Annotated in this window: 99 protein-coding genes and 3 pseudogenes; 56 read left to right on the plus strand and 46 right to left on the minus strand. The window is 71.6% G+C overall.

What is annotated here, in order from left to right; all coding sequences use genetic code 11:
• Positions 1–184 (minus strand): annotated as a pseudogene (locus Q392_RS14490) (IS110 family transposase); the annotation flags it as partial.
• A gap of 210 nt (positions 185–394) precedes the next feature.
• Here Q392_RS14490 and msbA point away from each other — a divergent pair.
• Entirely contained in the window at positions 395–2,179 is a 1,785-nt protein-coding gene (gene msbA / locus Q392_RS14495) for a lipid A export permease/ATP-binding protein MsbA (RefSeq protein WP_038208912.1), read from the plus strand.
• 21 nt (positions 2,180–2,200) lie between these two features.
• Here the strand turns inward: msbA and Q392_RS14500 are convergent, their stop codons facing one another.
• The 3 genes from Q392_RS14500 to Q392_RS14510 are packed head-to-tail and all read right to left on the minus strand — an operon-like array spanning position 2,201 to position 4,009.
• The gene (locus tag Q392_RS14500) at positions 2,201–2,914 is read right to left on the minus strand and encodes an MOSC domain-containing protein (RefSeq protein ID WP_038208914.1); all 714 of its coding nucleotides are present in this window, start codon (positions 2,912–2,914) and stop codon (positions 2,201–2,203) included.
• Positions 2,911–3,456: a peroxiredoxin family protein gene (locus Q392_RS14505; protein ID WP_038208917.1), complete on the minus strand. Its 546-nt coding sequence runs from the start codon at positions 3,454–3,456 to the stop codon at positions 2,911–2,913. Before Q392_RS14505 ends, Q392_RS14500 begins: the two co-directional genes overlap by 4 nt.
• A 4-nt stretch (positions 3,457–3,460) precedes the next feature.
• The gene (locus tag Q392_RS14510) at positions 3,461–4,009 is read right to left on the minus strand and encodes a carboxymuconolactone decarboxylase family protein (protein WP_038208920.1); all 549 of its coding nucleotides are present in this window, start codon (positions 4,007–4,009) and stop codon (positions 3,461–3,463) included.
• An 87-nt stretch (positions 4,010–4,096) separates the two neighbouring features.
• Between Q392_RS14510 and Q392_RS14515 the strand changes: the two genes are divergently transcribed.
• The 6 genes from Q392_RS14515 (at position 4,097) to Q392_RS14540 (ending at position 10,211) form a co-directional block, all read left to right on the plus strand.
• Positions 4,097–4,975, plus strand: a complete 879-nt coding sequence (locus tag Q392_RS14515; protein WP_038208923.1) for an AraC family transcriptional regulator — start codon at positions 4,097–4,099, stop codon at positions 4,973–4,975.
• Between the two features lie 148 nt (positions 4,976–5,123).
• Positions 5,124–5,906 (plus strand): hydroxypyruvate isomerase family protein, encoded by a 783-nt coding sequence (locus tag Q392_RS14520; RefSeq protein ID WP_038208925.1) that lies wholly within the window; start codon positions 5,124–5,126, stop codon positions 5,904–5,906.
• Positions 5,903–6,760, plus strand: a complete 858-nt coding sequence (locus Q392_RS14525; RefSeq protein ID WP_038208927.1) for a fumarylacetoacetate hydrolase family protein — start codon at positions 5,903–5,905, stop codon at positions 6,758–6,760. Before Q392_RS14520 ends, Q392_RS14525 begins: the two co-directional genes overlap by 4 nt.
• A 49-nt stretch (positions 6,761–6,809) precedes the next feature.
• On the plus strand, positions 6,810–7,793 hold the full coding sequence (locus tag Q392_RS14530) for a Bug family tripartite tricarboxylate transporter substrate binding protein (protein ID WP_038208930.1): 984 nt from the start codon (positions 6,810–6,812) through the stop codon (positions 7,791–7,793).
• A gap of 35 nt (positions 7,794–7,828) precedes the next feature.
• A complete protein-coding gene (locus tag Q392_RS14535; protein WP_038208933.1) occupies positions 7,829–9,187 on the plus strand; it encodes a Rieske 2Fe-2S domain-containing protein in 1,359 nt (452 codons plus the stop codon).
• Between the two features lie 103 nt (positions 9,188–9,290).
• Entirely contained in the window at positions 9,291–10,211 is a 921-nt protein-coding gene (locus tag Q392_RS14540) for a LysR family transcriptional regulator (RefSeq protein ID WP_038208937.1), read from the plus strand.
• Between the two features lie 82 nt (positions 10,212–10,293).
• On the opposite strand, the gene rng is transcribed toward Q392_RS14540, so the two are convergent.
• The 8 genes from rng to Q392_RS14580 all read right to left on the minus strand — a co-directional run bounded on the left by rng (position 10,294) and on the right by Q392_RS14580 (position 17,139).
• A complete protein-coding gene (gene rng / locus Q392_RS14545) occupies positions 10,294–11,814 on the minus strand; it encodes a ribonuclease G (RefSeq protein ID WP_038208940.1) in 1,521 nt (506 codons plus the stop codon).
• A 5-nt stretch (positions 11,815–11,819) separates the two neighbouring features.
• The gene (locus Q392_RS14550; RefSeq protein WP_038208943.1) at positions 11,820–12,437 is read right to left on the minus strand and encodes a Maf family protein; all 618 of its coding nucleotides are present in this window, start codon (positions 12,435–12,437) and stop codon (positions 11,820–11,822) included.
• On the minus strand, positions 12,430–12,897 hold the full coding sequence (gene rlmH, locus Q392_RS14555; RefSeq protein ID WP_038208946.1) for a 23S rRNA (pseudouridine(1915)-N(3))-methyltransferase RlmH: 468 nt from the start codon (positions 12,895–12,897) through the stop codon (positions 12,430–12,432). Before rlmH ends, Q392_RS14550 begins: the two co-directional genes overlap by 8 nt.
• The gene (gene rsfS / locus Q392_RS14560) at positions 12,894–13,493 is read right to left on the minus strand and encodes a ribosome silencing factor (protein ID WP_038208949.1); all 600 of its coding nucleotides are present in this window, start codon (positions 13,491–13,493) and stop codon (positions 12,894–12,896) included. The genes rlmH and rsfS overlap by 4 nt, the downstream gene beginning before the upstream one ends.
• Positions 13,493–14,125, minus strand: a complete 633-nt coding sequence (gene nadD, locus Q392_RS14565) for a nicotinate (nicotinamide) nucleotide adenylyltransferase (RefSeq protein WP_038208952.1) — start codon at positions 14,123–14,125, stop codon at positions 13,493–13,495. Before nadD ends, rsfS begins: the two co-directional genes overlap by 1 nt.
• Positions 14,116–15,033: an oxygen-dependent coproporphyrinogen oxidase gene (gene hemF, locus Q392_RS14570; protein WP_038208955.1), complete on the minus strand. Its 918-nt coding sequence runs from the start codon at positions 15,031–15,033 to the stop codon at positions 14,116–14,118. Before hemF ends, nadD begins: the two co-directional genes overlap by 10 nt.
• Positions 15,033–16,331 (minus strand): phosphoribosylamine--glycine ligase, encoded by a 1,299-nt coding sequence (gene purD / locus Q392_RS14575; protein WP_038208959.1) that lies wholly within the window; start codon positions 16,329–16,331, stop codon positions 15,033–15,035. The genes hemF and purD overlap by 1 nt, the downstream gene beginning before the upstream one ends.
• An 82-nt stretch (positions 16,332–16,413) precedes the next feature.
• Positions 16,414–17,139 (minus strand): YebC/PmpR family DNA-binding transcriptional regulator, encoded by a 726-nt coding sequence (locus tag Q392_RS14580; RefSeq protein WP_038208961.1) that lies wholly within the window; start codon positions 17,137–17,139, stop codon positions 16,414–16,416.
• 166 nt (positions 17,140–17,305) lie between these two features.
• Here Q392_RS14580 and Q392_RS14585 point away from each other — a divergent pair, with 166 nt between their 5' ends.
• The 3 genes from Q392_RS14585 to Q392_RS14595 are packed head-to-tail and all read left to right on the plus strand — an operon-like array spanning position 17,306 to position 19,895.
• Entirely contained in the window at positions 17,306–18,352 is a 1,047-nt protein-coding gene (locus tag Q392_RS14585) for a chorismate transformation FkbO/Hyg5 family protein (RefSeq protein ID WP_051953494.1), read from the plus strand.
• A complete protein-coding gene (locus tag Q392_RS14590; RefSeq protein WP_038208964.1) occupies positions 18,349–19,152 on the plus strand; it encodes a lysophospholipid acyltransferase family protein in 804 nt (267 codons plus the stop codon). The genes Q392_RS14585 and Q392_RS14590 overlap by 4 nt, the downstream gene beginning before the upstream one ends.
• Positions 19,116–19,895, plus strand: coding sequence for a glycosyltransferase family 2 protein (locus Q392_RS14595; protein ID WP_038208967.1), 780 nt, complete (start codon positions 19,116–19,118; stop codon positions 19,893–19,895). The genes Q392_RS14590 and Q392_RS14595 overlap by 37 nt, the downstream gene beginning before the upstream one ends.
• A 9-nt stretch (positions 19,896–19,904) precedes the next feature.
• Here the strand turns inward: Q392_RS14595 and fabG are convergent, their stop codons facing one another.
• From fabG to Q392_RS14645, 10 genes are read right to left on the minus strand one after another with little or no spacing between them, the layout of a single operon-like run.
• Positions 19,905–20,639: a 3-oxoacyl-ACP reductase FabG gene (fabG, locus tag Q392_RS14600; RefSeq protein ID WP_038208970.1), complete on the minus strand. Its 735-nt coding sequence runs from the start codon at positions 20,637–20,639 to the stop codon at positions 19,905–19,907.
• Positions 20,636–21,112 carry a hotdog family protein gene (locus tag Q392_RS14605; protein WP_038208973.1) on the minus strand — a complete coding sequence of 159 codons (477 nt, stop codon included), beginning with the start codon at positions 21,110–21,112 and terminating at the stop codon, positions 20,636–20,638. Before Q392_RS14605 ends, fabG begins: the two co-directional genes overlap by 4 nt.
• A complete protein-coding gene (locus Q392_RS14610) occupies positions 21,109–21,975 on the minus strand; it encodes a class I SAM-dependent methyltransferase (RefSeq protein ID WP_038208975.1) in 867 nt (288 codons plus the stop codon). The genes Q392_RS14605 and Q392_RS14610 overlap by 4 nt, the downstream gene beginning before the upstream one ends.
• The gene (locus Q392_RS14615) at positions 21,972–22,811 is read right to left on the minus strand and encodes a polysaccharide deacetylase family protein (protein ID WP_038208978.1); all 840 of its coding nucleotides are present in this window, start codon (positions 22,809–22,811) and stop codon (positions 21,972–21,974) included. Before Q392_RS14615 ends, Q392_RS14610 begins: the two co-directional genes overlap by 4 nt.
• 18 nt (positions 22,812–22,829) lie before the next feature.
• Complete coding sequence (locus Q392_RS14620) at positions 22,830–25,292, minus strand: MMPL family transporter (protein WP_038208994.1); 2,463 nt, start codon at positions 25,290–25,292, stop codon at positions 22,830–22,832.
• A complete protein-coding gene (locus Q392_RS14625; RefSeq protein ID WP_245610719.1) occupies positions 25,289–25,879 on the minus strand; it encodes an outer membrane lipoprotein carrier protein LolA in 591 nt (196 codons plus the stop codon). The genes Q392_RS14620 and Q392_RS14625 overlap by 4 nt, the downstream gene beginning before the upstream one ends.
• On the minus strand, positions 25,857–26,834 hold the full coding sequence (locus Q392_RS14630; protein WP_038208999.1) for a lysophospholipid acyltransferase family protein: 978 nt from the start codon (positions 26,832–26,834) through the stop codon (positions 25,857–25,859). Before Q392_RS14630 ends, Q392_RS14625 begins: the two co-directional genes overlap by 23 nt.
• Positions 26,831–28,546 (minus strand): ApeI family dehydratase, encoded by a 1,716-nt coding sequence (locus tag Q392_RS14635; protein WP_245610720.1) that lies wholly within the window; start codon positions 28,544–28,546, stop codon positions 26,831–26,833. The genes Q392_RS14630 and Q392_RS14635 overlap by 4 nt, the downstream gene beginning before the upstream one ends.
• Positions 28,543–29,190 (minus strand): COG4648 family protein, encoded by a 648-nt coding sequence (locus tag Q392_RS14640; RefSeq protein ID WP_038209005.1) that lies wholly within the window; start codon positions 29,188–29,190, stop codon positions 28,543–28,545. The genes Q392_RS14635 and Q392_RS14640 overlap by 4 nt, the downstream gene beginning before the upstream one ends.
• 10 nt (positions 29,191–29,200) lie before the next feature.
• Positions 29,201–29,491 (minus strand): phosphopantetheine-binding protein, encoded by a 291-nt coding sequence (locus tag Q392_RS14645; RefSeq protein WP_038209010.1) that lies wholly within the window; start codon positions 29,489–29,491, stop codon positions 29,201–29,203.
• Between the two features lie 99 nt (positions 29,492–29,590).
• Between Q392_RS14645 and Q392_RS14650 the strand changes: the two genes are divergently transcribed.
• On the plus strand, positions 29,591–31,105 hold the full coding sequence (locus Q392_RS14650; RefSeq protein ID WP_038209013.1) for a helicase HerA-like domain-containing protein: 1,515 nt from the start codon (positions 29,591–29,593) through the stop codon (positions 31,103–31,105).
• 11 nt (positions 31,106–31,116) lie between these two features.
• Here Q392_RS14650 and Q392_RS14655 read toward each other — a convergent pair whose 3' ends face one another.
• Entirely contained in the window at positions 31,117–32,310 is a 1,194-nt protein-coding gene (locus Q392_RS14655) for an FAD-dependent monooxygenase (protein ID WP_038209026.1), read from the minus strand.
• 19 nt (positions 32,311–32,329) lie between these two features.
• Positions 32,330–33,298 (minus strand): Bug family tripartite tricarboxylate transporter substrate binding protein, encoded by a 969-nt coding sequence (locus Q392_RS14660; RefSeq protein WP_038209029.1) that lies wholly within the window; start codon positions 33,296–33,298, stop codon positions 32,330–32,332.
• 145 nt (positions 33,299–33,443) lie between these two features.
• Here Q392_RS14660 and Q392_RS14665 point away from each other — a divergent pair, with 145 nt between their 5' ends.
• Positions 33,444–34,223 (plus strand): IclR family transcriptional regulator domain-containing protein, encoded by a 780-nt coding sequence (locus Q392_RS14665; protein WP_038209032.1) that lies wholly within the window; start codon positions 33,444–33,446, stop codon positions 34,221–34,223.
• A 15-nt stretch (positions 34,224–34,238) separates the two neighbouring features.
• On the opposite strand, the gene Q392_RS14670 is transcribed toward Q392_RS14665, so the two are convergent.
• Both Q392_RS14670 and Q392_RS14675 read right to left on the minus strand, forming a co-directional pair.
• Positions 34,239–34,880, minus strand: coding sequence for an NrsF family protein (locus Q392_RS14670; protein WP_038209034.1), 642 nt, complete (start codon positions 34,878–34,880; stop codon positions 34,239–34,241).
• On the minus strand, positions 34,877–35,464 hold the full coding sequence (locus tag Q392_RS14675; protein ID WP_038209036.1) for a sigma-70 family RNA polymerase sigma factor: 588 nt from the start codon (positions 35,462–35,464) through the stop codon (positions 34,877–34,879). Before Q392_RS14675 ends, Q392_RS14670 begins: the two co-directional genes overlap by 4 nt.
• A 154-nt stretch (positions 35,465–35,618) precedes the next feature.
• Between Q392_RS14675 and Q392_RS14680 the strand changes: the two genes are divergently transcribed.
• From Q392_RS14680 to upp, 7 genes are all read left to right on the plus strand, one after another.
• Positions 35,619–35,912 (plus strand): BufA1 family periplasmic bufferin-type metallophore, encoded by a 294-nt coding sequence (locus tag Q392_RS14680; protein ID WP_038209050.1) that lies wholly within the window; start codon positions 35,619–35,621, stop codon positions 35,910–35,912.
• 177 nt (positions 35,913–36,089) lie between these two features.
• Positions 36,090–36,935, plus strand: coding sequence for an MNIO family bufferin maturase (gene bufB, locus Q392_RS14685; RefSeq protein WP_038209066.1), 846 nt, complete (start codon positions 36,090–36,092; stop codon positions 36,933–36,935).
• Complete coding sequence (locus Q392_RS14690; RefSeq protein WP_038209069.1) at positions 36,932–37,699, plus strand: HvfC/BufC N-terminal domain-containing protein; 768 nt, start codon at positions 36,932–36,934, stop codon at positions 37,697–37,699. The genes bufB and Q392_RS14690 overlap by 4 nt, the downstream gene beginning before the upstream one ends.
• Positions 37,696–38,151, plus strand: coding sequence for a DoxX family protein (locus Q392_RS14695; protein ID WP_038209071.1), 456 nt, complete (start codon positions 37,696–37,698; stop codon positions 38,149–38,151). Before Q392_RS14690 ends, Q392_RS14695 begins: the two co-directional genes overlap by 4 nt.
• Before the next feature lie 76 nt (positions 38,152–38,227).
• The gene (locus tag Q392_RS14700) at positions 38,228–39,544 is read left to right on the plus strand and encodes a GTP cyclohydrolase II (protein WP_038209079.1); all 1,317 of its coding nucleotides are present in this window, start codon (positions 38,228–38,230) and stop codon (positions 39,542–39,544) included.
• On the plus strand, positions 39,541–40,947 hold the full coding sequence (locus Q392_RS14705) for a URC4/urg3 family protein (protein WP_084217075.1): 1,407 nt from the start codon (positions 39,541–39,543) through the stop codon (positions 40,945–40,947). Before Q392_RS14700 ends, Q392_RS14705 begins: the two co-directional genes overlap by 4 nt.
• 154 nt (positions 40,948–41,101) lie before the next feature.
• On the plus strand, positions 41,102–41,731 hold the full coding sequence (gene upp / locus Q392_RS14710; protein ID WP_038209082.1) for a uracil phosphoribosyltransferase: 630 nt from the start codon (positions 41,102–41,104) through the stop codon (positions 41,729–41,731).
• Between the two features lie 100 nt (positions 41,732–41,831).
• Here the strand turns inward: upp and Q392_RS14715 are convergent, their stop codons facing one another.
• Complete coding sequence (locus tag Q392_RS14715) at positions 41,832–42,461, minus strand: hypothetical protein (RefSeq protein WP_038209085.1); 630 nt, start codon at positions 42,459–42,461, stop codon at positions 41,832–41,834.
• Positions 42,462–42,578: 117 nt separating this feature from the next.
• Between Q392_RS14715 and Q392_RS14720 the strand changes: the two genes are divergently transcribed.
• Together Q392_RS14720 and Q392_RS14725 are read left to right on the plus strand one after the other, a co-directional pair.
• Positions 42,579–43,019 carry an HIT family protein gene (locus tag Q392_RS14720; protein ID WP_038209088.1) on the plus strand — a complete coding sequence of 147 codons (441 nt, stop codon included), beginning with the start codon at positions 42,579–42,581 and terminating at the stop codon, positions 43,017–43,019.
• A 201-nt stretch (positions 43,020–43,220) separates the two neighbouring features.
• A pseudogene (locus tag Q392_RS14725) lies at positions 43,221–44,332 on the plus strand (amidohydrolase family protein).
• 13 nt (positions 44,333–44,345) lie between these two features.
• Here Q392_RS14725 and Q392_RS14730 read toward each other — a convergent pair.
• Positions 44,346–45,365, minus strand: coding sequence for a LysR family transcriptional regulator (locus Q392_RS14730; RefSeq protein ID WP_038209091.1), 1,020 nt, complete (start codon positions 45,363–45,365; stop codon positions 44,346–44,348).
• Between the two features lie 65 nt (positions 45,366–45,430).
• Here Q392_RS14730 and Q392_RS14735 point away from each other — a divergent pair, with 65 nt between their 5' ends.
• A complete protein-coding gene (locus Q392_RS14735; protein WP_051953496.1) occupies positions 45,431–46,420 on the plus strand; it encodes a Bug family tripartite tricarboxylate transporter substrate binding protein in 990 nt (329 codons plus the stop codon).
• A 4-nt stretch (positions 46,421–46,424) separates the two neighbouring features.
• Positions 46,425–48,203, plus strand: a complete 1,779-nt coding sequence (locus Q392_RS14740; protein ID WP_038209093.1) for an acyclic terpene utilization AtuA family protein — start codon at positions 46,425–46,427, stop codon at positions 48,201–48,203.
• Between the two features lie 175 nt (positions 48,204–48,378).
• Here Q392_RS14740 and Q392_RS14745 read toward each other — a convergent pair whose 3' ends face one another.
• Together Q392_RS14745 and Q392_RS14750 are read right to left on the minus strand one after the other, a co-directional pair.
• Positions 48,379–49,659 carry an FAD-dependent oxidoreductase gene (locus Q392_RS14745; RefSeq protein WP_038209096.1) on the minus strand — a complete coding sequence of 427 codons (1,281 nt, stop codon included), beginning with the start codon at positions 49,657–49,659 and terminating at the stop codon, positions 48,379–48,381.
• 3 nt (positions 49,660–49,662) lie between these two features.
• Positions 49,663–50,640 carry a Bug family tripartite tricarboxylate transporter substrate binding protein gene (locus Q392_RS14750; protein ID WP_038209099.1) on the minus strand — a complete coding sequence of 326 codons (978 nt, stop codon included), beginning with the start codon at positions 50,638–50,640 and terminating at the stop codon, positions 49,663–49,665.
• A 118-nt stretch (positions 50,641–50,758) separates the two neighbouring features.
• On the opposite strand from Q392_RS14750, the gene Q392_RS14755 reads away from it, so the two are divergent.
• Positions 50,759–51,661, plus strand: a complete 903-nt coding sequence (locus tag Q392_RS14755) for a LysR family transcriptional regulator (RefSeq protein WP_038209113.1) — start codon at positions 50,759–50,761, stop codon at positions 51,659–51,661.
• A 14-nt stretch (positions 51,662–51,675) separates the two neighbouring features.
• On the opposite strand, the gene Q392_RS14760 is transcribed toward Q392_RS14755, so the two are convergent.
• Complete coding sequence (locus Q392_RS14760; RefSeq protein WP_038209248.1) at positions 51,676–52,521, minus strand: NAD-dependent protein deacetylase; 846 nt, start codon at positions 52,519–52,521, stop codon at positions 51,676–51,678.
• Between the two features lie 103 nt (positions 52,522–52,624).
• On the opposite strand from Q392_RS14760, the gene ppk2 reads away from it, so the two are divergent.
• Positions 52,625–53,551 carry a polyphosphate kinase 2 gene (gene ppk2 / locus Q392_RS14765; RefSeq protein ID WP_038209116.1) on the plus strand — a complete coding sequence of 309 codons (927 nt, stop codon included), beginning with the start codon at positions 52,625–52,627 and terminating at the stop codon, positions 53,549–53,551.
• 116 nt (positions 53,552–53,667) lie between these two features.
• Positions 53,668–53,988 (plus strand): hypothetical protein, encoded by a 321-nt coding sequence (locus Q392_RS14770; protein ID WP_038209119.1) that lies wholly within the window; start codon positions 53,668–53,670, stop codon positions 53,986–53,988.
• A gap of 3 nt (positions 53,989–53,991) precedes the next feature.
• On the opposite strand, the gene Q392_RS14775 is transcribed toward Q392_RS14770, so the two are convergent.
• Entirely contained in the window at positions 53,992–54,879 is an 888-nt protein-coding gene (locus Q392_RS14775; protein WP_038209122.1) for an MBL fold metallo-hydrolase, read from the minus strand.
• A 60-nt stretch (positions 54,880–54,939) separates the two neighbouring features.
• Here Q392_RS14775 and Q392_RS14780 point away from each other — a divergent pair, with 60 nt between their 5' ends.
• The 3 genes from Q392_RS14780 to Q392_RS14790 are packed head-to-tail and all read left to right on the plus strand — an operon-like array spanning position 54,940 to position 56,130.
• Entirely contained in the window at positions 54,940–55,269 is a 330-nt protein-coding gene (locus Q392_RS14780; RefSeq protein WP_038209138.1) for an ArsR/SmtB family transcription factor, read from the plus strand.
• Entirely contained in the window at positions 55,266–55,697 is a 432-nt protein-coding gene (locus Q392_RS14785; protein ID WP_038209141.1) for a YeeE/YedE family protein, read from the plus strand. Before Q392_RS14780 ends, Q392_RS14785 begins: the two co-directional genes overlap by 4 nt.
• A gap of 16 nt (positions 55,698–55,713) precedes the next feature.
• A complete protein-coding gene (locus Q392_RS14790) occupies positions 55,714–56,130 on the plus strand; it encodes a YeeE/YedE family protein (protein WP_038209144.1) in 417 nt (138 codons plus the stop codon).
• Here Q392_RS14790 and Q392_RS14795 read toward each other — a convergent pair.
• On the minus strand, positions 56,127–56,912 hold the full coding sequence (locus tag Q392_RS14795) for a Crp/Fnr family transcriptional regulator (RefSeq protein WP_245610721.1): 786 nt from the start codon (positions 56,910–56,912) through the stop codon (positions 56,127–56,129). The two genes, Q392_RS14790 and Q392_RS14795, sit on opposite strands and share 4 nt — an antisense overlap.
• Positions 56,913–57,013: 101 nt before the next feature.
• Between Q392_RS14795 and Q392_RS14800 the strand changes: the two genes are divergently transcribed.
• The 7 genes from Q392_RS14800 (at position 57,014) to Q392_RS14830 (ending at position 66,324) form a co-directional block, all read left to right on the plus strand.
• Positions 57,014–58,069 carry a porin gene (locus Q392_RS14800; protein ID WP_038209147.1) on the plus strand — a complete coding sequence of 352 codons (1,056 nt, stop codon included), beginning with the start codon at positions 57,014–57,016 and terminating at the stop codon, positions 58,067–58,069.
• A 20-nt stretch (positions 58,070–58,089) separates the two neighbouring features.
• A complete protein-coding gene (locus tag Q392_RS14805) occupies positions 58,090–60,225 on the plus strand; it encodes an acetate--CoA ligase family protein (protein WP_038209150.1) in 2,136 nt (711 codons plus the stop codon).
• Between the two features lie 26 nt (positions 60,226–60,251).
• Positions 60,252–61,238 (plus strand): Bug family tripartite tricarboxylate transporter substrate binding protein, encoded by a 987-nt coding sequence (locus Q392_RS14810; RefSeq protein WP_038209153.1) that lies wholly within the window; start codon positions 60,252–60,254, stop codon positions 61,236–61,238.
• A gap of 26 nt (positions 61,239–61,264) precedes the next feature.
• A complete protein-coding gene (locus Q392_RS14815; RefSeq protein ID WP_038209157.1) occupies positions 61,265–62,647 on the plus strand; it encodes a DUF1254 domain-containing protein in 1,383 nt (460 codons plus the stop codon).
• A 71-nt stretch (positions 62,648–62,718) separates the two neighbouring features.
• Positions 62,719–64,050, plus strand: coding sequence for a DUF1254 domain-containing protein (locus tag Q392_RS14820; RefSeq protein WP_038209262.1), 1,332 nt, complete (start codon positions 62,719–62,721; stop codon positions 64,048–64,050).
• Entirely contained in the window at positions 64,047–65,300 is a 1,254-nt protein-coding gene (locus Q392_RS14825; protein ID WP_038209159.1) for an alkyl sulfatase dimerization domain-containing protein, read from the plus strand. Before Q392_RS14820 ends, Q392_RS14825 begins: the two co-directional genes overlap by 4 nt.
• A 40-nt stretch (positions 65,301–65,340) precedes the next feature.
• Positions 65,341–66,324, plus strand: coding sequence for a Bug family tripartite tricarboxylate transporter substrate binding protein (locus Q392_RS14830; protein ID WP_038209162.1), 984 nt, complete (start codon positions 65,341–65,343; stop codon positions 66,322–66,324).
• A gap of 21 nt (positions 66,325–66,345) precedes the next feature.
• On the opposite strand, the gene sbcB is transcribed toward Q392_RS14830, so the two are convergent.
• From sbcB to clpS, 4 genes are all read right to left on the minus strand, one after another.
• Positions 66,346–67,785: an exodeoxyribonuclease I gene (sbcB, locus tag Q392_RS14835; RefSeq protein ID WP_038209165.1), complete on the minus strand. Its 1,440-nt coding sequence runs from the start codon at positions 67,783–67,785 to the stop codon at positions 66,346–66,348.
• A gap of 60 nt (positions 67,786–67,845) precedes the next feature.
• Entirely contained in the window at positions 67,846–69,291 is a 1,446-nt protein-coding gene (cls, locus tag Q392_RS14840) for a cardiolipin synthase (protein WP_038209265.1), read from the minus strand.
• 106 nt (positions 69,292–69,397) lie between these two features.
• Positions 69,398–71,716, minus strand: a complete 2,319-nt coding sequence (gene clpA / locus Q392_RS14845; protein ID WP_038209168.1) for an ATP-dependent Clp protease ATP-binding subunit ClpA — start codon at positions 71,714–71,716, stop codon at positions 69,398–69,400.
• 60 nt (positions 71,717–71,776) lie between these two features.
• Entirely contained in the window at positions 71,777–72,133 is a 357-nt protein-coding gene (gene clpS, locus Q392_RS14850) for an ATP-dependent Clp protease adapter ClpS (RefSeq protein ID WP_038209171.1), read from the minus strand.
• Positions 72,134–72,424: 291 nt separating this feature from the next.
• Between clpS and Q392_RS14855 the strand changes: the two genes are divergently transcribed.
• Together Q392_RS14855 and Q392_RS14860 are read left to right on the plus strand one after the other, a co-directional pair.
• A complete protein-coding gene (locus tag Q392_RS14855) occupies positions 72,425–72,625 on the plus strand; it encodes a hypothetical protein (protein WP_038209174.1) in 201 nt (66 codons plus the stop codon).
• Positions 72,626–72,699: 74 nt separating this feature from the next.
• Positions 72,700–73,167 carry a DUF192 domain-containing protein gene (locus Q392_RS14860; protein ID WP_038209177.1) on the plus strand — a complete coding sequence of 156 codons (468 nt, stop codon included), beginning with the start codon at positions 72,700–72,702 and terminating at the stop codon, positions 73,165–73,167.
• Between the two features lie 72 nt (positions 73,168–73,239).
• Here the strand turns inward: Q392_RS14860 and Q392_RS14865 are convergent, their stop codons facing one another.
• The gene (locus tag Q392_RS14865) at positions 73,240–73,821 is read right to left on the minus strand and encodes a superoxide dismutase (RefSeq protein ID WP_038209180.1); all 582 of its coding nucleotides are present in this window, start codon (positions 73,819–73,821) and stop codon (positions 73,240–73,242) included.
• 47 nt (positions 73,822–73,868) lie between these two features.
• Entirely contained in the window at positions 73,869–75,203 is a 1,335-nt protein-coding gene (xseA, locus tag Q392_RS14870; RefSeq protein WP_084217079.1) for an exodeoxyribonuclease VII large subunit, read from the minus strand.
• A 315-nt stretch (positions 75,204–75,518) separates the two neighbouring features.
• Here xseA and Q392_RS14875 point away from each other — a divergent pair, with 315 nt between their 5' ends.
• From Q392_RS14875 to adk, 6 genes are all read left to right on the plus strand, one after another.
• Positions 75,519–76,157, plus strand: a complete 639-nt coding sequence (locus Q392_RS14875; protein ID WP_038209184.1) for a MotA/TolQ/ExbB proton channel family protein — start codon at positions 75,519–75,521, stop codon at positions 76,155–76,157.
• 40 nt (positions 76,158–76,197) lie between these two features.
• Complete coding sequence (locus tag Q392_RS14880) at positions 76,198–76,623, plus strand: ExbD/TolR family protein (protein WP_038209274.1); 426 nt, start codon at positions 76,198–76,200, stop codon at positions 76,621–76,623.
• Between the two features lie 22 nt (positions 76,624–76,645).
• A complete protein-coding gene (gene lpxK, locus Q392_RS14885; protein WP_038209187.1) occupies positions 76,646–77,623 on the plus strand; it encodes a tetraacyldisaccharide 4'-kinase in 978 nt (325 codons plus the stop codon).
• Positions 77,604–77,786, plus strand: coding sequence for a Trm112 family protein (locus Q392_RS14890; protein WP_038209189.1), 183 nt, complete (start codon positions 77,604–77,606; stop codon positions 77,784–77,786). Before lpxK ends, Q392_RS14890 begins: the two co-directional genes overlap by 20 nt.
• Positions 77,787–77,825: 39 nt before the next feature.
• Positions 77,826–78,587: a 3-deoxy-manno-octulosonate cytidylyltransferase gene (gene kdsB / locus Q392_RS14895; RefSeq protein ID WP_038209191.1), complete on the plus strand. Its 762-nt coding sequence runs from the start codon at positions 77,826–77,828 to the stop codon at positions 78,585–78,587.
• 133 nt (positions 78,588–78,720) lie between these two features.
• Positions 78,721–79,377: an adenylate kinase gene (adk, locus tag Q392_RS14900; RefSeq protein ID WP_038209192.1), complete on the plus strand. Its 657-nt coding sequence runs from the start codon at positions 78,721–78,723 to the stop codon at positions 79,375–79,377.
• Between the two features lie 95 nt (positions 79,378–79,472).
• Here the strand turns inward: adk and Q392_RS14905 are convergent, their stop codons facing one another.
• Entirely contained in the window at positions 79,473–80,456 is a 984-nt protein-coding gene (locus tag Q392_RS14905) for an asparaginase (protein WP_038209198.1), read from the minus strand.
• A gap of 87 nt (positions 80,457–80,543) precedes the next feature.
• On the opposite strand from Q392_RS14905, the gene lexA reads away from it, so the two are divergent.
• From lexA to Q392_RS14925, 4 genes are all read left to right on the plus strand, one after another.
• A complete protein-coding gene (gene lexA, locus Q392_RS14910) occupies positions 80,544–81,236 on the plus strand; it encodes a transcriptional repressor LexA (protein ID WP_038209200.1) in 693 nt (230 codons plus the stop codon).
• Positions 81,237–81,359: 123 nt separating this feature from the next.
• On the plus strand, positions 81,360–81,683 hold the full coding sequence (locus tag Q392_RS14915) for a hypothetical protein (protein WP_038209202.1): 324 nt from the start codon (positions 81,360–81,362) through the stop codon (positions 81,681–81,683).
• A gap of 117 nt (positions 81,684–81,800) precedes the next feature.
• Positions 81,801–82,808 carry a D-2-hydroxyacid dehydrogenase family protein gene (locus tag Q392_RS14920; protein WP_038209204.1) on the plus strand — a complete coding sequence of 336 codons (1,008 nt, stop codon included), beginning with the start codon at positions 81,801–81,803 and terminating at the stop codon, positions 82,806–82,808.
• Positions 82,805–83,989: an MFS transporter gene (locus Q392_RS14925; protein ID WP_038209207.1), complete on the plus strand. Its 1,185-nt coding sequence runs from the start codon at positions 82,805–82,807 to the stop codon at positions 83,987–83,989. The genes Q392_RS14920 and Q392_RS14925 overlap by 4 nt, the downstream gene beginning before the upstream one ends.
• 21 nt (positions 83,990–84,010) lie before the next feature.
• On the opposite strand, the gene Q392_RS31325 is transcribed toward Q392_RS14925, so the two are convergent.
• Positions 84,011–86,137 carry a hypothetical protein gene (locus Q392_RS31325; RefSeq protein ID WP_157008007.1) on the minus strand — a complete coding sequence of 709 codons (2,127 nt, stop codon included), beginning with the start codon at positions 86,135–86,137 and terminating at the stop codon, positions 84,011–84,013.
• Positions 86,138–86,270: 133 nt separating this feature from the next.
• On the opposite strand from Q392_RS31325, the gene Q392_RS14945 reads away from it, so the two are divergent.
• The 5 genes from Q392_RS14945 to Q392_RS14965 are packed head-to-tail and all read left to right on the plus strand — an operon-like array spanning position 86,271 to position 91,805.
• Entirely contained in the window at positions 86,271–87,791 is a 1,521-nt protein-coding gene (locus tag Q392_RS14945) for a 3-hydroxyacyl-CoA dehydrogenase (protein WP_038209217.1), read from the plus strand.
• A gap of 2 nt (positions 87,792–87,793) precedes the next feature.
• Positions 87,794–88,573 carry an oxepin-CoA hydrolase, alternative type gene (locus tag Q392_RS14950; RefSeq protein WP_038209277.1) on the plus strand — a complete coding sequence of 260 codons (780 nt, stop codon included), beginning with the start codon at positions 87,794–87,796 and terminating at the stop codon, positions 88,571–88,573.
• 54 nt (positions 88,574–88,627) lie between these two features.
• A complete protein-coding gene (locus Q392_RS14955; protein WP_038209224.1) occupies positions 88,628–89,347 on the plus strand; it encodes a Crp/Fnr family transcriptional regulator in 720 nt (239 codons plus the stop codon).
• Between the two features lie 15 nt (positions 89,348–89,362).
• A complete protein-coding gene (locus tag Q392_RS14960) occupies positions 89,363–90,478 on the plus strand; it encodes a phosphotransferase (RefSeq protein ID WP_038209227.1) in 1,116 nt (371 codons plus the stop codon).
• A 55-nt stretch (positions 90,479–90,533) separates the two neighbouring features.
• Positions 90,534–91,805 carry an acyl-CoA dehydrogenase family protein gene (locus Q392_RS14965; protein WP_038209231.1) on the plus strand — a complete coding sequence of 424 codons (1,272 nt, stop codon included), beginning with the start codon at positions 90,534–90,536 and terminating at the stop codon, positions 91,803–91,805.
• Between the two features lie 67 nt (positions 91,806–91,872).
• Here the strand turns inward: Q392_RS14965 and glmM are convergent, their stop codons facing one another.
• From glmM to Q392_RS14985, 4 genes are all read right to left on the minus strand, one after another.
• A complete protein-coding gene (glmM, locus tag Q392_RS14970) occupies positions 91,873–93,204 on the minus strand; it encodes a phosphoglucosamine mutase (protein WP_038209234.1) in 1,332 nt (443 codons plus the stop codon).
• Positions 93,205–93,235: 31 nt separating this feature from the next.
• Positions 93,236–94,024: a dihydropteroate synthase gene (gene folP, locus Q392_RS14975; protein ID WP_051953499.1), complete on the minus strand. Its 789-nt coding sequence runs from the start codon at positions 94,022–94,024 to the stop codon at positions 93,236–93,238.
• A 127-nt stretch (positions 94,025–94,151) separates the two neighbouring features.
• On the minus strand, positions 94,152–96,065 hold the full coding sequence (gene ftsH, locus Q392_RS14980; RefSeq protein ID WP_038209236.1) for an ATP-dependent zinc metalloprotease FtsH: 1,914 nt from the start codon (positions 96,063–96,065) through the stop codon (positions 94,152–94,154).
• A 161-nt stretch (positions 96,066–96,226) separates the two neighbouring features.
• A complete protein-coding gene (locus Q392_RS14985) occupies positions 96,227–96,886 on the minus strand; it encodes an RlmE family RNA methyltransferase (RefSeq protein WP_038209237.1) in 660 nt (219 codons plus the stop codon).
• Between the two features lie 21 nt (positions 96,887–96,907).
• Here Q392_RS14985 and Q392_RS14990 point away from each other — a divergent pair, with 21 nt between their 5' ends.
• Both Q392_RS14990 and Q392_RS14995 read left to right on the plus strand, forming a co-directional pair.
• Positions 96,908–97,378: a YhbY family RNA-binding protein gene (locus Q392_RS14990; RefSeq protein ID WP_038209238.1), complete on the plus strand. Its 471-nt coding sequence runs from the start codon at positions 96,908–96,910 to the stop codon at positions 97,376–97,378.
• A gap of 31 nt (positions 97,379–97,409) precedes the next feature.
• The gene (locus Q392_RS14995) at positions 97,410–98,132 is read left to right on the plus strand and encodes a hypothetical protein (protein WP_051953501.1); all 723 of its coding nucleotides are present in this window, start codon (positions 97,410–97,412) and stop codon (positions 98,130–98,132) included.
• 9 nt (positions 98,133–98,141) lie between these two features.
• On the opposite strand, the pseudogene Q392_RS15000 reads toward Q392_RS14995, so the two are convergent.
• Positions 98,142–98,594, minus strand: a pseudogene (locus tag Q392_RS15000) (Kdo hydroxylase family protein); the annotation flags it as partial.
• 79 nt (positions 98,595–98,673) lie between these two features.
• Here Q392_RS15000 and Q392_RS34205 point away from each other — a divergent pair.
• Positions 98,674–98,885, plus strand: a 212-nt coding sequence (locus tag Q392_RS34205; protein ID WP_038209279.1) for a transposase, incomplete at its 3' end; no start/stop codon positions are given.

A 98,885-nucleotide genomic window follows, 5' to 3' on the forward strand; every position in this document is an offset into this window, starting at 1 on the left:
CGAACTCGTAGCCGCCAGTGGCCTCCAACACCACCAGGGCCGGCGCCAGGGCCATGGCCTGGTGGACGAGTTGCTCGATGCCGCTGACGTCATTGGCGAGCTGCCAGGTCTTGGCCTGGTCGCTGCTGGCGACCTCCAGCGTCTGGCTGGAGACATCGATACCGATAAAAACACAGTCGGACACGTCCTCTCACTCCCATCCTTGTCTATGCGAACTTCAAGTTCCTACAACCGTTCGGGCTGCAAGAAAGGACGGTCCGGCTCAGGCGCCCAGTGCTCAGTCACGGGCTTCACGCATCCCAGAGGCCGCTCGGGCTACCCGAGCCGGTCCGAGGCTTAAAGATACAAGGCCGCCGGGCTGGCGCCCCGGGGCGGCTTCATAGAATCCCCGCCCATGCAGCCCACCCCCGCCGCCGCGAGCGAGCGCCCTCCCCTCACGCACCGGCTGCGCCGGCTGATGACCTGGTTCGGCGGTTCGCGCCGGTGGTGGACCATCGGCGTCGTCACCGCCATGATGGCCGCCCTCACCGAGCCCCTGATGCCCGCGCTGATGAAGCCGCTGCTGGACCGCGGCTTCACCCAGGGCCGGCTGGCGCTGTGGATGGTGCCGGCGGCGATCGTCCTGCTGTTCGCCGTGCGCGGCGTGGCGCAGTTCGTCTCGCAGTACGCGCTGGCGCGCATCGCCAACGAAGGCATGCAGCGCCTGCGCCGCGTGCTCTTCGAGCGCCTGCTGTCGGCCGAGATGGGGCTGTTCTCGCGCCAGTCCGCCAGCGCCCTGTCCAACACCGTGGTCTACGAGGTGCAGACCGGCGGCGTGCTGCTGGTGCAGGCGCTGCTGAGCCTCTCGCGCGACGGCTTCACCGTGATCGCGCTGCTGCTGTACCTGCTGTACCTGAACTGGAAGCTCACGCTGGTGGTGGCGGTGCTGGTGCCGGGCGTGTCGTGGATCATGAAGCTGCTCTCGCGGCGCCTGTACCGCCTGACGCGGCAGGGCCAGGCCGCCACCGACGAGCTGGCCTACGTGGTCGAGGAGAACGTGCTGGCGCACCGCATGGTCCGCCTGCACGGCGCGCAGGACGCGCAGGCGGCGCGCTTCGAGCGGCTGTCGCACCAGCTCAACCGGCTGGCGGTCAAGTCCACCATCGCCTCGGCGGCGATGACGCCGCTCACGCAGCTCTTCGCGGCCGTGGCGCTGTCGGTGGTGGTGATGATCGCGCTGTGGCAAAGCAGCAAGCAGGGCCTCTCGGTGGGCGGCTTCGTCGCCTACATCACCGCGATGCTGATGCTGATCGCGCCGATCCGCCGCCTGGCCGACATGGCCAACCCGATCACCCGCGGCCTGGCGGCGCTGGAGCGCGGGCTGGGCCTGATCGACGACACGCCCTCGGAGACCGGGGGCCGCTTCGCGCTGGCGCGCGCCAGCGGCGGCATCGAGCTGCGCAACGTGCGCGTGAACTACCGCGACGACGATGACGCGCGCGCGCTGGACGGCCTGAACCTCGTGATCCGGCCCGGCGAGGTGGTCGCGCTGGTCGGCCCTTCCGGCTCGGGCAAGACCACGCTGGTCAACCTGCTGCCGCGCTTCGTGCTGCCCTCGGCCGGCCAGGTGCTGCTGGACGGCACCGACGTCGCCGACTGGCAGCTCGCCAGCCTGCGCGCGCAGTTCGCGCTGGTGAGCCAGGACGTGGTGATGCTCAACGACACCCTGGCCGCCAACGTGGCGCTGGGCCAGGCCGTCGACCGCGAGCGCGTGCAGCGCTGCGTGGAGGCGGCCAACCTGGCGCCGCACGTGGCCGCCCTGCCGCAGGGCATCGACACCGTGCTGGGCCACAACGCGACGCAGCTCTCGGGCGGGCAGCGCCAGCGCCTGGCCATCGCGCGGGCGCTGTACCGCGACGCGCCGGTGCTGCTGCTGGACGAGGCGACCTCGGCGCTGGACACCGAGTCGGAGCGGCAGGTGCAGGAGGCGCTGCAGCGGCTGATGCAGGGCCGCACCACCGTCATCGTGGCGCACCGCCTGTCCACCATCCAGCATGCCGACCGCATCATCGTCATGGACCGCGGCCACATCGTCGAGCAGGGCAGCCATGCGCAACTGATGGCGGCCGACGGGCTCTACGCGCGGCTGCAGACGCATGCGGTGGGCACGGTGCAGGCGGGGGCCGACCCCATCCTGTGAGCCCGCGCGCGCTGCGGCGCGTCAGCGGCCGGCCGGGTCGCCCTGCAGCCGGGCGCGCCAGTCCTCGGCCCCGCCGTGGTCGCGCCGTCGGCCGAAGAGCCGCCGCCACGAAGGCGGCAGCGGCAGGGCGAGCACCTCGTCGAGCACGGCGGGGTCGCAGTTGCGCTCGGCGATCAGCGCCAGCAGGCGGGCCACGCTCCAGCCGGGGAACGGGCGGCGCAGCAGCCGCACCGCGTCGCCCGCGCGCACCTCGCCGGGCCGAACCACGCGCAGGTACCAGCCGGCACGGCCGCCTTCCTGCACACGCTGCGCCATGTCGGGCACGCCGAAGCGGTCGTTGAGCTTCCAGCAGGGCTGCCGCCCCTGGCTGACCTCGAACCGTGCGCTGCCCACCTGCCACTGGTCGCCCAGGCAGACCTGCGCCTCGGTCACGCCCTCCAGGCTGAAGTTTTCGCCGAAGGCGCCGGGATGCGCCAGCCGCTCCGCGGCGTGCGGCAGCGCCGCTCGCCAATCCGCGTAGTGCTCCCAGGCGTAGCAATGCACCGCCTTGTCGGGGCCGCCGTGCACGCGCAGGTCGCCCTGCTCGTCGCCGGCCAGGCCGAGCGGCCCGGCCGCCACCGCGCCCGTGCACGGCGTCTTGTCGATGGCGCTGCGCTGGCCGGGCCGCGCCGTGGGGCGTGCCGGGCCCGTCAGCACGGCACGCAGGCGGCCGATATCGTGCAGGTCGGAACTCATAGGGCGGGAGAAGCGGAAGGCGGCATGCAGCCTCCATCCTCGCATCCCTGCGACGGGCGTGCATCCTCTGGCACCGCGCCGGCAGGCTCGGCCACCAGCCCGCCCAGCAGCGCGCCCAGGTGCAGGTCGTCGATGGCGCCGAAGTGATGCAGCCGCACGCCGCCCTGCCGGTCCAGCACCACCAGGCTCGGCGTGCCGCGCAGCTGCAGGGCCTGCATGGTCAGCGGCACGCCCCGGGCGCCGTCGGGCTGCTGGTCGATGCCAATGGGGAAGTCCAGCCGGTACTCGTGGATGAAGGCCTGCAGCGCCTCGGCGCTGCCCATCACCGCGTGATGCTCGAACACCGTGTGCAGGCCCAGCACCACGAGCTGCTCCGCCGGGAAGCACCGGTGCACGCGCTGCGCCTGCGGCAGGCCGTGGGCCACGCAGCCCGGGCACAGCATCTGGAAGGCATGCAGCACGACCACGCGGCCGCGCAGCGCTGCCAGCGTGGGCGGCGCCGGCGTGTTGAACCAGTGCGAGACGCGCAGCTCGAGCGCCATGGCCTCAGCCCGCCTGCCGGTGCAGCGCGACGGCGGGGAAGTCCAGCGGCACGTCGAACGCCAGGTTCACGTAGTTGGTGAACAGGTTCAGCGCCACGTGCGCCACGATCTCGACGATCTCCTCGTCGTTGAAGCCCGCGTCGCGCAGCGCCTGGACCTCGGCCGCCTCCACTTGGCCGCGCGCCTCGACCAGGCGCAGCGCGAAGCGCAGCGCGGCGGCCGTGCGCGGATCCGCCGACTCGCCGCGCTGCGCGGCCGCCATCTCGTCGGCGCTGGCGCCCGCCTTGCGGCCCAGCACGGTGTGCGCCGCCAGGCAGTAGCGGCAGGCGTTGCGCTCGGCGACGGCCACCGCGATCTGCTCGCCCAGCCGGGGCGGGATGACCCCGGCACCCAGCGCGCCGAAGCTGCCCCACATGCTCTTGAGCGCCGCCGTGGAATGGGCGACGGCGCGGAACATGGCGGGCGTCGCGCCGAAGGCGTCGTGGATCTGGGCCAGCAGTTGCCGGCCTTCGCCGGTGCCGCCGTCGGCGGCCATCAGGGAGAGACGGGTCATGGTGCGTTTCCTTTGCGATAGAGGCGATGTGCCGACGCCAGTGTCGACCGTGGCTCCGTATCATTGGCCACGATTCATCCGGAATTCATGCCAGATCGTCCAATCCCTGCCGACCCCGCGCCGCTGGACCGCCTGTCCGGCCTGCTGGAGCACTGCCGCGTGCATGCGCGCCTGTTCCACCAGGGGCCGCTGTGCGGCGTGAGCGCCTTTCCCGCCGAGCCGGGCCGCGGCTTCCTGCACGTGATGCGCAGCGGCTCGCTGGAGCTGCGCCACGCGGCGCGCAGCGGCCTGCCGCGCCGCCTGCAGGTGAGCGAACCGAGCCTGCTGTTCTATCCGCGGCCGCTGGCGCACGTGTTCCACAACCCGCCGGCCGACGGCTCGGACTTCGTCTGCGCCGAGCTGGACTTCGGCGGCGGCGCCGCCAACCCGCTGGCGCGCGCCCTGCCGCCGCTGGTGCTGCTGCCCCTGGCGCGCGTGGAGGGCCTGGCGATGTCGCTGCAGCTGCTGTTCGCGGAAACCGAGCGCGTGCGCTGCGGGCAGCGCCTGCTGGCCGACCGGCTGTTCGAGGTGGTGCTGATCCAGTTGCTGCGCTGGCTGCTCGACCATCCCGCCGAGGCCGGTGTGCAGCCGGGCCTCATCGCCGGCCTGGCCGATCCGCGCCTCGCGCGGGCGCTGACGGCCCTGCACGAGGCGCCGGGCGAGGCCTGGAGCCTGGACGCGATGGCGCGCCACGCCGGCATGTCGCGCAGCAGCTTCGCCGCCCGCTTCAAGGCCGTGCTCGGCCAGACGCCGGCCGCCTACCTGGCCGACTGGCGGCTGACGCTGGCCCAGGCCGCGCTGCGCAGCGGGCGCCCGGTCAAGCAGATCGCGGACGAACTGGGCTATGCCGGCGCGTCGGCGCTGTCGCGGCGGTTCAGCCAGCGGCTGGGGCAGTCGCCGCGGCAGTGGCTGGCGCGCGAGTCGTGAATCGGCGCGTCGGCAGCGCTCGACGGCATTGATAAGGAACTCTCAAAAATACGCCAAGTATTTTTCGATTGTTCTTGCCAAACGGGCTCCTTAGAGTGCCCCTTGCGCCATGTGCCCCCGATGCATGCGCGCAAGGAGACACCAGAAGATGTTGAAGTTCGACCCCAACCTGCGTTGGCTCTTCACCGAGCTGCCGATGTGGGACCGGTACGCCGCGGCTGCACGCGCCGGCTTCAGCGGCGTGGAAGTGGCCTTCCCCTACGAATATCCCGCTGCAGAACTGAACGCCATGCTGCGCAACGAGGGGCTGACGCTCGTGCAGATCCTGGCCCCCGTGGACTGGGAGGCCGGCTCGCGGGGCATCGCGGCGCTGCCCGAAATGAAGCAGGCGTGTCGGCGCAGCGTGGAGACCGCGATCGAATACGCCGTCGGCGTGGGCAAGCCCATGGTCCACATACTCGCCGGCAACCTGGAACCGCACCACGTGCGCAGCGAATGCCTCGCGGTCTTCAAGGAAAACCTCGCCTACGCGGCCGACCTGGCCGCGCGCGAAGGCATCACCATCATCATCGAACCGGTATGCCATGCGCGCTTTCCTGCGTACCTGTACTCGCGCCTGGACGAAGGCATCTCCATCATCGACGAGCTGGGCAAGCCGAACATCAGGCTCTGCTTCGATACCTACCACGTGCAGATGGAGGAAGGCGCGCTCACCGAACGGCTGCGCAAGGTGTTTCCCTACCTCGGCCATGTCCAGATCGGCAACACGCCAGGACGCAACGAACCCGGTACCGGCGAACTGGACCTCGGCTACTTCTTCAGGACGCTGGAGCAGTTGGGCTGGGACCGATGGGTCGGATGCGAATACGCGCCATCCACGAACACGCTGGAGTCCATCGGCTGGCACGCCCCTTTCAGGAACCGCGCATGAGAATCCTGAGCTTCATCCATGACGGCCGCCCCTCCTGGGGTGCGCTGGAGAACGACGAACGCGTCATCGATCTGGGCTTCATCGCGCCCACGTTGCGAGAGGCGCTGGCGCTGGGCGGCATCGCCGGGATCCGCTCGCGCCTGGCAGAGGCCGACCGCAGCCGGGCGCTGCGCTTCGACCAGGTCCGCCTTCTGCCCGTGGTGCCCGATCCGCAGAAGATCGTGTGCATCGGCCTGAACTACGAGGCCCACCGGCTCGAGGCCAAGCGCGCCGAAACCCTGCACCCGACCCTGTTCCCGCGCTGGCCCACCTCGCAGACCGCGCACGGCGCGGACATTCCGCTGCCGCCCGAATCCACGCAGCTCGACTTCGAGGGCGAGATCGCGCTCGTGATCGGCCAGGGCGGCCGCCGCATCGCGAAGGAGGATGCCTGGTCGCACATCGCCGGCTATGCGCCCTACAACGACGCGTCCATCCGGGACTGGCAGTACCACACCACCCAGTGGGGCGCAGGCAAGAACTTCGACGGCACCGGCGCCTTCGGCCCCTGGATGGTGACGCGCGACGAAGTGGAGGACGGCCAGCGCCTCGAACTCGTCACCCGACTCAACGGCGAGGAGGTGCAGCGCGGCAACACCGACCAGCTGATCTTCTCCATCCCGGTGCTGATCCACTACATCTCGACCGTCATGACGCTCACGCCCGGCGACGTGATCGTGACCGGCACGCCGGCCGGCGTCGGCGTCAAGCGCGAACCACAGCTTTTCATGAAGCACGGCGACCGCATCGAGGTCGAAGTCATCGGGATCGGACGGCTCGAGAACCGCGTATGCCGCGAAGAGGGCCCGCGATGACGGGCTGAGACCCTGGAAGCGTTTGACCGAATACAAGGAGACAACCACGATGCACAGCCTGCTCCGCCGCCACCTGCTCGCCCTGCTGGGAGCCACCGCGCTCGGCCCGGCGCTGGCCCAGCCCGACGCGTCGTACCCCGATCGCCCCATCAAGCTGGTGGTGCCGCTCTCGCCGGGCGGCGTCACCGACGTCTTCGCACGCGTGGTCGGCCAGCAGCTCGGCAAGGAGCTGGGCGGCACCGTCGTGGTGGAGAACAGGCCCGGCGGCGATGGCGTGATCGGCAACACCTACGTCGCCCAGGCCAGGCCGGACGGCTACACCCTGCTCTTCGCGGTGCCCTCGCTCGCGATCGACCCGGCGCTGGGACGCAAGCTGCCCTACGACGCGCTCAAGGACTTCACGCTCATCGGCCTGGCAGCCGCGTCGCCCAACCTGCTGGTGGTCAGCGCCAAGATGCCGGTCGAGGATGTGAAGTCGCTCGTGGAGCTGGTGCATGCCAATCCCGGCAAGTTCAACTACGGCCACCCGGGAGTAGGCACCACAGCGCACCTGAGTTTCGAGCTCTTCAAGCTGGCCGCCAAGCTCGATGCCACCGCCATTCCGTACAAGGGATCGGCGCCGATGATCGTGGAACTCGCCAGTGGCCAGGTCTCGATGACCAGCATGGCCGCCATCCTGGCGATGGCCGAGTCCAAAGCCGGCCGCGTGCGCGTGCTGGCCACCACCGCGCCCAACCGCTCGCCGCAGTTTCCGAACGTGCCCACCATGGCCGAGGCGGGCTATCCCACCGCGATGGTCCAGCCCTGGTTCGGCATCGCCGGCCCGGCCGGCATGCCGCCTGCCGTCACCGGCAAACTCGTCGCCGCCTTGAACAGGGCGCTGACGGCGCCCGAGGTCAAGCAGCAGTTGGCGGCCGTGGGCGGCGACGTCGCCACCGCCACGCCGGACCAGTTCCGCGAACTGATCGAAAAGGACACCGCGCGCTGGTCCAGCCTGATCAAGCAGGTGGGCCTGACCGTGTCGGCCAACTGAATCGGCGAACCGAAATCGAGGCAGGAAAGTCACCCATGCTGACCCGTGAAGACAACGAGAAACTCACCCGGACGGGGCACGACTCGCCCATGGGTGCGCTGTTCCGCAGCTACTGGCTGCCGGTGCTGCTTTCGGAAGAGTTGCCCCAGTGCGACGGGCCGCAGGTGCGCGTGCGCATCCTCGGCGAGGATCTGCTGGCCTTTCGCGATACGCATGGCCAGGTCGGCCTGGTCGAGCCGCGTTGCCCGCATCGCGGGGCCGACCTCTACTTCGGCCGCAACGAAGGTGGCGGCCTGCGCTGCGCCTATCACGGCTGGAAGTTCGATGCCGCCGGACAGTGCGTGGACATGCCCATCCTGCCGGTCGAGTCGGCCGAGAAGACGTGCCCCAGAGTGGCCATCAAGGCCTACCCCACCCGCGAATGGGGCGGCATGGTGTGGGCCTACATGGGCCGTGTGGAAGAAGGCGGCGAGTTGCCCGCACTGCCGCGGATGGAATTCGCGCTCGTGCCCGAATCGCACCGCTACGTCTCCAAGAAGCTGCAGGAGTGCAACTGGGCGCAGGCGGCCGAAGGCGGCATCGACACCGCCCACTTCTCCTTCCTCCACATGCCGGTGGCCCGCAGTGAAGAGGAATTCGTCCAGCGCGCGCTGCGCGCCGTGCGCGGCTACAACGCCCAGACGATGAACCAGGACCACGTGCGCTGGATGCGCGAGGACCCGCGCCCGCGCTACCAGGTCAAGCGCCACGCCGCCGGCCTGGTGCTCGGGGCGTCGCGCCAGGCCAATCCAGGGGAGCAGTACTGGCGCATCGCCCAGTACCTGATGCCCTGCCACGGCTACACGCCCAGCGCAGCCCGAGGGCAGACCTACCATGGCCAGAGCTGGGTCCCCATCGACGACCAGAGCTGCTGGATCTTCTGCTACTCGTGGAATCCCGATCGCCCCCTCACGCCGGAGGAAATCGGCTCGTACGACAGCGGCGGTGCGGTGTATCCCGCGCGCGACGCGCACTACAGGCCGGCGCGCAACCGCGCCAACGAGTACCTGCTGGACCGCGCCGTGCAGAAGTCGGAAAACTTCACCGGCATCGAGGGCGTGTCGGAGCAGGACGCGGCCATCCAGGACAGCCAGGGCCGCATCGCCGACCGCACCCGCGAGATGCTGGGCCCCACCGACGTCGCCGTGGTGCAGTTCCGCCGCCTGATGCTGCAGTCGGCCGACGCCGTGGCGCGCGGCGAGGCGCCACCGGGTCGCGACGATCCGCAGGCCTACCTGGTGCGCGGCGGCGGCACGGTGGCGCCTGCGGGCGACGACTTCGACGCCGTGATGCTGCGCCGCTTCGGCGACGACATGGGCCGGGTCCGCGCGGAAGCCGACGCAACGGCATCCTGACGCCACAGCTTCCTCGCCGCCCCGCCCCGGGGATCGGCCGTCGCGCGGCATGCAGGGCCTGGAGACAATCGTGGATCTGTCACAGGACGTGGGACGATCCGCCATGAATCTCACCTTGAAGCAGCTGCGCGCCTTTGTCGCGGTGGCCGACGCCGGCACCTTCACCGCCGCAGCGCAGCAGTTGCACGTCACGGCCTCGGCGCTGAGCCTGATGATCAAGGAGCTCGAATCGGTCGTCGGCACGAAACTGTTCGAGCGGACAACCCGCCAGGTGCGCCTGTCGCCCGCAGGCCGCGACTTCCGGCCTTCGGCCCACCGCCTCGTCGAAGACCTGGCACGCACCGTCGAGGGCATCCGCGACTACCAGCGCAGCGCGCGCGGCACCCTGCGCATCGCCAGTTCGCCCATGTATTCCGGCACCCTCGTGCCCCGGCTTGTCGCGGAATACCGGCGGCGCTTTCCCGGCGTCAAGGTGTACGTCCTCGACGTCGTCACCGACCAGGTGGGCGTCATGGTCGCCAGCCGCGAGGCCGATGTCGGCATCGCGCCCGAGCGCTCGGTACCGCGCGAAGTCATCCAGAAGCAGCTTTTCCGAGACCCGCTGCAGCTCGTCTGCCGACCCGACCACCCGCTGGCTGCGATGAAGCAGGTGCCATGGTCCGAGGTGCTGCGCCACCCCTTCATCTCGCTGCCGATGGACTATGCGGCGAACATGCGTGCCGACCTCGCCTATCACTCCGAGACCCTCACCCTGGAGCCGGCGATGTACGTCAACTTCATCACGACCGCGCTGGCGCTCGTGCAGGCGGGCGAAGGCGTCACCGTGCAGCCCTCGGCGGCCGAGCCGCTGGCGGCCGCCTATGGCCTGGCTGTGAAAAAGCTCAAGGACCCCGTCATCCTGCGGCGCATCTGCCTGCTGCGGCCGCGCGAGCGCGAGAGTTCGCCGTCGGCGGAGGGCTTCTGCAGCTTCGTCGAAGCCCGGTTCTCGCGATCCGGCTCCAGCCGCAGCAAGGCCCCGCCCTAGAACGTCATATCAACCGCTGGAAACGGCCGCTGGCAAGCTGGATGGACCGGCCGCCGCCGAGACGCCGAGCCTCGCGAGCGGCTCACAGCAGCACGACGTCGTACTGCCCCTGTCCCATCGCCGGCTCGGCCTGCAGCGAGATCGGCTTGCCGATGAAGTCCGACAGGCCCGCCAGGTGCTGGCTCTCCTCGTCGAGGAAGAGCTCGATCACCTGCGGCGGCGCAACGATGCGGAACTCGCGCGGGGTGAACTGCCGCGCCTCGCGCAGGATCTCGCGCAGCGCGTCGTAGGCCACGGTGCGCGCGGTGCGCACGATGCCCTGGCCGCCGCAGGCCTCGCAGGGCTCGCACAGCATGTGGGCCAGCGACTCGCGGGTGCGCTTGCGCGTCATCTCGACCAGCCCGAGCTGCGAGAAGCCTCCCGCGGTGGTCTTGACCCGGTCGCGCGCGAGCTGCTTACGGAACTCGGCCAGCACCTGCTCGCGATGCTCGTCGCGCGCCATGTCGATGAAGTCCACGATGATGATGCCGCCCAGGTTGCGCAGCCGGAGCTGCCGCGCGATGGCCTGCGCCGCCTCCAGGTTGGTCTTGAAGACCGTCTCGTCGAAGTTGCGCGCGCCGACGAAGCCGCCGGTGTTCACGTCCACCGTGGTCAGCGCCTCGGTCTGGTCGATGACCAGGTAGCCGCCCGACTTGAGCTGCACGCGCCGGCCCAGCGCCTGCGTGATCTCGTCGTCGACGTTGTAGAGGTCGAAGATGGGCCGCTCGCCGGTGTAGTGCTGCAGCTTGCCCGCCGCCTGCGGCATGAATTCGCGGCCGAAGCGCAGCAGCAGCTCGTACTGCTCGCGCGAATCGATGCGGATGCTGGTGGTCTCCTCGGTCGTCAGGTCGCGCAGCACGCGCTGCAGCAGGCTCAGGTCCTGGTGCAGCAGCGACATGGGCGGCATGCGCAGCGCCTGCTCGCGGATGCGCGACCAGGCCTTGCGCAGGTAGGCGATGTCGTCGCCCAGCTCGGCGTCGCTGGCGTCCTCGCCGTTGGTGCGCAGGATGAAGCCGCCATGGCTCGACGCACCCTGCCCGCCGTCGCCCTGTGCCGCCGCCTCGGCCAGCGCCAGCAGCCGCTGGCGCAGCGCGTCGCGCTCGGCCAGCGGGATCTTCTGCGACACGCCGATGTGGTTGTCCTGCGGCAGGAAGACCAGCATGCGCCCGGCGATGCTGATCTGCGTGGACAGGCGCGCGCCCTTGGTGCCGATCGGGTCCTTGATCACCTGCACCAGCAGCGACTGGCCCTCGAAGACCTGCTTCTCGATGGGCACTTGCGCGGCGCGGCTGGGTTCACGGTCGACGGGCGCGGCGGCCCCGCGCGAGCCGGGCGTGAAGGGCGCGACGAGGTCGGCCACGTGCAGGAAGGCGGTGCGCTCCAGGCCGATGTCGATGAAGGCCGACTGCATGCCCGGCAGCACGCGCTGGACCTTGCCGAGGTAGACGTTGCCGACCAGGCCGCGCTCCAGCGTGCGCTCCACGTGCAGCTCCTGCACGGCGCCGTGCTCGACCACCGCCACGCGCGTTTCCTGCGGCGACCAGTTGATGAGGATGTCCTGCATGTCTCTCAGACGGAAAAGCCGGCGCGGCGCAGCAGTTGCGCCGTCTCGAAGGCGGGCAGGCCCATGATGCCCGAATAGCTGCCCGCCATGTGCTCGGCGAAGGCGCCGGCGCGGCCCTGGATGGCGTAGGCGCCGGCCTTGCCGAGCGGCTCGCCGCTGGCGACGTAGGCGGCGATCTGCGCGCGCGTCAGCGACGCGAAGCGCACCTGCGAGACGCTCAGCGCCTGCAGGCGCCGCCGGCCGGACTGCACGGCCACGGCCGTCAGCACGCGGTGCGCGCGGCCGGAGAGCGAGGCCAGCATGCGCGCGGCGTCCTGCGCGTCCGCCGGCTTGCCGAGGATGCCGCGGCCCAGCGCGACTGTGGTGTCGGCGCACAGCACCGGCGCGGCCGGCAGAGCGCGCGCCTTCATCCGGCGCACGGCGGCATCGAGCTTGAGCGCCGTCACGCGTTGCACGTAGGCGCTGGCGGACTCGCGCGGCAGCACCGCCTCCAGCGCCTCGGCGTCCTCGTCGGGCGCGGGCAGCAGCGGCCGGTGCGCGATGCCGAGCTGGTCGAGCAGCTGTGCCCGGCGCGGGCTCTGCGAGGCGAGGTAGACGAAGGCGGGCGCGTTCTTGTTATTCACGGTGGTACGGATGGCCGGCGTTGACGGACCAGGCGCGGTAGAGCTGCTCGGCCAGCAGCACGCGCACCATGGCGTGCGGCAGGGTCAGGTCCGACAGGCGGATGCGTTCGTGGGCGGCGGCCTTGAAGCCGGGGTCGAGGCCGTCGGGCCCGCCGATGACCAGCGCCACGTCGCCGCCCTCGCCCTGCCAGTGCGTCAGGCGCGCGGCCAGGGCCTTGGTGGTGAGCGCCGTGCCGCGCTCGTCCAGCGCGACGATGCGCGTGCCGCGCGGGATGGCCGCCTCGATGCGCTCGCGCTCGGCGGCCAGCAGCGTGTCCAGCGTCTTGCTGGCGCGCGGCTCGGTCTTGACGGCCTTGAGCTCGAGCCTCAGCTCGGGCGGAAAGCGCTTGGCGTAGTCGTCCCAGGCCGTCTGCGCCCAGTCGGGCACGCGCTGCCCGACGGCGACGACCCAGAGCTTCATGCCTTGCGGGCGGGCGCCTTCTTGGCGGCGGCCTTCTTCGCCGGCGCGGCCTTCTTCGCAGCCGGCTTCCCGGCAGCGGTCTTCCTGGCCGGTGCGGCCTTGGCGGCGGACGCCTTCTTCGCCGGGGCCTTCTTCACCGGGGCGGCCGGCATCTTGGCGGCCGCGGTCTTCTTCGCCGCGGGCGTCTTGGCCGGCGCGGCGGCTGCTGCCTTGGCGGCGCCCGGGCCCCTGAGCTTCAGCGGCTTCTCGCCCCAGATCTCCTCCAGCCGGTAGTACTGGCGGATGGCCGGCTGCATGATGTGGGCGACGGCCGGGCCGCAGTCCACGATGATCCATTCGCCGTTCTCCTCGCCCTCGATGCGGGGCTTGGAGAAACCGGCGTCCTTCACCGCCTCGCGCACGCTGGCGGCCAGGGCCTTGGTCTGGCGGTTGGAGGTGCCGGAGGCGACGATCACCCGCTCGAACAGCGGCGAGAGGTGTTCGGTGTTGAAGACCTGGATGTCCTGCGCCTTGACGTCCTCGAGGCCATCGACGATGGCCCGTTGCAGTTTCTGGATGTCTTTCTTGGCGGCGGCTTCGGTGGCGAAGGAACTCATCAGGTCGTGTGATAGAGGTGGTGCTGGTCAATATAGCGTGCAACGGCGGGGGGAACCAGTCGGGACAGGTCCTCGCCCCGCGCGGCGCGCGCGCGGATGTCGGTGGCGCTGGCGGCGGTGGGCGTGAGGCCCAGCCGCTCGAAGCGCGCGCCGGGCGGCAGGCCCGGCAGGGTGTGGGGGTCGAAGGGGTCGGCGGCGCCCCCGGGGCCGATGCGCTCGGCCACCAGGATCACGGCCATCGACAGGATCTCCTGCCAGCCGTGCCAGCTCGGCAGCGCGCGCACCTGGTCGGTGCCCAGCAGCAGCACGAGCTGCGCGTCGGGCCGCTCGGCCTGCAGCTCGCGCAGGGTGTCGATGGTGTAGGTGGGTCCGTCGCGCCGGGTTTCGCGCTCGTCCACCACCACGCCCGGCAGCTCGCCGAAGGCCAGCCGTGCCATCGCGATGCGGTGCACGGCCGGGCTGAGCGTGCGCGCCTTGTGCCAGGCGTGGCCGGTCGGGAAGACGCGCAGTTCCTGCAGCCGGCCCTGGGCCAGCGCCTCGCGCGCCAGCGCCACGTGCGTCAGGTGCGGCGGATCGAAGGCGCCGCCGAAGAAGCCGATGCGCGGCCGGCCGGCCTCGTTGCTCAGAGCCATTCGCGGCGCGGCAGGAAGTCGGTGTAGAGCCTCGCTTCGGGCGAGCCCGGCTCGGGCGCCCACTGGTAGGCCCAGCTCGCCTGCGGCGGCATCGACAGCAGGATCGACTCGGTGCGCCCGCCCGACTGCAGGCCGAAGTGCGTGCCGCGGTCCCACACCAGGTTGAACTCGACATAGCGGCCGCGCCGGTACAGCTGGAACGCCCGCTCGCGCTCGCCCCAGGGCATGCCGCGGCGGCGTTCGACGATGGGCAGGTAGGCCGGCAGGAAGGACTCGCCCACCGACTGCAGCATCTCGAAGCTGCGCGCCATGCCCAGCTCGGCGAAGTCGTCGAAGAAGATGCCGCCGATGCCGCGCTGCTCGCCCCGATGCTTGAGGAAGAAGTACTCGTCGCACCAGGTCTTGAAGCGCGGGTACAGGCCGTCGCCGAAGGGGGCCAGCGCATCGCGGCAGGTGCGGTGGAAGTGCACCGCGTCCTCCTCGAAGCCGTAGTACGGCGTCAGGTCCATGCCGCCGCCGAACCAGCACACGGGCTCGGCATCGGCCGGCAGCGCGGCCAGCATGCGCACGTTCATGTGCACCGTCGGCACGTAGGGGTTGCGCGGATGGAAGACCAGCGACACGCCCATCGCCTCGAAGGGCGCGCCGGCCAGTTCGGGCCGGTGCTGCGTGGCCGAGGGCGGCAGCTTCGGTCCGCGCACCTGCGAGAAGCCGCAGCCGGCGCGCTCGAACAGCTCGCCGCCTTCCAGGATGCAGGTCAGGCCCTCGCCCTGCAGCGGCTCGCCGGGCGCCTTCTTCCAGGCGTCGCGCACCGCCGTGCCGCCGTCGGCGGCCTCCACCGCATCCATGATGCGCTGCTGCAGGCCGCGCAACCAGGCGCCCACCAGGGCCGGCTGGGAAACGGACATCAGCCGCCCTGCCCGCCGCGCGGTGCCACGGCGCGGTGGCCGATGTCCTTGCGGTACTGCACGCCGTCGAAGCGCACCTGCGCCGCGACCTCGTAGGCACGCTGCTGCGCCAGGCGGATGTTGTCGGCCAGCACGGTGACGCACAGCACCCGGCCGCCGCTGGTGACGAGCTGCCCGTCCTGCAGCGCCGTGCCGGCGTGGAACACCACGGCATCGGGCGCCTCGGCCGGGATGCCGGCGATCGCGTCGCCCTTGCGCGGCGAAAGCGGGTAGCCGTGCGCCGCCAGCACCACGCCCAGCGCCACGCGGCGGTCCCACTGCAGCTCGACCTGGTCGAGCGTGCCGTCGGTGGCGTGCCACAGCACCTCGAACAGGTCCGACTTCAGCCGCATCATGATCGGCTGCGTCTCCGGGTCGCCCATGCGGCAGTTGAACTCCAGCGTCTTGGGGTGGCCGTCGCGGTCGATCATCAGGCCGGCGTAGAGGAAGCCGGTGTAGGGGATGCCGTCTTTTTCCATGCCCTTGATGGTGGGCAGGATGATCTCGCGCATGGCGCGGGCATGCACCTCGGCCGTGACCACCGGGGCCGGCGAGTAGGCACCCATGCCGCCGGTGTTGGGGCCCTGGTCGCCGTCGAGCAGGCGCTTGTGGTCCTGGCTGGTGGCCAGGGCCGTCACGTTCTTCCCGTCGCACAGCACGATGAAGCTGGCCTCCTCGCCGTCGAGGAACTCCTCGATGACGACGCGCGCCTGGCCCTCGTTGTGGCTGATGCCCAGCGTGTTGTCGACCAGCATGAAGTCGACGGCCTCGTGCGCTTCGGCCGGCGTCATCGCCACCACCACGCCCTTGCCCGCCGCCAGGCCGTCGGCCTTGACAACGATGGGCGCGCCCTTCGCATCCACGTAGGCGTGGGCGGCGACCGGGTCGTCGAAGGTCTCGTACTCGGCCGTGGGAATTTTGTGGCGCTTCATGAACGCCTTGGAGAAGGCCTTCGAGCTTTCGAGCTGCGCGGCCGCCTTGGTGGGGCCGAAGATGCGCAGGCCGTGGTCGCGGAACTCGTCCACCACGCCGGCGGCCAGCGGCGCCTCGGGGCCGACCACCGTGAGGGCGATCTTCTCGGCCTGGGCCCACTCGCGCAGCTTCACCGGGTCGATGATGTCCACCGGGATGAAGCGCTTGTCCAGCGCCGTGCCGCCGTTGCCGGGCGCGACGTACAGCTTCGAGACGCGCTCGGACTGCGACAGCCGCCAGGCCAGGGCATGCTCGCGGCCGCCGCCGCCGATGACGAGGACCTTCATAGCGCCCTCCGCCGAGCCGCCTCAAGGAGGGTGCGCGCCCCCTCGGGGGGCAGCGAGGACACGAAGTGCCGAGCGTGGGGGTTCATTCCGCGATTTCCGCGTTGTGATAGACCTCCTGGACGTCGTCCAGGTCTTCGAGCATGTCGATCAGCCGCTGCATCTTCGCGCCGTCCTCGCCGGCCAGTTCGATGCTGTTCTCGGGCCGCATGGTCACCTCGGCGAATTCGGGCGTCAGGCCCGCAGCCTCCAGGGCGTTCTTCACCGCCTCGAAGTCGCCCGGCGCCGTCAGCACCTCGATGGCGCCGTCGTCGCCGGTGATCACGTCCTCGGCGCCGGCCTCCAGGGCCACTTCCATCACCTTGTCCTCGCTGGTGCCGGGCGCCAGGATGATCTGGCCGACGTTCCTGAACTGGAAGGCCACCGAGCCCTCGGTGCCCATGTTGCCGCCGTACTTGCTGAACACGTGCCGCACCTCGGCCACCGTGCGCACCCGGTTGTCGGTCATGGTGTCCACGATGATGGCCGCGCCGCCGATGCCGTAGCCCTCGTAGCGGATCTCCTCATAGGTCACGCCCTCGAGGTTGCCGGTGGCCTTGTCGATGTTGCGCTTGATGGTGTCGGCCGGCATGTTGGCGGCCTTGGCCTTGTCCACCGCCAGGCGCAGGCGCGGGTTGGCGTTCAGGTCGCCGCCGCCCTGGCGCGCGGCGACCATGATCTCGCGGATCACGCGCGTCCAGATCTTGCCGCGCTTCTCGTCCTGCCGGCCCTTTCTGTGTTGGATGTTTGCCCACTTGCTGTGTCCGGCCATGGCGCTGTGCTCGTTTCTCTCGGCTGACTGAAAAGGGGCGCGATTTTACGTCCGCGCACCGCGCCGGCCGCCTACATGGGCCCGTCAAGCGTGCTGGTGATAATCGGCGCCCTCGCCGCGAAGCAGATCGGCCCCTGCGCCCGATGCTTCGGCATACTCGCCTGCCATGTCCGCACGCCCGACGCCCCAGGATCCGCCCGCCACCGCCCTGCGCGTCGAGCGCAGGCCACTCGCCCAGGTCCGGGCCGAGGCCGCGGCCGGCCATCCGCCCCCCTTCGCCGCCCTCGCCTACGGCGCCACCGGCCACGAACCCTGGATGACCGGCGTGGCCGCCCACGTGCTGCTGGCCGGCGAGACGCAGGCCGACGTGTGGCGTGCCGGCGCGGCCGTGCAGTCCGGCACCACGGGCGTGGTGCGCTGGCGCACCGACGGCCAGTGGCTGCTGGGTGTGGTCGACCTGAGCGCCGCCGACGAGGCAGGCGGCCTGGAGCCGCTGGCGCGCCGGGCCTATGCCAACGTGTTCCAGACCCTGGCGCAGGCCGGCTGCCCGCACCTGCTGCGCCTGTGGAACTACCTGCCGCGCATCAACGCCGAGGGTCACGGGCTGGAGCGCTACCGCGAGTTCAACGCCGGCCGCCAGCAGGCTTTCCTCGACGCCGGCTACGCCGCCTTCGACGGCGCGCCGGCCGCCTGCGCCCTGGGCATCCGCGATGGCGGCCTGTGCGTACGCTTCCTGGCCGGCCGGGCGCCGCCGGTGCCGGTGGAGAACCCGCGCCAGGTGTCGGCCTACCGCTATCCCGAGCGCTACGGCCCGCGCGCACCGACCTTCTCGCGCGCCGCGCTGGCGCAGCTCGGCGGCGGCGAGGTGGCGCTGTTCGTCTCCGGCACGGCCAGCATCGTCGGTCACGAGACGGTGCACCACGGCGACGTGCCGGCGCAGCTGGCCGAGACCCTGGTGAACCTGCGCACCGTCGTCGGCGAGGCGAACCGCCGCACCACCGCCCGCTTCGCGCTGGAAGACACCGAGCCGGTCGTCTACGTGCGCCATCCGGCGGATGCCGGGGACATCCGCCGCCGGCTGGCCGAGGCGCTGGGCGCCGAATCGCGCTTCATGCGCCAGGCGGTGTTCCTGGAGGCCGACATCTGCCGCGCCGACCTGCTGCTGGAGATCGAGACCCACGCCACGGCCCCGGGACGCCTCGATCCGACATGATGCGCGCCTACCGCCTGGCCAAGGCCGTCCTCCTCGCGCCGGTGCTCTACGTGCTGCTGCTCGGCCTGGGCCTGATGTCGCTGGCCTGGAACCTGGTGGCCATGCTGCTGTACCCGCTGCTGCCGCCCGCGCCGGGGCGCACGGTGGGCCGTGCCGGCATCGCCTACGGCTACCGCCTGTTCTGGGCCGTCGCCAGCGCGGTGGGCATGATGCGCATCGACGCCCGCTGCCTGCGCGCGCTGAAGGACGAGCCGGGCCTGGTCATCGTCGCCAACCACCCGACCATGCTCGATGCGCTGCTGCTGGTGGCGCACCTGCCGCGCAGCGCCTGCATCATGAAGGCCTCGCTGATGAGGAACGTCTTCCTCGGGGCCGGCGCGCGGCTGGCGCGCTACATCCGCAACGACTCGGCGCGCACCATGGTCCGGCTGGCCGTGGACGACCTGCGCAGCGGCGGGCAGCTCGTGGTCTTCCCCGAGGGCACGCGCACCGAGGGCGGCACGCTCAACCCCTTCCGTCCCGGCGTCACGCTGATCGCCCGGCGGGCCGCGGCGCCCATCCAGACCGTCTTCATCGACACCGATTCGCCCTACCTCGGCAAGGGCTGGCCGATCTGGCGCGTGCCGCCGCTGCCCATCGTCTTCCGCATGCGGCTGGGCGAGCGCTTCATGCCCACGGAAGGCAGCGACGCCATGCTGACGAAAATCGAGAACTACTACAGACACCACATGGAGGCGGCGCCCCGAGGAACAGCGCCGGAGGCATGCCAGAACAACCATCGCGCACCCACCTGGTCCTGATCCCCAGCTACGACACGGGTGAACGCCTCTTCTCGACCGTCGCTGCGGCCCGCGCGCAGTGGAACCCCGTGTGGGTGGTGATCGACGGCAGCACCGACGGCACCGGCGAACGGCTGGAAGCCCAGGCCGCTGGCGACCCCGGCCTGCGCGTGTTCCGCCTGCCATTCAACCAGGGCAAGGGTGCAGCGGTGCTGCACGGTCTGCGCGCGGCACGCTCGGCCGGCTTCACCCACGCGCTGACGATGGACAGCGACGGCCAGCACCCGGCCGACCTGATCCCCGCCTTCATGCAGGCGTCGCGGCAGCGGCCCGAGACGATGGTGCTCGGCCGGCCGGTCTTCGACGCCAGCGCGCCGCTGCTGCGCGTGCGCGGACGCAAGGTCTCCAACAGCTGGACGCAGCTGGAAACCCTGTTCGCCGGCATCGGCGATTCGCTCTACGGCTTCCGCGTCTACCCGGTGGACGGGCTGCTGGCGGTGATGGAGAAGCAGCCCTGGATGCGCCGCTTCGACTTCGACACCGAGGCCGTGGTGCGGCTGGCCTGGCGCGGCGTCAAGCCGGTGAACATCGACGCGCCGGTCAAGTACCTGAGCGCCGAGGAAGGCGGCGTCTCGCACTTCCGCTACGGCCGCGACAACGCGCTGCTGACGTGGATGCACACGCGCCTGATGGTCGGCTTCGTGCTGCGGCTGCCGATGCTGCTGTGGAAGCGCCTGCGCCGGCTGCCGCCCTTCCAGCCCTGAGGCGCGGCCTCAGATCATCCCGCCGTTCACGCTGATCACCTGCCCCGTGATGTAGCCCGCCTCCGGCCCCGCCAGGAAGGCCGCGAGCGCCGCCACCTCCTCCGGCGTGCCCGCGCGCTGCACCGGCACCATCTGCTTGACCACGGCCGGGTCGAACACCGCATCGGCCATCGGCGAGGCGATGATGCCCGGCGCGATGGCGTTGACCGTCACGCCGCGCGAGGCCACCTCCAGCGACAGCGCCTTGGTCGCGCTGTTGAGCGCGCCCTTGGCGGCCGCGTAGTTCACCTGCCCCTTGTTGCCGGCGATGGCCGCCACCGACGAGATGTTGAGGATGCGCCCCCAGCGCGTGCGCAGCATCGGCAGCAAAAGCGGCTGCGTCACGCGGAAGAAGCCGTTGAGCGACACGTCGATGACCTTGTGCCACTGCTCGGGCCGCATGCCGGGCAGCACCGCGTCGTCGTGGATGCCGGCGTTGTTGACCAGCACCTGCACCGGCCCGCCTTCGAGGATGCGCGCGCAGGCGGCGGCGCAGGCCGCGTCGTCGGTCAGGTCGAACACGTGGCACTCGGCCTGGCCGCCGGCAGCGGCGATGCGCGCGGCCAGCGCCTCGATGGCCTCGCGCCGGCCGTTGGCATGCAGCAGCACGGTGGCGCCCTCGCGGGCCAGGCGCTCGGCGATGGCCGAGCCCAGGGCGCCGCTGGCGCCGGTGACGAGGGCGCGCTTGTTCTTCAATGCAGTCATGGCGAAGTCGAGGTCGGGTTGTCGGGCAAGGGCGTGTTGAGCACCACCACCACGCGGCCCTCGGCCACGGGCTGCTGCGCGCCGTCCTCCACGCGGAAGGCGTACATCACCTGGCTGGCGTCGCCCGAGAGGCGCTGCGCATGCAGGTGCAGCGGCGCCGGCCGGTCGTGCAGGGTCGCGGCGCTGAACTTCACGCTGCGCACGCTGGCGATGTAGCCGGCCGAGGGCTCGCTGCCTTCGGCCGTGAGCAGCCCGCCGTGCAGCGCCATCGCCTGCGCGGCGAACTCGATGGCCGTCGGCGCCAGCAGGCCGCCGCCGGTGCGCAGCGGGTTGGCCGGGTCGGCGTGGCGCGCGGTGGTGCAGTGGATGGCCTGCGCGTCCCAGCCTTCCAGCCGGTCGAGCAGGCACATGTCGCCGTGGTGCGGGATGCGCGCGGCGATGCCGGCGCGGTCGAGGGTGGCAGGTGCGTTCATGAGGGTCGTTGTTCGGCGTCGGCCACGAGCAGCACATTGGCGAAGGGCGTGCCCTCGCTCATCGGGATCGGCTGCACCGCGAAGCCCAGCCGCTGCAGCAGCGCGATCCATTCATCCAGCGTGCGGCCCCAGGTCGGCGAGACCTTGTGGCCGCGGATGCGCGTGACGGTGCGGTCCACCCACTGGCTGATGGCGAAGCCGCGGCGGCTGGCCGCGTCGCCCACGCGCAGCAGCAGGCGGCCGGGCACGGCGCGCTCGCAAGAAGACGCCGGGCCGCCCCAAGGCTTCTTGTCCCCCTTGGGGGGCGGGCTGGGCGCAGCCCAGCCTCGGGGGCGGTCGGACGCACCGCGCAGCAGCGCGTCGCGCACGCGGGCCAGCACGCCCTCCTGCGCGGCATGGTCGACGTAGTGCAGCACGTCGAGGATCACCACCACGTCGCAGGCCGGGAAGACGGCGCTGCACATGTCGCCGCACACCAGCGTCGGCACGGGCCGGATGTGGCCCACGGCGCGGCGGGCGCGCTCCACGTCGCGCGGCATCAGCTCGATGCCGGTGTAGACGGGCTCGGCCGGCGTCGGTGCCCAGGCCATCGGCCAGGCGCCGTCGCGCTGCATCGCGGCCGCGCTCGCCAGCAGGTTGGCGAACAGGCTCTGGCCGGAGCCGATGTCCAGCATGCGCGGCCGCGCCGGCCCGATCAGCCCGCGCGAGACGATGCCGCGGAAGGCCGGGTCCCAGCCCAGCTTGCCGCGGGCGAAGTGCCAGCCGAAGTTGCCGGACTGGCGGTACGGCGCGGTGGCCTGCGCATGCAGGTCGCGCCAGGCGGCGTCGGGCGAGAGGCTCTGGGGTTGGGCGATGGCGTTCATTCGTCGATGGGTTCGCGCAGGGCCTGGGGCAGCGTGACCGAGCGCAGGCCCTGGCGCTGCAGTTGCGCCAGCAGCGGCGGCAGCACCTCCAGCACCACCGGCCGGCCGGCCGCGGTGCGCGCCGCATGGCCGTCGTGCAGCAGCAGGATGTCGCCGGCGGCCAGGCCGTCGGCCAGCCGTGCCAGCACTTTGGCGGCGTCGCGCTCGCGGGTGTCGAAGCCGCGCCGCGTCCAGCTCACCAGCAGCAGGCCCAGGCGGTGCAGCACGGGCGCGAGGAAGGGGTTGCGGAATCCTGCCGGTGCCCGGAAGCAGGTGGGGCGCTCGCCGGTCACGGCCGCGATCATGTCCTGCGCGCGGGAGATCTCGGCCGCATAGCCGCGCGGCCCGAGGACGGAAAAGTTGTGCCGGTGCCGCGCCGTGTGGTTCTGGATGCTGTGGCCGCGCGCCAGGATCTCGCGCGCCAGTGCGGGATGCGCCTGCACCCGCTCGGCGATGCAGAAGAAGGTGGCGCGCTGGCCGGCCGCGTCGAGCAGGTCCAGCACGGCGGGCGTGACCCCGGGCTCCGGCCCGTCGTCGATGGTCAGCGCGACCTCGCCGCGCGCCGCCGCGGCGGCCGGCAGCCGCGTCATGTTCTGGCCCAGCCAGCGGCTGCGCGGCGTCAGGCCGATGGCGGTGATGGCCGCATGGTTCACCACCACCGCGCCCAGCGCCCAGGGCCAGGCGCCGGGCACCGCCACGGCCGCCGCGACCGCGCCGAAGTGCAGCGCGGCGCTGACGCGCAGGAAGGGCGGCGCGCGCCAGGGCGGCGGCGGGGCGGTCGGGGCAAGGGTGTTCATGGCGGCCGCCCGCATTCTCTACGCCCTCGCCCGCGCGAAGGCCGCCGACAGCAGCAGCGCCAGCAGCGCGCCCGGCGCCACCACCTGGCCGATGGACGAGAGCGAGGGGATCGCGGAGATGGCGATCAGGGTGAAGGACACCACCGTCGTCAGATTGGCCAGCATCAGCGAGGCGAGGGTGTCCTCGTCGGCGTGGCCGGTCTCGCGCAACTGGTCGAAGAAGAGCGCGTAGTTGGAGCCCACCGCCACCACCAGCAGCAGGCCGACCAGGTGCAGGATCGACAGCGCCATGTCCATCGCGGCCATGGCGCCCAGGGTGAGCACCACCGCCGCCGCCAGCGGCAGGCACACGGCGAACAGGCGCCGGCCCGAACGCAGCCACAGGCCCAGCAGCACGACCACCGCCAGCGCGCCCAGCGCCACCTGCACGAAGGCCTCGTGCAGGTAGCGGCCGTACAGGTCGCCCAGTTCGTCGCCGACGTCGGCCACGGTCACGTCGGGCAGGCCTGACAGCGCCGCCGCCACCTTCGCGTGCGCGAACTTCGGGCCGGCATGCAGCGAGATCATCGCGGCCCAGCCGCCGCCCGGGCGCTCGAACAGCAGCGCGTTGGCGATGGGGCCGAGCGGGCTGGCGGCCACGTCCTTCAATTCCAGCGGCGGCTGCGTGCGCGCCGTCTCGACGGCGGCGACGAAAGGCGCCAGGCGTTCGGGCTTGAGAGGCACGTCCGCCAGGGCCTCGGCCAGCCGCGCGCGCAAGGCATCGGCATCGGGCAGCGACGCGAGGCGCCGCGCCTGGGCCTCGCGGCTGGGCAGGAAGCGGGAGACGGTGTCGTAGCCGGCCAGCGTGCCGTCCTCCAGCAGCGGGTCCAGCCGCTCGCCGGCGGCCTCGGCGTGGCGCAGCGCCGTCTCGACGTCGGCGCCGTAGGCCACCACCAGCGTCGCACCCTCGCTGGCGCCGATGTCGGCGCGCAGGCGCTCGTCCAGCTGCTGCGCCGCCTTGGGCACCGGGCTCATGGCGCTGAGCGTGGCGCGCCACAGGTAGCCGCCCTGCCACAGCACCAGCGCAGCCGCCGCCAGGCCCAGGGCCGCCAGCGGCCAGCGCAGGCGCGGCAGCGTGTGCACGATGGCGCCCGCCGTCTGCGCCATGAAGCGCCGCAGCCCCCGGCCGGTGGCGCCCTGCGGCGCCAGCACCGGCAGCACGAAGCGCGTGGCCAGCGCCGCCACGACGAGGCCGGCAATGGAAAACACGCCCAGTTGCGCCAGGCCCGGGAAGCCCGAGAACACCAGCGCCGCGAACCCGCACACGGAGGTGAGCAGGCCCAGCCGCACCGTCGGCCAGTGCACGTCGCGCCAGCGCCGCCAACCGGGCTCTTGTGCCCCCAGGTCCGGGCTTTGCCCGGCCCGCCCCCCGAGGGGGGCCGCGCTGCCTGGGGCGGCCCGGCGCAGCGCGTCGCCCGCAGCCTCCTGCGCCATCGCGCGGGCCTGGATCAGGTAGTAGATGGCGTAGTCCACCGTCTCGCCGATCAGCGTGCTGCCGAAGCCCATCGTCAGCCCGTGCACGTTGCCGAACACGAGGCTGACGGCGGCGGTGCCGCCGACCACGCCGGTGGCCACCGGCAGCAGCGCCAGCACCAGCGCGCGCAGCGAGGCGAAGGCCAGCAGCAGCAGGCCGCTCATCACGATGGCGCCGACCACGGCCAGGTGGATCGCCTCGGCCTTGATGCTCTCGCGGCTTTGCACCGAGAACACGGCCGTGCCGCTCATCAGCAGGCGCGGCGCCTGCGCGCCCTGCCCGCGCGCGGCCGCGGCCGCCTCGCCGAAGGCCCGCTGCACGGCGGCGATGGCCTCGGCCTGCGCGTCGAGGTCGCTGCCGGCCGCATGGGTGCTGGCCAGCATGACGGCGCGCGGCGCATCGCGCGCCGCCCACACGCCCTCCTCGCTCTTCGGCGCGGTGGCGGGGATCAGCGCCTCGGCGATGCGGGCCGATTCGCCGGTGGGGTCGCGCTCCAGCAGCGGCTTGAAGGCGTTGCCGGCCGGCGTGCCCAGCAGCGACAGCGTGTCGAGCACGGCGTCGCGCAGGCCCGCGGCGCTGAAGTGATCGGGCGTGACCGCGGGCGAGAGCTGGTAGCGGTGGTCGAAGACCCAGGTGCCGGCCTCGCGGAAGTCGCTGTGGTCGCCGTTCTGCACCTGGTCGAACAGGCCGCCGGCGCGCAGCAGCCGGCCCATCTCGCGCGACACCTTCGCGCGGTCGGCCGCGTCGGCGCCGCCCTCGATGCCGATGAACAGGGTGCGCGAGGCGATGCCGCTTTGCAGCTGCTCGATCAGCAGGCGCTGCTTGGCATCGGGGCTGGCGGGCAGGAAGGCCGACAGGTCGGCGCTGAAGTGCGAGCGCGCGATGACGCCGATGCCGGCCGCCACCAGCAGCAGCCACAGCACGAGCGCCAGCGCGCCGTGCCGCGGGCGGGCGCCGGCCTGGCTCACGGCGTGCCGCGCCCGGGCACGATGGTCATGACGGAGCGGTCGCCGCCGATGAACTCCATCTCCACGCCCAGCACCTCGCCGCCGCGGCCGCTGATGCGCAGGCTGCGCACCTGCGCAGCCAGGGCCGGGTCGATCGGGTCGAGGTCCAGCGCCCAGGCCTTCTCGTCGCCCGAGAGCTTCGTGCGGAAGTAGCGCTGCAGCTGCGGTGCGTTGCCCATCAGGGTGCCGCGCATGGCCTCGATCATGCCCATCACCTCGGGCATGCTGTCCAGCGTGGTGGTGCGGGTGCGCCCGCCGCGCTGCATCACGAGCTGGTTGCCCTCCACCGACATCGAGTCCGGCCGCGGGCTGAGGGTGCGGCGCACCAGCTTGTCGGGCGCCTCGAAGCTGAGCACGCCGGCCGACTGCAGCGGGCCGTCGACCCCGCGCACGTAGCGCTGCTCGGTGAAGCGCGCCTCGCCTTTCTGCTGCCGGGCCAGCAGCGCCATCAATTCGTCCACGCCGAAGGCCCAGGCGGGCGCGGTGCAGGCGGCCAGCAGCAGGGCCGCGGCCAGCAGGCGGCGTTCAATCCGGGGAAGCAGTCTCATCGTCCAGCCAGAAATCATGGAAGTTGAACCAGTTGCAGGGATGCGTGCGGCACAGCAGCTCCAGCCGCCGCACGTAGGCTTCGAGGGCTTCGCGGATGCGCTGTTCCCGCAGGGCCGGGTCGGCGATGCGCGCGGAGAAGTCGGCCAGCGGCTCGAACACCACCTGGTAGCGGTTGCCGCCGAGGTAGACGCCGGCCATGAACAGCACCTTGCGCCGCAGTAGCGCCGCCAGGCGGAACGGCCCGTCGCTGAAGGGCGCGGGCCGGCCCAGGAAGGGCAAGCGCACCGTGGCGCCGCGGCCGGCGTCGGCCTCCTGCGGCGGCAGCGTGCGGTCGCCCAGCATGCCGGCCATGCGGCCGGCGTCCAGCCAGTCGCGCAGCTCCAGCATGGTGCCCGGCCGGCCGAGCGCGATCACCTCGGGCTTGAAGGCCGGCAGCGCGATGGCGTCGAGCACGGCGTTGATGCGCCGCGCGTTGTCCGGGAACATGAGCATCGCCAGTCGCAGGTCCAGATCGCCCGAGCCCCGCTGGCGGCAGGCCGACAGGGCCTCGAAGCTGCCGACGTGCGCGCCGATGAGGAAGGCGCCCCGGCCGCTGCGCAGCTCGTCCTCGACCACCTCCATGCCCTCGATGCGCACGTCGAACAGGTCGAGCCGGCCGCGCAGGAAGTAGACGCGGTCCAGCACGGTGGAGGCGAAGGCGTGCAGCAGCCGGTAGCCGTCGGCCCATTGGGCGGGACGGCCGAGCGCGCAGTCGAGGTAGCGGCGGGCGTTGCGGCGCTGCACCGGCGAGAACAGCAGGAAGTACAGCGTGATCGGATGCAGCAGCCACCGCGCCGCCGGCCGGCCCAGGCGCAGCGCCACCCAGCAGATGAAGCGCAGGGCGGCGAGGTTGCTGCGCTCGGGTGCCCGGGCCCAGTCCGCGGCCGGGGCCGCGTCCTTGCCGAGCACGCTCATGACCCGGTGTCCCCCGGCAGCCAGCGCCCCGTCGCCGCCAGCGCATCGCCCATGCGCACGTCGAAGCGCACGCCGCGCGCGGCGCCCTCCTCCGGCGTCAGCTCGAACACCAGGCTCGCGCCGGGGCGCACCGGCGCCAGGAACTTCGCCGCCGCCAGCGTGGGCGTGTCGCCCAGGCGCGCGCGCAGCGCGGGCACGCCGCGCATCGCCTCCTGCAACTCGGCCAGCAGCAGCGCGCCGGGCAGCAGCGGCTGGCCGGGGAAGTGGCCGGCGAAGCAGGGGTGGTCTTCCGGCACCTCGTGCGTGAGCCGCACGGCCGCGCCGTCGACGGCGAACTGCGCCAGCGCGAACTCGCGCAGCGCGCGCACGGTGAGCTTGCCCGTGCCCTCGCGCGGCAGCGCGTCCACGTGCACCACCTTGCGCGGCAGGAAGACGGCCTCGATCCGCTCGCGCAGCGCCGCCACGATGTCCTGCGCCGGCAGCTCGGGCGCGACCACGAAGGCGACCGTGCGCACCACGCCGTCGGCCACGTCGTCGGGCAGCCAGAAGGCGCCGTCCTGCACCCCGGGGATGCTGTTGAGGTGATAGTTCAGGTGCCCGAGCGAGCTGCGCCGCCCGGCCACGTGGATCAGGTCGTTGGCGCGCCCGAGCAGGCGGAAGCGCTGCGGGTCGATCAGTTCCAGCACGTCAGCCATCGGCGTGGGCGCAGGGATGAAGTCGCCGTCGAAGACGAAGCGCTCCTGGCCGTCCTCGCCGGTGCGCGCATGGACCTCGATCGCACCGAAGGTCTCCCACACCTCGCTCACGGTGGTGCGCCGCGTGGCGACCTGGCCGGACTCGGTACTGCCGTAGATCTCGATGAGCTGCCCGCCCAGCGCCTGCTCGGCCTGCGTCGCGAGCTGGGGCGACAGCGGCGCGGTCGCCGACAGGATCAACTCGGTGGGCGGCAGCGCGATGCCGGCGTTCAGCAGCGTCTTCAGGTGGAAGGGCGTGGTCACCAGCGCGCGCGGCCGGGGCACCGAGGCCAGCGCCTGCACGATGTCGGCCGGATAGAAGGGCCGGCCGCTGTCGAAGGCCGCCCCGCCCTGCATCGCCAGCAGCACCGTCGATTCGATGCCGTAGCTGTGCTGCACCGGCACCGTGGCCACCAGGTTCAGCCCCGCGAGCGAATCGAGGCCCAGCAGGCTGCACAGCCGCGGCACGGCGGCCTCGACGTCGCCGACCAGCGTGTCCCAGCGCTTGGCATGGGGCTGGGGCACGCCGGTGGAGCCGGAAGTGAGCAGGCTCACCGCGTGCCGGGCGCCGTCGAAGCGCGGCGCCTCGGCGTCGCCGCCGTCGTCCAGGCCGGTCCATTCGACGGGCACCTGCGGCAGGCCGGGCGTGTCCATCGCGGGATGGTCGGTGAGCACGAAGGCGCCGGGATGCGTTTCGACGAGGCGCGCCAGCGTCTCGGCCCGCGCGTCGGGCGGCAGCAGGCTGGCGTGCCCGCGCAGCAGCGCAGCGCCCAGGCACACGGCGAAGGCGTAGCGCTCGCCGCACAGGTTGATGGCGGGGCCGGCCGGCGGCAGCCGCTGCGCCTGGCGCCGCACATCGGCCAGGAAGGCGCGGGCGCTGATCGCGCGCCCGCGGTGCCAGGCCAGCGGCGCATCGGGGTCGCGGCCGGCCAGCAGCGGCAGGCCGGGCGGGGATGCCGGATCGTTCATCGCGTTCATGGCGGGCGCGTGCCCGCGGAGGCCTCGTCGGCGTTGGCGTAGAAGGCGCGCACGGCGTCGATCAGCCGCGTGCGCTCGAATTCGGGATGCAGCCGGTAGCGCAGCAGGTACTCGCCGACGAACAGCACCCCCACCCCGATGGGCGTGATGAGGTTGGAATAGAGCGACCAGGCCGCAAAGGACAGGCCCGCATACACCGCCACGGACAGCACCGCCACGACCGCGAAGTACACCGTCCAGACGCGGGTGAGCGATGCGGTGTAGGCGCGGTGCCCCGGCGACAGCGGGTGGATGCGCTGCGCGAACTGCCCGATGAGCGACAGGCGCCCCGGCCGCAGCGTGCTGCCGAACCAGCCGCACAGCAGCGCATTGATGCCCACGTGCTGGAACAGGTACAGCCGCTCGGGCCCGATGGCCTCGCTGCGCAGCACCGCGACGAAGAACAGCACGCCCGCCACGAGCACCAGCGCGGCGCCGGCCCGCCCGAAGCGGGCCGCCGCCAGCCCCAGCGCCGTCAGCCACAGCGGGCCCAGCAGCACCGGCACGGCCCAGGGGGCGGCCGGGTGGAACAGCATCATCCAGTGCGACAGCAGCGCATAGGCGACGCCCGCCGCCAGGAGGAGCGCCAGGCGCCAGGCCGGCATCTCGCTGCCCTCAGGTGGTGCGGTTCTGCTCGACGTGGGCGGCCAGGCTGCGCAGCGACTCGAAGATCTGCTTGTTGCGCTCGTCGTCCGAGCGCAGCTGGAAGCCGTAGCGGCGCGAGATCTCCAGCGCGACCTCGAGGATGTCGATGGAATCCAGGCCCAGGCCGTCGCCGTACAGCGGCACCGTCGGATCGATCTCTTCCGGCGCGGTCTCCAGGTTCAGGGCGTTCACCAGCACCGCAGCCAGCTCGCTTTCGAGCGGAGACTGAGCGGAAGATGCAGAAGAGGCGTTAGCGGACACTCGTTGACTCCGGAGCGTTGAGGAAATTCACACGTGAACGGGAAATTATAGAAGTCGGGCTTGGATAGACTGCCCGCATCTGACCCTCCGGAGCCCACCATGGCAGACCCCTTGCTGCTCGCACGCCGCGACTCGACCGAGTGCTTCCTCCTTCCCGGCCTGGCCAACCGGCACGGCCTGATCACCGGCGCCACCGGCACCGGCAAGACCGTCTCCCTGCAGACGCTGGCCGAGCAACTTTCGGGCATCGGCGTGCCGGTGTTCATGGCCGACGTCAAGGGCGACCTCACCGGCATCAGCCAGGCCGGCAGCATCGGCGGCAAGATGGCCGCCACGCTGAAGGAGCGCGGCATCGAGCTGCCCGCGCCCGTCGCCTGCCCCGTGACGCTGTGGGACGTGTTCGGCGAGCAGGGCCACCCGGTGCGCGCCACCGTCTCCGACATGGGCCCGCTGCTGCTGGGCCGCATGCTCGACCTGAACGAGACCCAGGCCGGCGTGCTCAACCTGGTGTTCAAGATCGCCGACGACAACGGCCTGCTGCTGCTGGACCTGAAGGACCTGCGCGCCATGCTGCAGTACGTGGGCGACAACGCCAAGCAGTTCACCACCGGGTACGGCAACATCAGCGCGGCCAGCATCGGCGCCATCCAGCGCGGCCTGCTGGCCATCGAGACGCAGGGCGGCGACAAGTTCTTCGGCGAGCCGATGCTGAACATCCAGGACTTCATGCAGACGGCGAACGGCCGCGGCGTGGTCAACATCCTGACGGCCGACAAGCTGATGAACTCGCCGCGCCTGTACGCGACCTTCCTGCTGTGGATGCTGTCGGAGCTGTTCGAGCAGCTGCCCGAGATCGGCGACCCCGACAAGCCCAAGCTGGTCTTCTTCTTCGACGAGGCGCACCTGCTGTTCGACGACGCGCCCAAGGCGCTGGTCGAGCGCATCGAGTTGGTGGTGCGGCTGGTGCGCTCCAAGGGCGTGGGCGTGTACTTCGTGACGCAGAACCCGCTGGACATCCCCGACTCGGTGCTGGCGCAGCTGGGCAACCGCGTGCAGCACGCGCTGCGCGCCTTCACGCCGCGCGACCAGAAGGCGGTGAAGGCCACCGCCACCACCATGCGCCAGAACCCGGGGCTGGACATCGAGAAGGCCATCACCGAGCTGGCCGTGGGCGAGGCGCTGGTGAGCCTGCTCGACGAGAAAGGCCGGCCCGGCGTGACCGAGCGCGTGTACGTCATCCCGCCCGGCAGCCAGATCGGGCCCATCACGCCCGAGCAGCGCCAGAAGCTGCTCGCCGGCTCCCTGGTGGCCGGGGTCTACGACAAGGCGGTGGACCGCGAATCGGCCTACGAGAAGCTCAAGGGCCGCGCCGGCAGCGCACCCGACGCGCCCAATGCCCCCGCGGCCGGCGGCGCCGCCAAGGCCGGCACGGCGCAGGAGGAAGGCAGCTTCCTCAACGACCTGCTGTTCGGCACCACCGGCCCGCGCGGCGGCAAGAAGGACGGCCTGGTGCAGACCATGGCCAAGTCGGCCGTGCGCACCATGGGCACCAACGTGGGCCGGGAGATCCTGCGCGGCGTGCTGGGCGGCATCTTCGGCGCGAAGAAGCGCTGAACCGCTGCTGTTCAGGCGAGCGCCGTGCGGCGGCTGCGGAAATCGATCGCTTCCTTCTCGATGTCGAAGTCGTAGAGCGATTTGCGAAGCTGCGCGGAATTGGCGATCTCGCGGTCGCGCTGCGCCAGGTCCTTGTACTTGGAGTCGTAGCGCAGGCCGTTCTTCCGGGCTTCGGCCTGCACGAACGAGGCGCGCGGGCGACGGAGCGCTTCGTAGTCCTTCAGTGCCTCTTCGGCCGCCTCGCTGCCGCCGCAGGCCTGCAGCAGCACCGCGAGCGCGGTGCCATCCTCGACGGCCTGGTTCGCACCCTGGCCCAGGTGGGGGAGCATCGGGTGCGCCGCATCGCCGAGCAGCGCCAGCCGTCCATTCACCCACCGGCCGAGCGGCTGGCGGTCGTAGAGGCCCCACCAGAAGCAGGTCTCGACCTTGTCCAGCAGCTCGGTGACGCGCGGATCCCAGCCGGCGAACGAGGCCGCCAGTTCGTCCCGGTCGCCGATCGCGGACCAGGACTCCACCGTTTCGTTGTCCGTGGGAACGAAGCCGACGTAGTTCAGCAGCTCTCCGCGGCGCACGGGAAACACCATGAAGTGCTTGCCGTCGCCCATCCACACCTGGTGCGCCTCGCGCCGCCACTGGGGCAGCCTGTCGGCTGAAATCAGGCCCCGGTAGGCGCGAAAGCCCGAGTATTCGGGCGCCGAGGGCTCCACCACGTGCTTCTGCAGGACGGAGTTGATCCCGTCGGCCGCGATCACGACGTCGGCATGGGCCACGTGGCCGTTGGCGAAGCTCAGGTGCGCGCCCTGCTCGTCCTGCGTGAACCCGGTGCATCGATGGCCGGTGTGGATCGCGGCGGACGGCACGGCCTCGGCCAGCACCTGCAGCAGATCGGCGCGGTGCATGCCGTACATGCCGTTCCAGCCGCTCGAATCGGCGGTCAGGATCTTGCCGACCACCGAGCCGTCCATGCGGTAGTACTCGGACCCCGGGCCGACCTTGGCGCCGACACCGGCCAGCGCTGCGCCCAGCCCCATCCGCTCGAGCTGCCGCAGGCTGTTGGGGTAGATGAAAACGCCCGCGCCGACTTCTCCCAGGGCGCTGGCCTGCTCGTACACGGCAACGTCGATGCCGCGGTGCAGCAAGGCGTTGGCGGCGGCCAAGCCGCCGATGCCGCCGCCCACGATGGCGACGTGAATACGGTCTGACATGAATTGCTCTTTCGATGGATCAGGATTTGATTTTTTCGGAACCCAGCAAATCCTTGACGGCCTGGTATTCCCTGGAAATTTCTTCGGCCAATTGATTTGCCGGCGCCCATTCCTGCACGATGCCCATGGGCTGGAGCTGCGCGGCAATGGCCGGGTTGCGCACCGTCTCTTCCAGCGCGGGGAGTACCTTGTCCAGCACGTTCCCGGGAATATCCGCGGGCATGAAAAACCCGAACCACACCCCCTGGATATCGTGCTTGTAGCCCAATTGCCGCAGCGTCGGGACATCCGGGAATTCCGGGAATTTCGACGAGATGGCCAGGCCGTGCAGCGTACCGCTGCGCATGTGCGCGCTCACGGCGCCCAGCGCCAGGATGATGGCGTCGATGTGCCCGCCGATCAGGTCGGTCACGGCCGGTGCCGCACCCTTGTAGTTCACCGAGGTCATCTCGGTGCCCGTGGCCGCGCTCACCAGCCGCACGCTGATGTCGCCCGCGGACCCCGGCCCCGCGTTGCCGATGCGGATGGCGTTGGGCTGCTTGCGCGCCTGCTCCACCAGCTCCTTGAAGTTCCTGAACGGCGCATCCTTGCGCGCCACCAGGATGGAGGGGCTCCGGGTCGCCAGCGCCAGGGGCGTCAGGTCCTTCAGCGGGTCGTAGGCAGCCGTCGCAGGGTCGATCACGCGCCGGATCGTCAACGGGCTGTTCTGCGCATAGAGCAGGGTGTAGCCGTCCTTGGGCGAGCGGATGACCGATTGGGTGCCCAGCGACCCGCCGGCCCCCGGGCGGTTCGACACCGTGACGGCCACGCCCAGCAATTTCCCCAATTCGTTACCCATCAGGCGGGCCGCGGTATCGGCGGCGTCGCCCGAGGCGAGCGGCGTGACCAGATTGATGGGCATGCGCGGATATTCACTGTCATTGGCGCGCACGACGAGCGGCGTGGCCAGCAGGCCGGCAAAACCCAGGATTTTTCGTCTCTTGATCATTTCTGAAATTCCGATGACGCGAATTCTTCAAAGCGTTGATATCCGGCAAATTCTCGAGAGGGGTGCCGATTGACGCAAGACAATGTTTCGCATTGCGCAAGAAACGGCTGCCCGCGCCGTAGCCGCGGCCTTCGATAATCGATCGATGCCCGACGAGCACCGAGCGCATTCCCGAGATTTCGTCGCCTCGCTGGACAAGGGGCTGAAGGTCCTGCTGTGCTTCGACCGCAAGCACCCCCGGCTGAACCTCTCCGAGGTCGCGCGCCTAACGGGCTACTCCCCGGCCACGGCACGCCGGCTGCTCATGACGCTGCAGGCGCTCGACTACCTGCATGGCGACGGCAAGCACTTCTGGGTGGCGCCCCGCACCCTGCTGCTCGCGCGGCCCTACCTGACGTCGCGCCCCGCCGCCCAGCTCGCGCAGCCCGTTCTCGACCTGCTGGCCGAACGCACGCGCCAGTCGGCATCCCTGGGGATCCTCCTCGACAAGGACGTGCTGATCATCGCCCGCTCCACCGGGCGGCGAACGCTGTCGACCGGCCTGGGCATCGGATCGCGGCTGCCGGCCTATTGCTCGTCGCTGGGCCGGGCCCTGCTCTCCACGCTGCCCATGGAGGACGTCACGAACTACCTGGCGAGCACGGCGCTGGAGCCATGGACGCCGAAGACCACCCGGACCATCGCGGCCGTGACGGCGCATGTGACCCGCTGCCGCATCACGGGCTGGGCGGAATGCAACGAAGAGCTGGAACTGGGCGTCCGCTCGATCGCGGTGCCCGTCCACAACACCGCGGGCGAGGCCGTCGCCGCGGTGAGCCTGTCGGTGCGGGCGGAGCGGATGACGATGCAGGCGTTCGAGGAAACGCATCTCGGCGCCATCCGGGAGGCAGGCAGGCGACTCGGCGCGACCGTCCCCTTCGATTGAGACGGCCTGGGTCTCTCACCAGCGCAGCAGCCGCGGCCCGATGAGCGCGCCGATCACAACCGGCAGCGCGATGCCCAGCACGTACCAGACCGCCAGGAAGGGCGCCGTCAGCTCGGGGCAATGCAGGGCATAGACGGCGGCGCCGGCGCCGCCCGCCAGCGCGCCCGCCGCGGCGCCGGCGGCCGCGGGCCGGGTCGGCGCCAGCGTGCGCAGCGCCGCCAGGACGGCCACGAACACCGGCAGCGCCATCAGCCCGATGCTCCACACACAGGTGCGCCAGGTCTGCCCCATCAGCGCCGGCATGCGCGCCTCGTCGGGCATGCGCCACCAGCCGACGGCCGCCAGCACCCAGACCGCCAGCACCGGCAGCGCCGCGCCCAGCCAGGCCCGCCGCACGCGCACGCCGGGGTGCGCCAGGCGCTGCACCATCACGTAGCCGGCGATGCCGATGCAGGCCGGGAACAGCAGCTTCACCCAGAACATGGGCCAGAGCATCGCCTGCACCAGGTCGCGGCGGACGCCGTAGTCCACCAGCATGATGGCCGCGGCCGCCGGCAGGCCCAGGGCCAGCGCCAGCCCGAGTCGCCGGCTCGCGGCGCGCCGCGGCGCGGGCGCGACCTGCGCCGCCAGCAGGTCGGCAAGATCGTCGGTCTTCATGCTTTGCTCCCCCCGCTGCGCATCTTTGCCGCCAGCGCCTTCAGGCCGCGGTGGATGCCCACCTTGACGGCCGATTCCGACATGCCGGTGAGCTTCGCCGTCTCGGCCACCGACAGCCCCTCCAGCTTCACGTGCACGATCGGCAGGCGGTGCCGGTCGGGCAGTTGCGCGAGGAGCGCCTGCACATCGCGCCGCGCGTCGCTGGCCTCCGTGGCCGATTCGGCGAACACCGCCGTCTCGTCGTCCAGCGGATCGTGCAGCGCCTCGCGCGCCGACTTGGCGCGCAGCAGGTCGATCACCTTGTAGCGCGCGATCGCATGCACCCAGGCCGTGAGCGGCTGGTCGCGCTGGTAGGTGTGGCGCTGGTTGTGCATGGCGAGCAGGCATTCCTGGACGAGGTCTTCCACTTCATCGGGCCACCCGAACAGCCGCCGCGCGACGAAGGCCCGCAGATGGCCCGACAGCCGCTGCAGGAAGCGCCGGTACGCCTCGCCGTCGCCGTCGAGGCCGCGCACGAACAGCGCGTGCAGCTCGGCCTCGACCTCGGCCGCACGGAAAGGCGTTGTTCTCGTTGTTCGTTCCATGGGTCCGGGCGGTTACAGCCGCCGCCGGAATGAATTTCTGCGCGGATTGTGCACGGCGCTGTAACCGCCGCATCGCGCCGGCAGAACTCAGGACGACCGCGCCGGCCGGCAGGTTCTTTCCGCTCAACCTTTCAACGTTTCAAGGAGTCCACTCATGACGAACCGCACTTTGACCACCGCCACCGCCCTCGCCTTCGCCGCCCTGGCCAGCGGCGTCGCCCTCGCGCAGGAGAACAAGCCCACGGCCGACAACATGGCGAAGATGGAGAAGTGCTACGGCGTGGCGATGGCCGGCAAGAACGACTGCGCCGCCGGCCCCGGCACCACCTGCGCCGGCACCTCGAAGACGGACTACCAGGGCAACGCCTGGAAGAACGTGCCCGCCGGCACCTGCACCAGCATCAAGACGCCCAAGGGCATGGGCTCGCTCATGCCCCTGAAGTCGTAAAGACCGCCCCCAGCCTGCGCGGACTGCGTTCCGCTCCGGCAACCCCCTGCAAGGGGGCACACCCAGCGGCCCGGCCAAGCCGGTTCCGCGGGTGTCCCCGCATGGCCTGCTCCGCGGCCTTTCGAGTGGCATCGCGGGGCGCGAAGACACCATCCGCGACCTGGATCGAGGCATCTCATGAAAATCATCGGCGCTCCGATATCCGTCGGCCTGGGCCTCAAGCCCGAACACTTCGACGCGGCGCTCGCGGCGCGCGCGCCCGGCCTCTGGTTCGAGGTGCACCCGGAGAACTACATGGTGGACGGCGGCCCCCGGCTCGCCTGGCTGGAAGCGATGCGCGCGCGGCATCCGCTGTCGCTGCACGGCGTCTCGCTCTCGCTCGCCGGCGAGGAGGAGCCCGATGCCGGGCACCTGCGCCGGCTGGCCGCGCTGGTGCGCCGCTTCGAGCCGGCGCTGGTGTCGGAGCACCTGGCCTGGTCGCGCGCCGGCGGGCGCTACCTGCCCGACCTGCTGCCCGCCCCGCGCAGCGACGCGCTGCTGCATCGGCTGGCGGACCGCCTCGACGCCGTGCAGAACGCGCTGGGCCGGCAGGTGGCGATCGAGAACCCGTCGCACTACCTGCGCCTGCCGCACGCATGGGACGAGGCCGGCTTCCTGCGCGAGCTGGCGCGGCGCAGCGGCTGCGCCCTGCTGCTGGACATCAACAACGTCCATGTGTCCGCGCGCAACCTCGGCTTCGACGCCGGGGACTATCTCGACCGCTTTCCCGCGCAGGCGGTGGCGGAAATCCATCTCGCCGGCCACACGCCGGACCCGGTCCATGGCGAAGCGCTGCTCGTCGACTCGCACGATGCGCCGGTGGCCGAGGCCGTGTGGGCGCTGTACCGCCGCTTCGTCGAGCGGGCTGGGCCAAGGCCGACGCTGATCGAGCGCGACGACAGGCTGCCGCCCTTCGGCGAACTGATGGCCGAGCGCGATCGCGCGGCCTCGATCGCGGCCCAGGCCGCAGCGGTGCCCGCATGAACACCGGCACCTTCGAGCGCGACTTCCTCGCCGCCCTGTGGGCCGATGCGCCGGAGCAGCATGCGCTTGCCGCGCAGCCCGGCTTCGCCATCTACCGCAACACCGTGCGCAAGGGCTGCATCGACGCGCTGGAAGCGAACTTCCCCGCGGTCGTGCGGCTGGTCGGGCGCGACTGGTTCCGCGCCGCGGCCGCCCGCCATGCGAGCGCCACGCCGCCCGACGATGCGCGCCTGGTGCACTACGGCAGGGCGTTCCCGACCTTCCTCGCGGGCTTCGCGCCGGCCGCCGGCCTGCCCTGGCTGCCGGCCGTGGCGATGCTGGACCGGCTGTGGACCGAATCGCATGCGGCGGCCGACGCGCCCGTGCTCCAGCCGGCCGCGCTGGCCCGCATCGCGCCCGAGGACCTGCAGGCGCTGCGCCTGCCGCCGCACCCGGCCGCGCGCTGGCACTGGTTCGACGGCGCGCCCATCCACGGCATCTGGTCGGCCAACCGCAGCGGCGACGCGCAGGCCCTGGCCGCCCTGCCCGACCTGCCGTGGCGAGGCGAAGGCACCCTGCTGCTGCGGCCGACGCAGGCCGTGACCTGGCAGCCGCTCGACGCCGCCGGCTGCGGCTTCCTGGACGCCTGCCGGCGCGGCGCCACGCTGGGCGATGCCGCGGTGGACGTGCTCGCCCGCCATCCCGCTGCCGACGTTGCCGCCCTCCTCGCCCAGTTGCTGCAGGCAGGCGCCTTCACCACCCCCAACCCGCACGCCACGCCATGACGAACGCCGCCCACACCGCCCCCGCCGGCCCCTGGGGCCATCTGACCGCCCGCCTCGGCGCCCTGCTCCCGCACGACCTGCTCGCGCTGGTCGACCGCATCGCCATCGCCGCCATCTTCTGGCGCTCCGGCCGCACCAAGGTCGACGGCTGGCTGCACGTCAGCGATGGCGCGGTCGAGCTGTTCCGCAGCGAGTACCGGCTGCCCCTGGTGCCGCCGGAGATCGCCGCCCACCTGGCGGCCTACGCAGAGCACCTCTTCCCGCTGCTGCTGGTGCTCGGCCTGTTCACGCGCCTGTCCGCGCTCGCGCTGCTGGGCATGACGCTGGTGATCCAGGTCTTCGTCTATCCGGATGCGTGGCCCACGCACCTGTCGTGGGCCGGCCTGCTGCTGTACCTCGCCGGGCGCGGCGGCGGGCGGCTGTCGCTCGACCGGCTCTGGCGCATTCCCTGACGCGCGGGCGGGCCGGTCCCGCCTTCCTTGCAAGCTGGCACGGTGCTCGCTACATTGCATTTTTTGAGGGCCTGCCATGTCCGTCGACAGCACAACGAGCGCATCCACCTCCCCTGTCACACCCGTCCTCCCCGCTTCTTCCGATCCAATCTCCAGCCCCTCGCGCCACATCCGCCTGACATCGCACAGCGGCGGGCTGGGCGCCCTCCCCCTGCGCTGGGGCGCACCCACCGCCGCCGAGCGCGGGCCCATCGTCGGCACCACCACCCGGCGCGCGCACCGCAACGTGATCGGCACGCACAGCGGCAGCTACAGCGTGTACCGCGCGCTGGCGGTGGCGGCCGGCGCCCTCAAGCGCGAGCACAAGGCCGACCTGACCAACACCGCGCCCACGGACGTCATCGGCCCCTACCCGCAATGGAGCGAACCGGGCCGGATCGTCTCGCTCGACCCGTGGGGCGCCGTGGTGTCCGAGGTCTTCGCGGCCGAGCTGGCCGCCGGCTACGACATCCGCCCGACCATCGCCGTGACCAAGGCGCACGTGATCCTGCCCGAGGTGATCGACGCGCTGCACAAGGGCCGCCTGAAGGCCGACGGCAAGTTCCTCACGCCCGGCGGCGCGGCGGTCGTCACCAAGGTCGCGTTGGAGCCCGTGTGGTGGCTGCCCGGCGTGGCGCAGCGCTTCGGCTGCTCCGAGACCGACCTGCGCCGCGTGCTGTTCGAGGAAACCGGCGGCATGTACCCGGAGCTGGTCACGCGCTCCGACCTGGAGGTGTTCCTGCCGCCCATCGGCGGGCAGACGCTCTACATCTTCGGCCAGCCGCGCGACCTGGCCGACCCGTCGGTGGAACTCACCGCCCGCATCCACGACGAGTGCAACGGCTCCGACGTCTTCGGCTCCGACATCTGCACCTGCCGCCCCTACCTCACGCACGCCATCGAGGAATGCATCGCCGGTGCGCAGCGCGGCGGCGTCGGCCTGGTCGCCTACTCGCGCAAGGAAGGCCGGGCGCTGGGCGAGGTGACGAAATTCCTCGTCTACAACGCGCGCAAGCGCCAGCTCGGCGGCGACACGGCCGACCAGTACTTCGCCCGCACCGAATGCGTGGCCGGCGTGCAGGACATGCGCTTCCAGGAGCTGATGCCCGACGTCTTCCACTGGCTGGGCATCCGGAAGATCCACCGCCTCGTCTCGATGAGCAACATGAAGTACGACGCCATCACCGGCGCCGGCATCGAGGTGGGCGAGCGCATCAACATCCCCGACGAACTGATCCCGGCCGACGCACGGGTGGAGATCGACGCCAAGATGGCCGCGGGCTACTTCACGCCCGGCGCGGTGCCCGATGCCGAGGAACTGCGCAAGGCCAAGGGCCGGGGGCTGAACGAATGACCAAGGACAACTACGGGCTCGACCCCGATCAGCCCACCCGCAACGCGGCCGTGCGCGGCGCCGGCGCGGACGGCCAGGTCGATCCGGCGCTGGAGTTCGTGCCCGACGCCGACGACCCCGTGGCGGCGGCCGACTACCTGCGCACCACCGATGCCATCCGCAGCCGCGCGGCGGCGCTGCTCGCCCGCGCACGCCGCGGCGAGTCGCAGTGGTTCATCGTCGGCAATCACGACCGGCTGGAAGATGCGGCGCGCGAAGTGTCCGAGACCACGCACAACCGCTATGCCTGGGGGCCCATCCCGTACCACAGCCGGTGGCGCCACTTCGAGGCCGGCGGCGTCGATCGCGTGGCCGAGCTCAACCGCCTGCTCGAAGGCGCCGCGCCCCGCGAACGGGTCAAGGCGCACATCGACCTGGTGGTGGTGAGCGTGCTGCTCGACGCCGGGGCCGGCCCCGACTGGCACTACACCGAGAGCGCCAGCGGGCAGCGCCTTACGCGCTCCGAGGGCCTGGCCGTCGCCAGCTTCCACGCCTTCACCGGCGGGCTGTTCTCGTCCGACCCCGACCGGCCGCTGCAGGCGGACGCCGCCGGCCTGAAGGCCCTGGTCGGCGACCGGCTGGGCGAGGCCTTCCAGGTGCACGACGCCAATCCGCTGGTCGGCCTGGCCGGCCGCGTCACGCTGCTGCGGCGGCTGGGCGAGGTGATGGCCGAGCAGCCGGAGGTGTTCGGCACCGAGGTGCAGCGGCCCGGCGGGCTGTTCGACATGCTGGTCGCCCCCGAGGGCGCGGCCATTCCCCCCACCGCCGACATCCAGGCCGACGACATCCTGGCGCAGGTGCTGGCCTCGCTCTCGTCGATCTGGCCCTCCGGCAACCGGGTCGACAGCATCGCGGCCGACGGCAGCGACCTGCTGCCCGGCCCCGGCGACCCGGCGCTGGCGCTGGGCGACTGCTGGCGCCACAGCGCAGTGCGGGGCCCGGGCCTGACCAACGGCTGGATGCCCTTCCACAAGCTCTCGCAGTGGCTCACCTACTCGCTGATCGAGCCCTTCGAGTGGGCCGGCGTGCAGGTGCTGGGCGTCGGCAGGCTCACGGCCCTGCCCGAATACCGCAACGGCGGCCTGCTGCTCGACACCGGCGTGCTGGCGCCCCGCGACCCGGCCCTGCTGGAGCGCACCTGGAAGGTGAGCGACGAGTTCATCGTCGAATGGCGCGCGCTGACCGTGGCGCTGCTGGACGAACTGGCGCCGCTGGTGCGCAAGAACCTGCGGCGCGACGAGGCCGACATGCCGCTGGCCTGCGTGCTCGAGGGCGGCACCTGGGCCGCGGGCCGCGCCCTGGCGCAGCGCCTGCGCGGCGGCGCCCCACCCCTGCGGATCGCCAGCGACGGGACGGTGTTCTGATGTCACCCCCAGTCTTCGCGCACTTCGTGTCGCTTCGCCAACCCCCTTCAGGGGGCACACGCAGCGGCCCGGCAAAGCCGGTTCCGCGCGTGTTCCCGAACGGCCCGCTCCGCGGCCATCTGTTTTTTCCAGTTGTCTGTTGAATACAAGAACCATGCGCAACGTCCACCTCATCGACCACCCCCTCGTGCAGCACAAGCTGACGCTGATGCGCCGCAAGGACGCCTCCACCAACAGCTTCCGGCGGCTGCTCAACGAGCTGTCCACCCTGATGGCCTACGAGGTCACGCGCGACGTGCCCATGCAGGAGATCGAGATCGAGACGCCGCTGGAGACCACCACCGGCAAGGTCATCGACGGCAAGAAGCTGGTGTTCGTCTCCATCCTGCGCGCGGGCACCGGCATCCTCGACGGCATGCTCAGCGTGGTGCCGGGCGCGCGCGTGGGCCACATCGGCCTGTACCGCGACCCGAAGACGCTGACGGCCGTGGAGTACTACTTCAAGATGCCCGGCGACATGCACGAGCGCGACGTGGTGGTGGTCGACCCGATGCTGGCCACCGGCAACTCGGCCGCCGCCGCGGTGGAACGGCTCAAGGAGCTGAACCCGAAGTCCATCAAGTTCGTGTGCCTGCTCACCTGCCCCGAGGGCATCAGGACGATGCAGGACGCGCACCCCGACGTGCCGATCTACACCGCCGCCATCGACCGGCAGCTCAACGACCACGGCTACATCCTGCCCGGCCTGGGCGACGCGGGCGACCGGATCTTCGGCACCAAGTAGCGCAGGCGCGGGCCGCGGCTCTCAAGAAAACGCCGGGCCGCCCCAAGTTTTCTTGCCCCCCGCGGGGGGCGGGCTGGGCGCAGCCCGGCCCTGGGGGCACTCAATCGGGCAGCCGCATGCCGGTGGCGTCTGCCAGCGCCTGCAGCGTCCACCCGCGCCCCAGCAGCAGCATGCGGGTGTGCAGCGCGCCCAGCGTCTCGGGCGACACCTGCGTGCCCAGCCAGGCGAGGCGCTTGTCGCGCAGGTCGACGTGATGCAGCGGGTAGTGCCGCGCCAGCCTGCCCCACAGCGCATGCGCCGCCGGCGACTGGCGCGCGCCGGTGATCAGGCACAGCCCCGCCTCCAGCCCCCAGCGGTAGATCGCCGTGGCCAGGCCGCGGCGCCGGTAGGCCGGGGCGTACTGCGAGTGCGGCGCACGCAGGTAGCGGTCGGCGCGCCGGTCCAGCTCGATCAGGCGGTTGAACACGGTGGTGCCGGCCAGCCGCCCGCGCCGCATGTCCTCCACGTACAGGTAGAACTCGCCGTCGGCCTCGCGGTGATGGATCACGAAGCGCGGGTCGTCCATCGGCACGCTGGCGATGCCGTGCAGCGCATCGCCGGGGCGCTTGAGCCGCCGATGCAGCACCTCCAGTTCGCGGTCGATGCGCTCCTCGCCGCGGCCGACGTCGATGCGCAGTTCCGTCATGCCCCACCCCGCCCACCACGGGCGCGGGGCCATCGCCAGGGCCATCGCGGCACCTCCTTGCCTTGGACAAAGCGCGCGATCCTAGCCACGGGCCCATTCCGCACGCTTTAAGTGCGGATTGGGCCCGGTCCGCACTACCATCACCGCCAGGAGAGCGCCGCCATGCCCATGTTCGTCGACACCTCGCCGCCCGGCCAATGCATCTTCTGCCGCCTGGTCGCAGGGCAGATCCCCGCCGCCAAGGTGCACGAGGACGCGCTGACCGTGGCCTTCATGGACATCGGCCAGGTCAATCCCGGCCATGTGCTGGTGGCCACGCGCCGCCACGGCGCCACGCTGCTGGACATCACGCCCGAGGAGGCGGCCGCCGTGATGCAGACGGCGCAGCGCGTGGCGCGCGCGGTGCAGGCGGTGTTCGATCCGCCCGGCCTGACCCTGCTGCAGGCCAACGGCCGCGAGGGCGACCAGACGGTCTTCCACTTCCACATGCACGTGGTGCCGCGCCATGCCGGCGACGGCATCGCGCTGAGCTGGCCGCGCAAGGAGCCGCCGGCCGAGGTGCTGCAGGGCTACGCCGAGCGGCTGCGCGCGGCGCTGGCCTGACGGGACGCCCGGCCGCATCGCGCCATGCTCGATCTGCTCGTCACCCGCGCCACCCTGCCCGACGGGCGCACGGACATGTCCATCGCCGTGCAGGACGGCCGCATCGTCGACGTCGCCGAAGGCTTTTCGGCGCCCGCGCACCAGACGCTGGACGCACAGGGCCTGCTCGTGTCGCCCCCGTTCTGCGACCCGCACTTCCACATGGACGCGACGCTCAGCCACGGCCTGCCGCGCGTCAACCGCAGCGGCACGCTGCTCGAAGGCATCGCGCTGTGGGCGAGCTCAAGCCGCTGCTGACGGCCGAGGCGCTGATCGAGCGGGCCCTGGCGTACTGCGACTGGGCGGTGGCCAAAGGCCTGCTGGCCATCCGATCGCACGTGGACACCAGCGACCCGCGCCTGCTGGCCGTCGACGCGCTGCTCGAGGTCCAGCGCCGCGTCGCGCCGTACCTCGACCTGCAGCTCGTCGCCTTCCCGCAGGATGGCGTGCTGCGCGCGCCCGGAGGCGTGGAGAACCTCAAGCGCGCGCTGGACAAGGGCGTGCACGTGGTCGGCGGCATCCCGCACTTCGAGCGCACCATGGCCGAGGGCGCCGAGAGCGTGCGCATCCTGTGCGAGATCGCGGCCGGGCGCGGCCTGCCGGTGGACATGCACTGCGACGAGTCGGACGACCCGCTGTCGCGCCACATCGAGACGCTGGCCTTCGAGGCGCAGCGGCTGGGCCTGCAAGGCCGCGTCACCGGCTCGCACTGCACCTCCATGCACAGCATGGACAACTACTACGCAAGCAAGCTGCTGCCGCTGATCGCCGAGAGCGGCGTGTCGGTGATCGCCAACCCGCTCATCAACATCACGCTGCAGGGCCGCCACGACAGCTACCCGAAGCGGCGCGGCATGACGCGCGTGCCGGAGCTGATGGACAGCGGCGTGAACGTCGCCTTCGGCCACGACTGCGTGATGGACCCGTGGTACGGCCTCGGCTCGGGCGACATGCTGGAAGTGGCGCACATGGGCGTGCACGTGGCGCAGATGACCAGCCAGGCCGGCATCCGGCAGTGCTTCGAGGCCGTGACGACGAACGCCGCGAAGCTGATGCACCTGCAGGGCTACGGCCTGGCGCCCGGCTGCGATGCGAGCTTCGTGCTGCTGCAGGCGCGCGATCCGGTGGAGGCCATCCGCCTGCGCGCCGCGCGGCTGAAGGTGTTCCGCCGCGGCAGGCTGCTGGCCGAGACGCCGCCGGCCACCGGCGCGCTGCACCTCGACGGCCGGCCCGCGCAGGTGGACTTCATGCCGGCGCGCGCCGGCAGCCACTGAAGACGGGGCCGCGTCAGCCGCGGCGCGCCGGCCCCACCCTCGCATGGGCCGCCAGCAGCCGCTTGCGCTGCACGAAGGCCCGGCCGATGCGCTCGCGCAGGCGCTCCATCGCCTCCGAGAAGTAGGCGCTGCGGCGCCAGAACAGGCCGAGCTGCAGCGTCCACACCGGTGCCGGCGCCGGCAGCGCCGCCAGCCCCTGCCCGCCCACGGCGGCCAGCGAGTCGTCGGTCATCACGGTCAGCATGGGCGTGCGCCGCACGAGCTGCGCGAAGACCGCGGGCGTGGCGTCGGTGTAGACGAAGGCGGGCACAGCGCCGATGCCGGCCTCGGCGAACATGGCGTCGACCCAGGTGCGCAGCGCGATGTTGGGCGGCGGCAGCGCCCAGGGCTGGGCCGCCAGGTCCTGCACCGTGAAGCGGCGCCGGAACAGGGCGTGCCCGCGCCGCGCCACCACCTGCGAGCGCTGCGCGCCCAGCGCCATGCAGGACAGGCCGGGCATGGGCCGATCCGGATGGATCGCGGCGATGGCGAAGTCCAGCTCGCCGCCCTCCAGTTGGCGCAGCAGCATGTCGCTGAGTTGCACGCTGACGTGGAAGCGCATGCCCCGTCCCTCGTCCAGCAGCTCGGCCAGCACCGGCGTCAGCACCGACTCGACCAGCGCCGGCACCACGCCGATGCGCAGCTCGCCCGCCGCGCCGTGCTTGAGGTCGCCCAGCAGGGCCTGCGTGTCGTTCACCCACTGGCCCAGCGCCAGGCCCTGTTTCAGCAGCGCCTGCCCCATGAAGGTGGGCGCCACGCCGCGCGGCGTGCGCTCCAGCAGCCGCGCGCCGATCTCGGCCTCCAGCCGCCGCACGGCCTTGGTCAGCGCCGGCTGCGTCACGCCCAGCGCGTCGGCGGCGCGGTGCAGGCTCGTCATCTCGACCGCCTTGCAGAACCACTGCACGTCCTTGATCTGCATCTGAGGGAGAAAGAAGAAGAAGAAGAAGGGAGGCCGGCGCGGCGGCGATTCCAGTTGGTTATCGCAAAAGCCCATGATAGGCATGGCCGTACGCGCGGCGCCTCCTCACAATCCCGGGCACATCCAGGAGACGAAGAGAGATGATCGAAGCCCGCACACCCCTGCGGCGCCGGCTCGGGCGCATGGCCATCGGCCTGGCCCTGGCCTGCAGCGCCGCCGCTGCCTTCGCCCAGCAGGGCTACCCTTCGCGGCCGATCCGCGTGGTGGTGCCCTACCCGCCGGGCGGCAACACCGACATCATCGCGCGCGACGTGATGAAGGAACTGTCGGCGCGGCTGGGCCAGCCGGTGGTGATCGACAACAAGCCCGGCGCCAACAGCATCCTCGGCACCGACATCGTCGCCAAGGCGTCCGCGGACGGCTATACGCTGGGCGTGGTCATCGGCGCCTACGCCAACAACGGCGCGCTGTACCGCAACCTGCCCTACCGCGCGGGCGACCTGGTGCCCGTCTCGCAACTGACCCGCACCTCGCTGGTGCTGGTGACCGCGCGCCCCGGGACGGCCTCGCTCGCCGACTTGGTCCATGCTGCCGGCGACCCGGCGGCGCCGCTGAGCTTCGCCAGCAGCGGCGTCGGCTCCGCCGCCCACCTGCTGGGCGAGCGCACGGCACGCGCGACGGGCATGAAGGCCGTGCTGCACGTGCCGTACAAGGGCACGGCCGATGCGGCCGCGGACCTGGTGAGCGGGCGGGTCGGCTTCATGTTCGACGCCATCTCCGCCATGGGGCCGCAGATCCAGGCGGGCAAACTCAAGGCGCTGGCGGTGACCGGCCAGGACCGCTCGCCGCTGCTGCCGGACGTGCCCAGCATGAAGGAGCTCGGCCACCCCGAGCTGGTGGCCTATGCTTGGGCCGGCGTGCTCGCGCCGGCGCACACGCCGCCGGCCATCGTCGAGCGGCTGGCAGGCGAGCTGTCCGCCGTGCTGAAGGACCCAGCCCTGCGCGCCAAGCTCGCCGCCATCAGCACCGAGGCGGTGGGCAGCACGCCGGCCGGATTCGCACGCTTCCTGGCCGAGGAGCAGAAGGTCAACGTCGACCTGATCCGCACCCTCGGGATCTCGCTGGACTGAGCCGATGGCACGCAAGACCGTCCGCATCGGCGGCGCCTGCGCCTTCATCGGCGACAGCGTGCTCGGCCCGCAGCAACTGGCCGACGTGCCGGGCATGGAGTACCTGGTGTTCGACTACCTGGCGGAGATGACGCTGTCGAGCTTCGCGCATGCGCGCAAGTCGAATCCCGCCGCCGGCTATGCCGCCGACTTCGTCAACGTGGCGCTGCGCGCGGTGCTGCCGCGCTGCGTGCAGCGGGGCATCCGGCTGGTGGCCAATGCCGGCGGCCTCAACCCGCGTGGCTGCGCGCAGGCGATCGAGGCGCTGGCGCGCGAGCTGGGCTGCCGCGTGCGCGTCGCCTTCGTCGAGGGCGACGACTGCCTGGGCCTGATGCCGCAGCTGGCCGCCGAGGGCGCGGCGGACTTCTACACCGGCGCGCCCATGCCGCACGGGCTGGACAGCGCCAACGCCTACCTCGGCGCGGCGCCCATCGCGCGCGCGCTGGACAGGGGCGCGGACATCGTGGTCACGGGCCGCATCGTCGACAGCGCGGCCACGCTGGGCATCCTGATGCACGCGTTCGGCTGGGGCGCGGACGACCTGGACGCGCTGGCCGCCGGTTCGCTGGCGGGCCACGTGCTCGAATGCGGCGCGCAGGCCACCGGCGGCATCTTCACCGACTGGGCGTCGGTCCCCGGCTGGGAGCGCATCGGCTACCCGTTCGTGGACTGCGAGGCCGACGGCCGCTTCGTGGTGGGCAAGCCCGAGGGCAGCGGCGGCCTGCTGACCACCGCCACGGTGGGCGAGCAGATCCTGTACGAGGTGGGCGATCCGCGCAGCTATGTGCTGCCCGACGTCGTCTGCGACTTCAGCCAGGTCCGCGTCACCCAGGAGGGCCCCGACCGCGTCCGGGTGGAAGGCGCGCGCGGCCGCCCGGCGCCGGCGGCGTACAAGGTGTCGGCCACCTACCAGCAGGGCTTCCGCTGCATCGCCTCGCTGTCCGTCTTCGGCATCGACGCCGTGCCGAAGGCGCGCCGCACCGGCGAGGCGCTGCTGGCACGGGTGCGCGCCATGCTGGCGGCCCAGGGGCTGGACGACTTCGAGAAGGCGAGCGTCACCGTGCTGGGCGCGGAGGACGGCTACGGCCCGCACGCCCGCGACGGCCGCCTGCGCGAGGCGGTGGTGCGCATCGCGGCCTTGCACGCGGATGCGGCGGCGCTGGCGCTGCTGGCGCGCGAGGCGCGTGCGGCCGGCGTCTCGTTCGCTCCGGGCACCACCAGCGGCAGCGCCCTGAACCTCAACAGCAGCGCGCCGGTGGAGCCGCTGTACCGCCTGTTCTCGTGCCTGGTGGACAAGCATCGGCTGCCGCCGGCGCGCGTCGAACTGGACGGGCGCGTGGAAGAGGTGCCGGTGCCCGCCCCCGCGGCTGCCGCAACGTCACCGGAACCCGCGCCCGCCGGCGAGGCGGCCGCCACGCCGCGCTCCGACCGGCAGGTGCCGCTGATCGCCCTGGCGCACGCGCGCTCGGGCGACAAGGGCGACACGTCCAACATCGCCGTGCTCGCCCGGCGCCCGCAGGACCTGCCGCTGCTGCGCCGCGAGCTGACGCCGGAGCGCGTCGGCCGCCACCTGGCGCACCTGGTCAAGGGGTCGGTGTTCCGCTACGAGGTGCCGGGCCTGCACGCGCTGAACTTCCTGCTGCTGCAGTCGCTCGATGGCGGCGGCCCGACCTCGCTGCGCCCCGACCCGATGGGCAAGGGTTTGGCGCAGATGCTGCTGGAGATGCCGGTGCACGCGGACTGAGAAGCTGTGAACGAACCCGACATGCCCGCTCATCCCGCCCAAAGGCACGCACTCATCGTTGCAAATGCTCGCCATAGCCCGAGCTATGGCTGCGCCTTGCGCCTCGATTGCGCACCTTTGGACGGTCTGCTCGGCCACGCCGGATTCATTCACAGCTTCTGAAGCCGCGCACGCCTCAGGCCAGGATCGCGCCGGCCTCGCTCAAGGCCGCGCGCAGCGCCCCCGCCTGCACGCCGCGCGCGGCATCGTCGCCGGCCGCCGCCATCGCTGCAGCAGTCCCTGCGGCCTGCCCCACCGCCATGGAAATCGTCATGACCCGCACGGCGGCCAGCGCCTGGTGGGTCGCCGAGATGCCCCGGCCGGCCACCAGCGCGTTGTCCAGGCCCGCCGGGCAGAGGCTGCGGTAGGGGATCTGGTAAGCGTGGTCGTCGCCCAGCGCCGCGTATTCCAGCTCGCCCCCCGCAGCCGGATGGATGTCGATCGGGTACGCGCCCGCGGCGATCGCGTCCTCGAACGCGGCCGGCGCCAGCAGGTCGCCGGCCGTCAGCACGTGGTCGCCCTGCACCCGGCGCGTCTCGCGCACGCCCACCTGCGTGCCGAAGGCCAGCAGCCGCCCGGCATCGCAGCCCGGCACCTGCTCGCGCAGGTACTGCGCGGCGCGCCAGGCCTGCCGGCGGCCCTCGACCTCGGCGCGCCCCAGCGCCAGCGCATCGGTCGCGTCGACGGCCAGGCGGCTGATGTTGAACCAGCCGTCCTGCGAGAACGGATCGCGCGCCACGTGCAGCGCCGCGCGCGCCAGGGCGCCCGCCTCGTAGCCGCGCCGCGCCAGCGCGGCCAGCTCGGCGGGCGGCAGCGCGTCCAGCCGCCCGAAGTCGATCGGCCCGAAGCGGAACATCATCGTCGCCGGCTGCAGCGATTCGTCGTCGCCGAGGGCAAGGAAGGCCGCGCCCGCCTTCTGCATCGCGTCCATGTCGCCCGAGGCGTCCACCACTACGCAGGGCCGGATCTCCACCACGCCGCCCTTGGTCAACGCGCGCGCCCGCGCGATGCGGCGCCCTTCGCGCTCCACGTCCAGCAGGCTCGCGTGCAGCAGCAGTTGCACGCCCGCCTCGGTGGCCATGTCGTCCAGCACCAGCTTGAGCACCTCGGGCGCGTATTCCACGCGGTCCATGCGGTGCCCGGTGGACATGACGAAGACCTCGTGCGCGGCGGCGGCGCCGTAGGCGCGAAGCCGCTCGACCACCTCCTGCGCCAGCCCCGCCACCACCCGGCGCCCGCCGGCCGTCTGCCAGGAGTTGAACTGCGCGACCGCGCCGGCCGTCGCGTTGCCGCCGAGGAAGCCGTAGCGCTCCAGCAGCAGCACGCGCGCGCCGCGGCGGCCCGCCGCGACGGCCGCCATCGCGCCGGCCACCCCGCCGCCGCACACCAGCACGTCGGCCTGCATCGGCTGCGCCATCGATCAGCCCACCTTGATGCCGCGCTCGCGGATCACGGCCGCATAGCGGGCCGTCTCGTCCTGCAGGAAGCGCGCGGTCGCCTGCCGGCTCATGACGAACGGCGCCACGTTCTGCGCGGCGAAGCGGCTCTTGACCGTGTCGGAGGCCAGCGCCTGGCCGAGCAGGGTCTCCAGCTTCGCCAGGCCGTCCGCAGGGATGGTGTCCCTGGGCGCCAGCAGGGCCGCCCAGCCCTGCACCTCGAGCGCCGGATAGCCCAGCGAGCGCAGCGTCGGCACGCCCGGCAGTTCCGCCGCCGGCTGCGGCGACGACACGGCCAGCGCGCGCAGGCGGCCGGACTGGATGTGCGGCGCCACGCTGGGCAGGTTGAGGAAGCCGAAGTCCACCAGGCCGCTGATCATCTCCGGCAGCAGCGCGCTCTCGCCCTTGTAGGCCACCGGCGTGATCTGCACGCCGGCCTGCCCGGCGAAGATCTCGGAGGTCAGGTGCGCCAGCGAGCCGTTGCCGCTGTTGCCCGCCGCCATGCCCGGCTTGCGCTTCGCCAGCGCGATCAGGTCCTTGAGCGATTTGGCCTCGGAGCCGGCCGGCACCACCAGCACCAGCGGCTGCGCCGAGACCATGCCGATGGCGTCGAAGTCGCGCACCGGGTCGTAGCCGGCCTGCGGGTTCAGCGACGCGTTGATGAGCATGCTGTTGCTGGCCATCAGCAGCGTGTGGCCGTCGCGCGCCTGCGCCGCGGCGGTGACGCCGATGACGCTGCCCGCGCCCGGCTTGTTCTCCACGATCACGCCCTGCCCCAGCCCGGGCGCGAACAGGTCGGCCAGGACGCGGGCGGAGGAGTCGGCCCCGCCGCCGGGCGCGAAGGGCACGATGATGCGCACGGAGCGGGACGGCCACGGCGCGGCCGCGGCGGCGCGGCCCGCGAACGCGGCGGCCGCCAGCCCGGCCAGCACGGCCCGGCGGGAAAGAGCGGAAGAGTTCATCACCTCGTGTGTCTCCTGGTGTCGATCAGGTGCGGATGATCCCTTCCGCCGCCCATAGCATCAAATACCAATCCTCGGCCATCTCATAACATCACGTTATCCCGTCCCGGAGCACGCCATGAACCTGAGGCAGATCGAGGTATTCCGCGCCGTCATGCAGGCGGGCTCCGTCACCGACGCCGCGCGCCTGCTGCACGTGTCACAGCCGGGCGTCAGCCGCATGCTGGGGCACATCGAGCTGCAGCTGGGGCTGAGGCTGTTCGAGCGCAGCCACGGCAGGCTGCGCCCCACGCCCGAGGCGCGGGCGCTGCATGCCGAGGTCGAGCGCGTCTACCAGGGCGTGCAGCGCATCGAGCAGCGGGCGCACGACCTCAAGGCGGGCAGCGGCCTCGCGCTGCGCGTGCTCGCCAGCCCCAGCACGGCGCTGGAGGTCGTGCCGCGCGCCGTCTCGCAACTGGCGCTGCGCTTCCCGACGGCGCGCATCTACATGGAGACGCAACTGGTGCGCGAGATGGTGGGCCAGCTCACCCGCCACGAGGCGGACGTGGCCGTGTCCACCCTGCCGATCGACCACCCGCTGCTGACGGGGCAAGTGGTCGGCCGCTGGTCGCTGGCCTGCGTGTTCAGGCCCGACCACCCGCTGGCCGCGCGGCGCAGCATCTCGCTGCGGCAACTGAAGGACGAGCGCCTGATCGCCTTCAGCCCCGACACGCCCCAGGGCAAGCTGATCGCGCAGCACTGGCAGGACGACGAGCTGTCCCGCAGCGCCCGGATCGAGGTCCGCTCGGGCCAGGTGGCCTGCGCACTCGCGGCCTGCGGCGCCGGCGTCGCGGTCGTGGACGAACTCAGCGCGCGCGCCTGGAACAGCGACCGGCTGGCCTGCCGCCCCCTGCGCGCGAGCCCCTCCCATCGCGTCTTCGTCGTGCGGCACGCGCACGAGCCGCAGTCCGGCCTGGCGCTGGCCTTTCAGCAGGAGGTGGAGCGAGCGCTGCGGGCCGTGGCCCCGGCCGGCCGGGCCTGAGCGGCACGCAGGGCTCAGGCGGCGGCGGGCACGGTGCGCTGCACGGCCCGCGCCAGCGCTTCCAGCGCCTCGCCGCAGGGCGCCTGCACCTTCAGCGCCAGCAGCTCGTCGGCCCGCGTGCGCCCCAGGTTGACGGCCGCCACCGGCCGGCCCGCAGCCGCCGCGGCCTGCACGAAGCGAAAGCCCGAATACACCATCAGGGAGGAGCCGGCCACCAGCACCGCGTCGCAGCCGCGGACCGCCGCCATGCCGGCCTCGACGCGTTCGCGCGGCACGCTTTCGCCGAAGAACACCACGTCCGGCTTGAGCAGCCCGCCGCAGGCGGCGCAGGCCGGCACGCGGAAGGCGTCGAAGGCGTGCCCTTCCAGGTCCGCGTCGCCGTCGGGCGCGATGCCGGCCTCCAGCGCCGCCCAGTCGGGGTTGAGGGCGAGCAGCTCGTCCTGCAGCACGGCGCGCGGCAGGCGGGCCTCGCAGGCCATGCAACGCACCGTGTCGATGCGGCCGTGCAGGTCCAGCACGCGGCGGCTGCCTGCGGCATGGTGCAGGCCGTCCACGTTCTGCGTCAGCACCAGCGCGACGCGGCCGGCCTGTTCGAGCTGCGCCAGCGCCCGATGGGCCGCGCCGGGGTGCGCCCGCCCCATCACCCGCCAGCCGACCAGGCTGCGCGCCCAGTAGCGCCGCCGCACCGCCTCGCTGCCCATGAAGGCCCGGAAGTCCACCGGCGGGCTGCGCTTCCAGTCGCCGTTGGCGTCGCGGTAGTCGGGGATGCCGGACTCGGTGCTCACCCCCGCCCCGGTGAGCACCACCAGGCGCGGGTGGCGCAGCGCGAAGTCGGTCAGGGCGTCGAAGGGCGTGGACATGGCCCGCAGCATACGGCGCCGGCTGACAGCCATCCGCGCGCATGGCGTCACCGCGGTGTCATGCGCGGCGGCGATGATCCGGGAACATGTACCCGGAGTCACCATGAACGCATTCAGCGGCCAGGACGAGCTGGTCGAGCGCATCCGCCGCGACCTGATCGACGGCTACGACGAGGAACTGGAGCTGGAGATCGAGGACCGCACGCCCGACGAGGCGCTGGCCGCGCTCGAGGGCCGGCCGCAGGAGGGCCGGTCCGCCAGCGAGCGGCTGCACTACTTCCGCAGCCTGTTCGCGCTGCAGCGCGAGCTGGTCAAGCTGCAGGACTGGGTGGCGCAGACGAAGCAGAAGGTCGTGATCATCTTCGAGGGCCGCGACGCGGCCGGCAAGGGCGGCGCCATCAAGCGCGTGACGCAGCGCCTGAACCCGCGCCACTGCCGCGTGGTCGCCCTGCCCGCGCCGAACGACCGCGAGCGCACGCAGTGGTACTTCCAGCGCTACGCGGCGCACCTGCCGGCCGGCGGCGAGATCGTGATCTTCGACCGCAGCTGGTACAACCGCGCCGGCGTCGAGCGGGTGATGGGCTTCTGCACCGAGGACGAGGTGGAGGAGTTCTTCCGCTCCGTGCCGGAGTTCGAGCGCATGCTGGTGCGCTCGGGCATCAAGCTCATCAAGTACTGGTTCTCCATCACCGACGAGGAGCAGCACCTGCGCTTCCTCGGCCGCATCCACGACCCGCTCAAGCAGTGGAAGCTCAGCCCGATGGACCTGGAAAGCCGCCGCCGCTGGGAAGACTACACCGCCGCCAAGGAGACGATGCTGGAGCGCACCCACATCCCCGAGGCGCCGTGGTGGATCGTGCAGGCGGTGGACAAGAAGAAGGCGCGCCTGAACTGCATCGCGCACCTGCTGGCGCAGTTCGACTACAGCGAGGTCGAGCGCCCCGCCATCGTGCTGCCCGAGCGCGAGCGCCGGCCCGACTACGCCCGCCACCCGGTGCCCGCCGACATGTACGTGCCGGAGCAATACTGAAGTCCGCACCGCACAGCCGCGCAGCGCGGCCCTACGCAAGGGATGTGTGGCGTGCAAGTCACGCGCGAGGGTTGTCACGAACACGCGCCGCGCGGCGCCGATGGCATCGTGCCGCCATGACGCTGCGACGCCTGCTTACCGTGCTGGCCGCCGGCCTGCTCGCGGCCTGCGACGCCGGCAGCGGCTTCGGCGCTTCGCCGATGGCCGCCGCCGTGGTGCCGGGCCAGCGCGGCGCCGCGCCGGCCGAGGCCAACATGGCCTGCATCGGCGCCGGCGCCAAGGCCTTCGGCCGGCCCTGGCAGACCATCGTGCTGGGCGGCTCGCGCCCCGTCCGCCAGGGCGGCTACGAAGTGCAGATCACCAGCGGCCACGACCGCGCCCAGGCCGTGTGCACCGTCACCGGCGGCGGCCGGGTGCTGCGGCTGGACCCGGCCTGACGCTCAGCCAGGCGCCGCCGCGCCCAACGCATCGACCGGGATGCGCAGGTAGGCGATGCCGTTGTCCTCCGCCGCGGGCAGCCGCCCGCCGTGGATGTTGATCTGCAGCGAAGGAAGGATCAGCGCCGGCGCGCCCAGCGTGGCGTCGCGCGCCGTGCGCAGGGCGACGAAGGCCGCCTCGTCCACGCCGTCGTGCACGTGGATGTTGCGCGCCCGCTGCTCGGCCACCGTGCTGCGCCACTGCGGTCCGCGCGAAGGCGGCGGGTAGTCGTGGCAGACGTGGATCGCCGTGTGCGGCGGCAGGTCGAGCAGCCGGCGGATCGAGCGGTACAGGCGGTGCGCGTCGCCGCCGGGGAAGTCGGCCCGCGCCGTGCCCAGGTCGGGCATGAACAGCGTGTCGCCCACGAACACGTCGTCGCCGATGCGGTAGGCCATGTCCGCCGGCGTGTGGCCCGGCACCCATAGCGCCTCGATGCGCAGGCCGCCGAGTTCGATGGTCTCGCCGTCGCGCAGCAGGCGGTCGAAGGCCTCGGCGCCGGGCGCCTGCGACCCGCGCATGTTGAACAGCCGCGCGAAGCCGGCCTGCACCTCGCGGATGTGCTCGCCGATGGCGATGCGCCCGCCGGCCTGCGTTTGCAGGTGGCGCGCGCCCGACAGGTGGTCGGCATGCGCGTGCGTCTCGAGGATCCAGTCCAGCGCCAGCCCCTCCTCGCGCAGGCAGGCCAGCAGGCGCTCGACCGAGCGCGTGGCGGTGCGGCCGGAGGCGGCGTCGAAGTCGAGCACCGGGTCGATGGCGGCGGCTCGGCGGGTGGCGCGGTCCCACACCACGTAGGAGACGGTCCCGGTGGCCGTGTCGTGGAAGGCCCGGATGGCGGCGGCTGGCGTGTCCATGGTCGTGATGCACCTATCAATCTATGTTTTTATATAATATTTGAAAACAGACTGAATGTCATGAAAGCAACCGTCCATGCCGTCGATCCGGCCGCGCTGCACCAGGCCGCGGGCCGTGCCGTCGCCGTACTGAAACTGCTGGCCAACGAGGACCGGCTCCTGCTGCTGTGCCAGCTCTCGCAGGGCGAGGCCTGCGTCAGCGAGCTGGAAGGGCTGCTCGGCATCCGCCAGCCCACCCTGTCGCAGCAGCTGGGCGTGCTGCGCGCCGAAGGCGTGGTCGCCACGCGGCGCGAGGGCAAGAACATCTTCTACCGGCTCGCCGACCCCTCGCTGATGCAGGTGGTGGCGCTGCTGCATTCCCTGTATTGCCCGAAGGACGACGACGCATGACCCTCGACTGGACGCACTTCACGCCGTGGCGCTCGCTCGCCGGCGGCGCGCTCATCGGCCTGGCCGCCGCGGTGCTGCTGCTCGGCTGCGGCCGGGTGGCCGGCATCAGCGGCATCCTGGGCGGGCTGCTGCGGCCGCTGCGCGGCGAGTGGGCCTGGCGGCTGGCCTTCGTCGCCGGCCTGTTCGCATCGCCATGGCTCTTCGCGCTGGCCACCGCGCTGCCTGTGCCGCGCATCGAGGCCGGCGGCGGCGTGCTGGTGCTGGCGGGCCTGCTGGTGGGCCTGGGCACCCGCCTGGGCGGCGGCTGCACCAGCGGCCACGGCGTGTGCGGGCTGGCGCGGCTGTCGCCGCGCTCGCTCGCCGCCACGCTGGCCTTCATGGCGGCGGGCTTCGCCACGGTGTTCGTCGCCCGCCACGTGCTGGCCTGACATGGGAACGGCAACGATGCGCGTGATCGTCTCCCTGCTGGCCGGCCTGCTGTTCGGCCTCGGCCTGCTGCTCTCGGGCATGGCCGACCCGGGCAAGGTGCTCGGCTTCCTCGACCTGGCCGGCCGCTGGGACCCGTCGCTGGCCTTCGTCATGGCGGGCGCGGTCGGCGTGGCGCTGCCGGCCTTCGCGTGGGTGCGCCGGCGCGGCGCCGCGCTGTGCGGCGCACCGCTGCACCTGCCCGTAGCGCGCCGCATCGACCGGCGGCTGCTCGCCGGCAGCCTGCTCTTCGGCGCCGGCTGGGGCCTGGCCGGCTTCTGCCCGGGGCCGGCGCTGGTGGCACTGGGCATGGGGCTGCGCCCCGCCCTGCTCTTCGTCGCCGCGATGGCGGCGGGCATGCTGCTGTTCGAGGCCGCGCAGCGGCGCAGGCCCTAGCCCTCGGCGCCGATGCGGCGCAACGCGGCCGGGTCGCGCACCACCATGCGCTTGTAGCTCAGCTCGATGAGCCCCTCGTCCACCAGCGCGCCCAGCTCCTTGTTGATGGTCTGGCGCGACAGGCCGAGCATCGCGGCCAGGTCGTGCTGCGACAGGCGCACGCGCAGGTCCACGCCTTCCTGCTGCTGCAGGCCGTAGATCTCCACCAGGCCCGCCAGCGTCGCGGCCACGCGGCGGCGGATCGATCCGAGCGTCTGCGCCTGCAGCATCGCCACGCTCATCCGCTGGCGCCGCAGGCCCAGCCGCGCGACGTCGCGCCAGAGGATGGGCATGGCGTCCAGCACGGCGATCACCGCGTCGCTGGGCAGGTGGATGATGACGGAGTCCTCGTGGGCGTGGTAGTCGTAGGCCAGCGGCACGTCCTCCAGCAGGCGCACCACCGGCGCCACCTGCCCGGGCCCCAGCAGGGCGTTGACGTACTTGCGCCCGAGGTCGCTCACGCTGCTGATCTCCAGGCAGCCCGACACCACCACCAGCAGCTCGCGCCGGTGGCGGTCGTGCGAGAGCACCTGCGTGCGCCGCCGGTACCGCTCCATCCGCGCCGACTTGAGCAGCTCCTCGCGCTGCGCGTCCGGCCAGTGCGAGAACAGCTCGTTCCACTGCAGTGCGCGCGCCATCAGCGCGTCGTCGCCGGCTGCACGGACGGGGCGCTTGCGCGAGGGCATGGGAAGGAAGGGGTGCGGATGCCGGCAGGCGGGTCGTGGCCGGATCTGTCGGCGCATTGACAGATTCCGGACGCCCTCGTTTCTATCGTACGAAGGCCCGCTCAACAAGCACACACCCAGGCAGCGCAGCCCGCGCATGCCGCCAAGGAGACACACCCATGAGATCGGCCTTCGCCGCAGCCTGCGCGCTCGCGGCCTCCTCCCTTGCCTGCGCGCAGAGCAACGTGACCATCTTCGGCACGGTGGACCTGTTCGTGGCGCACGCCCGCTCGGGCAGCACGTCCTGGACGAAGCTGTCGGACGGCGGCAACGCCGCCTCGCGCATCGGCTTTCGCGGCAGCGAGGACCTGGGCAGCGGCCTGGAGGCGCACTTCATGCTCGAAGGCGGCTTCTCGCCCGACACCGGCGAGGGCAACCTGCCCGGCCCGGCGATCTCCTTCACCCGCCAGTCCTACGTCGGCCTGACGGGCCCCTGGGGCCAGATCGACGCGGGGCGGATGTACACGCCGCTGTTCTTCACGCTGTTCCGCGGCGATCCGTACGGCGTGAACTCGGTGTTCTCGCCGCTCGTCGCGGTCTTCTCCAACGACGCCCAGCCCGGCGCCCTGCCCCTGGCGGCGCGCGCGAGCAACATGATCCGCTACCGCACGCCGGCCAGGAGCGAGTTCTTCGCCGACATCGCCTACGCGCCCGGCGAGGCGAGCGAGCCCAGCCGCCGCAGCGGCGACCTGTACGGCGCCTCCGTGGGCTGGGCGCGCAAGCCCTACTACGTCTCCTACGCGATCCAGAAGGCGCGCTCGGGCTCGGCCGCGGCGCCGGTCGCCTCGCCCTCCACCACCACGCACCAGGCCGTCAGCGGCTCCTACGAGTTCTCGAACCTGCGGGTGTACGGGACGTACTCGACCGCCTCCACCGACCTGCCCGGCGTGCCGCGCTCGCGCGCGGCCAGCCTGGGCGCGCAGTACACGATCACGCCCGCTTCCAACGTGCTGTTCGAGATCGTGCAGCGCAAGGTCCGCGGCACCGACCGCGCGCAACTGGCCTGGACGCTGGGCTACGACCACTACCTGAGCAAGCGCACGGCCGTGTACGGCCGCCTGCTGCGCCTGGAGAACCGCGGCAGGTCCTCCGTGTCGCTGGCCGGCGTGCGGGTGGACGCCAACAGCGGCAACGACGTGCGCGTCATCGCCGCCGGCATCCGCCACTCCTTCTGACCACGCTTCCTCGACGCGCCATGAATCCACCTGTCTTCGAGACCGACTCGCTGTCCGCCCTGTTCTCGCCACGCGCGATCGCGGTGGTGGGCGCGTCGTCCAGCCCGCAGAAGATCGGCGGCATCCCGATCGACTACGCGCGCCGCTTCGGCTTCGAGGGCGCGCTGTACGCGGTCAACCCCAGGGCCGCGCAGGTCCAGGGGCTGCCCGCGCACACCAGCCTGCGCGCCATCGGCGAGCCGGTCGACCTGGCCATCCTCGCCGTGCCCGCGGCACTGGTGGGCGACGCGCTGGAGGACGCCATCGCGGCCGGCGTGAAGGGCGTGGTGCTGTTCTCCTCCGGCTTCGCCGAGACGGGCGCCGAGGGCGCGGCGGCGCAGGCGCGGCTGGCGGCGCGCGCGCGCTCGGCCGGCGTGCGGCTGATCGGCCCGAACTGCCTGGGCCTGATGAACCTGCGCCGCAATGTCTACGCCACCTTCTCGCCGGCGCCGGGCGTGGGCCGGGTGGCGCCGGGACGCATCGGGCTGGTGAGCCAGTCGGGCGCCTTCGGCGCGTATGCCTACGCCATGGCGCGCGAGCGCGGCGTCGGCCTCTCGCTGTGGGCCACCACAGGCAACGAGGCCGACGTGCAGCTGGCCGACTGCCTGGCCTGGCTGGCGCAGGACGAGGGCACCGACGTCATCATGGCCTACATGGAAGGCTGCCGCGACGGCGAGCGCCTGCGCGCCGCGCTCGCGCTGGCGCAGGCGCGCGGCAAGCCGGTGGTGATGGTCAAGATCGGCAGCACCGACCTCGGCGCGCAGGCGGCCGCCTCGCACACCGCGGCGCTGGCCGGCGACGACGCGGTGTACGACGCCGTGTTCCGCCGCTACGGCGTGCTGCGCGCGCACAGCCTCACGGAGTTCTTCAACCTGGCCCACAGCGCCGCCGTGGCCGGCCGGCCGCAGGGCAACTCCATCGGCCTCTTCACGCTCTCGGGCGGCGTCGGCGCGCTGATGGCCGACGACGCGGCGGCCGAGGGACTGGACGTGCCGCCGCTGAGCGACGCCGCACAGGCCACCCTGCGCGAGTGGGTGCCCTTCGCCGCGCCGCGCAACCCGGTGGACATCACCGGCCAGGTGACCAACGACCTGAGCCTGATGGAGCGCAGCGCGCGCCTGATGCTGGACGACGGCCGCTTCGCGTCGTGGATGGGCTTCCTGGCCGCCGCCGGCGCGTCGGACGCCTTCTGGCCCGTGCTGCGCGAGCTGGTCGCATCACTGCGCGCCGCCTACCCCGGCACGCTGCTGGCCATCAGCACCCTGCTCGCGCCCGAGCGGCGCGCCGAGATCGAGTCGATGCGCTGCCTGGTGTTCGCCGATCCGTCGGAAGGCATCCGCACCATCGCCAAGCTCGCGCGCCTGCCGCAGCCCGGCGAGGCGGCACTACCCCTGCCGTCCGCCGCCGCATCGGGCGCCACCATCCATCTGCCGTCCGGCACGCTGGGCGAACCCGAGGCGCTGGCGCTGCTGGAGCGCGCCGGCGTGCCCGTCGTCGCCCACCGCCTGGCGCACGACGCCGACGCCGCCGCGCGGGCCGCGGAGGCGCTGGGCTTCCCCGTCGCGCTGAAGATCGCCAGCGCCGACATCCCGCACAAGTCCGACGTCGGCGGCGTGGCCCTCGGCCTGCAGGACGCCGCGCAGGCCCGCCACGCCTTCGACCGGACGCAGGCCGGTGCCCGCCGCGCACGTCCCGATGCGCGCCTGGACGGCGCCCTCGTCGCGCGCATGGTCGGCGGCGGCGCCGAGTGCATCGCCGGCGTGCACCGCGACCCGGTGTTCGGGCCGGTGCTGATGTTCGGCCTGGGCGGCATCCACGTGGAAACGCTGCGCGACGTCTCGCTGCGCGTGCTGCCCGTCACGCGCGAGGACGCCCTGTCGATGGTGCGCGAGCTGCGCGCCTTCCCGATCCTGGCCGGCGCGCGCGGACGCCCCGCGGCGGACCTGGACTCGATCGCCGACGCACTGTGCGCGCTGGCGGACTTCGCCCTGCGCGCCGGCGACTCGCTCGCCAGCGTGGAGATCAACCCGCTGATCGCCCGCTCGCGGGCCGAGGGCGGCTGCGTGGCGGTGGACGCGCTGGTCGTCGGCCGCAGCGGCGCACCCGCCCCCCACTGACACGACAAGAGAAAGAGAGACGAGCCATGAAGACATCCGCACGCCCCCTGGCCCTGCTCGGCCTCGCCGCGCTCGGCCTGGCCGCCGGCGGCGCCGCCGCGCAGAACGCCTACCCCGCCAAGCCGGTGCGCATCATCGTGCAGTACCAGGCCGGCGGCTCGGCCGACGCGCTGGCCCGCCTCGTCGCCGAAAGCCTGTCCAAGCGCCTCGGGCAGCCGGTGCTGGTGGAGAACCGCAGCGGCGCCGGCGGCATCATCGGCACCGACTACGTGGCCAAGAGCCCGCCCGACGGCTACACCCTGCTCTTGACGGTGCCCGGCCCCATCACCGCCAACCTGGCGCTGTACAGGAAGCTGCCCTACGACCCGCGCACCGAGTTGCGCATGGTCTCGGACATCGCCCGCACCCGCACCGTGATGGCGGTGCATCCCTCGGTGCCTGCGAAGAACTTCAAGGAACTCATCGCCGCCGTCAAGGCCGCGCCGGGCAAGTACGCCATGGGCTCCTGGGGGCCGGGCACGCAGCCGCACCAGGCGCAGGTGTTCATGGACAAGGCCTACGGCCTGCAGACCGTGCACGTGGCCTACAAGGGCGAAGCGCCGATGTCGGTGGACCTGATGGGAGGGGTCATCCAGATGACCATCGGCTCGGTCACCACGCTGCAGCCGCAGATCACGGCCGGCAAGCTGCGCGCCATCGCGATGGCCGGGCCCAACCGCTCCAGGATGCTGCCCGACGTGCCCACCTTCGCCGAGCAGGGCTTCAAGGACGACATCTACATGGTCACCGCGCCGACCTCGCTGATGGCGCCGGCGAAGACCCCCGACGCCATCGTCGAGCGGCTGGGCCGCGACGTGGCCGCCGTGGTCCGGGAGCCCGAGGTGCAGCGCCGCATCGAGGAGATGGGCGCCGAGCCCATCGGCAACACGCCGGCCGAGGCCACCGCCGCCTACCAGGCCTTCCTGCCCATCTCGCTCAAGCTGACCCAGGCCACCGGCGTCACGCTGGACTGACACACCGCACCCAAGGAGAAAGCACCATGACCCCGACCGCCCCCTCGCAGGCCGAAGCCCGCCGCGCCATGGCCCGCTCCATCGGCCTCGCCGCCTTCGTCTACGGCTACCCGCTGACCGAGACCTACCGCACCTGCGCCATGCAGACCGCACCGCAGGCGCAGCGCCGCACCGGCGCCTCGGCCGGCTCCGACGTGCGCGCGCCGATGAACACGATGCACTTCGCGCCGCGTCCCTCGACGCACGAGGACCGCGACGTCGTCACCCCCGCCAACGACCTGCTCTACGCGATGGCCTGGGTCCACCTGGCCGACGGCCCGATGCTGCTGACGGTGCCGGCGTCGGCGCGCCACCCCGGCCGCTACTTCGTGCTGCCGCTGTACGACGCCTACACCGAGAACTTCGAGAACCTGGGTCCGCGCAACTGCAACCCCGAGGGCGAGGTCGTCGTGCTGATCGGCCCCGACGGCCAGATGCCGGCCTCGCTCGAAGGCCACCGCGTGGTGCGCTGCCCGACCGACCTGGTCTGGCTGATCGGCCGCATCCTGGTGGGCGACGAGAGCGACTGGCCCGCCGCCCGCGCGCTGCAGGCCGAGATCCGCCTGGCGCCCGCACGCGGCACCACGCCGCGCGGCCGCCCGGCGGCGATCGAGCAGTGGGCCGGCGAGCCGGTCGACGCGATGGCCGCCGCCTTCGAGCACGGCGAGCCCGCCGCCGAGGTGGCGCCGCGCTTCTTCACCAACTTCTGCCATGCGCTGGCCGAGGCGCCGGGCCGGGTGGAAGACCGCGGCCTGGTGGCCTGGTTCGCCCAAGGCGGGCTGGTGCCCGACGCCGCCTTCTCGTGGGACGCGCTGGACGAGGCGGTGCGCGAGGGCCTGGTCGAGGGCTTCGCCGAAGGCGTGAACGTGGTGGCCGCCGTGGGCCGCAACCGCCGCCCCAAGCCCTGGGCGATGACGCCGGCCACCGGCCGCTACGGCAACGAGTTCCTGGGCCGCGCGCGCACCGCCTACCTGGGCCTGGGCGCGCTGGCCACCAGCGAGGCGGTGTACGCCGCCGCACACTACGACGCGGTGCAGGAGCCGCTGGACGGCAGCCGGCGCTACGTCATGCGCTTCGACGCCGCCGACATGCCGCCGGCCGACGCCTTCTGGTCGGTGACGATGTACGACGCCGACCGCTTCCTCTACCCCAACGAGATCAGGCGCCACGCCATCGGCGACCGCACGCCGGGCCTGAAGCGCAACGGCGACGGCAGCCTGGAGATCGAGGTGAGCCACGCGCGCCCGGCCGACACCGCCAACTGGCTGCCCGCCCCGGCCGGCCGCTTCTACCTGATCCTGCGCATGTACTACCCGCGCGAGGGCGTGCAGAGCTGGCGCATCCCGCCGCTGCAGGCGCAGGAGGCCTGAGCCATGAGCGCCGCCCGGCCGCTCCGAAGGCGCTCGCCCCCGCAGTCCGAAGGACGGAGGGTCCAGTGACCATGACCGACCTGCACGCGCTGGCCGAGGAGGCGGTGGTCTACGCCTGGCCGCTGCACGAGATGAGCCGCATGCGCGCGGCCACCTCGCCGCGCCGCACCGAGGCGGGCGAGGAAGCACCGCCGCCCGCGCGCTGGTGCAACCTCTTCACCCACTCGCGGCAGCTGCTGCGCGCCGGCACCAGCCGCGTGGTGACGCCCAACAACGACACGCTCTACACCAACGCCTGGCTCGACCTGGGCGACGGCCCGCTGGTCATCGACGTGCCCGACACCGCCGGCCGCTACTACGTGCTGGGGCTGCTGGACTTCTACACCAACCCCTTCGCCCACATCGGCCAGCGGCTGACAGGCACCGCGGCGCGCGCCTTCGTCGTCACGCCGCCCGGCTGGCAGGGCGAACTGCCGGCGGCGTTCGACGCACCCGGCGCACGCATCGCGGCGCCGACGCGCTGGCTGTGGGTGATCGGCCGCATCCTGGTGGACGGCCCGCAGGACGTGCCGGCCGTGAATGCGCTGCAGGATGGCTTCACCGTGCGGCCGCTGGCCGACTGGCAGGCGGGCGCGCCGCCCCGGCCGCGCGCCTTCGATCCGGCCTGCGACCCGAAGGCGCCGCTCACGGCCGGCCACTTCGCCGCCCAGGTGAACGCGGCCCTGCGCGACAACCCGCCGCCGACGCACGAATTCGCCCTGCTCGCGCGCCTGGCCGCGGCCGGCATCGGGCCCGGCGCGGCGCCGCTGGACGACGCGCAGCGCGAGGCCCTGCAGGCCGCGCTGGACACCGTGCTGCCGCGCCTGCGCGCCGCGCAGTCGGGCCGGCGGTTGCCCTCCGGCTGGATCCAGCCGCGCGTGGTCGAGGGCAGCTTCGGCGACGACCCCCTGGGCCGCGCGCAGATCGCGCTCAAGTACATCGGCATGCTGGAAAGCCGCGAGGCCACCTATCCGCTGGCCTGGCACGACGCGCAGGGCCGCCCGCTGCACGGCGGCGCGCGCTACCGGTTGCGATTCGCGCCGGGCATGCTGCCGCCGGTCGACGCCTTCTGGTCGATCACGATGTACGGCGCCGGCGACTACATGCTGGTGGACAACCCCATCGACCGCTACGCCATCGGCGATCGCACGCCGGGCCTGCGCCGCGACGCGGACGGCGGCCTGACGATCCACCTGCAGCACACGCAGCCCGCCGGCGAGGCCGCACGCGCCAACTGGCTGCCCGCACCGGCCGGCGAGTTCTACCTGTGCCTGCGCGCCTACGTGCCGCGCGAGGAGATGGTCGACGGCCGCTACGCGCTGCCGCCGCTGGAGCGCGCGGACGAGAACAAGGAAACACCATGAGCACCCACGACGACGACAAGCCCTTCCTCATCACCGGCACCGGCAGCGAGACGGTGGCGCCGGGCCTGCACATCCTGCGCGGCCAGGGCCAGTCCTTCGTGGCCGAGACCGACGCCGGCCTGGTGGTGATCGACGCCGGCCCCGGCGGCGGCGTGACGCGCGGCATGATCGACAGCCTGCGCAAGATCAGCGACGCGCCGGTGCACGCCCTCGTCTACAGCCACGGCCACATCGGCTACAACGCCGGCGTGCCCGAGTGGCTGGCCCATGCGCAGCAGCGTGGCGACCCGGCCCCGCGCGTGATCGCCCACCGCAACGTGCCGCGCCGCTACGCCCGCTACCGCGAGACGCAGGCGCTGCAGCACCGCATGGCCGAGGTGCAGTTCAACCGCTCGCCCGGCTTCTTCGAGCACCGCCTCACGATGCACGCGCCGACCGAGACCTTCGACGAGCGCCTCGTCATCGGCAGCGGCGACCGGCGCATCGAGCTGTTCTGGGCGCCCTCGGAGACCGACGACGCCATCGCGCTGTGGAGCCCCGCGCAGCGCGTGCTGTACGGCGGCCCCTCGCTGCTGGACTCCATCCCCAACATCGGCACGCCCTTCCGCACGCTGCGCGACACGGTGCGCTGGGCCGAGACGCTGGAGGCGATGGCCGCGCTCAGGCCGCTCAAGGCGGTGCGCGAGTTCGGCCCGGTGATCGAGGGCGAAGACGCGGTGCAGCGCGTGCTGGGCCACACCGCCCGCGCCCTGCGCTGGCTGCGCGCGGAGGTGGTGGCGCTGATGAACGAGGGGCTGAACGAGCAGCAGGTCCTGGCGCGCATCCGCTTCCCCGACGAGCTGTTCGCCGCCCCGTGGATGAAGCCCACCTACGGCGACCCGAGCTACATCGTGCGCGACATCTACCGCTCGGAGAACGGCTGGTGGGACCGCAACCCCACCACCCTGCACCCCGAGGCGCCCGAGGCGGTGGCCGAGGCGGTGGCCGCCGCCATCAGCGACAAGGCCGGCCTGGTCGCCAGCGCCCGCGCGCTGGCCGGCGCGGGCCAGTGGCAGCTGGCGCTGCACGTCATCGACCTGCTGGCCACCGCGCCCGGCGACGCCCCCGAGATCGTCGAGGCCCGCTCGCTCAAGGCCGCCTGGCTGCGCGAGCGCGCCGGGCAGGTGCAGAGCTACGTGTCGCGCAACCTGTACCGCGTGAGCGCCGAGATGATCGAGCAAGGCACCCAGGCGCGCTTCGGCATCCGCTGAGCAGCGGCGCGCCCCCATCACATCAAGACGGAGACATGACATGACCCGGACATCCCTCATCAGGCCCGCCGCCCTCGCCGCCCTGGCGGCGCTGGCCCTGGCCGGCACTGCCGCCGCGCAAACCGCCTATCCCGACAAGCCCGTCACGCTCGTCGTGCCCACCGCCGCCGCCGGCGGCACCGACACCATCGCCCGCCTGTTCGCCGACGTGCTCGGCAAGGCACTCAAGCAGAGCTTCGTGGTCGACAACCGCCCGGGCGCCAACGGCATCCTCGGCGTCGACTACGTCGCCAAGGGCCCGTCCGACGGCTACCGGCTGTTGTTCACCTACGCGGCGACGATGGCCGTCAACCCCAGCCTGTACAGGAAGCTGCCCTACGACCCGGTGAAGGACTTCGCGCCGGTCGCCCAGATCGGCCGCGGCGGCAACCTGCTGCTGGTGCGCAAGGACCTGCCGGTGAATTCCATCAAGGAGTTCGTGGCCTACGTGAAGGCCCACCCGGACAAGCTCAGCTACTGCTCGTGGGGCGCGGGCTCCGGCGGGCACCTGGCGATGGAAAGCCTGAAGAAGCAGGCCGGGCTGGTGATGACCCACGTGCCCTACAAGGGCAGCGGCCCCTGCGTGCAGGACCTGATGGGCGGCCAAGTGGACGCCGGCTTCGCCGACATCTCGTCCACCGTGGAGATCGTCCGCTCCGGCCGCGTGCGCGCCCTGGCCTACAGCGGTCCCGGCCGCGTGCCGATGCTGCCCGACGTGCCGACGATGACGGAGTCGGGCTACCCCTTCAAGAACTACTCCTGGTACGGCGTCTTCGCGCCGGCCAAGACGCCGCCGGCCATCGTGCAGCGCCTCAACGCCGAGATCGTCCGCGCGCTGAAGGACCCGGTCGTGGTCAAGCGCATGCAGGAGCTGAACTTCACCGACCTGCCGCTGACCACGCCGGAGCAGTTCGGCGCCACGCTGCGGCAGGACCTGCAGGACTGGGGCGCGCTGGTCAGGTCGGTCGGCGTCTCGCTCGACTGATCCGCCGCCCGGCGAGGCGCCTCATTCGGGGCTGATCATCTCCGCGTACTCGTACAGCGCGCCGAGGATGGCCTCGCCGCGCTCGTCCGTACTTTCGGCCAGCGTGTCGATCTCGGCGAAGTACTGATCGACGTTGTAGGCGCCGCCCTCGCCCTCGATCAGCTTCGCCACGCGATGCGCGTGCCAGCGCTCCTGCTCCGCCTCGTCCAACGTGGCGGGGAAGTTGCGGGCGCGGTAGCGGAACAGGAGCTCCTCCAGGCGCGGGTCGTCGAAGGCCGCACGCTTGGCGGCCAGCCGCTCGCCCGGCAGCGTGCGCAGCTCGTTGAGCCGCCGCCGGTCGGCGTTGCCGACGAAGCCGCCGTACAGGTCTTCGTCCACGTCCGGCGTCGCCTCCTTCGGGCGGGCATAGACCTCGGCCCAGATCGCGCTCATGTCCGGCAGGCCGGCGGCGATCTCGGCATGGCGCATCGCCTGCGCCAGGTCGACCTGCCAGCGCGCGGCCATCGCCTCGCTGAGCGTGCGCAGGCTGGACACCACCATCGGCGACTTGTTCAGGTGCACGCCCTTGATCGGCAGCCGCGCCACGCCTTCGGGCAGATCGGCGCTGCGCGTAAAGAGGCGCTGGCGCAGCGTCGGCACGTCCAGCGTGGCCAGCTCCGACGGGTCGTGCGCCAGGTCCCAGGCCAGCAGCTCGTTCTTGTTGGTGGGGTGGCTCGCCAACGGCCACATCACGGCCAGGCAGCCGCGCTCGGGCGCGAACATGCCGGAGACGTGCAGGAAGGGCTTCGCGGTCTGGCGCGTGGCGGGCAAGCCCAGCTCCTGCGCGACCCGGTCCTTCCTGTGCAGCGAGAGCGCGAAGTCGAACAGGCGCGGCTGCCGGTCGCGGACGAGCCGCGCCAGCGCGATGGTGGCGCGCACGTCCGACAGCGCATCGTGCGCGGCCTCGTGCGCCAGGCCGTTGGCGCGCGTCAGGTCCTCCAGGCGGAAGCTGGGCTTGCCGTCCGGATGCTTCGGCCATTCGATGCCCTCGGGCCGCAGCGCGTAGGTCAGGCGCACCACGTCCAGCAGGTCCCAGCGGCCGCACTCGTTCTGCCACTCGCGCGCGTAGGGGTCGATCAGGTTGCGCCAGAACAGGAAGCGCGTCACCTCGTCGTCGAAGCGCAGCGTGTTGTAGCCCACGCCGATGGTGCCGGGCTGCGCGAAGGCGGCCTCGATGCGCGCGGCGAACTCGTGCTCCGGCAGGCCGCGCTCCAGGCACACCTGCGGCGTGATGCCGGTGACGAGGCAGGCGCCCGGGCTGGGCAGGAAGTCCGGCGCCGGGCGGCAGTAGATCATCAGCGGCTCGCCGATCTCGTTGAGCTCGGCATCGGTGCGGATGGCCGCGAACTGCGCGGGCCGGTCGCGGCGCGGGTTGGTGCCGAAGGTCTCGTAGTCGTGCCAGAGGAAGGTGCGGGAGGACATGGGCAGGGCAAGGGAATCAGCCGGACATTCTCGGCCACGCGCGGGCCGATGCCGCCGGCGCTACAGCAGCGGCGAGAACAGCCGCGCCACCGCGTCGCCCAGCCGCCGCCAGAAGGGCTGCCGGCGCCCGTGGCGCACCGGCGCCGCGCTGCCGAGGTCGGTCTCGAACTGCCCGGCCAGCGGGCCGGCCAGCGCCGGGCCGTACACCACCGCCATCACCTCGAAGTTGAGCCGGAAGCTGCGGTTGTCGAAGTTCGCGGTGCCGATCATGGCGCACTGGTCGTCGATCACCAGCGTCTTGGAGTGCAGCATGCGCGCCTTGTATTCCCACACCTTCACGCCGGCGGCGATCAGCTCGTCGAAGTAGGAGCGCGCCGCGGCGCTGACGATCAGGCTGTCGCTGCGCCGAGGCACCAGCAGGCGCACGTCCACCCCGCGCAGCGCGGCGTTGGTCAGCGCCATCAGCGCCGGCTCGCCGGGGACGAAGTACGGCGTGGTCAGCCAGGCCCGGTGCGTGGCGTTGTGGATCGCGTCCACGTGCATGCGGTGGATCGCCTCCAGCGGCGTGTCCGGCCCGCTGGTGACGATCTGCACCGGGATGGCGCCGGGCTCGGCGGCCGGCAGGTAGCGGGAGAGCTGGGCGTCCGGGTCGCGCACGCGCTCGCCGGTGGCGTAGGCCCAGTCCTCGATGAAGGTGGTCTGCAGCCAGCGCACCGCCGCGCCCTCGATGCGCACGTGCACGTCGTGATACGCGTCGGGGCGCGTGCGCGGGTCTTCCTCGTCGGTGATGTTGACGCCGCCCGTGAAGCCGATCACGCCGTCGCACACGACGATCTTGCGGTGGGTGCGGTAGTTGGTCACCGGCCGCAGCCGCCGGCCGATGCGCGAATGGTGGAAGAAGCCCACCTGCGCCCCCGCCGCCAGCAGCGGCGCCAGGAAGCGGCGCCCGACGCGCTTGGAGCCCAGCGCGTCGATCAGCAGCCGCACCGTCACGCCGGCGCGCGCCCGCTCCACCAGCAGGTCGCGCAGGCGGGTGCCGATGCGGTCGGGCTCGAAGATGTAGTACTCCAGGTGCACGTGGTCGCGCGCCGCCGCCACCGCCTCGAAGATCGCGTCGAAGGTGCGCGCGCCGCCGGAGAGCAGCCGCACGCCCGTGGCGCTGGACACCGGCAGCCCGCAGGCCGCCCGGCCCAGCGCCGCCATCTGCCGCAGCGGCTCGGGCGCATGCTCGGCCGCCTCGCGCAGCAGGGCGGCGTCGTCGCGCGAATGGGCGATGGCCCGGCTGCGCAGGCGCTTCAGGCGGGTCTTCTTCAGGCGCTGCGGGCCGAAGAAGTAGTAGATGCCGAAGCCCAGGTAGGGCAGCAGCGCCAGCGAGAGGATCCACCCCAGCGTGGACACCGGCGCACGCCGCTGCATCACGATCCACACCGACAGCACCGCGATGTACGCGCTCCACGCCACCGACAGCGCGGTCTTCCACTCGGTGCTCAGTTCGGACGGGATCACGGGTTGCGCGAAGGACAAAAGAAAAGGGCCGGCAGCGCGATGCTACCGGCCCTGGGTGACGCCGCCGCCCGCGGGTCGGCGGGCAGTGGTGCAACGACGCGACGGCTCAACCTGCGGCGGCCTCCTCGGCCTCCGGCCTGGACTTGCCTTCCTTCTTGGGCAGCGGGGTGATGTCGAGCACCACCTCGTCCTTGTCGTCCAGGTCCACCTCCAGGCGTCCGCCTTCGGTCAGGCGGCCGAACAGCAGTTCGTCGGCCAGCGCGCGGCGGATCGTGTCCTGGATCAGCCGCTGCATCGGCCGCGCGCCCATCAGCGGGTCGAAGCCCTTCTTGGCCAGGTACTTGCGCAGCTTGTCGCTGAAAGTGACTTCGACCTTCTTCTCGGCCAGTTGCGTCTCGAGCTGCAGCAGGAACTTGTCGACCACGCGCAGGATGATCTGCTCGTCCAGCGCCTTGAAGCTGACGATGGCGTCCAGCCGGTTGCGGAACTCGGGCGTGAACAGGCGCTTGATGTCGCCCATCTCGTCGCCCGCCTGCCGCGGGTTGGTGAAGCCGATGGTCGCCTTGTTCATGGTCTCGGCGCCCGCGTTCGTCGTCATGATGATGATGACGTTGCGGAAGTCGGCCTTGCGCCCGTTGTTGTCCGTCAGCGTGCCGTGGTCCATCACCTGCAGCAGCACGTTGAAGATGTCCGGGTGCGCCTTCTCGATCTCGTCGAGCAGCAGCACCGCGTGCGGCTTCTTGGTGACGGCCTCGGTCAACAGGCCGCCCTGGTCGAAGCCCACGTAGCCCGGGGGCGCGCCGATCAGGCGCGACACCGCATGGCGCTCCATGTACTCCGACATGTCGAAGCGGATCAGCTCGATGCCCATGATGAACGCGAGCTGCTTGGCCGCCTCGGTCTTGCCGACGCCGGTGGGCCCGCTGAAGAGGAACGAGCCGATCGGCTTGTCGCCCTTGCCCAACCCCGAGCGGGCCATCTTGACGGAAGCCGCCAGCACCTCCAGCGCCTTGTCCTGGCCGAACACCACGCTCTTGAGGTCGCGCTCCAGCGTCTGCAGCTTGCCGCGGTCGTCGTTGCTGACGTTGGCGGGCGGGATGCGGGCGATCTTCGCCACGATCTCTTCCACCTCGGTCTTGCCGATGGTCTTCTTGCGCTTGCTGGCCGCCAGGATGCGCTGCGCCGCGCCGGCCTCGTCGATCACGTCGATGGCCTTGTCGGGCAGGTGCCGGTCGTTGATGTACTTGGCCGACAGCTCCGCCGCCGCCTGCAGCGCCGCCGCGGCGTACTTGACGCTGTGGTGCTCCTCGAAGCGCGACTTCAGGCCCTTGAGGATCTCGATGGTCTCGGCCACGCTCGGCTCGACCACGTCCACCTTCTGGAAGCGCCGCGACAGCGCCGCGTCCTTCTCGAAGATGCCGCGGTACTCGGTGAAGGTGGTCGCGCCGATGCACTTGAGCGTGCCGCTCGACAGCGCCGGCTTGAGCAGGTTAGACGCATCCAGCGTGCCGCCCGAGGCCGCGCCCGCGCCGATCAGCGTGTGGATCTCGTCGATGAACAGGATCGCGTTGGGCTTGTCCTTGAGCGACTTGAGCACGCCCTTGAGGCGCTGCTCGAAGTCGCCGCGGTACTTGGTGCCGGCCAGCAGCGCGCCCATGTCCAGCGAATAGACGTTGGACTCGGCCAGGATCTCCGGCACCTCGCCCTGCGTGATGCGCCAGGCCAGGCCCTCGGCGATGGCGGTCTTGCCCACGCCGGCCTCACCGACCAGCAGTGGGTTGTTCTTGCGCCGGCGGCACAGGATCTGGATCACGCGCTCGACCTCGTACTCGCGGCCGATCAGCGGGTCGATCTTGCCCTCCTTGGCCTGCGCGTTGAGGTTGACGGTGAACTGCTCCAGCGGCGACGCCTTCTCGTTGCGTTCGCCGCCGCCTTCCTCGCCCTCGCCCGAAGGCGCCTCGCCGCCCTTGGCGGGCTCGGGCGGGTCGCTCTTCTTGATGCCGTGGGCGATGAAATTCACCACGTCCAGGCGCGTCACGCCCTGCTGGTGCAGGTAGTAGACGGCGTGCGAATCCTTCTCGCCGAAGATCGCCACCAGCACGTTGGCGCCGGTGACTTCCTTCTTGCCGTTGCCGGTGGACTGCACGTGCATGATGGCGCGCTGGATGACGCGCTGGAAGCCCAGCGTCGGCTGGGTGTCCACGTCATCGGTGCCCGCCACCTGGGGCGTGTTGTCCTTGATGAAGTTGGTGAGCGATGCGCGCAGATCGTCGATGTTGGCCGAGCATGCGCGCAGAACCTCGGCGGCACTGGGATTGTCCAGCAACGCCAGCAGGAGGTGCTCCACGGTGATGAACTCGTGGCGCTGCTGCCTGGCCTCCACGAAGGCCATGTGCAAGCTGACTTCCAGTTCCTGGGCAATCATGTGATTTCCTTTGCCTTGCTGCGAATTGAGACTACATGCTCAGATGGGTTGGAGCGCGGCTTATTCAACCGGTTCACTCACGCACTGGAGCGGATGGCCCGCCTGCACGGCCGCCTCCATCACCTGGTTGACCTTGGTGGCCGCGACGTCCCGCGGGTAGACCCCGCAGATGCCGCGCCCGTCGAGGTGGATCTTGAGCATGATCTGGGTGGCCGTTTCGCGGTCCTTGCCGAAGAACTCCTGGATCACCACGACCACGAATTCCATCGGGGTGTAATCGTCGTTCAGCATGACGACCTGGTACATCCGCGGCGGCGCGGTGCGCTGCGGCTTGCGCTCCGCGACCACCGCGTCGCCGTCGTCCCTGCGGGGCTGCACGGGCGCCGCAGGCGGCGTGGACGGATTTTGGGTTGCCATGAAATTCATTCTATAGAGACGGGTGTGAACGGGACGACCTCGTGGAATTGGTGGCGCATGCGGCGCGTGCAAGAGTCGGCCGGTGCGTGAAGGATGCCGCGGCGGCCTCGTCACGGTCTTCCACAAGACGTTTTCACGGCGGCTGAATTCCACTGACCAAAGGCGCCTGGAAGCCCTTTTATTTTTCTCGGCCTCCCCCCTGCCGCGCGTCAACCGCCGCATCGGGCCGTCGTTGATCACTGGCCCTCCATGCGAGGGCGCTCCCAGTCCATCAATCACGGAAAGACCCCCATGAAGAAGCTCATTGCCGCCCTGGTGGCAGGCCTGTTCGCCGCCGGCGTGTTCGCCCAGGCTCCTGCCGCAGCCCCGGCCGAAGCACCCGCAGCCGCCCAACCGGCGGCCAAGCCGGCAGCAAAGCACGCCGCCAAGAAGGCCAAGAAGCACAAGGCCCATGCGAAGAAGGCACCCAGGAAGGCCACCAAGGCCGCCTGAAGCCGCACAGGTCTTCGGCACAATGCCCGCTCCGGCGGGCTTTTTCGTTTTCATTCCGCCGGCACGGTCCACGCATGTCCCCTGTCCGCTCCCCGACTCTCCCCCGCCTCGCCCTGCTCGCCGCGCTGCTGACGCCGCTGGCGGCCCTGGCCCAGCAACCCCAGATGGACCTGCCGCGGGTGCGCATCGCCGCCGGCATGTACCAGATCGACGCCCAGGTGGCGGCGACACCGCAGCAGCGCCAGGTCGGCCTGATGTTCCGGCAGGAGATGCCGGCCTCCGAAGGCATGATCTTCGTGTTCGAGGAGCGCTCGCCGCAGTGCTTCTGGATGAAGAACACGCTGATCCCCCTGTCCGCCGCCTTCGTGGCCGACGACGGGCGTATCGTCAACATCGAGGACATGCAGCCGCAGTCCACCAACAACCACTGCTCCAGGGAGCCGGTGCGCTACGTGCTGGAGATGAACCAGGGCTGGTTCGCCAAGAAGAACATCAAGCCGGGCTTCCGGCTGGCCGCGCCCTTCTTCGACAAGGCGCGCTGAGGCGCGGACGCCCCCACGAAAAAAGGCCGGTCATCGACCGGCCTTTTCGCATGGGCAGGCGCCGAAGCGCGATCAGCCGAAGTTCTTCGCGGCGAAGTCCCAGTTGACCAGCTTGGCCAGGAAGGTCTCGACGAACTTCGGGCGCAGGTTGCGGTAGTCGATGTAGTAGGCGTGCTCCCACACGTCGACCGTCAGCAGCGCCTTGTCGTCGGTGGTCAGCGGCGTGCCGGCGGCGCCGGTGTTGACGATGTCCACGCTGCCATCGGGCTTCTTGACCAGCCAGGTCCAGCCGGAGCCGAAGTTGCCGACCGCCGACTTGACGAAGGCTTCCTTGAAGGCGTCGTAGCTGCCCCACTTGGCGTCGATGGCCTTGGCCAGCGCGCCGGCGGGCGTGCCGCCGCCCTGGGGCTTCATGCAGTTCCAGAAGAAGGTGTGGTTCCAGATCTGCGCCGAGTTGTTGTAGATGCCGCCGCTGGACTTCTTGACGATGTCCTCCAGCGCCATGTTCTCGAACTCGGTGCCCTTCTGCAGGTTGTTGAGGTTGGTGACGTAGGCGGCATGGTGCTTGCCGTAGTGGTATTCGAGCGTCTCCTTCGAATACTCGGGGGCCAGGGCATCCATGGCGTACGGCAGAGGGGGCAGGACGTGTTCCATCGTTGTGCTCTCGTGGGGTGGGTTGAAGGAAGAACGAATCAATGATTCTAGGAAGGATTGAATGACCCGGCGTCGGACGCAGGCGCGATGTCCGTCGGCGGCAGCGCACCGCGCACCTCTTCCACGCGCAGGCCGGCCTCGCCGTCCGCCAGGCGCGCGTGCACCCGCTGGCCGGCCTGCAACTGGCCGCTGCGCGTGAGGGCGCGGCCCTGGTCGTCGGTGAGCCATGCGTAGCCGCGCTCCAGCACCAGCGCCGGGTCCAGCAGCTGCAGGTGGCGTTCGGCGCGGGCCAGCGCATCGCGACGGCGGCCGAGGTCCGAGGCGAAGGCCCGGGCGAGGTCGTGCTGCAGCGCCTGCGCCTGCTGCGACAGGCGCGCCATCCGCGCCGCCACGCCATGGTGCATGCGCTGCCCCAGATGGCCCAGCAGCAGGCGCTGACGCGCGGCTGCGCCGGAGGGCCGGCCCAGCCGCGCGGCGGCGATGTCCAGCCGCTGCGCCTGCGCGTCGAGGCGCGCCGTCACGGCGCGATGCAGGCGCTCCTGCGCGTCGTCCAGCGCGGCCAACCATTGCGCACGCGGCAGCGACACCATCTCCGCCGCCGCGGTGGGCGTGGGCGCGCGCAGGTCGGCGCAGAAGTCGGCCAGCGTGACGTCCGTTTCGTGGCCGACGCCGACGATGACGGGCACCGGGCTGGCCGCCACCGCCCTGGCCAGGGCCTCGTCGTTGAAGGCCCACAGGTCCTCGATGGAGCCGCCGCCGCGCACCAGCAGGATGACGTCGACCGGCGGCGTCAAGGCCGCAAGGCGGCGCAGCCCCTCGATCAATTCCGCCGGCGCACCGGCGCCCTGCACCGCTGCCGGCGCCAGCACCACGGGGATGTGCGGCACGCGGCGCCCGAGCGCCGTCGCGACGTCGTGCAGCGCCGCCGCGCCCAGGGACGTGACCAGACCGATGCGCCTCGGCACGGGCGGGATCGGCCGCTTGCGCGCTGCATCGAAGAGGCCCTCGGCCTCCAGGCGCGCGCGGCGGCGCAGGAACTCCTCGAACAGCGCGCCCTGCCCCGCGCGGCGCAGGCTTTCCACCACCAACTGCAGATCGCCGCGCGGCTCGTAGACGGCCAGGCGGCCGCGCACTTCCACCCGGTCGCCCTCGGCCGGGTCGAAGTCCAGCAGCCCCGCCGCGCGCCGGAACATGGCGCAGCGCAACTGGCCCGCGGCGTCCTTCAGCGCGAAGTAGCAGTGTCCGCTCGCCGCCCGGGAGAAGCCGGAGATCTCGCCTTCCACCGCGACCGGATTGAAGCGGGCGGCCAGCGCGTCGGCCACGGCCCGGCACAGCGCGCCCACCGCCCACACGCGGGGTGCCGCGGCGCGGCCTTCATCCATGACGCAGCCCTTCCGGCGCCGCCCGGTCGTCCACATGGCACCGCAGCCGCGATGCACGGGGCACCCGACGCACCGCACGGCCGCACGACGTCGTGCAAGCCGTTGATTCAAAAGAGAAAACCACTGCCCAAAAATCGTTCGATCTGTTGCAGGCCCCGGCCGATGCGGCCTGCGGACGGTTGCCAACGGGGTTAGTCACAAAGTTGTCCACAGAATCTGTGAGCGAAGTCCGACAGCTTGCCGGCCGCATTTCACGCTCGAGGGCTCGGTCATAATCGCCGCCATTTCGCGGGGCCCCGGGCCCGGAGGAACCTCTTGCTTTCGATCATAGTTGCCGCAGGTTGGCCGATCTGGCCGCTGCTCCTGTGCTCCGTGCTGGCCCTCGCGCTGGTCATCGAGCGCTTCGTGAGCCTGAAGACCGCCAAGGTCCTGCCCCCCAAGTTGCTGGACGAGGCCATCGCCGCATCGCAGGGCGGCGTACCCGGCCCGGACGTGGTGACGCGCCTGGAGCAGAGCTCGGCCCTCGGCGAGGTGCTGGCCGCGGGCTTCCGCACCATGAACACCCATCCGCGCAGTACCGAGGAAGACGTGCGCGTGGCCATGGAGGCCAGGGGCCGCGCCGTGGCGCACAAGCTGGAGCGCTACCTGCCCGCGCTGGCCACCATCGCCTCGGCCGCCCCGCTGCTGGGCCTGCTGGGCACGGTGATCGGCATGATCGAGATCTTCGGCTCGCAGTCGCCCGCCAGCGGCGGCGTGGGCAGCGGCAACCCGGCGCAACTGGCGCACGGCATCTCGGTCGCGCTCTACAACACGGCCTTCGGCCTGATCATCGCCATCCCGGCGCTGATCTTCTGGCGCTACTTCCGCACCCGCGTGGACGAGTACCTGCTGAACCTGGAACTGGCGGGCGAGCGCTTCGCCCGCCACCTGGCCACGCTGCGCAGCGGCAAGTGAGCCGCGCCGCCGCCGCACCGAAAGCCCCGCGATGAGCCGCATGCACTTCCGCCACGGCAGCGACGAGGAGCCGGAGATCAACCTGATCCCCTTCATCGACGTGCTGCTGGTGATCCTCATCTTCCTGATGCTGTCGACCACCTACAGCAAGTTCACCGAGATGGAAGTGCGCCTGCCGGTGGCCGACGCCGAACCGCAGCGCGACCGGCCACGCGAGATCGTCGTGGCGGTGGGCGCCGACGGCCGCTTCGCGGTGGGCAAGACGGTGCTGCCCGAGCGCAGCGTCGACGCCGTCACCGCCGCGCTGCAGGCCGCCGCGGGCGACCGGCGCGACGGTGTCGTCGTCATCAGCGCCGACGCCGCCGCCGCCCACCAGTCGGTGATCACCGTGATGGAGGCCGCACGCCGCAGCGGCCTGATGCAGATCACCTTCGCCACCCAGCCCACCGCGCAGGCCGCGCGCTGAGCCCGCGCGTCCGGAGCAGCCCATGGGCCTGCAGCGCGCCTGGACCCGCCGCGGCCCGCTGGCCTGCCTGCTGTGGCCGCTCTCGCTGCCGTTCGGCCTGCTGGCCGCGCTGCGCCGCGCCGCCTACGCGCGCGGCTGGCTGCGCTCGCAGCGGGTGGCCGTGCCGGTGGTGGTGGTCGGCAACGTGGTGGCCGGCGGCGCGGGCAAGACGCCGGTGGTCATCGCCGTCGTACGCCACCTGCAGTCGCGCGGCTGGCGCGTGGGCGTGGTCTCGCGCGGCCACGGGCGCCGCACCGACGACGGCCGGCCCGTCATCGCAACGAGCGACCCGCGCGACGTCGGCGACGAGCCCTTGCTGATCCACCAGGCCACCGGCGCACCCATGCAGGTCGACCGCGACCGCGTCGCTGCCGCCCGCACCCTGCTCGCGCGCGAGCCCGGACTGCAGCTGATCGTCAGCGACGACGGCCTGCAGCACCTGGCCCTGCAGCGCGACGTGGAGATCTGCGTCTTCGACGACCGCGGCATCGGCAACGGCTGGCTGCTGCCGGCGGGGCCGCTGCGCGAGCCCTGGCCGCGCCGCTGCGACATCGTGGTCCACACCGGGCGGCAGCCCGCCTTCGCCGGCTTCCACGCGCCGCGCCGGCTGGACGACCACGCCATCGGCCGCGAGGGCCGGCGCGTCCCGCTGGCCGACCTCGCCGGGCAGGGCGGCATCGTGGCCGTCGCCGGCATCGCGCAGCCGCAGCGCTTCTTCGAGATGCTGGCCGAGCGCGGCGTGCGGCCGCACGCATGCATCGCGCTGCCCGACCACCACGACTTCGACGGCTGGCAGCCGCCCACTCACACCATCCTGCTGTGCACGGAGAAGGACGCCGCCAAGCTCCGGCGCGTGGCACCGGACGCGCTGGCCGTGCCGCTGCTGCTCGCGCCCGAGCCCGGCTTCTTCTCCGCGCTGGACGCCCAACTATCATCCCGGCATGGACACCAAGCTGCTTGAACTGCTGGTCTGCCCCGTCACCAAGGGCCCGCTGACCTGGGACGCCGAGAAGCAGGAACTGGCCTCGCGCAGCGCGCGGCTGGCCTACCCGGTGCGCGACGGCATCCCCATCCTGCTCGAGACCGAAGCCCGGCCGATGACCGACGAAGAACTGGGCCTGTGAACGCAGCGCACACGAAGTGGCAAGCGTAGAGACCATGTCATGAGCTTCGTCGTCCTGATCCCCGCGCGGCTGGCCTCCACGCGCCTGCCCGACAAGCCGCTGGCCGACATCGGCGGCCTGCCGATGGTGGTGCGGGTGGCGCAGCGCGCGGCGCTGTCCGGCGCGCAGCGCGTTGTCGTCGCCGCCGACGACGAGCGCATCGTGCAGGCCTGCGCGGCGCACGGCGTGCAGGCGCTGCTCACCCGCCAGGACCATCCCAGCGGCAGCGACCGGCTGGCCGAGGCCTGCGCCCTGCTCGCGCTGCCCGACGACGCCATCGTCGTCAACGTGCAGGGCGACGAGCCGCTGATCGACCCGGCCCTGATCGACGCCGTGGCCGACGCCCTGGCGCGCCGGCCCGAGGCGGCGATGAGCACCGCCGTGCACGCGATCGACAGCCTGGACGACTACCTGAACCCGAACGTCGTGAAGGCCGTGACGGACGACGCCGGCATGGCGCTGTACTTCAGCCGCGCGCCCATCCCCTGGCCGCGCGATCTCGCCGCCTCGGGCACCCCCACCGGGCTGCCCTCGCCCCCGCCGCTGCGGCACATCGGCATCTACGGCTACCGCGCCGGCTTCGTGCGGCAGTTCCCCCGACTGGCGCCTTCGCCGCTGGAACGGCTGGAGTCGCTGGAACAGTTGCGCGCCCTCTGGCACGGCCACCGCATCGCCGTGCACGTCAGCGCCGCCGCGCCCGGCCCGGGCGTCGATACGCCAGCCGACCTGGAGCGCGTGCGCGCCCTGCTGGCGGGCGCCTGAACGGCCCTGCAAGCGGGCCGTCAGCCCGTGAGCGCATGCTATCCTCGACCGGTTGGCGCCCGAGGCGAGGCGCGCGCGGCACGCAGGCCCTGCGGCACCGCGGCACGAATTCCAAGAACCGTCCGAGGACACCATGAGACTCATCCTGTTGGGCGCCCCCGGGGCCGGCAAAGGCACCCAGGCGACCTTCATCTGCCAGAAATACGGCATCCCGCAGATCTCCACCGGCGACATGCTGCGCGCAGCCGTCAAGGCCGGCACGCCACTGGGTCTGCAGGCCAAGACGGTGATGGAATCCGGCGGCCTGGTCAGCGACGACCTGATCATCAACCTGGTCAAGGAACGCATCGCCCAGCCCGACTGCGCCAACGGCTTCCTGTTCGACGGCTTCCCGCGCACCATCCCGCAGGCCGACGCGATGAAGGCGGCCGGCGTCAAGCTCGACTACGTGCTCGAGATCGACGTGCCCTTCGAGGACATCATCGAGCGCATGAGCGGCCGCCGCTCGCACCCGGCCTCGGGCCGCACCTACCACGTGCGCTTCAACCCGCCCAAGGTGGAAGGCAAGGACGACGCCACCGGCGAGGACCTGATCCAGCGCGACGACGACAAGGAAGAGACCGTGCGCAAGCGGCTCGACGTCTACAGCCAGCAGACGCGCCCGCTGGTCGATTACTACCGGCAGTGGGCGGCACAAGACCCGGCCGGCGCGCCCCAGTACCGCGCCATCAGCGGCGTGGGCTCGGTCGACGAGATCACCCGCCGCGCCTTCGAGGCACTGGGCGGCTGAGCCTGTCCCCTTCCCACCGGCCTGCAGCCGGCGGCGCGAAGACGAAGCCACTCCCCCGCGGGGCAGTGGCTTTTCTTTTGCCGCATCGGGCCGGCTCAGCCGGCCTGCATCAGCGAGAGCATCAGCGCGATGCGCGCCTTCACCGGCGGCAGATCGACCGCCTCCGGCAATGCCTCTGCGCCCGACGCCAGCACGCGGCCGAAGGGGCAGCGCGTCGTGCGCACCACGGTCACGCCCGCCGCCTGCGCCCGCTGCGCCGCCGATTCGAGGTCCCGGTGCAGCGTCGCGTTGCCGGTGCCGGCCAGCACGAGGCCCTGCACGCCGACGGCAGGGTCCTGCGCGCGTTCACGCAGCAGCGCATCCACCAGCCGTCCGCCGGCGCCGGCGTGACTGAGCACGATCTCCACGCGCGGCCACGGCGCCTGCTCGGCGATGCGCTGCAGGAGCGCCGGCGCCGCCGGCGGCGATGCCGGCCAGCCCTGCGCCAGCGTCACGCGGCCTTCCTCGATCACGCCCAGCGGCCCGAGGTCGCCGGAGGAGAAGGCGTCGAGCCGGTAGGGGTGCACCTTCTGCACCGCCTGAGCGCCGTGGATCGTCCCCGCGCACACCGCGAGCACGCCCGCCGCTCCCGGGGTGGCCGCGACGCCGATCGCATCGCGCAGGTTCTGCGGCCCGTCGGGCGCAAGCGAAGTCGCCGGGCGCATCGCGCAGGTCAGCACCAGCGGCCGCCGCGGCGCCAGCACGCTGTGCAGGAAGAAGGCCGTCTCCTCCAGCGTGTCGGTGCCATGCGTGACGACGATGCCGGCCACGTCCTGCGCGAGCCAGTGCGCGCAGCGCAGCGCCAGCGCGCGCCAGACCCCGGCATCCATGTCCTTGCTGTCGATGTTGGCCACCTGCTCGGCCTGCAGGGCCACGCCCGGCACCTCGATGCCGGCCAGCAGCTCGTCCACGCCGACCTCGCCGGCGCGGTAGCCGAGGTTGTCGCCCTGCACGGCGGCCCGGCCGGCGATGGTGCCGCCAGTGCCCAGCACGACGACCTTCGCCGGCCCCGGCGGTGATGCGATGCACTTGTCAATCATGAGAAACTGGTTAAAAATACAGTTACTGGATGCACAATCAGTGTCCGGCCTGCCCCGGTCATCCGCGTTCTTGCAAGGAGTCGTCCGATGCTCAACCTGCCCGCCTCGCCCTTCGCCGTCAAGCTTACCGCCCGGCAACAGCAGATCCTGGACCTGATCCGCAGCGTCATGGCGCGCACCGGCGCGCCGCCCACGCGTGCCGAGATCGCCGCCGAACTGGGCTTCAAGTCCGCCAACGCGGCCGAGGAGCACCTGCAGGCGCTGGCGCGCAAGGGCGTCATCGAGCTGGTCAGCGGCACCTCGCGCGGCATCCGCCTGAAGGGCGATGCGCTGCGCGCCCTGGGCGAGTCGCGCACGAGCCAGATGTCGCTGGCCCTGCCTGGCATCGCTCAGCTCGCGCTGCCGCTCATCGGCCGCGTCGCGGCCGGCTCGCCCATCCTGGCGCAGGAGCACGTCGACCAGACCTACTACGTCGAGAACACCCTGTTCCAGCACAAGCCCGACTACCTGCTCAAGGTGCGCGGCATGTCGATGCGCGACGCCGGCATCATGGACGGCGACCTGCTCGCCGTGCAGGCCACCAGGGAGGCGCGCAACGGCCAGATCATCGTGGCGCGCCTGGGCGAGGAAGTCACGGTCAAGCGGCTCAAGCGCACCCGCGACGCGATCGAGCTGCACGCCGAGAACCCCGACTACCCCACCATCGTGGTGCAGCCCGGCGAGCCCTTCGAGATCGAGGGCCTGGCCGTCGGCCTGATCCGCAACACGATGCTGATGTAGCACCCGCACCGATTCCGGGCCGTGCCAGGTGGCGGGCGTATGGCTGCTCTTGCAGGCCATCACCCTGGCGCGGCCTTCCACCGACGAATCCTGCCTGTGTTCAACCTTCCCTCAGGAGTTCACATGGGAATCGCATTGCTCACCCTGGCCGACCTGTTCGTGCCCTTCCAGTCCATCGCCGGCCGCTGGATGGAGAGCCGGCACCGCCGCCGCCACGCGCTGCGCTACGTGGCCGTGCGGCCGGCCTGCGGCCTGCACGGCAGCGCCGTGGCGCAGCAGGCCCTCCGGCCGGCCAGGCCGCTCAAGATCACCCGGCTGGTCGAACGCGGCCAGCAAGGCCGCCCGGCCGCAGGCGGCGTGGTCATCTCCGGCCGCATGGACGAGGTCTGCGCCGAGCTGGAGCGGCTGGCCGCGCTGGAGGCAGCCGGGTCGCCGCTCACGCACTGACGCCGGCAGCTGGGGCGCCCGCACTAAGGCGGCGCGCCGGCACCACGCCCTTCCAAGGGCACTCTGGAGCCCCGGCGGCCCCGATGCGCGGGCATGCGCAAGGCACAATGGAAACCCATGAACATTGTGATCCTTGACGACTACCAGGACGCGGTGCGCAAGCTGCGATGCGCCTCCAAGCTCGACGCCTACGCAGCCAAGGTCTACACCAACACGGTCAAGGGGATCGGCCAGCTCTCGGTGCGCCTGAAGGACGCCGACGTGATCGTGCTGGTCCGCGAGCGCACGCAGATCACGCGCCAACTGGTGGAAAAGCTGCCCCGCCTGCGACTGATCTCGCAGACCGGCCGCGCCGGCGCGCACATCGACGTCAACGCCTGCACCGAGTTCGGCGTGGCGGTGGCCGAGGGCTCCGGCTCGCCGCAGGCCCCGGCCGAGCTGACCTGGGCGCTGATCATGGCGGCCATGCGCCGCCTGCCGCAGTACATCAGCAACCTCAAGCACGGGGCATGGCAGCAGTCGGGGCTGAAGTCGGCCTCCATGCCGCCCAACTTCGGGCTGGGCATGGTGCTCAAGGGCAAGACGCTGGGCGTCTGGGGCTACGGGCGCATCGGCCAGCTGGTGGCGCGCTACGGGCAGGCCTTCGGCATGCAGGTCATCGTCTGGGGCCGCGAGGCGAGCTGCGAGCGCGCCCGCTCCGACGGCTTCCAGATCGCACCCAGCCGCGAGGCGCTGTTCGAGAACGCGGACGTGCTGTCGGTGCACCTGCGCCTGGCCGAGGACACGCGCGGCATCGTCCGGCTGGAGGACCTGATGCGCATGAAGCCGACGGCCCTGTTCGTCAACACCTCGCGCGCCGAACTGGTCGAGGCCGACGCCCTGCTGGCGGCGCTCAACCGCGGCCGACCGGGCATGGCGGCGGTGGACGTGTTCGAGAGCGAGCCGCCGCTGCAGGGCCACGCGCTGCTGCGCCTGGAGAACTGCATCTGCACGCCGCACATTGGCTACGTGGAGCAGGAAAGCTACGAGATGTACTTCGGCCAGGCCTTCGACAACGTGGTCAGCTTCATCAAGGGCAATCCCACCAACATCGTCAATCCCGGCGCGCTGCAGGTCCGCCGGTGAGTTCCCACGCCGGCGACGGCGCAGGCGCCGCGCGCGCTGCGCAGTGGGCGCTGCTGGCCGGCAACTTCGTCATCGGCACCGGCGTGATGATCGTCGCCGGCACGCTCAACGAGATCAGCCGCGCCTTCCGGGTCGAGCCCGCCGTCGCCGGGCAGCTCATCACGGCCGCCGCGGCCGTCATGTGCATCGGCGCGCCGCTGCTGGCCAGCGCGGTCGCACGATGGGACCGCCGCGTGCTGCTGACGCTTTCCCTGCTCTGGTATGCCGCCGGGCACCTCGCGGCCTTGGCGGTGACGGGACTCGGCGAGCTGATGGCACTGCGGATGCTGACGGTGATCGCGCCCGCCGTCTTCACGCCGCAGGCCGCGGCCTGCATCGGCCAGCTGGTGCCGGCCACCGAGCGCGGCCGGGCCGTGACCTTCATCTTCCTGGGCTGGTCGCTCGCCTCGGTGGCGGGCCTGCCGCTGGGGGCCTTCATCGGCGGACGCTTCGGCTGGCAGGCGGCCTTCGTCGCCGTGGCGGCCGGCGCGGTGCTGGCGGCCGCGTGGGTCTGGCGCACGCTGCCTCCGGGCGTGCGGCCGGCGCCGATGTCGCGCCGCGCCTGGGGCGAGGTGGCGCGCCACCGGCTGCTGCCCGGCGTGATCGCGGTGACGGTGCTGCAGGCGGCGGGGCAGTTCGTCGTCTTCAGCTTCTTCGCGCCCCTGCTGCGCCGCCACCTCGGCGCGGACGCGGTGCAACTCGGCCTGGTCTGGGCCTGGTTCGGCGCCTTCGGCCTGCTCGGCAACGTGCTGGCCAGCCGCCTGGTCGACCGGCTGGGCACCGGGCGCGTGGTGCTGGCCACCACGGCCTGCATGGCCACGGGCCTGCTGTGCTGGCCGCTCGGGCTGGCGGGCGGATGGCTGGCGCTGGCGGCAGTGCTGCTGCCGTGGGGCCTGGGCTGTTTCGCGGCCAACTCGGCCCAGCAGGCGCGGCTGGTGGCGCTGGCACCAGCGCTGGCGGCAGGGTCGGTGGCGCTCAACAGCTCCGCCATGTACGCCGGCCAGGCGGCAGGCACGGCCGTCGGCGGCTGGCTGATGGCGCGCGGCGCCGACGCGTGGATGAACTGGGCCGGCGTGCTGCTGCTGCTCGGCGCGCTGGGGCTCAGCGCCCTGCTCGACCGGCGGGCGGGGCCGCACCGCTGAGGCGGGCTGCCCTGGGTCCGGTCAGCGCCGGCGGGTAACGCCGGGTTCGATGCCGGACTCCACCCGCGGATCGAACAGTTCGATGTCCGCCGGCGGGCCGGCCGCGGGACGGTCCGCCGCGCCGTCCCATGCGCGCAGCGCTTGCGGCAGGGTTTCGACGGGCGGCGCCTGGAGTTCGTCCAGGTCGAAGTCCAGCGTGGCCGTCAGCGGGTGCGGCGGCCGCGTCGGCGAGAAGTCCCGCGGCCGCTCGAACAGCAGCGTGTCGCGCTGCGACAGCGGGTCATCCAGCGGGGCCGGCTGGGTGGACAGGGCCATCGGCAGGGTGCTTTCGCGCTGGTGGTGCCGCGTGAGCGTCTCGTAGACACTCACGCGCGGCGCATCGGCTTGCGCCGGCGGCTCCTGGGCCATCGCGTAGAGCATCAGCAGTTCGCGGTAGGCGGCCAGGTCGAAGGGCGCGGCGCCCTCCTCGCCGGGCTTGCGCATCAGCAGCTCCTCGATCACCGGCAGCGACTCGGGGCCGGGCCAGTGTTCCTCGATGCGGCGCAGCACCTCGTCGTAGTGGTCGAGCGGACGCCCCTGCTCCTGGAATTCGTCGAAGGCCGGCACCCGCACGTTCAGCGCCTGCTGGCACTGGCGGCGCACGCGCTCGTAGTCGAGCGTGCGGCCGAGCGAATGGAAGATGCGCAGCAGCTCCAGGTAGGCCAGCGCGCTGGTGTCAGGATGCATGGCGACGTATTCGGACAGCGCCTCGATCGCCTGCTCGTGCTGCCCGAGCGAGAGGAAGAATTCCGCCTGCTGCTGCACGTCGAACAGTTCCTCGGTGTTGACCGAGCGCGAGGTGGGAAGCTGCCCCGGCATGGTGGCGTGGAAGTCCTCGCCGGCGGCATGCCGGGCCTGGACGTCCGCGTCGGCAGCGCCGTCGTCCTCTTCCTCGTCCACGGCCACCGCCGCGGCGCCCAGCGTCCGCATCGCCGGCGACGATCCCGGCTCGTGCGTCTTGACTGCCTCGCCGGTGTCCGGGCCCGGCAGTGTGTCCGGGTCGCCCACCGTGGCGGCGAAGCGGCCCTTGCGGGCGGAGCCACCCCCGGCCGCACGCGGCTCCACCCAGATCGGCTCGTGGTCTCGGCGTGAGAGGCGCCAGAGCATCGCGACCGCCAGCAGCGCCAGGGCCAGCAGCCCGGCCAGGACGTACACCAGCGGGTTGCTGTAGCGGCTCTCGCGCGCGGCCGCGAGTTCGCGCCGCAGTTCGAGCAGGGTCTGCTCGTTGCGCGCGGTCTGCTCGCGCAGTTCGGCCAGCGCCTTTTCCAGCATCACCGTGCGTTCGGCCTCGCGCACGGCCGCCTCGGACGGCGAGGCGGCCTCGGCCGGCGGACTGGACGGCGACGCGGCAGCCACGCCAGCGTCACCGGCCGGCGCAGGAGCGGCCCCGGACGCAGCTGCGGACGCGCCGCCGGCGACGCCCGCCGCAGCCGCCGGCGCGGCCTGCGCGGCGGCAACCGGGCGCGGCGCCAGCGGCTCCAGCGCATCCACCTGCAGGCGACCGCCACCACCGCTCGGCGCCTCGGCGGCGGCGCTGGCCGCAGGCGCGGGCCGCGGCTTCGGCGCCACGGCCCGCCTTGCGGCACTGCGCGTGCTGCCGGACGCCACGGCTGCTGTCGCCCGTCTCGGGCGCGGCGCGGACGCCTGCGCCCCGCCGCTGCCCTCCGGCGCGCGCCGGACCCGGTTCGCGCGCACCGCCGGCCGGGTCGATGCGACGGCGGACGACACCTCGCCGGCCGCGCGTTCCGCAACAGCACCCGGCACGACAGGCGGCGTCGCCTCGACCGGCGGCGGATCCGCCAGCAGCACATAGCTGCGCGTGGACGTGGCGGCGCAGCCCGCGCGCACCGTCATCGTCAGGATGGGCTCCTCCACCGGCCGCGTGGTGCGCACGCGCAGCAGCGGCGCGCCCGGCTGGCTGCCCGGTTCCAGCGACACCGTCACGCGGCCCGGGTCCATGGCCGCCTCGCCCTGCACCACCTCCACGCTCGGGCACAGCGAGCCGCCCGCCTCCGCCGCATCCAGCCGCAGCGGGATCGCCACGTCCAGCGCCTTGCCGATCCACGCGGTGCCCCGGGGAGGCCCGAGCGTCAACGCCCAGGCAGGCACCACGAACCCGAGTACAAACAGGGTCGCCGCAGCGTGACGGAATCGCACAATGGGTGCCGTTCGAAGGAAGTCAAAAGTTGACACATTTTGACACTCCTAACCCGCCAGTCCAACTTCTGAATACTTTTTGAGCATGATTGTGAATTTTTCGCGACTCGCCGTCGTCGGGACGGGAGCGATGGGCCGGGGCATCGCCCAGATCGCCGCGCAGGCCGGCAGCGAGGTGCGCCTGCTCGACGCCGCCCCCGGCGCGGCCTCGCAGGCCGCCGACGCCATCCGCGCCCAATGGCAGCGCCTGGCGGACAAGGGCCGGCTGACGCCCGAACAGGTGGCCGGTTTCGCGGCCCGCCTGAAGCCGGTGGGATCGGCCGCGGAACTGGCCGGCTGCGACCTGGTGATCGAGGCCATCGTCGAGCGGCTCGACGCCAAGCGCGCGCTCTTCGCCGAACTCGAACGGACCCTGGGCACCGACACGGTGCTGGCGAGCAACACCTCCTCCCTGTCCGTGACCGCCATCGCCGCCGGCCTGGCACATCCGCAGCGCGTGGCGGGCTTCCACTTCTTCAATCCGGTGCCGCTGATGAAGGTGGTGGAGGTGGTGTCGGGCTTCCGCACCGACCCGGCCGTGTGCGCCCGCCTGCGCGAGTACGCGGCGCAGATGGGCCACCGCGCCGTGCAGGCGCAGGACACGCCCGGCTTCATCGTCAACCATGCCGGCCGCGCCTACGGCACCGAGGCCCTGCGCATCGCCGGCGAAGGCGTGGCCGACTTCGCCACCATCGACCGCGTGCTCACGGACCAGGCGGGCTTTCGCCTCGGCCCCTTCGAGCTGCTGGACCTCACCGGGCTGGACGTCTCGCATCCGGTGATGGAGTCGATCTACCACCAGTACTACGAGGAGCCGCGCTACCGGCCGAGCGTGATCGCCGCGCAGCGCGTGGCCGCCGGCGTGCTGGGCCGCAAGAGCGGCGAAGGCTTCTACCGCTACGTGGACGGCGTGGCGCAGCGGCCGCCCGAGCCGACGGTGCCTGCACCCGCCACGCTGCCGCCGGTGTGGGTGCCGGCGCGCGCCACGCGGCGCGCCGAGCTGCTGCGCCTCGTGCACGGCCTGGGCGCCACGCTGGAAAGCGGAGCGGCACCGTCCGCGGGCGCGCTCATCGTGGTCGCGCCGCTGGGCTTCGACGTCACCACCGTCGCCGCCGTCGAGCGGCTGGACCCGACGCGCACGGTGGGCATCGACATGCTGGTCGACGACGTCGCGACCAGGCGCCGCGTGCTCGCCACCAACCCCGCCACCCGGCCCGACATGCGCGACGCGGCGCACGCCCTGTTCGCCCGCGACGGCAAGGCCGTGAGCGTGATCCGCGACAGCGGCGGCTTCATCACCCAGCGCGTAGTCGCCAGCATCGTCAACATCGCGGCCGACATCTGCCAGCAGCGCATTTGCACGCCGGCCGACCTGGAGACGGCCGTGACGCTCGGCCTGGGCTACCCGCAGGGCCCGCTGGCGATGGGCGACCTGTACGGCCCCACCAGCATCCTGGAAGTGCTGTTCAACCTGCAGACCGTCTACGGCGATCCGCGCTACCGCCCCAGCCCCTGGCTGCGCCGGCGCGGCGCGCTCGGCCTGAGCCTGAAGCATGAGGATGAATGAACATGGCGGCTGAACTCAAGAGCACGACCGAAGGCAGCACCATGGTGCTGACGCTGTCGAACCCCGGCCAGCGCAACGCGCTGGGCCCCGAGATCTACGCCGCCGGCGTGGAGGCGCTGGAAGGCGCGGAGAACAGCCCCGAGGTGCGCTGCGTCGTCATCACCGGCGAAGGCGAGTGGTTCTGCGCCGGCGGCTCGCTGCCGCGGCTGGCCGCCAACCGCCAGCGCGAACCGCAGGCGCAGGCCGACAGCATCGACGCGCTGCACGGCTGGATCGACGCGATCCGCACCTTCCCCAAGCCGGTGGTCGCGGCCGTCGAAGGCGCTGCCGCCGGCGCCGGCTTCTCGCTGGCGCTGGCCTGCGACTTCGTCGTGGCCGCGCGCGGCGCCGTGTTCGCCGCCTCGTACAGCAAGGTGGGCCTCTCGCCCGACGGCGGCCTGAGCTGGCAGCTCGGCCGCACCGTGCCGAGGCAGCTGGCCAGCGAGTGGCTGATGCTGGGCGGGCGCATCGATGCCGAACGGCTGCATGCGCTCGGCCTCGTGAACCAGCTGGCGGACGCGGGCCGCGCGCTGGAGGCCGCACTGGCGCTCGCGCAGCGGCTCGCGCAGGGCGCGCCCAACGCGCTGGCCAGCATCAAGGAACTGCTGGCCGAGGCGCCATCCACCAGCATCGACGCGCAGATGCTGCGCGAGCGCGAACACTTCGTGCGCAACCTGCACCATCCCAACGCCGGCATCGGCATCGCGGCCTTTCTCGACAAGCGCGCGCCGCGCTACGAGTGAGCCGGTCGCTCGCGCGACAACCGGCTGCCGCCCCAGTCACTCAAAAGACAGACCATGGACGACCCCATTCTTACCATCGAAGAAAGAGAAGCGATCAACGGTGGTCGCTGGTTCACCTCCCTTTCTCCTTCCCTGCGCCACGACATCCTCCGATGCGCCTTCGTCAAACGCTACAAGGACGGCGACCTGATCGCCGCGCGCGGCGATCCGCCGGAACAGTGGATCGCGTGCGCCAAGGGCGCGGTGCGGGTGAGTTCGACGGCGGTGTCGGGCAAGCAGGTCACGCTGACCTACGTGGAGCCGGGCATCTGGTTCGGCGACGTGGCGATGTTCGACGGCGACCGGCGCACGCACGATGCCTATGCGCACGGGGACACGACCATCCTGTGCGTGGCGCGGGCCGACTTCCAGAAGATCCTCGCCTCGCACGTCGAGCTGTACGAGGCGCTGATGCGGCTGCAGGCGCGCCGCATACGCACGCTGTTCGGGCTGGTGGAAGACCTCAACACGCTGCCCCTGCGCGCGCGGCTGGCCAAGCAGCTCGTGCATCTGGTGCGCAGCTACGGCGTGCCCAACCTGGCGGACGGCAGCCAGATGCGCATCGGCCTGCAGCTGGCGCAGGAAGAGCTGGCGCAGTTGCTGGGGGCCTCGCGCCAGCGCGTGAACCAGGAACTCAAGACCATGGAGCGCGAGGGCGCCATCCGCATCGAGCCGGCCGGCCTGGTGGTACTGGACCGCGATGCGCTCGCGCGCATCTCGCAGGCCGATGACTGAGAAGAAACAAGAGACATGACCGAGCAGCAGCAGGATTACAGCGCCTTCGTCGGCACGCGCGCCGTGTCGCCCCAGCACGCCTTCGACACCGAGGCCCTCTCGGCCTGGCTCGCGCAGCACCTGGAGGGCTTCCGCGGCCCGCTGACGGTGGAGATGTTCAAGGGCGGCCAGTCCAACCCGACCTACAAGCTCATCACACCCGGGCGCCAGTACGTGATGCGCGCCAAGCCCGGCCCGGTGGCGAAGCTGCTGCCCTCCGCGCATGCCATCGAGCGCGAATACAAGGTGATGAGCGGCCTGGCCGGCACCGACGTGCCGGTGCCGCGGATGCTGGCGCTGTGCGAGAACGAGTCCGTCATCGGCCGCGCCTTCTACGTCATGCAGTGCATGGAAGGGCGCGTGCTGTGGAACCAGTCCCTGCCCGGCATGAGCAACGCCGAGCGCGCCGCCATCTACGACGAGATGAACCGCGTCATCGCCGCACTGCACACGGTGGACTACAAGGCCCGGGGCCTGGCCGACTACGGCAAGCCGGGCAGCTACTTCGAACGCCAGATCGGCCGCTGGAGCAAGCAGTACAAGGCCTCAGCCGACGGCGCCGGCGAAATGTCGCAGCCCATCCCCGAGATGGAGCGCCTGGTCGACTGGCTGCCGGCCCACATGCCCGCCAGCGCGCGCGACGAATCCCTGGTCTCCGTCGTCCACGGCGACTACCGGCTGGACAACATCATGTTCCACCCCACCGAGCCGCGCGCCATCGCCGTGCTCGACTGGGAGCTGTCCACGCTGGGCCACCCGCTGGCGGACTTCAGCTACCACTGCATGGCCTGGCACGTGCCGGCCGAACTGGGGCGCGGCATCGGCGGCGTGGACATCGCGCCGCTGGGCATCCCCTCCGAGCAGGACTACGTGCGCCGCTACTGCGAGCGCACCGGCATCGCCACGCCCGAGCAGCTGGCGCCGGACTGGAACTTCTACCTGGCCTACAACCTGTTCCGCATCGCCGCCATCCTGCAGGGCATCGCCAAGCGGGTCGAGGCCGGCACCGCGTCCAGCGAGCAGGCCATCAGCTCCGCCAGGGGCGCGCGGCCGATGGCCGAGCTGGCCTGGCAGTTCGCGCAGCGCGCCTGAGCGGCCCTTCTCTTTTTTCTTCTTCTTTCGTTTTCCCCACCGCACCGGAGACAGCATGGATTTCGAGTTTTCCCCCAAGGTCAAGGATCTGCAGAAGCGCGTCGGCGACTTCATGGACCAGCATGTCTTCCCCGCCGAGGCGGAGTACGCGAAGGAACTGGCCGACAACACCGCCGCCGGCAAGCGCTGGAGCGCGCTGCAGGTGATCGAACGGCTCAAGGAGAAGGCGCGCGCGCAGGAGCTGTGGAACCTGTTCCTGCCCAACGACACGGCCGAGCTGGCCAAGAAGAAGGGCGGCGGCCTGACCAACCTGGAGTACGCGCCGCTGGCCGAGCTGATGGGTCGTGTGCCATGGGCCTCGGAGGTGTTCAACTGCTCCGCGCCCGACACCGGCAACATGGAGACCATCGCCCGCTACGGCAGCGACGAGCACCGCGAACAGTGGCTCACGCCGCTGCTGGAAGGCAAGATCCGCTCGGCCTTCGCGATGACCGAGCCCGAGGTGGCGTCGAGCGACGCGACCAACATCTGCACCCGCATCGAGCGCCAGGGCGACGAGTACGTCATCAACGGCCACAAGTGGTGGATCTCCGGCGCGGCCGACCCGCGCTGCAAGATCTTCATCACCATGGGCAAGAGCGACCCGGAAGGCCCGAAGCATTCGCAGCAGAGCATGGTCCTGGTGCCGGCCGACGCCAAGGGCATCCGCATCGTGCGCCCGCTGAACGTGATGGGCTACGACGACGCGCCGCACGGCCACGTCGAGATGTACTTCGAGAACGTGCGCGTGCCCGCCAGCAACATCCTGCTGGGCGAGGGCCGCGGCTTCGAGATCGCGCAAGGCCGCCTGGGGCCGGGCCGCATCCACCACTGCATGCGCCTGATCGGCCTGGCCGAGCGCGCGCTCGAACTGATGTGCCGCCGCGCCTCCTCGCGCGTGGCCTTCGGCAAGACCGTGGCGCAGCAGACGGTGACGCAGGAGCGCATCGCCGAGGCGCGCTGCCGCATCGACATGGCGCGCCTGCTCACGCTCAAGGCCGCCTGGCTGATGGACGTGGCCGGCAACAAGGTCGCCAAGACCGACATCGCCATGATCAAGGTGGTGGCCCCCAGCATGGCCTGCCAGGTGATCGACTGGGCCATGCAGGTGCACGGCGGCGGCGGCATGTGCGACGACTTCCCGCTGGCCTATGCCTACGCCGGCGCACGCACGCTGCGCTTCGCCGACGGTCCCGACGAGGTGCACCGCAACGCCATCGCCAAGTGGGAGCTGGGCAAGTACGCGGCCGACAAGCGCGAAATGGACCCGCCGGTCACCCGGTTCTGAGCCTTCCGCACTGGCCGAATGAAAAAAGCCCGCCGAAGCGGGCTTTTTCTTTGCGGCAGGCGTTCGTTCAGCCGGCCACCGTCGCCGCGATGCGCTTCGCGCAGGCTTCGGCCTGGGCCGCATCGCGCGCCTCGACCATCACGCGCAGCAGCGGCTCGGTGCCGCTGGCGCGGATCAGCACGCGGCCGGCGTCGCCCAGTTCGGCCTCGGCCTTTTGCGTCTCGGCCACCAGGCGCGCGTTCGACTGCCAGTCCTGCCCCGGTGCCAGGCGTACGTTGATCAGTGTCTGCGGGAAGAGCTGCACGCCCTCCAGCAGTCCGGCCACCGTCTGGCCGCGCCGCACGCAGGCCTGCAGCACCTGCAGCGCGCTGACCAGCCCGTCGCCGGTGGTCTGGCGGTCCAGCGCCAGCAGGTGGCCGGAGCCCTCGCCGCCCAGCAGCCAGCCGCGGCGGTCCAGCTCCTCCAGCACGTAGCGGTCGCCCACCTTGGCCCGCACGAACTCGACGCCGGCGCGGCGGAAGGCCACCTCCACCGCCTTGTTGGTCATCAGCGTGCCGACCACGCCGGCCGGCTTGTCGCCGCGCGCCATGCGGTCGGCCGCCATCAGCCACAGCAGTTCGTCGCCGTTGAACAGGCGCCCCGAGGCATCGACCAGTTGCAGCCGGTCGGCGTCGCCGTCCAGCGCGATGCCGTAGTCGGCGCCCTGCGCCTTCACCTCGGCGATCAGCGCCTGGGGGTGCGTGGCGCCCACGTCCTTGTTGATGTTCAGCCCGTCGGGCCGGACGCCGATGCTGGCGACCTCCGCGCCCAGCTCATGGAAGACGGCGGGCGCCACCTGGTAGGCCGCGCCGTGCGCCGCGTCCACCACCAGCTTCAGGCCGCGCAGGCTCAGGTCATTGGGAAAGGTGCTCTTGCAGAACTCGATGTAGCGGCCGGACGCGTCATCCAGCCGGCGGGCGCGGCCCAGCGCGGCGGAATCCACCCACACGGGCGGCTCGGCCAGCGCGGCCTCCACCGCCTCTTCCCAGGCATCGCTGAGCTTGGTGCCCTGGGCGCTGAAGAACTTGATGCCGTTGTCGGGGAAGGGGTTGTGGCTGGCGCTGATCACCACGCCCAGGCTGGCGCGCTGCGCGCGCGTGAGGTAGGCCACGGCGGGCGTGGGCACGGGGCCGAGCAGCACCACGTCCACGCCGGCGGAGTTGAAGCCCGACTCGAGCGCCGACTCGAGCATGTAGCCCGAGATGCGCGTGTCCTTCCCGATGAGCACCGTGGGCCGCGCCTGCGTGCGCTTGAGCACGCGGCCCACCGCGTGCGCCAGGCGCAGCACGAAGTCGGGCGTGATGGGCGCCTGCCCCACCGTGCCGCGGATGCCGTCGGTGCCGAAGTACTGCCTTGCCATGGTGTGCCGATGCCCTTCTTGTCGTTGCTATCTATGAATCGTCCTGCGCGCGCATGGCCTGCCACACGGCCAGCGCCTGCGCCGTCTCCTGCACGTCGTGCACGCGCACGATACGCGCGCCCCGCTCCACCGCCAGCAGGGCCGCCGCCACGCTGGGCAGCATGCGGCCGGCCGGCGACTCGATGCCCGTCACCGCGCCGAGCGAGGACTTGCGCGACCAGCCAGCCAGCAGCGGATAGCCCGCCGCCAGCAGCTCGCGCTGCCGCGCCAACAGCGCGAAGTTCTGCGCCACCGTCTTGCCGAAGCCGATGCCCGGATCGAGCACGATGCGATCGGCCGCCACGCCGAGCGCGCACAGCGCCTTCGCCGCCTCGGCCAGGAAGGCCGCGACCTGCGGCACCACGTCGCCTTCCATCGGTGCGGCCTGCATGGTCTGCGGGTCGCGGTGCATGTGCATCAGGCACACGCCGCAGCCCGCATGGGCCGCCACCGCCTCGCGCGCGCCGGGCCGGCGCAGTGCCCAGATGTCGTTGACGATGTCGGCGCCCAGGTCGAGCACGGCGCGCATCACCTCGGGCTTGTAGGTGTCGACGGAGACCGGCACGCCCAGCGTGGCGGCCTCGCGCACCACGGGCAGCACGCGCGCCAACTCCTCGTCCAGCGGCACGGCCGGGCTGCCCGGCCGGGTGGATTCACCGCCGACGTCGAGGATGTCCGCGCCCTCCCCGATCAGCGCCTCGCAGTGGCGCAGCGCGGCCCGCGCATCGGCATGACTGCCGCCGTCGGAGAAGGAGTCGGGCGTGACATTGACGATGCCCATGATCTGCGGCCGCGCCAGATCGAGCACGAAGCGGCCGGCGCGCCACAAGAAAGACACCGGCGGCCCGCCAACGAAAACGGGGCCCGAAGGCCCCGCCGATGTACCGGCTTCGCTCATCGGGCCGGGATCACGCCGCGGTGGGCGCCGGATCCGGCTTGACGGGCGCCGAGCCGCCACCGTTGCTGCCCGAGGGCGGCGTGCGCGGCGTGAAGTCCTTGGGCGGACGCGGCTCGCGGCCGGCCATGATGTCGTCCAGCTGCTCGGTGTCGATGGTCTCCCACTCGAGCAGGGCCTTGGCCATGGCGTGCATCTTGTCCTTGTTCTCCTCGATCAGGCCGCGCGCCAGGGCGTACTGCTCGTCGATGATGCGGCGCACTTCCGAATCGACCTTCTGCATGGTCTGCTCGGAGATGTTGGTGGTCTTGGTGACCGAGCGGCCGAGGAACACCTCGCCCTCGTTCTCGGCGTAGACCATCGGACCGAGCGCGTCGCTCATGCCGTACTTCATGACCATGTCGCGCGCCAGGTTCGTCGCGCGCTCGAAGTCGTTGCTCGCGCCGGTGGTCATCTGGTTCATGAACACCTCTTCCGCGATCCGGCCGCCGAACAGCATGCTGATCTGGTTGAGCATGTATTCGCGGTCGTAGCTGTAGCGGTCGTTCTCGGGCAGGCTCATGGTCACGCCCAGCGCGCGGCCGCGCGGGATGATGGTGACCTTGTGCACCGGGTCGCACTTGGGCAGCAGCTTGCCGATGAGCGCGTGGCCCGACTCGTGGTAGGCCGTATTGCGGCGCTCCTCCTCGGGCATCACCATGCTCTTGCGCTCGGGGCCCATGAAGATCTTGTCCTTGGCCCTCTCGAAGTCCTGCATCTCGACCACGCGCGCATTGCGGCGGGCGGCCATCAGCGCGGCCTCGTTGCACAGGTTCGCCAGGTCGGCGCCGCTCATGCCCGGCGTACCGCGCGCGATGATGCTGGCATTGACGTCCTGCCCCAGCGGGATCTTGCGCATGTGCACGTTCAGGATCTGCTCGCGGCCGCGGATGTCGGGCAGCGTGACGTAGACCTGCCGGTCGAAGCGGCCAGGGCGCAGCAGGGCGGCGTCGAGGATGTCGGGGCGGTTGGTGGCAGCCACCACGATCACGCCCAGGTTGGTCTCGAAGCCGTCCATCTCCACGAGCATCTGGTTCAGCGTCTGCTCGCGCTCGTCGTTGCCGCCGCCCAGGCCCGCGCCGCGCTGGCGGCCCACCGCGTCGATCTCGTCGATGAAGATGATGCAGGGCGCGTTCTTCTTGGCGTTCTCGAACATGTCGCGCACGCGGGCCGCGCCCACGCCGACGAACATCTCGACGAAGTCGGAGCCCGAGATGCTGAAGAACGGCACCTTCGCCTCGCCGGCGATGGACTTGGCCAGCAGCGTCTTGCCGGTGCCCGGCGGGCCGACCAGCAGCAGGCCGCGCGGGATGCGCCCGCCCAGCTTCTGGAACTTCTGCGGGTCCTTCAGGAAGTCGACGACTTCCTTGACCTCCTCCTTGGCCTCGTCGCAGCCGGCGACGTCGGCGAAGGTGACGGTGTTGTTGTTCTCGTCGAGCATGCGCGCCTTGCTCTTGCCGAAGCTGAAGGCGCCGCCCTTGCCGCCGCCCTGCATCTGGCGCATGAAGTAGACCCACACGCCGATCAGCAGCAGCATCGGGCCCCAGCTCACCAGCAGCGTCATCAGCAGCGAGCCTTCTTCGCGCGGCTTGACGTCGAACTTGACGTTGTGGTCGATCAGGTCGCCTACCATGCCGCGGTCCAGCACGGTCGCGTTGGTGCGGATCTTGCGGTCGTCGGTGGTGATGGCGGTGATCTCACCGCCCGAGAGGCCCTCGGGGATGACGGCGCTCTTGATCTGGTTGCTGCGCACCTGCTCCAGGAATTCGGAGTAGCTCACCGTGTTGGAGCCGAGCGCGCCGCGGGTGTCGAACTGCTTGAACACAGTGAACAACACCATCGCGATGACCAGCCAGACGGCGACCTTGGAAAACCACTGATTGTTCAAACGAAGCTCCAGTCGATGTCGGGCGCATGGGGCACGCCCGGGACAAGTCAGTTGCGTGTCATTCTAGGCTTTTCAAGCTGCGAAAAGCCGTGATTTCCCTATGGCAGCCATAGGGCGGACGCGGGTTTGCGGACTTTGCCGGCACGCGGCGCCAAGAGGTATCAAACCGTGTCGGAAACGGGCTTCGGGCCGATGCCGACAAGGAAGGTTTCGGCGGACCGGTCGCGCGAGGCCTTGGGCTTGAAGGTTTTCACTTGGCGGAAACTGGCGCGGAACAGGCGGACCAGTTCGTCGTAGGCGCCACCGTGGAAGACCTTGGCCACCAGCGCCCCCTGCGGGCGCAGGTGATGGACCGAGAAATCCACCGCCAGTTCCACCAGGTGCGCGATGCGCGCCGCATCGGCCGAGCTCACGCCGGACAGGTTGGGCGCCATGTCCGACACCACCACGTCCACCGGCCGGCCGGCCAGCACCTCCTCGAGCTGCGCCAGGACCGCCTCCTCGCGGAAGTCGCCGTGCAGGAAGGTCACGGCGTCGAGCGGCTCCATCGGCAGGATGTCCACCGCCACGATGGCGCCCTCGACCCTGCCGGCCGGCGCCAGCCGGCGGCGCACGTACTGGCTCCAGGCGCCGGGCGTGGAGCCCAGGTCCACCACCACCTGCCCGGGGCGGATCAGGCCGAGCGCCTCGTCGATCTCCTTGAGCTTGTAGGCGGCGCGGGCGCGATAGCCCTCCTTCTGCGCCAGCTTCACCCACGGGTCGTTGACGTGGTCGTTCAGCCAGGCCTTGTTGACCTTCTTGCTTTGGGTCTGGATCTTCATAGCCGACTCGATAATACGGGGATGCCCGCCATTTCCCTGACTCCCGCGCAGCGCAAGCTCCACCGCGCCGATGCGCACCACCTCGACCCGATCGTGATGATCGGCAGCGACGGGCTCACTCCCGCCGTGCGCAAGGAGGCCGATGCGGCCCTCAAGGCGCACGGCCTGATCAAGATCCGCGTCTTCTCCGACGACCGCACGGCACGCGAGGCCATGCTGGCGGAACTGGCCGACAGCCTCGGCGCCGCGCCCATCCAGCACATCGGCAAGCTGCTGGTGCTGTGGCGCCCCATCCCGCCCAAGGAACGTGCGGCCGACGAGGACCGCAGGCCCGGCCCCAAGGACGTGAAGGTGGTCAAGCCGGCCAAGCGCGGCGGCCAGCGGCCCGAGATCAAGACGCTGCGCGTGCTGGGCAACCAGCGGCTCACGCCGGGCGGGCTGGTCAAGCGCGCCAAGCCGAAGCAGAAGTCCGTCAAGAAGCGCCAGGGCTGAGGTGCCTGTGAGCCAGCGCCACGTCCTGTGCATGAAGTGGGGCACCAAGTACGGCCCCCACTACGTCAACCGCCTCTACGGCATGGTGCGCCGGCACCTGTCGGGCGACTTCGACTTCGTCTGCCTGACCGACGACGCGAACGGCATCCGGCCCGAGGTGCAGTGCATGCCGATCCCGCCGCTGAACATCGAGCTGGCACCCGGCCAGCGCGATGGCGCCTGGAAGAAGCTCACCACCTTCGAGGCCGACCTGCACGGCCTGAAGGGCACCGCCCTCTTCCTCGACCTGGACGTGGTGGTGGTCGGCCGGCTGGACGACTTCTTCACCCAGCCCGGCGAGTTCCTCATCATCCACGACTACCCGCGCTTCTGGCGCTTCGGCGAGCGGATCGTGGGCAACTCCTCGGTGTACCGCTTCGAGATCGGCGCGCATGCCGACGTGCTGGAGCACTTCCGTGCCCACACCGAGGAAATGCGCGCCAAGTACCGCAACGAGCAGGACTACCTCTCTCACTACCTGCATGCGCAGGGCAAGCTCGCGTACTGGCCGGCGGCGTGGTGCCCCAGCTTCAAGTACCACGGCATCCCGGCGTGGCCGACCAACTACTGGAAGCCGCCCTTCGTCCCGAAGGACGCGCGCATCGTGATCTTCCACGGCGAGTGCAACCCGCCCGATGCGCTGGAAGGCAAGCGCAACAAGCGCTTCGCGCACATCGAGCCCGCCACCTGGGTGGCGGAGCACTGGAAGGAATAGCGCCGGGCGTCAGGCGCCTCGGCCCTCGACCAGGGGGCGGCCGGTCAGCCGCTGCAGGATCGCCAGCGGGCTGGCCGACGGGTCGTACTCGCGGCCCGGCGGCAGGTACAGCGTCTGCTCCATCATGTACTGGCCCGACATGACGGCGTGCGAGGTCTGGTCGGAGAAGCACACCCAGGTGGAGCCTGCCGGGAAGGGCACCGTCTCCTGCGGCGAGCGCTGCTGGTAGTCCATGTCCCCCTTCATGCCGTCGTGCAGTTGCAGCATCAGGTGGTCGTATTCGCTGCGGAAGGACTTGGTCACGTGCAGCGCCTGCAGGGCCTTCGCCTGCCAGCGCACGTAGGGCCTGGCCCTGGGCAGGAAGGTGCGCGCCACGGTCTCGAAGGGCTCGCCCACCCGCCACACGCGCGGCGCGCCGTCGGGGTTCACGTTGGTGAACACGCGCAGGATGCGCTCGCCGTAGGTATGCGTCCGGCCAACCCACATTGAAGTTCGATAGCCGGCCAAGGATGCTTGTGTCCACGGACTTTTGCGTGGACACATGGACACTTTGGAAACGAACACAGCGGTTGCGGCACCGCCCAAGCGCAGTTGGCGGCGGCACTCTGACGAGTTCAGGGCACGGATCATCGAGTTGGCACGCCAGCCGAACACGTCGGTGGCCGCGGTGGCGCTGGCCAACGGGCTGAATGCGAACATGCTGCGCCGCTGGGTGCGCGAGTCCGAGGCTGCCGGCAAAGCCGCCACCGAGGT

This window comes from Xenophilus azovorans DSM 13620 (genome assembly GCF_000745855.1).
Classification (GTDB): Bacteria; Pseudomonadota; Gammaproteobacteria; order Burkholderiales; family Burkholderiaceae_C; genus Xenophilus; species Xenophilus azovorans.

Excerpts from the sequence above, each read along its gene's own strand:
- msbA (WP_038208912.1), top strand. The coding sequence starts at position 395 with ATGCAGCCCACCCCCGCCGCCGCGAGCGAGCGCCCTCCCCTCACGCAC.
- Q392_RS14500 (WP_038208914.1), bottom strand. The coding sequence starts at position 2,914 with ATGAGTTCCGACCTGCACGATATCGGCCGCCTGCGTGCCGTGCTGACG.
- Q392_RS14505 (WP_038208917.1), bottom strand. The coding sequence starts at position 3,456 with ATGGCGCTCGAGCTGCGCGTCTCGCACTGGTTCAACACGCCGGCGCCG.
- Q392_RS14510 (WP_038208920.1), bottom strand. The coding sequence starts at position 4,009 with ATGACCCGTCTCTCCCTGATGGCCGCCGACGGCGGCACCGGCGAAGGC.
- Q392_RS14515 (WP_038208923.1), top strand. The coding sequence starts at position 4,097 with ATGCCAGATCGTCCAATCCCTGCCGACCCCGCGCCGCTGGACCGCCTG.
- Q392_RS14520 (WP_038208925.1), top strand. The coding sequence starts at position 5,124 with ATGTTGAAGTTCGACCCCAACCTGCGTTGGCTCTTCACCGAGCTGCCG.
- Q392_RS14525 (WP_038208927.1), top strand. The coding sequence starts at position 5,903 with ATGAGAATCCTGAGCTTCATCCATGACGGCCGCCCCTCCTGGGGTGCG.
- Q392_RS14530 (WP_038208930.1), top strand. The coding sequence starts at position 6,810 with ATGCACAGCCTGCTCCGCCGCCACCTGCTCGCCCTGCTGGGAGCCACC.
- Q392_RS14535 (WP_038208933.1), top strand. The coding sequence starts at position 7,829 with ATGCTGACCCGTGAAGACAACGAGAAACTCACCCGGACGGGGCACGAC.
- Q392_RS14540 (WP_038208937.1), top strand. The coding sequence starts at position 9,291 with ATGAATCTCACCTTGAAGCAGCTGCGCGCCTTTGTCGCGGTGGCCGAC.
- rng (WP_038208940.1), bottom strand. The coding sequence starts at position 11,814 with ATGCAGGACATCCTCATCAACTGGTCGCCGCAGGAAACGCGCGTGGCG.
- rlmH (WP_038208946.1), bottom strand. The coding sequence starts at position 12,897 with ATGAAGCTCTGGGTCGTCGCCGTCGGGCAGCGCGTGCCCGACTGGGCG.
- rsfS (WP_038208949.1), bottom strand. The coding sequence starts at position 13,493 with ATGAGTTCCTTCGCCACCGAAGCCGCCGCCAAGAAAGACATCCAGAAA.
- nadD (WP_038208952.1), bottom strand. The coding sequence starts at position 14,125 with ATGGCTCTGAGCAACGAGGCCGGCCGGCCGCGCATCGGCTTCTTCGGC.
- hemF (WP_038208955.1), bottom strand. The coding sequence starts at position 15,033 with ATGTCCGTTTCCCAGCCGGCCCTGGTGGGCGCCTGGTTGCGCGGCCTG.
- purD (WP_038208959.1), bottom strand. The coding sequence starts at position 16,331 with ATGAAGGTCCTCGTCATCGGCGGCGGCGGCCGCGAGCATGCCCTGGCC.
- Q392_RS14580 (WP_038208961.1), bottom strand. The coding sequence starts at position 17,139 with ATGGCCGGACACAGCAAGTGGGCAAACATCCAACACAGAAAGGGCCGG.
- Q392_RS14585 (WP_051953494.1), top strand. The coding sequence starts at position 17,306 with ATGTCCGCACGCCCGACGCCCCAGGATCCGCCCGCCACCGCCCTGCGC.
- Q392_RS14590 (WP_038208964.1), top strand. The coding sequence starts at position 18,349 with ATGATGCGCGCCTACCGCCTGGCCAAGGCCGTCCTCCTCGCGCCGGTG.
- Q392_RS14595 (WP_038208967.1), top strand. The coding sequence starts at position 19,116 with ATGCCAGAACAACCATCGCGCACCCACCTGGTCCTGATCCCCAGCTAC.
- fabG (WP_038208970.1), bottom strand. The coding sequence starts at position 20,639 with ATGACTGCATTGAAGAACAAGCGCGCCCTCGTCACCGGCGCCAGCGGC.
- Q392_RS14605 (WP_038208973.1), bottom strand. The coding sequence starts at position 21,112 with ATGAACGCACCTGCCACCCTCGACCGCGCCGGCATCGCCGCGCGCATC.
- Q392_RS14610 (WP_038208975.1), bottom strand. The coding sequence starts at position 21,975 with ATGAACGCCATCGCCCAACCCCAGAGCCTCTCGCCCGACGCCGCCTGG.
- Q392_RS14615 (WP_038208978.1), bottom strand. The coding sequence starts at position 22,811 with ATGAACACCCTTGCCCCGACCGCCCCGCCGCCGCCCTGGCGCGCGCCG.
- Q392_RS14625 (WP_245610719.1), bottom strand. The coding sequence starts at position 25,879 with ATGAGACTGCTTCCCCGGATTGAACGCCGCCTGCTGGCCGCGGCCCTG.
- Q392_RS14630 (WP_038208999.1), bottom strand. The coding sequence starts at position 26,834 with ATGAGCGTGCTCGGCAAGGACGCGGCCCCGGCCGCGGACTGGGCCCGG.
- Q392_RS14635 (WP_245610720.1), bottom strand. The coding sequence starts at position 28,546 with ATGAACGCGATGAACGATCCGGCATCCCCGCCCGGCCTGCCGCTGCTG.
- Q392_RS14640 (WP_038209005.1), bottom strand. The coding sequence starts at position 29,190 with ATGCCGGCCTGGCGCCTGGCGCTCCTCCTGGCGGCGGGCGTCGCCTAT.
- Q392_RS14650 (WP_038209013.1), top strand. The coding sequence starts at position 29,591 with ATGGCAGACCCCTTGCTGCTCGCACGCCGCGACTCGACCGAGTGCTTC.
- Q392_RS14655 (WP_038209026.1), bottom strand. The coding sequence starts at position 32,310 with ATGTCAGACCGTATTCACGTCGCCATCGTGGGCGGCGGCATCGGCGGC.
- Q392_RS14660 (WP_038209029.1), bottom strand. The coding sequence starts at position 33,298 with ATGATCAAGAGACGAAAAATCCTGGGTTTTGCCGGCCTGCTGGCCACG.
- Q392_RS14665 (WP_038209032.1), top strand. The coding sequence starts at position 33,444 with ATGCCCGACGAGCACCGAGCGCATTCCCGAGATTTCGTCGCCTCGCTG.
- Q392_RS14670 (WP_038209034.1), bottom strand. The coding sequence starts at position 34,880 with ATGAAGACCGACGATCTTGCCGACCTGCTGGCGGCGCAGGTCGCGCCC.
- Q392_RS14675 (WP_038209036.1), bottom strand. The coding sequence starts at position 35,464 with ATGGAACGAACAACGAGAACAACGCCTTTCCGTGCGGCCGAGGTCGAG.
- Q392_RS14680 (WP_038209050.1), top strand. The coding sequence starts at position 35,619 with ATGACGAACCGCACTTTGACCACCGCCACCGCCCTCGCCTTCGCCGCC.
- bufB (WP_038209066.1), top strand. The coding sequence starts at position 36,090 with ATGAAAATCATCGGCGCTCCGATATCCGTCGGCCTGGGCCTCAAGCCC.
- Q392_RS14690 (WP_038209069.1), top strand. The coding sequence starts at position 36,932 with ATGAACACCGGCACCTTCGAGCGCGACTTCCTCGCCGCCCTGTGGGCC.
- Q392_RS14695 (WP_038209071.1), top strand. The coding sequence starts at position 37,696 with ATGACGAACGCCGCCCACACCGCCCCCGCCGGCCCCTGGGGCCATCTG.
- Q392_RS14700 (WP_038209079.1), top strand. The coding sequence starts at position 38,228 with ATGTCCGTCGACAGCACAACGAGCGCATCCACCTCCCCTGTCACACCC.
- Q392_RS14705 (WP_084217075.1), top strand. The coding sequence starts at position 39,541 with ATGACCAAGGACAACTACGGGCTCGACCCCGATCAGCCCACCCGCAAC.
- upp (WP_038209082.1), top strand. The coding sequence starts at position 41,102 with ATGCGCAACGTCCACCTCATCGACCACCCCCTCGTGCAGCACAAGCTG.
- Q392_RS14715 (WP_038209085.1), bottom strand. The coding sequence starts at position 42,461 with ATGGCCCTGGCGATGGCCCCGCGCCCGTGGTGGGCGGGGTGGGGCATG.
- Q392_RS14720 (WP_038209088.1), top strand. The coding sequence starts at position 42,579 with ATGCCCATGTTCGTCGACACCTCGCCGCCCGGCCAATGCATCTTCTGC.
- Q392_RS14730 (WP_038209091.1), bottom strand. The coding sequence starts at position 45,365 with ATGGGCTTTTGCGATAACCAACTGGAATCGCCGCCGCGCCGGCCTCCC.
- Q392_RS14735 (WP_051953496.1), top strand. The coding sequence starts at position 45,431 with ATGATCGAAGCCCGCACACCCCTGCGGCGCCGGCTCGGGCGCATGGCC.
- Q392_RS14740 (WP_038209093.1), top strand. The coding sequence starts at position 46,425 with ATGGCACGCAAGACCGTCCGCATCGGCGGCGCCTGCGCCTTCATCGGC.
- Q392_RS14745 (WP_038209096.1), bottom strand. The coding sequence starts at position 49,659 with ATGGCGCAGCCGATGCAGGCCGACGTGCTGGTGTGCGGCGGCGGGGTG.
- Q392_RS14750 (WP_038209099.1), bottom strand. The coding sequence starts at position 50,640 with ATGAACTCTTCCGCTCTTTCCCGCCGGGCCGTGCTGGCCGGGCTGGCG.
- Q392_RS14755 (WP_038209113.1), top strand. The coding sequence starts at position 50,759 with ATGAACCTGAGGCAGATCGAGGTATTCCGCGCCGTCATGCAGGCGGGC.
- Q392_RS14760 (WP_038209248.1), bottom strand. The coding sequence starts at position 52,521 with ATGTCCACGCCCTTCGACGCCCTGACCGACTTCGCGCTGCGCCACCCG.
- ppk2 (WP_038209116.1), top strand. The coding sequence starts at position 52,625 with ATGAACGCATTCAGCGGCCAGGACGAGCTGGTCGAGCGCATCCGCCGC.
- Q392_RS14770 (WP_038209119.1), top strand. The coding sequence starts at position 53,668 with ATGACGCTGCGACGCCTGCTTACCGTGCTGGCCGCCGGCCTGCTCGCG.
- Q392_RS14775 (WP_038209122.1), bottom strand. The coding sequence starts at position 54,879 with ATGGACACGCCAGCCGCCGCCATCCGGGCCTTCCACGACACGGCCACC.
- Q392_RS14780 (WP_038209138.1), top strand. The coding sequence starts at position 54,940 with ATGAAAGCAACCGTCCATGCCGTCGATCCGGCCGCGCTGCACCAGGCC.
- Q392_RS14785 (WP_038209141.1), top strand. The coding sequence starts at position 55,266 with ATGACCCTCGACTGGACGCACTTCACGCCGTGGCGCTCGCTCGCCGGC.
- Q392_RS14790 (WP_038209144.1), top strand. The coding sequence starts at position 55,714 with ATGCGCGTGATCGTCTCCCTGCTGGCCGGCCTGCTGTTCGGCCTCGGC.
- Q392_RS14795 (WP_245610721.1), bottom strand. The coding sequence starts at position 56,912 with ATGCGCCGACAGATCCGGCCACGACCCGCCTGCCGGCATCCGCACCCC.
- Q392_RS14800 (WP_038209147.1), top strand. The coding sequence starts at position 57,014 with ATGAGATCGGCCTTCGCCGCAGCCTGCGCGCTCGCGGCCTCCTCCCTT.
- Q392_RS14805 (WP_038209150.1), top strand. The coding sequence starts at position 58,090 with ATGAATCCACCTGTCTTCGAGACCGACTCGCTGTCCGCCCTGTTCTCG.
- Q392_RS14810 (WP_038209153.1), top strand. The coding sequence starts at position 60,252 with ATGAAGACATCCGCACGCCCCCTGGCCCTGCTCGGCCTCGCCGCGCTC.
- Q392_RS14815 (WP_038209157.1), top strand. The coding sequence starts at position 61,265 with ATGACCCCGACCGCCCCCTCGCAGGCCGAAGCCCGCCGCGCCATGGCC.
- Q392_RS14820 (WP_038209262.1), top strand. The coding sequence starts at position 62,719 with ATGACCGACCTGCACGCGCTGGCCGAGGAGGCGGTGGTCTACGCCTGG.
- Q392_RS14825 (WP_038209159.1), top strand. The coding sequence starts at position 64,047 with ATGAGCACCCACGACGACGACAAGCCCTTCCTCATCACCGGCACCGGC.
- Q392_RS14830 (WP_038209162.1), top strand. The coding sequence starts at position 65,341 with ATGACCCGGACATCCCTCATCAGGCCCGCCGCCCTCGCCGCCCTGGCG.
- sbcB (WP_038209165.1), bottom strand. The coding sequence starts at position 67,785 with ATGTCCTCCCGCACCTTCCTCTGGCACGACTACGAGACCTTCGGCACC.
- clpA (WP_038209168.1), bottom strand. The coding sequence starts at position 71,716 with ATGATTGCCCAGGAACTGGAAGTCAGCTTGCACATGGCCTTCGTGGAG.
- clpS (WP_038209171.1), bottom strand. The coding sequence starts at position 72,133 with ATGGCAACCCAAAATCCGTCCACGCCGCCTGCGGCGCCCGTGCAGCCC.
- Q392_RS14855 (WP_038209174.1), top strand. The coding sequence starts at position 72,425 with ATGAAGAAGCTCATTGCCGCCCTGGTGGCAGGCCTGTTCGCCGCCGGC.
- Q392_RS14860 (WP_038209177.1), top strand. The coding sequence starts at position 72,700 with ATGTCCCCTGTCCGCTCCCCGACTCTCCCCCGCCTCGCCCTGCTCGCC.
- Q392_RS14865 (WP_038209180.1), bottom strand. The coding sequence starts at position 73,821 with ATGGAACACGTCCTGCCCCCTCTGCCGTACGCCATGGATGCCCTGGCC.
- xseA (WP_084217079.1), bottom strand. The coding sequence starts at position 75,203 with ATGGATGAAGGCCGCGCCGCGGCACCCCGCGTGTGGGCGGTGGGCGCG.
- Q392_RS14880 (WP_038209274.1), top strand. The coding sequence starts at position 76,198 with ATGCACTTCCGCCACGGCAGCGACGAGGAGCCGGAGATCAACCTGATC.
- lpxK (WP_038209187.1), top strand. The coding sequence starts at position 76,646 with ATGGGCCTGCAGCGCGCCTGGACCCGCCGCGGCCCGCTGGCCTGCCTG.
- Q392_RS14890 (WP_038209189.1), top strand. The coding sequence starts at position 77,604 with ATGGACACCAAGCTGCTTGAACTGCTGGTCTGCCCCGTCACCAAGGGC.
- kdsB (WP_038209191.1), top strand. The coding sequence starts at position 77,826 with ATGAGCTTCGTCGTCCTGATCCCCGCGCGGCTGGCCTCCACGCGCCTG.
- adk (WP_038209192.1), top strand. The coding sequence starts at position 78,721 with ATGAGACTCATCCTGTTGGGCGCCCCCGGGGCCGGCAAAGGCACCCAG.
- Q392_RS14905 (WP_038209198.1), bottom strand. The coding sequence starts at position 80,456 with ATGATTGACAAGTGCATCGCATCACCGCCGGGGCCGGCGAAGGTCGTC.
- lexA (WP_038209200.1), top strand. The coding sequence starts at position 80,544 with ATGCTCAACCTGCCCGCCTCGCCCTTCGCCGTCAAGCTTACCGCCCGG.
- Q392_RS14915 (WP_038209202.1), top strand. The coding sequence starts at position 81,360 with ATGGGAATCGCATTGCTCACCCTGGCCGACCTGTTCGTGCCCTTCCAG.
- Q392_RS14920 (WP_038209204.1), top strand. The coding sequence starts at position 81,801 with ATGAACATTGTGATCCTTGACGACTACCAGGACGCGGTGCGCAAGCTG.
- Q392_RS14945 (WP_038209217.1), top strand. The coding sequence starts at position 86,271 with ATGATTGTGAATTTTTCGCGACTCGCCGTCGTCGGGACGGGAGCGATG.
- Q392_RS14950 (WP_038209277.1), top strand. The coding sequence starts at position 87,794 with ATGGCGGCTGAACTCAAGAGCACGACCGAAGGCAGCACCATGGTGCTG.
- Q392_RS14955 (WP_038209224.1), top strand. The coding sequence starts at position 88,628 with ATGGACGACCCCATTCTTACCATCGAAGAAAGAGAAGCGATCAACGGT.
- Q392_RS14960 (WP_038209227.1), top strand. The coding sequence starts at position 89,363 with ATGACCGAGCAGCAGCAGGATTACAGCGCCTTCGTCGGCACGCGCGCC.
- Q392_RS14965 (WP_038209231.1), top strand. The coding sequence starts at position 90,534 with ATGGATTTCGAGTTTTCCCCCAAGGTCAAGGATCTGCAGAAGCGCGTC.
- glmM (WP_038209234.1), bottom strand. The coding sequence starts at position 93,204 with ATGGCAAGGCAGTACTTCGGCACCGACGGCATCCGCGGCACGGTGGGG.
- folP (WP_051953499.1), bottom strand. The coding sequence starts at position 94,024 with ATGGGCATCGTCAATGTCACGCCCGACTCCTTCTCCGACGGCGGCAGT.
- Q392_RS14985 (WP_038209237.1), bottom strand. The coding sequence starts at position 96,886 with ATGAAGATCCAGACCCAAAGCAAGAAGGTCAACAAGGCCTGGCTGAAC.
- Q392_RS14990 (WP_038209238.1), top strand. The coding sequence starts at position 96,908 with ATGCCCGCCATTTCCCTGACTCCCGCGCAGCGCAAGCTCCACCGCGCC.
- Q392_RS14995 (WP_051953501.1), top strand. The coding sequence starts at position 97,410 with ATGAAGTGGGGCACCAAGTACGGCCCCCACTACGTCAACCGCCTCTAC.